Source organism: Streptomyces sp. NPDC096079, from assembly GCF_040303145.1.
Taxonomy (GTDB): domain Bacteria; phylum Actinomycetota; class Actinomycetes; order Streptomycetales; family Streptomycetaceae; genus Streptomyces.
The window spans coordinates 57,672-171,353 of record NZ_JBEOST010000011.1 but is presented as its reverse complement, the minus strand read 5'-3'; the positions used below and the strand labels follow the sequence as shown (position 1 = coordinate 171,353).

Below are 113,682 nucleotides of genomic sequence, written 5' to 3'. Positions count from 1 at the left end.
GCTTCCTCGCCAAGGCCGGCCTCTTCAAGGGCGGCTTCGTCGGGACCATGCTGCGCAACACGGGCCAGATCCCCGTGTACCGCGAGACGACCAACGCGCTGGACGCCTTCCGGGCCGCCGTCGACGCCATCGAGCGCGGCGAGTGCGTCGCCTTCTACCCCGAGGGCACCCTCACCCGGGACCCCGAGATGTGGCCCATGGCCGGCAAGACCGGCGCCGCCCGCGTCGCACTGCTCACCCAGGCTCCCGTCATCCCGGTGGCCCAGTGGGGCGCCAACCTCGCGATGCCGCCGTACGCCAAGGAGAACAAGCTCAGCCTGTTCCCCCGCAAGACGCTGATCGTGCAGGCCGGACCGCCCGTCGACCTCTCCCGCTTCCACGGCCTGGAGCCGACGCCCGAGGTGCTCCGCGAGGCCACCGAGGTCATCATGGCCGCCATCACCGCCCTCCTGGAGGAGGTCCGCGGCGAGCAGGCCCCCGCCGAGCCGTACGACCACCGCAAGGCCCGCCTGGAGCAGCGGCGCAAGGCCGCCGGGGAGGGCACCAAGTGACGAGGGCAGCCGTCTTCGGCAACGGATCCTGGGGCACCGCCTTCGCGATGGTGCTCGCCGACGCGGGCTGCGAGGTGAGCCTCTGGGGCCGCCGGGCCGAACTCGCCAAGGAGATCAACACCTCCCGGGTCAACCCCGACTACCTGCCGGGCGTCGAACTCCCGCGGGGGATCACGGCCACCGCGGACCCGGCGGAGGCCGCCGCGGAGGCCGACTTCACCGTCCTCGTCGTCCCCTCCCAGACCCTGCGCGGCAACCTCGCCGCCTGGCGGCCCGTGCTCGCCCCGGACACCGTGCTCGTCTCCCTCATGAAGGGCGTCGAACTCGGCACCGCCAAGCGGATGAGCGAGGTCATCACCGAGGTCGCGGACGTGCCCGCCGACCGCGTCGCCGTCCTCACCGGCCCCAACCTGGCCAAGGAGATCGCCGCCCGGCAGCCCGCCGCCGCGGTCGTCGCCTGCTCCGACGAGACGGTCGCCCAGCGGCTCCAGACCGCCTGCATGACCCCGTACTTCCGCCCGTACACCAACACCGACGTGGTGGGCTGCGAGCTCGGCGGCGCCGTCAAGAACGTCATCGGCCTCGCCGTCGGCATCGCCAACGGGATGGGCCTCGGCGACAACTCCAAGGCCACGCTGATCACCCGCGGCCTCGCCGAGACCACCCGCCTCGGCCTCGCCATGGGCGCCGATCCGCTCACCTTCTCCGGCCTCGCGGGCCTCGGCGACCTCGTCGCCACCTGCTCCTCGCCGCTCTCCCGGAACAACACCTTCGGCACCAACCTCGGCCGCGGGATGACCCTCCAGGAGACCATCGCGGCCACCAAGCAGACCGCCGAGGGCGTCAAGTCCTGCGAGTCCGTGCTCGATCTGGGCCGCCGCCACGGCGTCGACATGCCCATCACCGAGACCGTCGTCTCGATCGTCCACGACGGCAAGCCGCCGGTGGTGGCGCTCAAGGAGCTGATGTCGCGCTCGGCCAAGTCCGAGCGCCGCTGAGCCGGACGCGCGGGGCGGCAGCGGGGCGCTCAGGAGTTCGGAAGCCGCAAGGTACGCTCATCGCGATATGAGCGAGAACACCCAGAGCCCCCGCAAGCCGCGCGTGGCCGTCGTCTTCGGCGGACGCAGCTCCGAGCACGCCATCTCCGTCGTCACGGCGGGCGCCGTCCTGAGCGCCATCGACCGGGACAAGTACGACGTGCTGCCCATCGGCATCACGACGGACGGGCGCTGGGCGCTCACCGCCGACGCCCCCGAGCGCATGGCCATCGCCGACCGCGCCCTGCCGAACGTGGCCGACCTGGCCGAGTCCGAGGAGGGCGGCGTCGTCCTCTCCGTCGACCCCGCCAACCGCGAGGTCGTCCTCACCGAGCCCGGGAACGTGCCCAGGGCCCTCGGCGAGGTCGACGTGGTCTTCCCGATGCTCCACGGCCCGTACGGCGAGGACGGCACCCTCCAGGGCCTCCTGGAGCTCTCCGGCGTCCCCTACGTCGGCGCGGGCGTCCTCGCCTCCGCCGTCGGCCAGGACAAGGAGTACATGAAGCGGGTCTTCGTCTCCTTCGGCCTCCCGGTCGGCCCCTACGAGGTCATCCGCCCGCGCGAGTGGGAGCAGAGCCCCGCCGCCGCCCGCAAGAAGATCGTCGAGTTCGCCGCCGAGCACGGCTGGCCGCTCTTCGTGAAGCCGGCCCGCGGCGGCTCGTCCATGGGCATCACCAAGGTCGACGACCTCTCCGGCCTGGACGAGGCCATCGAGGAGGCCCGCCGCCACGACCCCAAGATCCTCGTCGAGTCGCTGCTGCGCGGCCGCGAGATCGAGTGCGGCGTCCTGGAGTTCGAGGACGGCCCGCGCGCCAGCGTGCCCGCCGAGATCCCGCCGGTCACCGACCACGACTTCTACGACTTCGAGGCCAAGTACATCGACTCGGCCTCCGGCATCGTGCCCGCCCCCATCGGGGACGAGGCCACCGCCGAGGTCCAGCGCCTCGCCGTCGCCGCCTACGAGGCGGTGTCCTGCGAGGGCCTGGTCCGCGCCGACTTCTTCCTCACGGAGGACGGCGACTTCGTCATCAACGAGATCAACACCATGCCGGGCTTCACGCCCATCTCCATGTACCCGCGCATGTGGCAGGAGAGCGGCGTCGGCTACCCCGAGCTCGTCGACCGGCTCATCCAGGCCGCGCTGACCCGCTCCACGGGCCTGCGCTAGCCGACCGGCGTCCCCTGGCGCCCGGGTGCGATCACGAGCACTCCGGCGCCAGGGCGCACGGCACGGCCCGCTCCACGGGGCTCGCGAGATCCGTGAGCGGGCCGACGTCGTGCGCGTACCGCTCGTCCAGGGTCACCTCGACGTACGTCCTCCGGTACACCGTGGTGAAACGCGGCCCGTCGCCCGCGCGCTGCTCCAGCATCCACCGCACGCCGTTCGCGGAGATGCCCTGCGCCTTCGGGTCGCTCATCTTTTCGGGCCGGGGGACCCCGCAGCGCAGTACGATCGCACCGTCACCCCACCCGGCGGTCAACTCGGAGCCGGGCTCCGGGTCACTCCGCTCCAGACCCGCCACGGTCTCCGGAAGCTCCTTCGCCAGGGCCTGGCAGTAGGGGGCCTCCTCCGCCGGCGGGCTCGGGACCACGACGGACGCCGCGGCGTCCGGCGAGGAACACCCGGCGGCGGCCGACAGCAGGACGGCGGCCGCGACGGCGGCGGGCAGGCCGAAGGGCCGGTGGGAAGACGTCACCGGCCAAGCGTAGACGGGGGCTACAGATGAACGACCGGGCAGGTGAGGGTGCGCGTGATGCCGTCCACTTGCTGGACCTTGGCGACCACCATGCGGCCCAGCTCGTCGACTGTGTCCGCCTGTGCGCGCACGATCACGTCGTACGGACCGGTCACGTCTTCGGCCTGGATCACCCCCGGGATCTTGGAGATGGTGTCGGCGACGGTCGACGCCTTGCCCACCTCGGTCTGGATGAGGATGTACGCCTGAACCACGGAACCTCCAGGGCGACCACGAGGATCTTGTGGGAGAAAGGGACGCCACGGTACCGCGTCGCCGCGGGCCACGGGGAGACCCGCGCGCCCGGAGGCGCTCGGGGTGTGGCGTACGCAGGACAGAAGTTGACGGTCTACTTGACGGTACCCAGCACGGTGACGGCCCGCGACCCGCGGCGCGCGACGACGCGCCCCCGCCCGCCGGCCGGCACGAAGACACGAGGTGAATCGCGGTGAAGGGCACAGTCGGAGAGCTGGGCGAGTTCGGGCTCATCAGAGAGCTCACGTCCCGGCTCACCTCCACCCCGGCGGTACGGATCGGGCCCGGCGACGACGCCGCGGTCGTCTCCGCACCCGACCGGCGCGTGGTGGCCAGCACGGACATCCTCCTCGAAGGACGTCACTTCCGCCGCGACTGGTCGACGGCGTACGACGTCGGCCGCAAGGCCGCCGCACAGAACCTCGCCGACATCGCCGCCATGGGCGCGGTCCCCACCGCGCTCCTCCTCGGCCTCGTCGTCCCCGCCGAACTTCCCGTCACCTGGCCCACGGAACTCATGGACGGCCTGCGCGACGAATGTCAGGTCGCGGGCGCCGCCGTGGTCGGCGGCGACGTCGTCCGCGGCGACACGATCATGGTCTCCATCACGGCCCTCGGCGACCTCCGCAACCACGACCCGGTCACCCGCGGCGGCGCCCAGCCCGGCGACGTCGTCGCCTACACCGGCTGGCTCGGCTGGTCCGCCGCCGGATACGCGGTCCTCTCCCGCGGCTTCCGCTCCCCGCGCGCCTTCGTCGAGGCCCACCGCAGGCCCGAGCCGCCGTACCACGCCGGCCCCGCCGCCGCCGGACTCGGCGCCACCGCCATGTGCGACGTCAGCGACGGCCTCATCGCCGACCTCGGGCACATCGCCGAGGCCAGCAAGGTCCGCATCGACCTCCGCTCGGGGCTCATCGACATCCCCACCCAGATGAACGACATCGGCCAGGCCGTCGGCGTCGACCCCATGCAGTGGGTGCTCACCGGGGGAGAGGACCACGCCATCGTGGCCACCTTCCCGCCGGACGTGAAGCTGCCCGCCCGCTGGAAGGTCATCGGGGAGGTCCTCCACCCCTCGGCGCTGCCCCAGGTCACCGTGGACGGCGCGCCCTGGCACAGCGTCGGCGGCTGGGACCACTTCGGAGAGACCGAGTGAATCCGCCCCTCGTGCTCACCGTCGCCGGATCCGACTCCGGCGGCGGCGCCGGGATCCAGGCCGACCTGAAGACGATGCTCGCCCTCGGCGTGCACGGCATGAGCGTGGTCACCGCCGTCACCGCCCAGAACTCGCGGGGCGTCCACGGCGTCTGGGAGCTGCCCGTCGACGCCGTGCGGGCCCAGTACCGGGCCGTCGTCGACGACATCGGCGTCCAGGCCGTGAAGACCGGCATGCTGGCCTCCGCCGCGCTCGTGGAGACCGTCGCCGCACTCCTCGCGGACACGGACGCCCCCGCCGTCGTGGACCCGGTCGGCGTCTCCAAGCACGGGGATCCGCTGCTCGCGGAGGCCGCGCTCGACTCCGTCCGTACGAAGCTGCTGCCGGTCGCGACCGTCGCCACGCCCAACCTGGACGAGGTGACGCAGCTCACGGGCCTGGTGGTCGAGGACGAGGCCGGAATGCGGCGGGCGGGCGAGGCGATCCTCGCGTACGGGCCGCGCTGGGCGCTGATCAAGGGCGGCCATCTCCCCGGAGACTTCGCCGAGGTCGTGGACCTGCTCACCGACGGCACCGAGGAGCACTGGCTGTACGCGCCCCGGTACGACAACCGGCACACCCACGGCACGGGCTGCACGCTCGCCTCGGCGGTCGCCTCGGGCCTCGCCAAGGGCCTGGAGGTGCCGGAGGCGGTACGGGAGGCGAAGTCGTACGTGACCGGGGCCATCGCCGCCGGATTCGCCCTGGGCTCGGGCATCGGACCGGTCGACCACGGCTGGCGGTTCCGGGACTGAACCGCGTCAGGGCATGGCAAAAGGCCGGTTCACCGAGGTGAACCGGCCTCTCAAGGCAACCGCAGGGGCTGCGCTACGACAGAACGTCGCAATTAGCGCGAGACCTTGCCGGCCTTGATGCACGAGGTGCAGACGTTGAGCCGCTTCGGCGTCCGACCGACCACGGCACGCACGCGCTGGATGTTCGGGTTCCAGCGACGGGACGTACGGCGGTGCGAGTGCGAAATGTTGTTGCCGAAGCCCGGCCCCTTGCCGCAGACGTCGCAGTTGGCAGCCACGGGTCACTCCAAAGACTTCAGAATTACAGTGAAATCCGGCGCACCGGAATCAGGAGTCTGAAGTGGCTTGCCGGGGGATGGCCCGGTGTGAACCGGGCAACCGAAGCAGCATACAACGCCTGCTTCCGTGGAACGAAACTACCATGGTCTGCGCGGACCTCGCCCCGGGCCCAGGTCACGAGCGGGTGACCTCCGGTCTACCCTGCGGTGAGCTCACCGCCGAAGGAGGACCCCCCGTTGTCGCGAGCCCTTCAGCCCGACGAGGAGCTCGTCGAGCTCGACGCCGCAGCGGTCCGTACCTGGTGCGTACGGGCCCTCGACGCCCTCGGACGGGAGCGCGAGGAGATCGACGCGATCAACGTCTACCCGGTCGCGGACGGGGACACCGGCACCAATCTGTACCTGACCGCCGAGGCCGCCCACGAGGCCGTCGAGGCCGTCTTCGCCGCCTCCGCGCCCGACGCCGCCGAGGCCGTACGGGCCATGGCGCACGGCGCCCTGCTCGGCGCCCGCGGCAACTCCGGAACCATCCTCGCCCAGCTCCTGCGCGGCATGGCCGCCGTCCTCGCCGCAGGACGTGACGGCGATCACCTCGCCCGCGCCCTCGCCGAGGCCTCCGCCGCCGCGCGGCGGGCCGTCGCCCACCCCGTGGAGGGCACCGTCCTCACCGTCGCCGCGGCGGCCGCCGACGGCTGCGCGGGCGGCGGCACGCTCGCGGAGGTGGCCGCACGGGCCCACGAAGGGGCCAGGGAGGCCCTGGCGGCCACCCCCGGCCAACTGGACGTGCTCGGCCGCGCCGGCGTCGTGGACGCCGGCGGACGCGGCCTCGTCGCCGTCCTCGGAGCGCTCGTGGAGACCGTGACGGGCCGGGCCCCGGACCACGCGGGGGACGCGAGCGGGGTACGGGGCGGCGCGGGGGCCGTCGGCGGCGCGGGGCACGTCCACGTCCCGACCGCGCCCGGCGGGGTACGGCTCCTCGGCGACGTACGGGCCGTGCCGACCGCCCACGACGAGACCTGCGACGGCGAGGCAGGGCCCGCCTACGAGGTCATCTACCTCCTGGAGGCCGAGGACGCCGCCGTGGACCTGCTGCGCGCCCGGCTCGACGCCCTCGGCGACTCCCTCGTCGTCGTCGGCGGCGACGGCCTGTGGAACGTCCACGTCCACGTCGACGACGCGGGCGCCGCCGTCGAGGCCGGCGTCGAGGCCGGACGGCCCCACCGCATCCGCGTCACCCACTTCGCGGCCGCCGCGGCCGCCGCGGCGCGGGCCGGCGCCGGAGGCGGGGAGCGCGCCCAGCGCGCGGTCGTCGCCGTCGTCCCGGGCGAGGGCCTCGCCGGACTCTGCGCCGAGGCCGGCGCGACCACCGTCCGCAGCAGGCCGGGCGAACCGCCCGCCGGCGACGAGCTCGTCGAGGCGATCCGCCGGGCGCACGCGCGCGAGGTCGTCCTCCTGCCCAACGACACCGAGCTGCGCCAGACCGCGGCGGCCGCCGCCGAACGCGCCAGGGCCGAGGGCATCCGCGTGGCCCTCATCCCGACCCGGGCCGCCGTCCAGGGCATCGCCGCCCTCGCCGTCCACGAACCCGACCGGCGCTTCGACGAGGACGTCGTCGCCATGACGGCCGCCGCCGGAGCCACCCGCTACGCCGAACTCGCCGTCGCCGAACGCCAGTCCTTCACCTCGGCCGGCGTCTGCCAGGCCGGTGACGTCCTCGGCCTCATCGAGGGCGACGTCGCCGTCATCGGCGCCGACCTCACCGAGACCGCCCGCACCGTCCTGGACCGGATGCTCTCGGCGGGCGGCGAACTCGTCACGCTCGTCGTCGCCGACGACACCCCGCCCGGACTCGCCGCCGACCTGGAACGCCACGTCCGGCGCGGCTACCTGGCCGTCGACACCACCACGTACCACGCGGGCGCGGGGGCCCCGCCGCTGCTCATCGGGGTGGAATAGGCGGCGATCCGGGCGGTTGTCCACAGCCCTTCGGCACGGCTGTCGGTCCCGTGGTCTTCAATGGAAGGCGTGCCCGCGCTCGACGAACCACTCAAGAAGTCCCTCGGCCCCGCCACCGCCAAGGTCATGGCCGAGGCACTCGACCTGCACACGGTCGGGGACCTCCTCCACCACTACCCCCGCCGGTACGCCGAGCGCGGGGAGCTGACGACACTCTCCGACCTGCCGCTCGACGAGCACGTCACGGTGGTCGCGCAGGTCGCCGACGCCCGCGTGCACACGTTCAACGGCCCCAAGGGGCGCGGCCAGCGCCTCGAAGTGACCATCACCGACGGCAGCGGCCGCCTCCAGCTGGTCTTCTTCGGCAAGGGCGTGCACAAGCCGCACAAGGACCTGCTGCCCGGCACCCGCGCGATGTTCGCCGGCAAGGTCTCGCTCTTCAACCGCCGCCTCCAGCTCGCCCATCCCGCGTACGAACTCCTCCGCGGAGACAGCGAGGAGACGGTCGACACCTGGGCCGGCGCCCTCATCCCGATCTACCCGGCCACCACCAAGCTGGAGTCCTGGAAGATCGCCAAGGCCGTCGACGCCGTCCTGCCGAGCGCCGGGGACGCCGTCGACCCGCTGCCGCCCGCCCTCCGCGAGGGCCGCGGCCTCGCCGAGCTGCCCGACGCCCTGCGGATGATCCACCGCCCCCGCACCAAGGCGGACATCGCCGACGCCCGCGAGCGGCTCAAGTGGGACGAGGCCTTCGTGCTCCAGGTCGCCCTCGCCCGCCGCCGGCACGCCGACACCCAACTGCCCGCCGTCGCCCGGCGGCCCGCCCCCGGCGGCATCCTCGACGCCTTCGACGCCAAGCTGCCCTTCACCCTCACCGACGGCCAGACGAAGGTCTCCAAGGAGATCTTCGACGACCTCGCCACCGAGCACCCGATGCACCGCCTCCTCCAGGGCGAGGTCGGCAGCGGGAAGACGATGGTCGCCCTGCGCGCCATGCTCGCCGTCGTCGACTCCGGCGGGCAGGCCGCGATGCTCGCCCCCACCGAGGTCCTCGCCCAGCAGCACCACCGCTCCGTCACCGAGATGATGGGCGAGCTCGCCGAGGGAGGGATGCTCGGCGGCGCCGAGCGCGCCACCAAGGTCGTCCTGCTCACCGGCTCCATGGGCGCCGCCGCCCGCCGCCAGGCCCTCCTCGACCTGGTCACCGGCGAGGCCGGCATCGTCATCGGCACGCACGCGCTGATCGAGGACAAGGTCCGGTTCCACGACCTCGGCCTCGTCGTCGTCGACGAGCAGCACCGCTTCGGCGTCGAGCAGCGCGACGCCCTCCGCGGCAAGGGGAAGCAGCCCCCGCACCTCCTGGTGATGACCGCCACCCCCATCCCGCGCACGGTCGCCATGACCGTCTTCGGCGACCTGGAGACCTCCGTCCTCGACCAGCTGCCCGCCGGCCGCTCGCCGATCGCCAGCCACGTCGTCCCCGCCGCCGACAAGCCGCACTTCCTCGCCCGCGCCTGGGAGCGGGTCCGCGAGGAGGTGGGCAAGGGACACCAGGCGTACGTCGTCTGCCCCCGCATCGGCGACGAGGAGGACCAGAAGAAGAAGCCGAAGGCGTCCGCCGAGGACGAGGCCGAGAAGCGCCCGCCGCTCGCCGTCCTCGACGTCGCCGAGAAGCTCGGCACCGGCCCCCTCGCGGGCCTGCGCATCGCCGTCCTGCACGGCCGCATGCACCCGGACGACAAGGACGAGGTCATGCGCCGCTTCGCTGCCGCCGAGCTCGACGTCCTCGTCGCCACCACCGTCATCGAGGTGGGCGTCAACGTGCCCAACGCCACCGCCATGGTGATCATGGACGCCGACCGCTTCGGCGTCTCCCAGCTCCACCAGCTCCGCGGCCGCGTCGGCCGCGGCTCCGCCCCCGGCCTCTGCCTCCTGGTCAGCGAGATGCCCGAGGCCAGCCCCGCCCGCCAGCGGCTGAACGCCGTCGCCACCACCCTCGACGGCTTCGAACTCTCCCGCATCGACCTGGAGCAGCGGCGCGAGGGCGACGTCCTCGGCCAGGCCCAGTCCGGCGTCCGCTCCTCGCTGCGGGTGCTCACCGTCATCGACGACGAGGAGGTCATCGCCGCCGCCCGCGAGGAGGCCACCGCCCTCGTCCTCGCCGACCCCGACCTCACCGCGCACCCGGGCCTGCGCACCGCGCTCGACGCGCTCCTCAGCGAGGAGCGGGAGGAGTATCTGGAGAAGGGCTGAGCAGGCCTCGGCGCCCGCCCGCGGCCATATCCTGGGACCTACGCATTCGACGACGCAGGACGAGGACACCGATGACCCGCGTGATCGCCGGTACCGCCGGCGGACGGCGCCTTGCCGTGCCCCCCGGCAACGGCACCCGCCCCACCTCCGACCGGGCGCGGGAAGGCCTCTTCTCCACCTGGGAGGCGTTCCACGGCCTGCAGGGCGCCCGGGTCGCCGACCTGTACGCGGGCTCCGGCGCCGTCGGTCTCGAGGCGCTCTCCCGTGGCGCCGCGCACGCCCTCCTCGTCGAGGCCGAGCCCCGCGCCGCGAAGACGATCCGGGACAACGTCCGCTCGATCGGACTGCCCGGCGCCGAACTCCGCACGGGGAAGGCCGAGCAGATCGTGACGGGACCGGCCCCGGCCGACCCGTACGACCTCGTCTTCCTCGACCCGCCCTACGCCGTCGGCGACGACGATCTCCGCGAGATTCTCCTCACACTGCGCTCCGGGGGCTGGCTGAGCGAGGATGCGCTCGTCACCGTGGAGCGCAGCACCCGAGGCGGTGAATTCGGCTGGCCGGCCGGGTTCGAGGCCCTGCGGTCCCGTCGCTACGGCGAGGGAACGTTTTGGTACGGTCGCGCCGCCTCTACGTGCGAAGACGCACGATGACCGGACCGGAGAGCGAGGGACCCAAGTTGCGCCGCGCCGTCTGTCCGGGGTCATTCGACCCCATCACCAACGGACATCTCGACATCATCGCCCGAGCCTCCAAGCTGTACGACGTGGTGCACGTCGCGGTGATGATCAACCAGTCGAAGAAGGGCCTCTTCACGGTCGACGAGCGGATCGAGCTGATCCGCGAGGTCACCGCCGACTTCGGCAACGTCGAGGTGGAGTCCTTCCACGGCCTCCTCGTCGACTTCTGCAAGCAGCGCGACATCCCCGCGATCGTCAAGGGGCTGCGCGCCGTCAGCGACTTCGACTACGAGCTGCAGATGGCCCAGATGAACAACGGGCTCTCGGGCGTGGAGACCCTCTTCGTCCCCACCAACCCGACCTACAGCTTCCTGTCCTCCTCGCTGGTCAAGGAGGTGGCGGCCTGGGGCGGCGACGTCTCGCACCTGGTCCCGCCGCTGGTCCTCGGCCGGCTCACCGAGCGGCTCGCGCAGAAGTGACGCGCGGCCACCGCCGCTGACGCTCCGTCATCTGGTGTCGGACGGGCGCCGACTGCCCTTACAGTCGTCCCGTCCGTCTCCATCCAGCTGTAGAGAGTGGCGAGCACCAGGTGGACGTGCAGAAGAAGCTCGACGAGATCGTCGCGACCGTGCAGGGCGCCCGCTCCATGCCCATGTCGGCATCCTGCGTGGTCAACCGCGCCGAGCTGCTCGCCCTGCTCGAAGAGGTGCGGGAGGCCCTGCCCGGCTCCCTCGCCCAGGCCCAGGAGCTGATCGGCGGCCGCGAGCAGATGGTCGAGCAGGCCCGCCAGGAGGCCGAGCGGATCATCACGGCCGCCCACGCCGAGCGGGGCTCGATCGTCTCCGACACGCAGGTCGCCCGCGAGTCGCAGGAGGAGGCCGACCGGATCCTCTCCGAGGCCCGCCGCGAGGCCGAGGAGGTACGGGCCGAGGCCGACGACTACGTCGACTCCAAGCTCGCCAACTTCGAGGTCGTCCTCAACAAGACCATCGGCTCCGTCGACCGCGGGCGCGAGAAGCTCCTCGGCCGCGGCCCGGGTCTCGACCAGGACGGCTACGCCGACGCGGACGCCCCCGAGTACAGCTCCGACCCGCAGACCCTGATCCAGCGGGCCGACGAGTACGTGGACGCCAAGCTCGGCGCCTTCGAGGCCGTCCTCAGCAAGACCCTGGAGGCCGTCGGGCGCGGCCGGCAGAAGCTGCACGGCCGGATCGCCACCGACGCGCTCGGCGAGCACATGGCCGCGCAGGACGGTCTCGGCGGCGCGGTGCACACCAGCGACGCCGACTACCTGGCCGGGCTGGCGGAGCTGGCCACCCCCGAACCCGTACCGGCCGCGCAGATCCCCGCACAGCAGCAGCAGCCCGACCCGTACGGCTACCAGCAGCCGCAGCAGGACCCCGGCTACGGCTACGCCCAGCCCCAGCAGGACGCCTACGGCTACCAGCAGCAGGACCCCTACGCGTACCAGGGGCAGTACGGCTACGAGCAGCAGCAGTACGACCCCCAGGCGCACGCCCACGCCCAGCCGCAGCAGGCCGCCGCGCTCGACGAGACCAGCTTCTTCGACACGAGCATGATCGACCTGGAGCAGCTGCGCCGGTACGAACAGGGGCACTAGGGGGCACGGGGCCCGGATTGGGCCCTGGGCGAAGCGTCCAGTATCCTGGCTCTTCGGTCGCGCTATGTCCGCGATCCTTGCTGCCCACGTCTGGCAGCCTCCTCTACGCGCAGAACGATCCGAAAGCAGGAAGAGCCCTGAGCACGCGCCTCGACCACCGCAACCCCCTCGTGTTCGACACACACGAGCTGGGGCGGCGTCCTGGTGCCCTGCAGCGGCTCTCGCGTTCGGTCGAGGCCCCCAGGGACCTGGGCGTCGAAGGAGTCATCGGAGTGCCCGAGGGTGCTCCGGTGGACATCGATCTCCGTCTTGAGTCGGTCATGGAAGGGGTGCTTGTCACAGGCACCGCCCGTGCATCGGCCGAGGGGGAGTGCGTAAGGTGTCTGGAGCCCGTCGAGCTGGAGCTCGACGTGGACTTCCAGGAGATGTTCTCGTACCCCGACTCCGACGACCGGGGCCGCTCCAAGGCGGCCGCGGACGACGAAGCCGAGGACGACGAGGACATGATCCCCCTCGAGGACGGCATGTTCGACCTCGAACCCGTGCTGCGTGATGCGGTGGTGCTCGCACTTCCGATGCAGCCGGTGTGCCGGGAGGACTGTGCGGGTCTGTGTTCCGACTGCGGAGCCAACCTGAACGAGAACCCGGACCACCACCATGACGCCGTCGACATCCGTTGGGCGGCACTGCAGGGACTCGCCGGTTCGCTGGGAACCGATGAGAAGGACAACATGAGCGGCAAAGCCTCTGACGGGGACGTCCGAAGCGCCGCCGAGAAGCAGGAGAAGTAGCCGTGGCTGTTCCGAAGCGGAAGATGTCGCGCAGCAACACGCGCCACCGCCGGTCGCAGTGGAAGGCTGCGGTCCCCACCCTGGTTTCGTGTGAGCGTTGCCAGGAGCCGAAGCTGCAGCACATCGCGTGCCCGAGCTGCGGCACCTACAACAAGCGCCAGGTCCTCTCGGTCTGAGGCTGGTGAGAGGCACGATGTCTGAGAACATCAGCGCAGCCTCGTCCCACACGCTTCTGGAAGGGCGGCTCGGGTATCAGCTCGAGTCCGCCCTTCTGGTGCGTGCGCTGACCCACCGCTCGTACGCGTACGAGAACGGCGGTCTGCCCACCAACGAGCGCCTCGAGTTCCTCGGGGACTCCGTGCTCGGCCTGGTGGTCACGGACACGCTGTACCGCACCCACCCCGACCTGCCCGAAGGCCAGCTGGCCAAGCTGCGGGCCGCGGTGGTCAATTCGCGTGCGCTGGCGGAGGTCGGCCGCGGCCTCGAACTCGGCTCCTTCATCCGGCTCGGCCGGGGCGAAGAGGGCACGGGCGGCCGGGACAAGGCGTCCATCCTCGCCGACACCCTCGAAGCGGTGATCGGCGCGGTCTATCTCGACCAGGGCCTCGACGCGGCGTCCGAGCTGGTGCACCGGCTCTTCGACCCGCTGATCGAGAAGTCCTCGAACCTCGGTGCCGGCCTGGACTGGAAGACCAGCCTCCAGGAGCTCACCGCGGCCGAGGGTCTGGGTGTCCCGGAATACCTCGTCTCCGAAGAGGGTCCGGACCACGAGAAGACCTTTACTGCTGCCGCCCGCGTCGGTGGTGTCTCGTACGGCACCGGCACCGGCCGCAGCAAGAAGGAAGCGGAACAGCAGGCCGCCGAGTCCGCGTGGCGCGCGATCCGCGCGGCGGCGGACGAGCGCGCGGCGGCGGCGAAGGCCGCGGCCGACGCCAGCCCGGCCGGCGAGCAGGACCGGAAGGACGGGGCCACCCCGGCCACCGCCTGACCGCGATCCGCGCACTCCCGCGCTCCTTCGTCGGAGTCTTCCCGCCCGCCCCCGCCAGGGGCGGGCGGAGCCGTTTCCGGCGGTAGTGTGGAGCAGCTGATCGACGTCGTCCGGAGGAGTGCCGTGCCCGAGCTGCCCGAGGTCGAGGTCGTACGACGCGGTCTGGAGCGCTGGGTCGCCGGACGGACCGTGACCGAGGTCGAGGTGCTGCACCCCCGGGCCGTACGACGCCACTTGGCGGGCGGCGAGGACTTCGCGGCCCGGCTGAAGGGGCAGCGCTTCGAGGGGGCGCGGCGACGCGGCAAGTACCTGTGGCTGCCGCTCGCGGAGACCGGGACCTCGGTCCTGGGCCACCTCGGCATGAGCGGTCAGCTCCTGGTGCAGCCGGAGGACGCCCCGGACGAGAAGCACCTCCGCATCCGGATCCGCTTCCTGCCGTCAGACGGCGACGTCGCCGCGGGCACCGTCGGCACCGAGCTGCGCTTCGTGGACCAGCGGACCTTCGGCGGACTCTCGCTCCACGAGCAGGCGCCCGGCGGCGGCGACGGGCTCCCGGACGTCATCGCGCACATCGCCCGCGATCCGCTGGACCCGGCGTTCGACGACGACGCCTTCCAGGGCGCGCTGCGACTGAGGCGTACGACGATCAAGCGGGCGCTGCTCGACCAGTCGCTGATCAGCGGCGTCGGCAACATCTACGCGGACGAGGCGCTCTGGCGCTCGAAGCTGCACTACGACCGGCCGACGGCGAGTCTGACCCGGCCGCGCTCGGCCGAGCTGCTCGCGCACGTCAGGGACGTGATGAACGCGGCTCTCGACGCCGGTGGCACCAGCTTCGACAGCCTGTACGTGAACGTCAACGGCGAGTCCGGCTACTTCGACCGCTCGCTCGACGCGTACGGACGCGAGGACGAGCCCTGCCGCCGCTGCGGCACGCCGATGCGGCGCCGCGCGTGGATGAACCGGTCCAGCTACTTCTGCCCGCGCTGTCAGCGCCCGCCGCGCGCGACCCACTGAGCCGTCAGGCGGTGACGGTCTCGGCGCGCCCCGCGTCGTAGCTCTCGCGGGCGGTGATGACCTGGTCCATCCGCCCCTCCACCAGCGCGATCAGACCGATGAGCCGCTCCGCGATCTCGCGGCCGAGCGGGGTGAGCCGGTAGTCGACCCGCGGCGGGTTCGTGGGCTGCGCCTCGCGGTGGACCAGGCCGTCGCGCTCCAGGGCGTGCAGGGTCTGCGACAGCATCTTCTCGCTGACGCCGTCGACCCGTCGCCGCAGCTCGTTGAAGCGGAACGTCCCGTCGTACAGGGCGCCCAGGGTGAGGCTGCCCCAGCGGCCCGTCACGTGCTCCAGCGTGCCGCGCGAAGGGCAGGCGCGCGCGAACACGTCATAGGCGAGGTCGTCAGTCATGGCTCCACCGTACTCCGGCACAGCGCTTACCGCCATGGATGCGCTAACCACATGCTTGCGCTTTCAAAAAGTAAGTGCTCTACTTCTGGTCATACCCCTGAACGCCTCTCCGAGGAGTCCTCTGTGACCACGCCCGTCGTCTCCATCGCCTACCACTCCGGCTACGGCCACACCGCGGTCCTGGCCGAGGCCGTCCGCGACGGCGCCGCCGACGCGGGCGCCACCGTCCACCTGATCAAGGTGGACGAGATCACCGACGCCGAGTGGGAGCTGCTCGACGCCTCCGACGCGATCGTCTTCGGCTCGCCGACCTACATGGGCACCGCGTCCGGCGCCTTCCACCAGTTCGCCGAGGCCACCTCGAAGCGCTGGTTCACCGACGCCTGGCTGGACAAGCTCGCCGCCGGCTTCACCAACTCCGGCTCCAAGAGCGGCGACAAGCTGCACACCCTGCAGTTCTTCCAGACCCTCGCCGGCCAGCACGGCATGACCTGGGTCAACCTGGGCCTGAAGCCCGGCTGGAACAGCAGCGAGGCCTCCGAGAACGACCTCAACCGCCTCGGCTTCTTCTCCGGCGCCGGCGCCCAGACCCACACGGACCAGGGCCCGGAGGGCGTCCACAAGGCCGACGTCGCCACCGCCGAACACCTCGGCCGCCGCGTCGCCACCACGGCCCGCACCTTCGCGACGGGCAGGTCCGCCGCCTGACCCACCACGCGAAAGGGCCCCGCCACCACAGAGGTGACGGGGCCCTTCGCGGACCTGCGGGAATCTCAGTAGCCGAAGAAGTGAGGGGCGAGGTCTCTGACCTGCGCCCCTCTTCGTGATCAACGCCCTGACCTGCGACGCAGCGGTCGCCGGTTGTCAGCGTTGGTCACCCTCGTGCGCCCTCGCACGGCCCGGCGACGGCCCGACGGGCATCACTTCCGCCGCTTGGCCTTCGCCTTCCGCTCGGCTACCTTGCGCTTCTGCATCGTGTACGGGGACCAGTCGCCGCGATGGCGGTCGCACCGGGACGCTCCGATCATGGCGAGCCGTCGGCACCTGGTTCCTTTCTCCGTCGGTGCTCCACACCTGGACTGCGTGGTGGCCACGCTTCCCCCTCAGAGCTGGTGGACCTTCGGGCTGAGCAACCCTTCCAGCAGTCCGAGGCGCGAGGGGAGCGCATGCTGAAGCACGATCTTTCCCCCGGTCGGCGCGCAGGGGCGCACGCGTTCCAAGTTTGTTGGTGCTGTTCAGAGGCCCATGCAGGGTTGTTCGTCTGCGTTCACGCGTGTTCGGCTGGTGGCGGTGTCGCGGCTCTCGGCACCCGTTGAACTATGCCGAAGGGAGCCGAACGAGACGGAAACTGAGACGGAGCTCAGTGGGGGCCTGGGAAGCAACGATCTTGACAACTGGGGCGCACGTGCTGCGGAGCGCCTATAGTCTTCGGCTCGTCAAACCGCTGCTTACTCGATGAGGTGTGTGCGTGCCTTCTCCCCCGAGCCAGCCCCCAGTGTCGTTTGAGGAATACCGCCTCTACTACGAGTCTGCAGAAATGGTCACCGAGCGGCGGTTGGCCATGAATCGTTGGAACTACTCAGTCTTAACGGCCAGCCTATTGGCAATTGGGGTGATTCTCGGATGGGCCTCTTCGCATGACACTTTCCTGCTGGCGGGGATCGTCGGAATCTTGGTTCTTAGTGCCGTTGCATGCTTCATGTGCTTCTACTGGCTGAAGCAGATTGACGACTTTAAGGCGCTCAACACGGCAAAGTTTGAAGTGCTCAACGAAATGGCACCGCTAGTCACGTTCGAGGGCCCCAGCGGTCCATCCGCGGCGAAGTCTTTCAATTGCTTCGACCGGGAATGGCGAGAGCTGTCGCGAGTGCAGGCTCTGCAGTCTTCTTCATCGAATGGGTTCGTGCGCGGTCTGCGATCTTCGAGTGCAGAGCGTTTCATTCCCCGCGCCTTCGGCGCGTTCTTCGCCCTAATTTTCCTCTCCGTGCTAGTCTTCTCGACCCTGAGCTGGAGCGATGTAACCGACAATCCTTCACCGTTCAGCAAGTCGGAACAAACCGAAAAGAAGAGCAAGTAATGGATCGCTACATCTACTCAATCATGCCCGTCTCGTCCGACGGTGACTACCAGGCAAAGCGGGTTAGTCTGAGTAGCGTGGCTGGTGAATTCGATCTCACCGTTCACTTCCCGTTGGATCGGGGCCTGCCGAAGGAGGGGAAGGAATTCGATCTCTCTAGGGTTGTTGCTGAAATTAAGCGGGCGACCCTGGTGATTGCGGATCTATCGCTTGAGCGGCCGAGCTGCTATTACGAACTGGGCCTGGCCCAAGCCCTTGATGCCAAGGTCGGCCTGATTGCTAGATCTGGAACCAACGTCCATCAGGCTTTCGGGAGAAATTCGGTCGTAGAGTTCGGCAATCTGCGGGAGTATTCATCCGCAGTGCGGCGGGTGCTAGTGAGTTCAGGTCTTTAGGCGCGGCACCTGTCCATTTGGTGAGATCAGTTGGGTCCTGTCGCAGCAATTTGGCTGGCGATCGAGCCCACCACCCGCCCCAACTCCCATCCCGTCTGCCGTCGACCCACACACCGTGGAGCAGGCGCGGTGCCGGGCGTCCAGGTGGAGCGCGCCACTGTACGAACGACCTGGACGCCCGGTGTCGTGCCTGCTCGGCTCTGCCTGGGTCGACGGCAGACGGGATGGGAGTCCCCACAGCCACACCCCACCGGCCGGCACCCGCCCACGGGCCCCCTCCATCCCGGAGCCTGAGCGCCCCCGCCGGAGGCATCGACTTGAGCGGCACTCGCGTACCGCTTCGGCCGCATCGTGGGTTCGTCACCCATCAACCCAAGCTGTCAGGCGTGCGGACGGCGGTCGGGCTGGAGCGGGGCGGAGACAGGAGCGCAGGCCCGGGCGACGGGCCGCGCGCGCCGCGCCGTGCGCGGCGGGTGCCTTGATGAGGTAGAGAAATCTGTAACAACGCCAGGGCCCCTACGGGCGGATGTACGCGATCGTGGCGTCGTCGTGTTGCTTGCTTCGCGGCCATCGGCTGAGGTCGGGGTCGGACACTTCCGCTTCGCGGACTTGCCGGAGTACGCCTTCGGGGCCACCGTGTCTGAGCAAGGTCATGTAGCCCTGCCAGTCGGTTGAGTGGAACGTCGTCACAAGTCGTCCAGCCCCGTCGGTCAGCAGGGCTGCGCCCTGAACCTGGGATGCGCTCTCCGTTTCGGTGAGTGCCTGGCTTGCTGCCGTTGGGTCGGCTGCTGCGACCCAGTACCCACCTCGTACGTTGCGCTGGCTTCGTTCTTCTTGGACCAGGGCTTCATGGGCTCGTTGTCGCTCTGGCGACCCCAGGGCTGTCCCGGCTAGGACTTCGCGGGCTCGTGGCGCCACCTGGGCGAGGCGGTCATCCGTTGTCGCCGTGACTACGCCGTTGTTGTCGATAAGGACCGTGCAATCCCCGAGGACGAGCCACTCGAAAACATTGCCGCGCACCCGGGCCATGCACACTGTCGCGGAGGGGGACAGCGGGTCATCGACCACACAGGCGTCCCGGTGCAGGTTCGTCGTCGACTCGATGGCGGTCGCCAGGCAGGCCGTCAGGGACGTGTCTCCCCGGGTGGCCTCCGCGTGCAGGCGAGTCCCGAGCTGCTCCACGTACCAGGCGACTCCATGCCGGCACCCCGACTTCATGCCCGGTGCCATACCGGCGCCGTCCAGAACCACGGCCGCGGTGGAGTCGAAAAATGCGAAGTCCTCGTTCGGTCCCTGAGGGCGGGGGTAGCTGGTGGCCTCGACGAACACGTCAGATGGTCTCGTGAATCAGGACGTCGCTCAGCGCGCGGCTACTGTTGATCGCCTTCGTACTCGGGTCGTAGTCAGCGGCGATCACCATGGAGAACGGCCCCGTACCCACCTGCTTGTACAGGTCGGCAACGTTCTCGGAGAGGAAATGGGCGACGCCCAGCGAACCGACCGCGTGAACGCCGGCGATAAGTAGGAAGTTGCCCTGCCCGTCAGGCCGCGGCAGCCTGCCGAGATACGCGATGTCCGTCGGCGATGGCGTCTCGGGATCGTCTGTGGGAGAGGTGTGTACGGTGCCGCCGTCCCGCTCGGTCAACGCCCAGCGCCCATCGGGCAGGGTCTCGAAGGCCAGCCGCGGGTCCTTGCCCAGAGCCTCGGCAGTAACGGGCGATGTCTTCGGACCGCAGACGACCATGAGGTCATCGCGATTGAGGTCGATCTCGCCCGAAGTCGGGATGTAGCCGAGGTCTCCGTCGAGTTGAAGCCGGTGCGCCAACGCCAACAGCTTCTGCCCCGTGGAGCTGTCCTCGAGAGCCACGTAATCCCGCTCGCCCGGCCGCATGGGCACAAGCACCTGGGCGTGCTCGGTACCGAGGAACGCGCGTTCGGGTGGGGGGCCGGCATCGCGGAGCTGCGCCACGCGCGCCCGGCTGACGCCCATCATCTTGGCGACGTCCGCCATGGAGTGCCCGTGGTCGCGAAGCCAGGCGATGCTCTCCTTGCGCATGCGAGAGGTCTCGACGACGGCGGCTTGCAGGTCCCCCATCAGCTCCACGGCGGCCTTCACGCGGAGCGCGTGATCTTGCATGGCGGCGACCCGCCGCACTTCTTCAATCACGGCGAACACCTCGCGGAACCGGACATAGGGCTGACTTCATACCCTCATGTTAAGGGGGGCTTGACACCTCGCACCAGTCGCATGCATCTTGGGTGCTAACCCCCCCTTAGCAGTGCGGGGGATTCGATGCTCGGGCTGTTAAGCCCCCCTTACCGGGAGAGTGGACATGCCGTCCTTCAAGATCGACCTTTCGACCGCCGTCGTGTTCGTCGCGACCGCTCCCACGCCGAAGCTCGTGAGCAAGCAGACCGGTGAGCGTGCCATGGACCGGGAGACCGGCGCCGGCCTCTCCACCGTCGGGCTCCTCATCTCCGACGAGGGGGAGGGCAACCTCTACCAGGTGACCGTCCCGGAGACCGGTCTCCCCGACGGGCTCGCCCCGGGCATCTCGGTGTCGGTCATCGGGCTCAAGGCCCGCGACTGGGAGAACACCTTCAACGGCCAGACCCGGCACGGCATCTCGTTCCGCGCCGTCGCCGTGACCCCGATGGGCGCCTGACCATGAGGGACATCGCGACCTTATGGGAGGTCGGCCTCCCGCTCGCCGGAACCGCCGGCGCCCTCGGCTACGCGAAGGTCCGCGCGCCCCGGGTGTTCTGGTCACTGGCGGGCCTGCCGGTGGCAACGACCCGGTTCGCCATGACCTACCGCTCCACGATGGACGTGTGCGGCCTGACCGTGCAGCCGTCCCGCTTCCGCGCCTTCCTCGTCCGCAACCTCGCCCGCCGCCCCGACGTCCAGCCCGTGCCCCCGAAGGTCCGCCGGTTCCGGGGCACCTCGACCGGCCTCCGCGTCACCCTCCGTCTCCCGGCCGGACTGGAGCCCGCCGACGTGATGGCGGCCTCCGAACGCCTGCGGCACGCCTGGGGCGTCCACTCCGTCACCGTGGTGGAGATCAAGCCGGGGTTCGTGGAACTGCGGATGACCGGCTACGACGTCCTGCGGAAAGTCCGGATGCCGCGCCAGCATTTGTCCGGTCCGATGGTGGTGCCGGTCGCGCTGCGGGAGGACGGGACCCGTTCGTACGGGACTACCTGAAGGTTCCGCACGCGCTGACCCTCGGCGCGAACCAGTCGGGCAAGTCCATGTACCAGCGCAACCTGATTGCCGGGCTCGCCCGGCTGCCGGTGGCTCTGGTCGGCATCGACTGCAAGCGCGGCGTCGAGCATCGCGGCTACGCGTCCCGCCTGTCCGCCCTCGCGATCACCCCGGAGGAGGCCGACGGGCTGCTGGACGGGCTGGTCGGGGAGATGGAATCCCGCTTCGACCTGCTCAGCGACCATGGCGTGGCCGACATCTGGGCCCTGCCCGAAGAGGTCCGTCCCGCCCCGGTGGTGGTCCTGGTGGACGAGGTCGCGGAGCTGTTCCTCGTGGCGACGAGGAAGGACGAGGAACGCCGGGACCGGATGGTCACCCAGCTCATCCGCCTGGGCCAGATGGCCCGTGCGGCCGGCATCTTCCTGGAGGTGTGCGGGCAGCGGTTTGGCTCCGACCTCGGCAAGGGCGCCACCGCCCTGCGTGCCCAGCTCACCGGCCGGACCGTGCACCGGGTCAACGACAAGCAGACCGCCGAGATGGGCGTCGGTGACATCGCCCCGGACGCGGTGGTCACGGTGCTGACGATCCCGCCGGACCGGCCCGGTGTCGCGGTGGCCGGTGACACCTCCGGCGGCTGGTCCCGCATCCGCACCCCCCACCTCACCGCCGCCGAAGCCGCCGCGATCTGCGTCGCGCACGCGCACCTCACCCCGGACCTGCCCGCCGTCGCGGCCTACCGCTCGGTCGTCCCGGTCGGTGCCGGAGCCCCGGCCTCGATCCCGCTGGTCAAGCCGACCCCGGCGACCCCGTAGCGGGCTGCTGTTCCACCTCGGCGGCGTGACCGTCTCACGCCAGGTCCCTACCCGACCCATGCCCGAAAGGAGGTGAACCCTCGTGTTCCGCACCCTCCGCCCCGACGCCGTCCTGGTCCAGGCCGTCATCGCCGGGGCCCTGTCCTTCGCCCACCTGCACGACCTGGCGGCAGCGGCCGGACAGGACGGCTGGAAGGCCTGGGCCTACCCGGTCTCGGTAGACCTACTGCTGGTGGCCGCCTGGCGCCGGATGCGCACCGACACCGGCAACCGTGACGCCTGGCTGTGGTTCGCCATCGCTCTGATCGCCTCGCTGGGTGCCAACGTCGCCACCGCCGGACTCCTCGACATGAGCGATGTCCCGGACTGGCTGCGCATCCTCGTCGCCGGGTGGCCCGCGCTGGCCTTCCTGGGCGGCACCCTCCTCGCCCACGCCTCCCATCCCACACCCGAACCCGTGCCAGAGCACGAAACCGCGGTCGACCTCGTCGTCGAACGGACCCCGGAACCGGCGCCCGAGCTGCTGCCGGCCGAACCCGCCGCAGTAGAGATCCCGCCGGAACCCGCCGAGCAGGAAGAGCAGCCGGAACCTGCTCCCTCGGCGCCTGCCGTGCCGGTGCCGCCCGCGCTGCTGGCGCACGCCCAGAAGATCGCGGATGCCCACCGGGCCCGGACCGGTGCCCCGATCGACGCGGAAACCCTCCGCACCCGCCACGGCATGCCCGCCGCGCTCGCGGACTCCATCGCGCTCCAACTCGCCTGACCAGGAAGGAGCAAGACCCATGCGCCCGAACCGCTTCCACCACGTGATCAAGATCGGCCCGGTGCAGATCGGCACGCACCACGACGGCCGGGGCCGGACCAAGCACACCGCCGTGTGCACGGCCCCCGGCTGCGACTTCTCCGCCGACTACAACACCCGCGCCGCCGCCGAACTCGCCGCCCGCACCCACCGCTGCCAGCCCCGCTGAACCCGAAGGAGCCCGTCTCGTGGACGTCCCGCTCTGGCTCGCCCTGATCGTCGTCGGCGGCCTCGGCATCAAGCTCATCCGCCCGCCCTGGTGGCTCGTCGCCGTGATCCTCCTCGGCGGCTACCTCCTCGCCGACAGCCTGCTCGCCCCGCTCATCGACCCGATCACCAAGTAGGGAGACCCTGCCATGCTCCGACCGCACGTCCCGGTCAACCCGCTCCCGACCGGCCACACCATCCCCCTGCTCAAGCCCGCCCCCATGGCCGACATCGAGCCGACCACCGAGCACACCCCCGCCCCGACCTCCGGCCCGGCCCCGGTCGTCCAAGCCCGCACGTCCATCCAGCTCACCCCGGGCAGCGCGCTCGCCCTCGCCGTCGGTGGTGGCGCCGTCGTCCTGGTCGTCGGCACTGTCCTGGTCTCGATGCTCCTCGCCGTCGCTATCACCGGCGCCTCGATCGCGGTCGTGGCGGTCGTCCTGCGGCTGCTCGTCCGCGACATGCAGAAGGGCCGGTGACCGTCGTGGACACGCAGACCCTCGCGGCCGCCGGCTTACCGGCCCTGGGCTGGGCCCTGCACGGCGGACTCCTCCTGCGCCGCCTGGCCACAGCCCGCCGCGACCCCCTGACCGGCCTGCACACCCGCGCCGGATGGACCACCCGCGCCGACCACCTGCTGAACAAGCACCCGAACGCCCTCGTGCTCCTGGTCGACCTCGACGACTTCAAGGCCGTCAACGACACCCACGGCCACGCCACCGGCGACGCGGTCCTCACCGCCACCGCCGAAAGGCTCACCGCCTGGTGCGGTCGGCACGGGATCGTCGCCCGCCTCGGCGGAGACGAGTTCGCCGCCATCGCCACCAACCCCGACCGCACCGCCGGCCTCTTCGCCCTCCGGGTTGCCCTGGACGAGCCGGTCACGCACAACGGGCACGTCCTGCGGGTGTCGGCCTCGGTCGGCCATTGCCACCGCGACCAGCTGCCGGTCCCGACCCTCACCGACGCCCTCTCGGCCGCCGACGCCTCGATGTACGCGGCCAAGGGCCACGGCAGGCGCAACACACACTGAGCGGCCCCCGGGACGGCCTCGGTCGCCAAACTTCCGCCGCCCCGGGCGCCTGAACACCCTCCAGATCCACCGGACCCGAAAGGGAAATCTCATGATGCCCCAGACCCCCACCGCCCGCGTCTGCTCCCACTGCGACGGTTTCCCCGTCGTCCACATCACCACCGGCACCTGCACCACCGGCGGACAGCGCCGCACCCTCGCCGCCGCCTGCCCCGCCTGCCAGGGCACCGGCATCCGCACCTCGGTTGCCGCCCTCGTCCGTGCGGGGAAGTGACCCGTTGACCCACGCCGCCCTCCAGGCGGGCCTGGACCCGGCCACCCTGAGCGACCTGCTCCGGCTGGCCGGGTCCCCCGGCTTCGACCGCCTCACCGAACAACTCCGCCGCACCGGCGGCTGCACCGCCCCCATCCGCCTCACCGGCGCCACCAAGACCCTCGACCCCGCCACCAAGACGGTGCTCCACGCCTACAACACCGACGCCGAACCCGGCGGCGTCCTGCGGGTGGCGTGCGGGAACCGGCGGGCCTCCCGGTGTCCCTCCTGCGCCTGGACCTACGCGGGCGACACCTATCACCTGATCCGCGCCGGACTCACCGGCGCTCCCGACAAGGGCACCCCGGAGACCATCCGCGAGCACCCGCGGGTCTTCGCCACCCTCACCGCCCCGTCCTTCGGCCCCGTGCACAACCGACCTGATTCCCGGCCTTGCCGCTGCGGCACCCGCCACGACGAGGACGCCCCGGAGCTGGGTACCCCGCTCGACCCGTCCGCGTACGACTTCGCGGGGGCGGTGCTGTGGAACAACCACGCCTCCGAGCTGTGGCGGTACTTCACGATCTACCTCCGCCGTGAGATCGCCGCCCGCGCCGGCCTCACCCAGAAAGCCGCCCGCGAACAGTCCCGCGTCTCTTTCGGCAAGGTCGCCGAGTACCAAAAGCGCGGCGCCGTCCACTTCCACGCCGTCATCCGCTTCGACGGCCCCGCCGGGCCCCACACCCCGCCCCCGGCCTGGGCCACCCTCGACCTCCTCACCGACGCCATCCACGCCGCCGCCACCCGCGTGCAGGTCGTCGTCCCCGCCGCACCGGCCTACGGCGTCGGCCAGGACCTGACGCTCACCTGGGGCACCCAACTCGACGTCCAGCCCATCGGCGCCTTCGGCCAGGGCGAAGAACTCACCGAACAGGCCGTCGCCGCCTACGTGGCCAAGTACGCCACCAAGGCGGCCGAGACCACAGGCACCGTCGACCACCCCGTCGGCAACAAGGAAGCCCTCATCCTCCTCGACGTACCCGACCACCCCCGGCGCCTCATAGAAGCCTGCATGGACCTCGACGCCGCCTATCCGGACCGGCGCCTCCGCGCCTGGGCCCACATGCTCGGCTTCCGCGGTCACTTCTCCACCAAGTCCCGCGCCTACTCCACCACCCTGGGCGCCTTACGCCAGGTCCGCGCCGACTACCGCGCCGCCCAGCAACGCACCGCCCTCGGCCTGCCCGATCCCGACGACCACCCGGAGTCCACCCTCCTCGTCGTCGCCCACTGGGCCTACGCCGGCCACGGCCACACCGCCGGGGAGTCCTGGCTCGCCGCCAACATCCGCCGCGCCATCCAGCACAACCGCGAACACGCCCGCGAGATCCGAACCGAACTCGAAGCCACCGACATGGGGGAGTGGTGACCATGGCCCGCGCTCTGCCGCAGCGATACCTCACGCCGACCGACCTTGCCGACCTCCTGGGCGTCCCGCTGGAGACCGTTTACCAGTGGCGCCGGAAGGACACCGGTCCCCGGGGCTTCCGGGTTGGCCGGCACCTCCGCTTCGACCCTGAGGACGTCCGTGTCTGGGTGACCTCCCTTATGTACAAGGAAGCCGCCTGATGGCCGGGCACATCCAGGACCGCTGGTTCAAGACGGAGACCGGACCCGATGGCAAGCCCCAGCGGACCAAGACGGAGCGCCACGGCGTCGGCCTTCGGTACCGCGCCCGCTACATCGGCCCGGACGGCACCGAGAAGTCGAAGAGCTTCCCGGACAAGCAGAAGCGCAAGGCTGAGATCTGGTTGTCCAACATCGAAGCGGATATGTCCAGGGGCGACTACATCGCTCCGGAGGCAGGCAAGGTCACCTTCGAGCAGTACGCGAACCAGTGGATCAAGACTCAAGGGACGGACCCGTCCACACGGGAGTCCGTCGAGATGCGGCTCCGGCTCCACGTGCTTCCCCATATAGGGACACGGCCTCTGGGTTCCTTCAACCCGACGCACCTCCGACTGTGGATGCGGACGCTCGAAGACGCCGGCCTCTCCGCTTCTTACCGGCGAGGGATCTTCGCGCATGTCTCGACGGTCTTCACGGCTGCTGTGGAGGACCGGATCATCCGGGCCAACCCCTGTAGTGCTCGATCCGTTAAGGCGCCCCGACCCGACCCCCGCAAGGTGAAGCCGTGGCAGGGCGCTCGCGTCATAGCCGTCCGGGCCGAGCTCCCCGACCGCTATCAGGCACTCGTCGATGCTGCTGCCGGATGCGGCCTGCGTCAGGGAGAGGCCTTCGGACTGGCCGTCGAGGACCTCGACCTTCAGAGTGGCGTCGTCCACGTCGTCCGACAGGTGAAGCTGCTCTGCAACCGCCCGGTCTTCGCCCCGCCCAAGGGCGGCAAGGAAAGGGACGTGCCCCTGCCCGGATCCATCGCCCTCGCGCTCGCCGATCACCTTCATCAGTTCCCGGCGGCCGAGGTCACCCTGCCTTGGAAGACACTCGACGGTCCGCCAGTCACGGCAAAGCTGATCTTCCGGAGCCCAGAGGGGCATTCCCTAAACCGGAACCGCTTCAACGACCGCCAGTGGCGTCCGGCCCTTCGTGCCTCCGGCATCGTGAGCGGCCGGGACAACGGGATGCACGCGCTGAGGCACTTCTATGCGTCTGTGCTCCTGGATGCGGGGGAGAGCATCAAAGCCCTGAGCGAGTACCTCGGCCACCACGACCCGGGTTTCACGCTCCGGACCTACACCCACCTGATGCCGTCGAGCCGGACTCGTACGAGAGCCGCCGTGGACGCGGTGTGGGCGGCCTCCGCCACCGAACCTGATGGGCGGCCGGATTGTCAGGCCTAGTGCGATCAACCCGCTGGAGCTCGGGGTCGAGCTGTCGAGCATGATGACCGGCATGCTGCTGACCTTTGGCTCCGACCGCCAGACCCGAGACTTCACCTGCGACTGCTGCAACGCCCCCAAAGAACGGGCCTGGAACTTCATCCACGCGGACGGCGCCCCGTACGCCGTGTACTTCGCCGACTGCTACCACCACACGGACCGGGACCACGACGCGTGGATCGACGTCATCTTCGGCACCTGGGGCGTTGGTCCGGACGAGTGGACCGATCACGTGGCCTTCGGGTGCAGGGTCGGTCCCGTGCAGGGGCAGACGTCCCCCGCATCCACTGTGGTGAATGCCGGCCTCGCGCATCCGGACGGGCCGCTCTTCGGGCGCAAGCTCGATCGGGAGGCGGCTCTTCAGCATCCGCTGCTGAACGACTTCTGGAAGGTCTCGGACTTCGTCCTGGAGAACGACCCCTTGGTGCGGGGCCATCTCTATGGCCGTTAGGCAGCAGGCCGCAGACGCAGTGTGGGCCGTCCCAGGTGCCGATCACGGCCCCGGGACGGCCCACATAAGTGTGTAGGGCTCTGACCTGCGGGAATCTCAGTAGCCGAAGTCCTGGGTCCACCAGGGGCCGCCGTCGCCGAAGGTGACGCCCACGCCCAGGGTGGTGAAGTCGCAGTTCAGGATGTTGGCGCGGTGGCCGTCGCTGTTCATCCAGGACGCCATCACCGCCGCCGCGTCCACCTGGCCGCGGGCGATGTTCTCGCCGCCCATGCCCGTGACGCCCGCCTGCTCCGCGCGGGCCCACGGGGTGTCCCCGTCCGGGTCCGTGTGGTCGAAGAAGCCGCGGGCCGCCATGTCCGCGCTGAACGCGCCCGCCAGCGCCGTGAGCTGCGGGTTCACACGGACCGGGCTGCAGCCGACCTTGGCGCGCTCCATGTTGACCAGGCGGACGACCTCGGCCTCGGCGGCCTCGCCGCGGTCGGCGGTGGAGGTGACCGGGGCCTTCTCGGTCGGGGCCGCCGTCGTCGGGTGCGGCTTCGGTGCGGGCGCCCTCGTCGTGGGCGCCGCGGGGACCTTCGTCGAGGCCGGCTTCGGCGCCGGGGCCTTCGTCCTGGTCTTCGTGGGCGTGGGGGTCGGCTTCGGCTTCGGGGTGACCTTCGGGCTCGGCTTGGCCGACGGCGTGACGACGGTCCTGCTCGGCCTCGTCTCCGTCGCCGTGGCGGTCGGGGTCTGCGTGGCCCCGCCCTGCGTCGTCAGCTCCGGAGTCTGCCGGGTCTCGGTCTGCACCTGGCGCTCGCTCGTGCCGGCGCTGCCGACCGTGAGGGTGTCCCCGCCCGGGAGCAGCCCCGAGGCGACGGCGACGGCGCCGACCGCGACGGCCGCGGAGGCGCCGAGCAGACCGTTGCGCACCGGCCGGCGGCGGCGGGCACCCCGGTGCGGGCGGCCCGAACCGGCCGCGTAGTCTTCTGCGGCGGGTGCGGCGCCGGAGCGACGGTGGCGTCCCATCTGCTCTGCCTTCCTCTGCTGGTCTTCGCTGGCTCTTCGCTGGTCTTTGCCGGGCTTTGCTGATCTTTGCTGTCGGTACCGTTCCGGATCCGCTCCGGAACGACAGTCGAACGGCGCGCGCCCGAACGGGTGAGGCGTGTTCGGTCGGGACTGTACGCCATGGGAAGCAGGGGCGATGTGCTCATCCGGCAATCCGCCCGTTAGCGTGCAGCCATGAGTGACGACGTACGGATGACCGCCTGGGTGCGCGGCCGGGTACAGGGAGTGGGCTTCCGCTGGTTCACCAGGGCAAACGCTCTGGAGATCGGGAGCCTGGTGGGCTTCGCCCTGAACCTCGACGACGGCAGGGTGCAGGTGGTGGCCGAGGGGCCGCGTGAGAATTGCCACCGTCTGCTCGACTGGCTCCTGTCCGACGACACACCCGGACGCGTGGACGGCGTCACTGAGATCTGGACCACCCCGCGCGGTGGTTACGACGGGTTCGCCATCCGCTGACGATCACGCTCCGACGCTCCGCCCGGTGACCGAGAGCGGCCCCGGGCGGACGTGCGGTAACAGGGGCGTGACCAGCGAACCGCCTGATGGTTGCCATCTGACGCCCGGCGTGCGAGGCTGCCCGGTAAGGATGATCGCGACGCCCCCGAGGCACCGAGTCCGAAGGCCCCACCGCCCGCTGAGCGGTCGTGGACTCCTCGGTAGCCCTTCAAACGGGGTGTGATCGTGTTGACCGTCAAACTTTTTGGTGAGACTCTGGAAGCCCCGCGCACCTTAGCTGTTTGGCAGTGGAACCGGCACGACAAGCAGTACTGCCGAGCACCGCGGGTGCGAATCCCCAACGACCCACACCGCTTCGGTCGGTCACTCATTGTGGAGGACCATCCATCATGGCAAAGGCGCTTCTCGGTTACGTCGGCGGCTCCGACCCGCGACTCCTCGCCGAGATGCGACGGCTTCAGCAGCGTGTCCAGGACCTCGAATCCGAGCTGGTACGGATCCAGTCCGAGAACGACACGCTCGCCGCTGCCGCCGCTCAGCACCAGGGAGAGTCGCTGCTGAACAGCATCGACCTCGACGTACCCCAGGCAGAGCCTGCGCTCACCTGACAACCCAGCCCCCAGGGGCCAGGTGGAAAGCATTCTCGTCGGCGCAGCCGGACACCCACACAGCTGATCGTGCGGATCGACGCACGCGCACGACAGCTGGACACGCAAGGGGCGCCTCGGCGTCCCTTCTCTCTTTCACCCGTTGTTTCCCCCGCGTACCACCCCTCCTCATCCGAGGATCTGCCCCACGCCGTCGCGGGCGAAACGCGCGCACCCCGGTAGAGTCCCCGGGGTGCACCTCAAGGCCCTGACGCTCCGCGGATTCAAGTCGTTCGCCTCGGCCACCACGCTGCGGTTCGAACCCGGAATCACCTGTGTCGTGGGCCCCAACGGATCGGGCAAGTCCAACGTCGTGGACGCCCTCTCCTGGGTCATGGGCGAGCAGGGCGCCAAGTCGCTGCGCGGCGGCAAGATGGAGGACGTCATCTTCGCCGGCACGACGGGGCGTCCCCCGCTCGGCCGCGCCGAGGTCTCGCTGACCATCGACAACTCCGACGGCGCCCTGCCCATCGACTACGCCGAGGTCACCCTCACCCGGATCATGTTCCGCGGCGGCAGCAGCGAGTACCAGATCAACGGCGACACCTGCCGTCTGCTCGACTTCCAGGACCTGCTCTCCGACTCCGGCATCGGACGCGAGATGCACGTCATCGTCGGTCAGGGACAGCTCGACTCCGTGCTGCACGCCGACCCGATGGGCCGCCGCGCCTTCATCGAGGAGGCCGCCGGCGTCCTCAAGCACCGCAAGCGCAAGGAGAAGGCGCTGCGGAAGCTGGACGCGATGCAGGCCAACCTCGCGCGCGTGCAGGACCTCACCGACGAACTCCGCCGCCAGCTCAAGCCCCTCGGCCGTCAGGCCGCCGTCGCCCGCCGCGCCGTCGTCATCCAGGCCGATCTGCGCGACGCCCGGCTCCGGCTCCTCGCCGACGACCTCGTCCGGCTCCAGGACGCTCTCACCGCCGAGGTCGCCGACGAGGCCGCGCTCCTCGCCCGCAAGGAGGCCACCGAGGCCGAACTGCGCGCCGCCCTCGCCGCCGAGGCCGACCTGGAGGCGGAGGCCCGCACCCTCGTGCCGCGTCTGGAGCGCGCCCGGCAGAACTGGCACGCCCTCTCCCAGCTCGCCGAACGCGTCCGCGGCACCGTCTCCCTCGCCGACGCGCGCGTGAAGAGCGCCACCACCGCGCCCGCCGAGGAACGGCGCGGCCGCGACCCGGAGGACCTGGAGCGGGAGGCCGCCCGCGTCCGCGAACAGGAGGCGGAGCTCGAAGCGGCCCTGGAGGCCGCCGAGCGCGCCCTGGAGGACACCGTCGCCCACCGCGCCGACCTGGAGCGGGCGCTCGCGGACGAGGAGCGCCGCCTCAAGGACCTGGCCCGCGCCCTCGCCGACCGCCGCGAGGGCCTCGCCCGGCTCCACGGCCAGGTCAACGCGGCCCGCTCGCGCGCCGCTTCCGCCCAGGCGGAGATCGACCGGCTCGCCGCCGCCCGCGACGAGGCCGCGGAGCGGTCGGCCGCCGCCGAGGAGGAGTACGAGCAGCTCAAGGCCGAGGTCGACGCACTCGACGCGGAGGACACCGAGCAGGGCGAGCGGTACGAGGCGGCCCGCCGCGAACTCGCCGACGCGGAGGCCGCGCTGAGCGCCGCCCGCGAGGCCGCCGCCGACGCCGAACGCCGCCGCGCCGCGGCCCTGGCCCGGCACGACACCCTCGCCCTCGGGCTGCGCCGCAAGGACGGCACGGGTGCGCTGCTCGCCGCCGGGCTCACCGGACTCCTCGGCCCCGCGGCCGAACTCCTCACCGTCACCCCGGGGTACGAGATCCCCGTCGCCGCCGCCCTCGGCGCCGCCGCCGACGCGCTCGCCGCCGACGGCCCGACCGCCGCCGCCGAGGCCCTGCGCCACCTCCGCAAGCAGGACGCGGGCCGCGCGTCCCTGCTCCTCACGGACACCCCCGAGCCCGCCGCCGGCGCCCCTGGGCCGACCCCGACCGCCACCTCCGAGGTGGCTCCGGCCAGCGGCCCCGGCCTGGCCCGGATCGCCACCTCCGAGGTGGGTCCGGCCGGCGGCCCCGGCCTGGCCCCGATCGCCACCTCCGAGGTGGGTCCGGCCGGCGGCCCCGACCTGGCCCCGGTCGCCACCTCCGAGGTGGGTCCGGCCGACCGCCCCGGGCCGACCCCGGTCGCCCCTCCCGAGGGGGTCCCGGCCGCCGGCCCCGACCCGGCCCCGATCGCCGCCCCCGAGGGCACCCCGGCCGGCGGCCCCCGGTCGACTCCGGCCGACGCCTCCGCTGGAACCCCTGCCGGCGCGCCGGTCCTGGGGTACGCGTACGCCGCCGACCTGGTCCGCGCGCCCGTCGAGCTGCTCGGTGCCGTCCGGCGTCTGCTCGCCGGGGTCGTCGTCGTCGACGACCTCGACGCGGCCGTCGAGCTCGTCAGGACCCGGCCCTCGCTGACCGCCGTCACCGCCGAAGGGGACCTACTCGGGGCGCACTTCGCGCAGGGCGGCTCCGCCGGCGCGCCCAGCCTCCTCGAAGTCCAGGCCTCGGTCGCCGAGGCCGCCGCCGAGCTCGTCGAACTGGGCGTGCGGTGCGAGGAGTCGGCCACCGCGCGGGACGAGGCCGTCGAGCGGCGCCGTACCGCGGCGGCGCTCGTCGAGGAGCTCGACACCCGCCGCCGCGCCGGGGAGCGCGAGAGGTCGGCCGTCGCCCAGCGGCTCGGCCGGCTCGCCGGGCAGGCCAGGGGCGCGGCGGGGGAGGCCGAGCGGACCGCGGCGGCCGCCGCCCGCGCCCAGGAGGCCCTGGAGAGGTCCACCGCGGAGGCCGAGGAGCTGGCCGAACGGCTGATCGTGGCCGAGGAGATGCCGGCCGAGGAGGAGCCCGACACCTCCACGCGCGACCGGCTCGCCATCGACGGTTCCAACGCGCGCCAGACCGAGATGGAGGCGCGGCTCCAGGTCCGTACCCATGAGGAGCGGGTCAAGGGCCTCGCCGGACGGGCCGACTCGCTCGACCGGGCCGCCCGCGCCGAACGGGACGCACGCGCGCGTGCCGAGCAGCGACGGGCCCGGCTGCGCCATGAGGAGCGGGTCGCGGGTGCGGTCGCCGCCGGCGCGCGCGCCCTCCTGGCCCATGTCGAGGTCTCCCTGGTCCGGGCCGAGCGGGAGCGCGTGGTGGCCGAGGCGGCGAGGGCCGACCGGGAGCAGGGCCTGACGGCCGCGCGGGCCCGGGGCAGGGACCTCAAGGCCGAGCTCGACAAGCTGACCGACTCCGTGCACCGGGGCGAGGTGCTCGGCGCGGAGAAGCGGCTGCGGATCGAGCAGCTGGAGGCGAAGGCGCTGGAGGAGTTCGGCGTGGAGGCGACCGCGCTGGTCGCCGAGTACGGCCCGGACCAGCCCGTGCCCCCGGCGCCCGCGGCGGAGGGGGACCCGGAGGAGACGTCCGAGGCCCGCCCGCGGCCGTTCGTCCGTTCGGAGCAGGAGAAGCGGTTGAGATCCGCCGAACGGGCGTACCACCAGCTCGGCAAGGTCAATCCGCTGGCCCTGGAGGAGTTCGCGGCTCTGGAGGAGCGGCACCGGTTCCTCTCGGAGCAGCTGGAGGACCTGAAGAAGACCCGTATCGACCTGCTTCAGGTGGTGAAGGAGGTGGACCTGCGCGTCGAGCAGGTCTTCACCGAGGCCTACCGGGACACCGCCCGCGAGTTCGAGGGTGTCTTCTCGCGACTTTTCCCGGGCGGCGAGGGCCGGCTGGTCCTCACCGACCCGGACGACATGCTGACCACCGGCGTGGAGGTGGAGGCCCGTCCGCCGGGCAAGAAGGTCAAGCGGCTCTCGCTGCTCTCCGGCGGGGAGCGCTCGCTCACCGCCGTGGCGCTGCTCGTCTCGATCTTCAAGGCCAGGCCCAGCCCGTTCTACGTGATGGACGAGGTCGAGGCGGCGCTGGACGACACCAACCTCCAGCGGCTGATCCGGATCATGCGGGAGCTCCAGGAGTCCTCGCAGCTGATCGTGATCACGCACCAGAAGCGGACGATGGAGGTCGCGGACGCCCTGTACGGCGTCTCGATGCAGGGCGACGGCGTCTCCAAGGTGATCAGCCAGCGACTGCGCTGAGCAGCAGCGTTCAACTGTTGAACTCAGTCAGCCTCCTCACGCTTATAAAGTCACATGACATCGACTATTGACTTCGAAACTTGAAGGCATAGTCTCTGCAACGTTGCTTTTACCTTCACGTGGTGGGCGGCGTGAAGTTGTGCGCCACTGGAAGGGCTCGCCCCCCACCGAGGAGTCCATGTGACCAGCACCGCGCAGGCGCCCACGCCGCCGCCTTCCGAAGGCCGAGCCGCTCACCCGGACCACCTCGGCCACGTCATCTTCATCACGGCCTCCGCCGCGATGGGCGGCTTCCTCTTCGGATACGACAGCTCCGTCATCAACGGCGCCGTCGAGGCGATCCGCGACCGCTACGACATCGGCTCCGGCACCCTCGCGCAGGTCATCGCCATCGCCCTGATCGGCTGCGCCATCGGCGCCGCCACCGCCGGCCGGATCGCCGACCGCATCGGCCGCATCCGCTGCATGCAGATCTCCGCGGTGCTCTTCGCCGTCAGCGCCGTCGGCTCCGCGCTGCCCTTCGCCCTCTGGGACCTCGCCCTCTGGCGGATCATCGGCGGCTTCGCCATCGGCATGGCCTCCGTCATCGGCCCCGCGTACATCGCCGAGGTCGCACCCGCCGCCTACCGCGGCCGCCTCGGCTCCTTCCAGCAGGCCGCGATCGTCATCGGCATCGCCATCTCCCAGCTGGTCAACTACGGCATCCTCCAGCTCGCCGACGGTGACCAGCGCGGCGAGATCGGCGGCCTGGAGGCCTGGCAGTGGATGCTCGGCGTGATGGTCGTCCCCGCGGTCCTCTACGGCATGCTGTCGTTCGCGATCCCCGAGTCCCCGCGCTTCCTCATCTCCGTCGGCAAGACCGACCGGGCCAAGGAGGTCCTCGCCGAGGTCGAGGGCAAGGGCGTCGACCTCGACCACCGCGTCGCCGAGATCGACAAGGCCATGCGCAGCGAGCACAAGTCCACCTTCAAGGACCTGCTCGTCGCCGGCTCCCGCTTCAAGCTGCTGCCCATCGTCTGGGTCGGCATCGGGCTCTCGGTCTTCCAGCAGCTCGTCGGCATCAACGTCGCCTTCTACTACTCCGCGACCCTCTGGCAGTCCGTCGGCATCGACCCGTCGAGCTCGTTCTTCTACTCGTTCACCACGTCGATCATCAACATCATCGGCACCGTGATCGCGATGGTCCTGGTCGACCGGGTCGGCCGCAAGCCGCTCGCCCTCGTCGGCTCGATCGGCATGGCGATCGCCCTCGCCTTCGAGGCCTGGGCCTTCTCCGCCGACCTCGTCGACGGCAAGCTGCCCGAGACCCAGGGCGTCGTGGCCCTCGTCGCCGCCCACGTGTTCGTGCTCTTCTTCGCCCTCTCGTGGGGCGTGGTGGTCTGGGTCTTCCTCGGCGAGATGTTCCCCAACCGGATCCGCGCCGCCGCCCTCGGCGTCGCCGCCTCCGCCCAGTGGATCGCCAACTGGGCCATCACCGCGAGCTTCCCGTCCCTCGCGGACTGGAACCTCTCCGGCACCTACATCATCTACACGGTCTTCGCCGTGCTCTCGATCCCCTTCGTGCTCAGGTACGTCAAGGAGACGAAGGGCAAGGCGTTGGAGGAGATGGGCTAAACCCCGCTGCCCCTCTCCTCACCCACGGAGACCGCCCCGGCCCGAGGCCCATGCCCCGGGCCGGGGCGGTACGCCGTCCGCACCCAGGGTCGTTCACGCCCCGAGCCGGGGCAGTACCGCCTCACAGAACAGCCGCAGACTGCGCCATCCCTCCTCCACCGGCATGCCCCCGCACAGCGGGTGCAGCACCGGGCTCTCCAGGCCCAGCGCCACGCACTCCTCCGGCGTCACGACCCGGTAGACCCCCTCCGCCCGCAGCTCCTCCACGGTCGTCGCCGCCGAACGCACCGCCGAGCGGATGTCCTTCGACTGCCAGGAGGCGTAGGTCCGCGCCTCGTGCAGGAAGTGCTCCCCGTGCTCCGCCCAGGTCCGGTCCGGGTCCTCCGACAGATGCAGCAGCGGGGTCTCCTTCGCCGGCATCATCGTCCAGCCCTCCGTGCCGTACTCCGCGCACCGCTCCCGGTAGTACGTCTCCAGCTCGGGCAGGTGCGCGCTCGGGAAGAACGGCAGCCCGAGCCGGGCCGCGCGCCGGGCCGCCGCCCGTGAGGAGCCCCCGACCAGGAGCATCGGGTGCGGCCGGGTGAAGGGCCGCGGGGTGACCCGTACCGTACGGCCCTGGTACGTGAAGGGCTCGCCGGTCCAGGCCGTCAGCAGGGTCTCCAGGAGCAGGTCCTGGAGCTTGCCCCGCCGCCCCCAGTCGACGCCGCGCTCCTCGTACTCCTCCGGGCGGTAGCCGATCCCGGCGACCGTCACGAGCCGGCCCCCGCTCAGCAGGTCCAGGACCGCGATGTCCTCGGCCAGGCGCAGCGGATCGTGCAGCGGGCCGATGATCGCCGAGACCGTCACCGCGATCCTTCCGGTCGCGCCGAAGACCGCGCCCGCGAAGGCGAAGGGGGAGGGGAGCCAGTTGTTCTCGACCCCGTGGTGCTCCTCGGTCTGCACCGTGTCGACGCCGTGCTCGTCGGCGTACGCCGCCATGGCGAGCGCGGCCCGGTAGCGCTGAGAGAGGGACTCCGGGGTCGCGCGCGGATCGACGAGGTTGAACCGTACGACGCTGAACGGCATGGGAAAGTCCCCCTTCGCTGGTGCGCGGAAGGGGGACAGTAACTGACGCAGCGTCAGATGGAAACGGTCTCGCGGCTCTCGGCGACGGCGGGATCCGCCGCCCGCCCGGGAGTGCGCGGCAGCACCGCGTACAGCACGCCCGCGACCACGATCGTCGCCGCCCAGCCCAGACCGTTCTCACCGATCCAGGACGAGGCGAGCGGACCGGAGAACCAGTCCACCTTCGTGAACAGCAGGCCCACGAGCAGCGCCACGCCCCACGCCGTCATCGCCTGCCAGGCGAAACCGGCCCGGTACCAGTAGGCACTGGTCCGCGTGGTGTCCATCAGCGCCTGCGCGTCGTACGTCCTCCGGCGCAGCATGTCCACGCCGAAGACCCCGATCCACGCCGAGAACGCCACCGCGAGCAGGGTCAGGAAGGAGATGAACGAACCGATGAAGCTGGTCGCCACGACCATCAGGAGGAAGCCGAAGACCAGGCTGATCACGGCGTTCACGCTCACCGCCGCGGCCCGCGGCACCTTGATGCCCAGGGTCTGCGCCGTGAAGCCGGCCGAGTACATCGACATCGAGTTGATCAGCAGCATGCCGAGCAGGGCGATCACCAGGTACGGCACCGAGATCCACATCGGCAGCAGCTCGCCGATGAAGGAGACCGGGTCCTGCGCCGAGGCCAGGTCCGGGGTGGACACCGCCATCACGGCGCCCATCAGCACCATGGGAAGCACCACGATCCCGGCGCCGCCGATCGTCGAGCCGACCATCGCGCGCGAGGAGGCCGTCCGCGGCAGGTACCGGGTGAAGTCCGGGCCCGAGGGCACCCAGCTGATGCCGCCGGCCGCGATCGTGCCGATGCCCGCCACCATCATCGCCGTCGAACCGGCCGGCTTGTCGAAGACCGCCGACCAGTCGGTGTTCGCCACCAGATAGACCAGGACGAGCACCGAGAAGGCACCGAAGAGGTACGTCGACCACTTGCTGCACACCCGCAGGGCGTTGATGCCGAGACCCGAGACCAGGAACGTGCAGGTCACGAAGAGCAGCAGCGTCACCACGATGAGCAGCGTGTTCGACTTCACGCCGAAGAGCAGGTCGAGGACGGTCAGCACCGCGTACGCCCCGGTGACCGCGTTGATGGTCTCCCAGCCCCAGCGGGCCACCCAGATCAGCGCACCGGGAAAAAGGTTTCCGCGCTGACCGAAGACGGCCCGCGACAGCGCCATGCCCGGCGCCCCGCCGCGCTTCCCCGCGATCGAGATCAGGCCGACGATCCCGTACGACAGCACCGGCGCGGCGATCGCCACGGTCAGGACCTGCCAGAAGTTCAGGCCGTTGAAGACGATCAGGCCGGCGCCCATCGTGAGCAGCAGCACACTGATGTTCGCGGCGACCCAGGTCGGGAAGAGCTCGCGGACCCGGCCGGTCCGCTCGGCGTCGGGGACGGGCTCGAGACCGCGGGTCTCCATGGCACCGTCGTGCGTCGCGCCTGCGGCTTCGGAGGCGTGGGGCATAGGGGTACTCCGTCGTACAGATGTGGGGGAACCACCCACTGTACGTGCTCCGCCGACAGCCTCCTCGTGGCCGATACTGGACGGGTTATGGACACACTCATCCTTGCTGTAGTCATCGCTCTGGTCGTCGCGGTCGCCGTGACAAGCGGGCTCGTGATCAGCGGCCGCAAGAAGAAGCAGCTGCCGCCGGCCGAGCCGCCGTCCACCACGCCGACCATCACCGCTCCGCCCGCGGAACCGCACGTCGGCGACGAGGCGGAGACGCCGCGGGACGAACCACGCCGGACCGTCGAGGAGGTCGAGCTCCCCACGGCCGAGGCCCCCGACGCCCCGGTCGCGGTCGAGGAACCCCTCGTCGAGGAGCCCGCCGCTCCCGAGATCGAGGTCCCGGAGCCCACCGCCGGCCGCCTCGTGCGGCTCCGGGCCCGCCTCGCCCGCTCCCAGAACTCGCTCGGCAAGGGGCTGCTCACGCTGCTGTCCCGCGAGCACCTCGACGAGGACACCTGGGAGGAGATCGAGGAGACCCTCCTCACGGCCGACGTCGGCGTCGCCCCCACCCAGGAGCTCGTCGACCGGCTCCGTGAGCGCGTCAAGGTCCTCGGCACCCGCACCCCCGACGAGCTGCGCACGCTGCTCCGTGAGGAGCTCGTCGCCCTCCTCGGCGACTTCGACCGCACGGTGAAGACCGAGAGCCCCGAGGACACCCCGGGCGTCGTCATGGTCGTCGGCGTCAACGGCACCGGCAAGACCACCACCACCGGCAAGCTGGCCCGCGTCCTCGTCGCCGACGGCAAGTCCGTCGTCCTCGGCGCCGCCGACACCTTCCGCGCCGCCGCCGCCGACCAGCTCCAGACCTGGGGCGAGCGCGTCGGCGCCCGCACCGTGCGCGGACCCGAGGGCGGCGACCCGGCGTCGATCGCCTTCGACGCGGTCAAGGAGGGCATCGCGGAGAAGGCCGACGTCGTCCTCATCGACACCGCCGGCCGGCTCCACACCAAGACCGGCCTCATGGACGAGCTCGGCAAGGTCAAGCGCGTCGTCGAGAAGCACGGCCCGCTCGACGAGATCCTCCTCGTCCTCGACGCCACCACCGGCCAGAACGGCCTGATCCAGGCCCGCGTCTTCGCCGAGGTCGTCGACATCACCGGCATCGTGCTGACCAAGCTCGACGGAACCGCCAAGGGCGGCATCGTCGTCGCCGTCCAGCGCGAGCTGGGCGTCCCGGTCAAGCTCGTCGGCCTCGGCGAGGGCCCGGACGACCTGGCGCCCTTCGAGCCGGGCGCCTTCGTCGACGCCCTGATCGGCGACTGACGCCTCGTACGGCATTCACCGACGCCTCGACGGCATGCGGAAGGGCCCTCGCCCCAGTGTGGCGAGGGCCCTTCCGCGTCCTCAGAAGTGCGTCCGGTGGCAGATGTACGCCAAGGTGCCGAGGAGCAGCCGGGCCTGCGGTGGCGCGCCCGCCGTGTCCAGCGTCGGCGGCCGCAGCCAGCGCACCGGCCCGAGCCCGCCCAGGTCCGACGGGGGAGCGGTGACGTGGGAGCCGGGGCCCAGACAGTGCAGGTCCAGATCGGCGTCGTCCCAGCCCATCCGGTACAGCAGCTGCGGCAGCTCGGCCGCCGCGCCCGGGGCCACGAAGAACCGCGCCCGGCCGGTCGGGGTCGCGCTCACCGGGCCCAGCGGCAGCCCCATGCGCTCCAGGCGGACCAGGGCCCGCCGGCCCGCCGCCTCGGCGACCTCGATGACGTCGAAGGCCCGGCCGACGGGGAGGAGCAGGGCCGCGCCCGGGTACGCGGACCAGGCCTTGACGGCGTCGTCCAGGCCGGCGCCCGCCGGGACGGGCCGCGCGAAGGAGAGGGGATGGGCGCCGGGGGCGGCGCACGTCGGATCCCCGCAGGAGCACTGGCCGGAGACGGCCCGCGCGCCGGGGACGACGTCCCAGCCCCAAAGCCCCGTGTACTCGGCCACCGCAGTGCACTCCGTGGTGCGTACGCGGCGGCGTGCGCCGGACCGCATCTCACGAATGCCGCCGATCGTGAAACCCATGCCCCCTCCAACGGGTCGAGCGCGCCGGTGGTTACGACCCGGAGAACGGACGTCACCCTTCGTCACGGACCGTCGCCGGTGTGGCGCACGGTCGCGGGAGGGGTGGTGCGGACCGGGACACGCGCCTCTCCGCGCTTCCGTCCGCCGACTCCGGTTCGTCGCATGTCAAGTGAATCGCGTTCCACGCGCGGCGAGTTCATTCGAAGGGGTGGCGAATGGTGGCGTTTCTTGAATCGCCCTCGTGGAGGGGTGATCGTAGGATTACTGTCGGTACTCGAACCTCGGGACCACGTGCACGCGTGGGTATGCCGGAGGCAACCCGGTTTCCAGTTCGAAGGAGTGCGAACGTCGGACGGGTGCCGCGAGAGGCGGCATTCTGATAGGGGTTCGGACGACAGGTTTTCAGGTGGATGGGGGCGTTCCAGTGAGCGGCAACGGCGCAGACGGTACGACTGCCGGCAAGCGCCCGAACGAGCAGCTGGGCTCGTGGTTCGTGCGCAGCGGCTGGTCCAAGGGCGAACTGGCACGCCAGGTGAACCGCAGGGCGCGGCAGATGGGCGCGCACCACATCTCCACCGACACCTCGCGGGTGCGCCGTTGGCTCGACGGCGAGCAGCCCCGCGAGCCCATCCCGCGGATCCTCTCCGAGCTCTTCTCCGAGCGCTTCGGCTCCGTCGTCGCGGTCGAGGACCTCGGGCTGCGCACCGCCCACCAGTCGCCCTCCGTCTCCGGCGTCGACCTCCCCTGGGCCGGACCGCAGACCGTCGCCCTGCTCAGCGAGTTCTCCCGCAGCGACCTCATGCTCGCCCGCCGGGGCTTCCTCGGCTCCTCGCTCTCGCTCGCCGCCGGACCCGCCCTCATCGAACCGATGCAGCGCTGGCTCGTCCCCACCCCGGTCGCCGACGTCGAGCGGCCCGAGCCCCTCGTCGACGCCCGCCGCCCCAACCGGCTCTCCGAGGTCGAGCTCGACCTCCTGGAGTCCACCACCGCCATGTTCCGCAAGTGGGACGCCCAGTGCGGCGGCGGACTGCGGCGCAAGGCCGTCGTCGGCCAGCTCCACGAGGTCACCGACCTCCTCCAGGAGTCCCAGCCCGCCGCCACCGCCAAGCGCCTCTTCACCTGCGCCGCCGAACTCGCCGAACTGGCCGGCTGGATGAGCTACGACGTCGGGCTCCAGCCCACCGCCCAGAAGTACTTCGTGCTGGCCCTGCACGCCGCGAAGGAGGCCGGCGACAAGCCCCTCGGCTCGTACATCCTCTCCTCGATGAGCCGCCAGATGATCCACCTCGGCCGGCCCGACGACGCCCTCGAACTCATCCATCTCGCCCAGTACGGCAGTCGGGACTGCGCCACCGCGCGCACCCAGGCCATGCTGTATGCGATGGAGGCCCGCGCCTACGCCAACATGGGCCAGCCCTCCAAGTGCAAGCGGGCCGTCCGGATGGCCGAGGACACCTTCGCCGACGTCGGTCTGGACGGCGAGCCCGAGCCCGACTGGATCGGCTTCTTCTCCGAGGCCGAGCTCAACGGCGAGAACTCCCACTCCTACCGCGACCTCGCCTATGTCGCCGGCCGCTCCCCGACCTACGCCTCGCTCGCCGAGCCCGTCATGGAGCGGGCCGTGGCGCTCTTCGAGAAGGACCCCGACCACCAGCGCTCGTACGCGCTGAACCTGATCGGCATGGCCACCGTCCACCTCCTCAAGCGGGAACCCGAGCAGTCCGTGGTCCTCGCCGAGAAGGCCCTCGGGGTCGCCCGCAGCATCCGCTCCGAGCGGGTCAACACCCGGCTCCGCAAGACCGTCGACCACGCCGCCCGCAACTACAGCGACGTCGCCGAGGTCGTCCAGCTCACCGACCGGCTCACCCTGCTCCTGCCCGAGGCCGCCGAGGCGGTCTGACCCCCCCGGCCCGCACCGCGCGGGCCCGCACCGACCCCGGCCGCGCCGGACGTCCCGTAAAGCCCGACTCGGCTCCCCCGCCGCAAGGTCACACGGACGCCCGACGCGGCCGGTCCGCGTCACCCGCCCGTGATCCGGGCGTTCATCGTCACGTAACACGCCCCACCCCTTCGTCACCGCTCCGAAACATCGAGCGGCATCGGCGGAAACCGCGCTGCGCGAATCTCTGGCCCATAACCGGCCACCCCTCACGGCCGGACGCTCCCCGGCCCCGCCCCGCACGGCCGCATTCGACGACGAGGAGACGCCGATGGCACCAGCCATCACGACCCTGGCCGCAGACGCCCCCGCGCTGTCCGCCGCCAACACCGGGTTCATGCTCATCTGCTCCGCCCTGGTCATGCTGATGACCCCGGCACTCGCCTTCTTCTACGGAGGCATGGTCCGCGTCAAGTCCACCCTCAACATGCTGATGATGAGCTTCATCAGCCTCGGGATCGTCACGATCCTCTGGGTGCTCTTCGGCTTCAGCCTCGCCTTCGGCACCGACTCGGGCTCGCTCATCGGCTGGTCCTCCGAGTACGTCGGCCTCAGCGGCATCGGGATCACCGAACTCTGGGACGGCTACACCATCCCGGTGTACGTCTTCGCCGTCTTCCAGCTGATGTTCGCGATCATCACGCCCGCGCTCATCAGCGGCGCCCTCGCCGACCGCGTCAAGTTCACCGCCTGGGCCCTCTTCATCACCCTCTGGGTCACCCTCGTCTACTTCCCCGTCGCCCACTGGGTCTGGGGCGCCGGCGGCTGGCTCTTCGAGATGGGCGTCATCGACTTCGCCGGCGGCACCGCCGTCCACATCAACGCCGGCGCCGCGGCCCTCGGCGTGATCCTCGTCATCGGCAAGCGCGTCGGCTTCAAGAAGGACCCGATGCGCCCGCACAGCCTCCCGCTGGTCATGCTCGGCGCCGGTCTGCTCTGGTTCGGCTGGTTCGGCTTCAACGCCGGCTCCTGGCTCGGCAACGACGACGGCGTCGGCGCCGTGATGTTCGTCAACACCCAGGTCGCCACCGCCGCCGCCATGCTCGCCTGGCTCGCGTACGAGAAGATCCGCCACGGCTCCTTCACCACCCTCGGAGCCGCCTCCGGCGCGGTCGCGGGCCTCGTCGCCATCACCCCGTCCGGCGGCGCCGTCAGCCCGCTCGGCGCGATCGCCGTCGGTGCCATCGCCGGTCTCCTCTGCGCCATGGCCGTCGGCCTCAAGTACAAGTTCGGCTACGACGACTCCCTCGACGTCGTCGGCGTCCACCTCGTCGGCGGTGTCGCCGGCTCCCTCCTCGTCGGCCTCTTCGCCACCGGCGGCGTCCAGTCCGACGCCAAGGGCCTCTTCTACGGCGGCGGCCTGGAGCAGCTCGGCAAGCAGGCCATCGGCGTCTTCGCCGTCCTCGCCTACTCTCTGATCGCCTCCGCCGTCCTCGCCCTGATCATCGACAGGACGATGGGCATGCGGGTCAGCGAGGACGACGAGATCTCCGGCATCGACCAGGTCGAGCACGCCGAGACCGCGTACGACTTCAGCGGAGCCGGCGGCGGCATCACGGGACGCAGCACCTCCGTGGCCACACCCGTCCTGAGCGAGAACAAGAAGGTGGACGCATGAAGCTCATCACCGCGGTCGTGAAGCCGCATCGGCTCGACGAGATCAAGGAGGCCCTCCAGGCCTTCGGCGTCCACGGGCTCACCGTCACCGAGGCCAGCGGCTACGGCCGTCAGCGCGGCCACACCGAGGTCTACCGGGGCGCCGAGTACACCGTCGACCTCGTCCCCAAGATCCGCATCGAGGTCCTCGTCGAGGACGAGGACGCCGAACAGCTCATCGACGTCGTCGTGAAGGCCGCCAGGACCGGCAAGATCGGAGACGGCAAGGTGTGGAGCGTGCCGGTCGAGACCGCCGTACGGGTCCGCACCGGCGAGCGCGGGCCGGACGCACTGTAAGCACGGATGGGAGCCGCCGGGTGACGAACCTCGACACGAGCGACACGACCGAAGAACCGGGACCCGGCGGTTACGCGGCGGCCCGGCTGCTCCTCCTCCACGAGAAGGGGCGGCCCGGGCCGCCGCGCCGTGCCGCCCTCGCCCGGCTCACCGACGACTGGCTGACGGGCCTCTACGCCGCCGCCGCCCCGCCCCGCGGGACCGCCCTCGTCGCCGTCGGCGGCTACGGACGCGCCGAACTCTCCCCGCGCAGCGACCTGGACCTCCTCCTGCTCCACGACGGCACCGCCGACAAGGCCGCCGTCGCCGCCCTCGCCGACCGGATCTGGTACCCCGTCTGGGACCTCGGCCTCGCCCTCGACCACTCCGTCCGCACCCCCGCCGAGGCCCGCGCCACCGCCGCCGAGGACCTCAAGGCCCACCTCGGCCTCCTCGACGCCCGGACCGTCGCGGGCGACGCCGGACTCGTCGCCGCCCTGCGCACCACCGTCCTCGCCGACTGGCGCAACCAGGCCCCCCGGAGGCTCCCCGAACTCGACGCGCTCTGCCGGGAGCGCGCCGAGAGGGCGGGAGAGCTCCAGTACCTCCTCGAACCCGACCTGAAGGAGGCCAGAGGCGGCCTCCGCGACCTCCAGGTGCTGCGCGCCGTCGCCGCCTCCTGGGTCGCCGACGCCCCCCGCGAGGGCCTCGACGGCGCCCGCCGCCGGCTCCTCGACGCCCGCGACGCCCTCCACCTCGCCACCGGCCGGGCCACCGACCGGCTCGCCCTCCAGGAACAGGACGCCGTCGCCGCCGAGCTCGGTCTCCTCGACGCCGACACCCTGCTCCGCGAGGTCTACGAGGCCGCGCGGACCGTCTCGTACGCCACCGACGTCACCTGGCGCGAGGTCCACCGCGTCCTCAGGGCCCGCTCCGCCCGACCCCGGCTCCGCACCCTCCTCGGCCGCGGCGGTACGAAACCTCCCGTCGAGCGGACCCCGCTCGCCGAGGGCGTCGTCGAGATGGACGGCGAGGCCGTCCTCGCCCTCGGCGCCCGGCCCGAGCGCGACCCCGTGCTGCCCCTGCGGGCCGCCGCGGCGGCCGCCCAGTCCGCCCTCCCGCTCTCCCCGCACGCCGTCCGCCGCCTCGCCTCCGCCGCCGCGCCCCTGCCCGTGCCCTGGCCCGCCGAGGCCCGGGAGGAACTCGTCACCCTCCTCGGCGCCGGCGAGGCCACCGTCCCCGTCTGGGAGGCCCTGGAGGCCGAGGGGCTCGTCACCCGGCTGCTGCCCGACTGGGAGCGCGTCCGCTGCCGGCCCCAGCGCAACCCCGTGCACACCTGGACCGTCGACCGGCACCTCGTCGAGACCGCCGTACGGGCCTCCTCGCTCACCCGCCGCGTCGGCCGCCCCGACCTGCTGCTCGTCGCCGCCCTCCTCCACGACATCGGCAAGGGCTGGCCCGGCGACCACTCCGTCGCCGGCGAGACCATCGCCCGCGACCTCGCCGCCCGCATCGGCTTCGACCGCACCGACACCGCCGCCGTCGCCACCGTCGTCCGCCACCACCTGCTCCTCGTCGAGACCGCCACCCGCCGCGACCTCGACGACCCCGCCACCGTCCAGTCCGTCGCCACCGCCGTCGGCAGCCTCGGCACCCTGGAGCTCCTGCACGCCCTCACCGAGGCCGACGCGCTCGCCACCGGGCCCGCCGCCTGGTCCTCCTGGCGCGCCTCGCTCGTCGCCGACCTGGTCAAACGGGTCGCGGGCGTGCTCACGGGCGCGCCCCTGCCCGACCCGGAGGCCGCCGCGCCCAGCGCCGAACAGGAACGGCTCGCGATCGAGGCCCTGCGCACCGGCGAACCCGTCCTGGCCCTCCACGCCCGCGACGAGCAGCCCCTCGACGAGGAACAGCCGGAGCCCGTCGGCGTCGAACTCCTCATCGCCCTGCCCGACCGGCCCGGTGTCCTCCCCGCCGTCGCCGGGGTCCTCGCCCTGCACCGGCTCACCGTCCGCGCCGCCGAGCTCCGCGCCGTCGACCTGCCCAGCGGCCTCGGCTCCGACTCCGGCTCCGTCCTCGTCCTGGACTGGCGCGTGGCCGCCGAGTACGGCTCCCTTCCCGAGGCCGCCCGGCTCCGCGCCGACCTGGTGCGCGCCCTCGACGGCTCCCTCGACATCCCCGCCCGCCTCGCCGAGCGCGAGGCCGCCTACCCCCGCCGCCGGGGCCTGGCCGCCCCGCCGCCCCGGGTCACCGTGGCCGCCGCCGACTCCCGCCTCGCCACCGTCATCGAGGTCCGCGCGCAGGACGCCCCCGGGCTGCTGCACCGCATCGGCCGCGCCCTGGAGGGGGCGGCGGTACGGGTGCGGAGCGCCCATGTCTCCACGCTGGGCGCCAACGCCGTCGACACCCTGTACGTGACCCGCCCGGACGGCTCCCTGCTGCCCGACGAGGAGGCGATCGACCTGGCCCGCGCGCTGGAGGACGCGCTGCGGTGACCGGGAGAACCCGGGGGATTCGGCGGGCGGGGGCACACACTTCGAGCGGCCCGATACCCTGGAGGGCAATCCGACCGCCCCCGACACCGACGAGGATCCGCGACCGCCGTGTTCGATACCCTCTCCGACCGCCTTGCAGCGACCTTCAAGAACCTCCGCGGCAAGGGCCGTCTGTCCGAGGCGGACATCGACGCCACCGCGCGCGAGATCCGTATCGCGCTGCTCGAAGCGGATGTCGCCCTGCCGGTCGTCCGCGCCTTCATCAAGCAGGTCAAGGAGCGCTCGCTGGGCGCGGAGGTCTCCCAGGCCCTCAACCCCGCCCAGCAGGTCATCAAGATCGTCAACGACGAGCTGATCGCCATCCTCGGTGGCGAGACCCGTCGGCTGCGCTTCGCCAAGACCGCGCCGACCGTGATCATGCTCGCCGGTCTCCAGGGCGCCGGTAAGACCACGCTCGCCGGAAAGCTGGGCGTCTGGCTGAAGAGCCAGGGCCACTCCCCGCTGCTCGTCGCCTGCGACCTCCAGCGCCCGAACGCCGTCAACCAGCTCTCCGTCGTCGCCGATCGCGCCGGCGTGGCCTTCTACGGCCCGCAGCCGGGCAACGGCGTCGGCGACCCGGTCCAGGTCGCGAAGGACTCGATCGAGTACGCGCGGACCAAGCTGTACGACGTCGTCATCGTCGACACCGCCGGCCGCCTCGGCATCGACCAGGAGCTGATGCAGCAGGCCGCGGACATCCGCGACGCCGTCAGCCCCGACGAGGTCCTCTTCGTCGTCGACGCCATGATCGGTCAGGACGCGGTCAACACCGCCGAGGCCTTCCGCGACGGCGTCGGCTTCGACGGCGTCGTGCTCTCCAAGCTCGACGGCGACGCCCGAGGCGGTGCCGCGCTCTCCATCGCGCACGTCACCGGCAAGCAGATCATGTTCGCCTCCAACGGCGAGAAGCTGGACGAGTTCGACGCGTTCCATCCGGACCGCATGGCGTCCCGCATCCTCGGCATGGGCGACATGCTCTCCCTCATCGAGAAGGCGCAGCAGACCTTCGACGAGGAAGAGGCCGCCAAGATGGCCTCGAAGCTCGCCTCGAAGAAGGGCGAGGGCTTCACGCTCGACGACTTCCTGGCCCAGATGGAGCAGGTCCGCAAGATGGGCTCCATCTCGAAGCTGCTCGGGATGCTGCCCGGCATGGGCCAGATGAAGGAACAGATCGCCAACATCGACGAGCGGGACGTCGACCGCACGGCCGCCATCATCAAGTCGATGACCCCGGCCGAGCGCCAGGACCCGACCATCATCAACGGCTCCCGCCGTGCCCGTATCGCCAAGGGCTCCGGCGTCGAGGTCAGCGCGGTCAAGGGCCTGGTCGAGCGGTTCTTCGAGGCCCGCAAGATGATGTCCCGCATGGCGCAGGGCGGCGGCATGCCCGGGATGCCCGGCATCCCCGGCATGGGCGGCGGCCCCGGCCGGCAGAAGAAGCAGGTCAAGCAGGCCAAGGGCAAGCGCAAGAGCGGCAACCCGATGAAGCGGAAGGCCGAGGAGCAGGCCGCGGCCGAGCGCCGCGAGCAGGCACAGGCGGGCGGCGCCTTCGGCCTCCCGGCCGGCGGCCAGACGCCCAAGGACTTCGAGCTCCCGGACGAGTTCAAGAAGTTCATGGGCTGACCGAGCCCGTGTGAGGGGCTCGGGGCGGTGCGAAACCGACCCGGGCCCCTTTTCACTCCTCCGCAGTGCCCGTAATGCCGTGATCGTCACGCTCTTCGATACTGGGGCCACTGCCGCCCCGAGGAGAGCCACGTGGCCAACCCCGTACCCCCGCGCGACCGGACCGACCAGCCCTGGCGCTCGGAAGGGGCCCCGCCGCCCCCGTCGCCGAAGAAGCGCATGCCGGGGAGCTGGGGCAGCCTCATCCTCACCGCGCTCGTCGTCTACCTGATCGCCAACATCGTGCTGTCGTTCTTCAACGAGGGCGACGGGCCGACGATCTCGTACACCGAGTTCGACAAGCAGGTCGCCGCCGGGAACGTCACCAAGATCTACTCCAAGGGCGACGCGATCCAGGGGCAGCTGAAGAACAAACAGCCCGTCCCGGACGGCGACGGCGACTACACCAAGTTCACCACCCAGCGGCCGGCGTTCGCCGACGACGACCTGTGGGCGCAGCTGACCAAGCAGAACGTGGTCGTCACCGCCGAGCCGGTCGTCAAGGAACGCAGCTTCCTCGCCAACCTGCTGATCTCCCTGGCGCCGATGCTTCTGCTCATCGTGCTCTGGGTGTTCATCGCCCGCCGCATGAGCGCGGGGATGGGCGGCGCCGGCGGCATGCTCGGCCGCAAGCAGCCGCCGAAACCGGTCGAGCTGGAGGGCGGCAAGCGCACCACCTTCGAGGACGTCGCCGGCATCGACGAGGTCGAGGGCGAACTCAACGACGTCGTCGACTTCCTCAAGAACCCGCAGGCCTACCGTGAGATGGGCGCCAAGATGCCCCGCGGCGTGCTCCTCGCGGGCCCTCCCGGCACCGGCAAGACGCTGCTCGCGCGGGCCGTCGCGGGCGAGGCGGGCGTCCCGTTCTTCTCGGCCTCCGCCTCCGAGTTCATCGAGATGATCGTGGGCGTCGGCGCGTCCCGGGTCCGCGAGCTGTTCGCCGAGGCCCGCAAGGTCGCCCCCGCGATCATCTTCATCGACGAGATCGACACCATCGGCCGGGCCCGCGGCGGCGGCTCCGGGATGGGCGGGCACGACGAGCGCGAGCAGACCCTCAACCAGATCCTCACCGAGATGGACGGCTTCACCGGTTCCGAGGGCGTCATCGTCCTCGCCGCCACCAACCGCGCCGACGTGCTCGACCCGGCCCTCACCCGGCCGGGCCGCTTCGACCGGATCGTCCACGTCAACCCGCCCGACCGGGGCGGCCGCGAGGCGATCCTGAAGATCCACACCCGGGAGATCCCGCTCGCCCAGGACGTCGACCTGGAGCACGTGGCCCGCACCACCCCCGGCATGACCGGGGCCGAGCTCGCCAACCTCGCCAACGAGGCCGCGCTCCTCGCGGTCAAGCGCGACCAGAGGGCCGTCACCCAGTCCGATCTGTCCGACGCGCTGGAGAAGGTCCAGCTCGGCGCCGAACGGCCGCTCGTGATGCCCGCCGAGGAGCGGCGCCGCACCGCGTACCACGAGAGCGGTCACGCCCTGCTCGGCATGCTCCAGCCCGGCGCCGACCCGGTCCGCAAGATCACCATCGTGCCGCGCGGCCGGGCCCTCGGCGTCACCCTGTCGACCCCCGACGCCGACAAGTACGCCTACACCGAGGACTACCTGCGCGGCCGGATCATCGGCGCCCTCGGCGGGATGGCGGCCGAGCAGGTCGTCTTCGGGGTCATCACCACCGGCGCCGAGAGCGACCTCGAACAGGTCACCAACATCGCCCGGGGCATGGCCGGCCGCTGGGGCATGAGCGAGCGCGTCGGCCGGCTCACCGCCATCCCGAGCGACGCCCAGCAGGCGTACGGGCTCTCGGCCGCCCCCGCGACCCTCGACACGGTCGACGAGGAGATGCGCCGCATCGTCGACGAGTGCTACGAGAGCGCGGTACGGCAGCTGCGCGAGCACCGCGACAAGCTGGACGCCCTCGCCGAGGCCCTCCTCGCCAACGAGACCCTGGAGGAGGACGCGGCCTACCGCGCGGCGGGCGTCACGCGGCTGCGGAAGGAGTCCTGAGGGCCTTGGGCTGTGCGTGGTCGATCAGGCCGGATCAGGGAGCGGTGCCAGGCACCGCGCGAGCCAAGCCTGATCGACGGGACACCCCCGGGAGCTCAGCCGGCCCGGCCGACGACGTACCGGAAGACGTTCGGCATCCACACCGTCCCGTCCGGGCGGACGTACGGGGCGAGCGCCTCCTCGATCTCCTTCTCCACCTGCGCGGGCTCCGTCGCCCGCACCGCCTCGTCGAAGACGCCCGTCGAGAGCAGTCCGCGCACCGCGCTGGACTCGTCCGCGTACCCGAAGGGGCAGGCCACCCGGCCCGAGCCGGCCGGCCGCAGCCCCGCCCCCGCCAGCAGGGCGTCCAGATCGGGCCCCGGTACCGGACCGCGGTCCGCGAGCCGGGCGGCGACGCGCAGCACCGGCTCCGTGGCGCACCGCTCCGGCGGCCCCCACCCGGCGAGCACGACCGCGGTGCCCGGTTGGGCCGTACGGGTGAGGGCCCGGAGCTCCGGGAGCATCCCGTCCGTCGCGTGGAAGGCCGTGATCACGTCGTACGGAAGGTCCTCCGGAGGTTCCTCCGTGACCGTGACGCCCTCCGGCAGCCGCTCCCTGGCCAGCTCCACGCGCGCGTGGTCCCGGTCGGCACCGGCCGCCCGCGCGCCCCGCGCCGCCGCCATCAGGAGGGCGAGGCCCGAGCCGCAGCCCAGGCCGAGCAGCCGGGATCCGGTGCCCACGCCGAGCCGGTCGTACACCGCCTCGTAGAGCGGCACCAGCATCCGTTCCTGGATCTCGGCCCAGTCACGCGCGGGGTGGTGCGGGACGAGCGTAGGTGTCATGGAAAAGTGCCCCAATCCGTGCTCGGACGACAGCCCCCCGTAGTCAGGGAACTGCGCATCCCCGGCCGCGTCCAGTGCTCGCGCCGGACGGATTCCTCCGGGGGAGGGGCGGTGCGCCGCCTTGCGCGCGGACCCGGTAATGTCCTCGCGACGCCCTCCCGGGCCGCTGCCGCCCCTCAGGGGCGCGCGCACCGCGATCACGCGCCGGGGCGTATGCGCCACTAGGCGGCGACTTGACGTTCTCTGCGTGACTTCTCCGCAGATCGGGGCACTGGCCCGCGTCACGACGCATCAACGGCAACTGACGGGTACGTGCAAAATATTTGGGATGCCCCGGAATGGAACCCGGGGGCACTCCGGCTCGTTGTACGCGACGTGAGCACGACACCCCCTGTTCTCGCCGCAGAGCTGGCACAGGCGTGGGCCGACATTCAGCGGCACCACCCCGAGCTGCCCGATCTTGCCGCGCCCGAGTCCCTGATCGGAGAGTCCTCGTCCGCCTGCGGCGCCGAACTCTCCTTCGAACGACTGCTCCACGAGGCAGTCCACGGCATCGCCGCCGCCCGAGGTGTCCGCGACACCTCCCGGGCCGGCCGCTATCACAACCGCAGATTCCTCGCGATCGCCGAGGAGATGGGCCTCGACCATCCCGAGGAGCCGCACGCCAGCAGCGGCTTCTCCCTGGTCACGCTCAACCCCGAGGCGCGACGCCGCTACCGGCCCACCATCGAGCGGCTCCAGCGCGCCCTCAAGGCCCACACCGTCGCCACGGCCGCCGACACCAAGCGCTCCTTCCGCGGACCGGCCGCCCGGCACGGCTCCTCGGGCGGCGGCGTCCGCGTCAAGGCCGTCTGCGACTGCGGGCGGAACGTGCGCGTGGTGCCCTCGGTGCTCGCCCAGGCCCCGATCGTGTGCGGCGGCTGCGGCAAGCCCTTCCGCATCCCGGAGACAGTGGGCGCAGCCAACTGAGCCGGCGGCGTGTGGCACAATGGCTAGCTGTACTCGACAGTCGCACAGGACCCCTCTCTCCTCCGGCTGACGCGTCCATCGGGCACCCGAGTACCGCAACCCCACGTGGCATCTCAAGTGCCCAACCACGTCAAGACCAGGAGACACCACTCCAGTGGCAGTCAAGATCAAGCTCAAGCGCCTCGGCAAGATTCGCCAGCCGCACTACCGCATCGTCGTCGCCGACTCGCGCACCCGTCGTGACGGTCGCGCGATCGAGGAGATCGGCCTCTACCACCCGACGTACAACCCGTCGCGTATCGAGGTCGACTCCGAGCGTGCGCAGTACTGGCTGTCCGTCGGCGCCCAGCCGACCGAGCCGGTCCTCGCCATCCTGAAGCTCACCGGCGACTGGCAGAAGCACAAGGGTCTGCCGGCCCCCGAGAAGGCTCTGCTCGTCCCCGCCACGAAGGAGGCGAAGCGCGCCTCGTTCGACGAGTTCGCGAAGACCCTCGAGGGCGGCGACGACAAGGGTGAGGCCATCACCCCGAAGGCCAAGAAGGCCGACAAGAAGGCGGACGAGGCCGAGGCCGCGTCCACCGAGTCGACCGAGGCCTGATCATGCTCGAGGAGGCTCTCGAGCACCTCGTGAAGGGCATCGTCGACAACCCCGACGAGGTGCAGGTCGCCTCGCGCAACCTGCGCCGGGGCCGCGTGCTGGAGGTCCGGGTCCACCCCGACGACCTCGGCAAGGTCATCGGCCGCAACGGCCGCACCGCGCGTGCGCTGCGCACCGTCGTGGGTGCCATCGGCGGACGGGGGATCCGCGTCGACCTCGTCGACGTGGACCAGGTCCGCTGAGCAGGTCGGCAGCATCACCTTAGTTGTGCCGGCACGGGCCGGGGAGGGCTGAAGAGCCCACCCCGGCCCGTTGTCGTACGTACGAGCTGTGTGACAGGAGAGTGTGGAGCAGTGCAGTTGGTAGTCGCGCGGATCGGCCGCGCCCACGGGATCAAGGGCGAGGTCACCGTCGAGGTGCGGACGGACGAGCCCGAGCTCCGGCTCGGCCCCGGTGCCGTACTGCTCACCGACCCGGCCTCCGCCGGGCCACTGACCATCGAGAGCGGCCGCGTCCACAGCGGCCGGCTGTTGCTGCGCTTCGAGGGCGTCCGGGACCGCACCGGCGCCGAGGCCCTGCGCAACATCCTCCTCATCGCCGAGATCGACCCCACGGAGCTGCCGGAGGAGGAGGACGAGTACTACGACCACCAGCTGATCGACCTCGACGTCGTCCTCGCCGACGGCACCGAGATCGGGCGGATCACCGAGATCTCCCACCTGCCGTCCCAGGACCTCTTCATCGTCGAGTGCCCCGACGGCACCGAGCTGATGATCCCCTTCGTCGGGGAGATCGTCACCGAGATCGACCTGGAGGAGCAGCGGGCCGTGATCGACCCGCCGCCCGGTCTGATCGACGACCGCGCCGAGATCGTCTCCTCCCGGGACGACGGCGACGCGTCCGGCGACCAGTCCGCCGGGGAGACGGCATGAGGCTCGACGTCGTCACGATCTTCCCCGAGTACCTGGAACCGCTGAACGTCTCGCTCGTCGGCAAGGCACGCGCGCGCGGACAGCTGGACGTCCATGTGCACCACCTGCGCGACTGGACGTACGACCGGCACAACACGGTCGACGACACGCCCTACGGCGGCGGCCCCGGCATGGTCATGAAGACCGAGCCCTGGGGCGACGCGCTCGACCAGACGCTCGCCGACGGCTACGAGGCCGGCGCGCACGGGCCGGTCCTCGTCGTGCCGACCCCCAGCGGCCGCCCCTTCACCCAGGAGCTCGCCGTCGAGCTCTCCGAGCGGCCCTGGCTGATCTTCACGCCGGCCCGCTACGAGGGCATCGACCGCCGCGTCATGGACGAGTACGCGACCCGCGTGCCCGTCTACGAGGTCTCCATCGGCGACTACGTCCTCGCCGGCGGGGAGGCGGCCGTCCTCGTCGTCACCGAGGCCGTCGCCCGCCTGCTGCCCGGCGTCCTCGGCAACGCCGAGTCGCACCGGGACGACTCCTTCGCCCCGGGCGCCATGGCCAACCTCCTGGAGGGCCCCGTCTACACCAAGCCCCCCGAGTGGCGCGGCCGGGGCATCCCCGACGTGCTGCTCAGCGGGCACCACGGCAAGATCGCCCGGTGGCGCCGCGACGAGGCCTTCCGCCGCACCGTCGCCAACCGACCCGACCTCATCGAGCGCTGCGACCCCTCGGCCTTCGACAAGAAGGACCGCGAGATCCTCTCGATGCTGGGCTGGGCACCCGAGCCCGGCGGCCGATTTTGGCGCAGGGTCGAGGGCGTGGAAGAATAGGCCGCTGTCGTCCGTCCGGCGCGCGCCCCTGCCACAGGGGGAACGACGCCGCCAGAAACGGACGACGCTCCGAATCATTCGAACGTACCGCTGATGACCTGTGGCATCAGCGAGGAAAGAGACCTCCATGGCCTCCCTGCTCGACCAGGTCAACGCGGGTTCGCTCCGCTCCGACCTCCCCGCCTTCCGTCCCGGCGACACGGTGAACGTCCACGTGCGCGTCATCGAGGGCAACCGCTCCCGTATCCAGCAGTTCAAGGGCGTCGTCATCCGCCGCCAGGGTTCGGGCGTCAGCGAGACCTTCACGGTCCGCAAGGTCTCGTTCTCCGTCGGCGTCGAGCGCACCTTCCCGGTGAACAGCCCGATCTTCGAGAAGATCGAGCTCGTGACCCGCGGTGACGTCCGTCGCGCCAAGCTCTACTACCTCCGTGAGCTGCGCGGCAAGGCCGCCAAGATCAAGGAGAAGCGCGACCGCTGAGCCCCGGCTCCCGGTACGCGTGACGCTTCCGACTCCTCGCACAGGCGGGCCGGATAGGCTTTGCCGGCGATGGACACCGAAGCACACCACACGGAGCGCGACCCCTCTTCCGACACGGATTCGTCCGGTACGGAGGAAGGGTCGCGCTCCGCGCGCGTTTCCGGCGACTCCGTTTCCGGGGACGCCGGCCCCGAGGACCCGGGACGCGGCCCCTCCTGGCGGCGCACGGCCCTGGTGGGCGGCCTCTGCGTCACCTTCCTGCTGTTCCTGAGCCACTTCGTGATCCAGCCGTTCCTGATCCCCAGCGGGTCCATGGAGCCGACGCTCCAGGTCGGCGACCGGATCCTCGTGAACAAGCTGGCGTACCGTTTCGGCAGCCGGCCGGCCCGGGGTGACGTCGTCGTCTTCGACGGCACCGGATCCTTCGTACGGGAGCAGCCCGAGGAGAACCCGGTCACCGGACTCGCGCACGACGCGGCGGCCGCCCTCGGCCTCGCCGAGCCCGACGAGACCGACTTCGTGAAGCGGGTCGTCGGCGTCGGCGGCGACCGGGTCGTCTGCTGCGACAAGGACGGGCGGCTCACCGTCAACGGCGTCCCCGTCCCGGAGCAGTACGTGATGCTCGGCGACCGGCCGTCCAGCGTGCCCTTCGACATCGTCGTCCCGCAGGACCGGCTCTGGGTGATGGGCGACCACCGCAGCCAGTCCAGCGACTCCCGCGACCACCTGGGCGATCCCGGCGGCGGCATGGTCCCCGTCGACAAGGTCGTCGGCCGCGCCGACTGGATCGCCTGGCCCTTCGGCCGCTGGACCACCGTGCCCGGCACCGACGCCTTCGACGCCGTACCGTCCCCGCCGGCCGGCGCGCACGGAGCGGGAGCCCATGGGTAGCCGCGGCCGACCGCCCGGCGGGTCCGCGCACGGCCCCGCCGCGGGCCAGGGTGCCGCCCTGCCCGGCCGGGCCGAGCGCCGCAAGCTGGCCCGCAAGGTCAAGCGGCGCCGGCAGCGCTCCGCGATCCGGGAGATCCCGATCCTGATCACGGTGGCCGTGCTCATCGCGCTCGTCCTCAAGACCTTCCTCGTCCAGGCGTTCGTCATCCCCTCCGGCTCCATGGAGCAGACGATCCGCATCGACGACCGGGTGCTGGTCGACAAGCTCACGCCCTGGTTCGGCGCCCGCCCGCAGCGCGGCGACGTCGTCGTCTTCAAGGACCCCGGCACCTGGCTCCAGCACGAGGCCGCGCCGCCCGCCGACGACCCGATCGGCATCAAGCAGGCCAAGCAGGCGCTGACCTTCATCGGGCTGCTGCCCTCGGCCGACGACCGGGACCTGATCAAGCGGGTCGTCGCCGTCGGCGGCGACACCGTCCGCTGCTGCGGCAAGGACGGACGGATCAGCGTCAACGGCGTGCCGCTCGACGAGCCGTACCTGCATCCCGGGAACCCGCCGTCCACGATCCCCTTCGAGGTGAAGGTCCCGGAGGGCCGGATCTTCGTCCTCGGCGACCACCGCTCCGACTCCGCCGACTCCCGTTTCCACCTCGACGAGGAGGGCCACGGCACCGTCTCGGAGGACCAGGTCGTCGGGCGCGCCGTGGTGATCGCCTGGCCCTTCGGGCACTGGCGCGGCCTGGAGGAGCGCGACGCCTTCTCCGCCGTACCGGACGCCGGGGCGAGGGCCGGGACCGCATCCGATCTGTCGCATAGTGTGTCCCAGCGGAATCTGAACGGATTGCCCGGACTCCCGACCCCTGCGGAACTTCTGCTCGTTATGGGAGTGGTGGGCCTGTCCCTGACCCGGGGCGGGCGTTCGCACGGACTGAGGAGTGGATGTGGGGGATTTGGCCGTCGGCGCACGATCCGGACACGATGGACCGGAGAAGAGGGCCGACGGGGCCTTCGGCGATGACACGACGGGTGACGACGTGACGGGTGACGAGCAGGCGCAGCCGCCGGGCGGCGGCACGCCGGGCGATGACGACGACGAGGCCGCGGGCGGGTCCGGTCAGGGCCCGAAGAAGCCGCGTTCCTTCTGGAAGGAACTGCCCCTCCTCGTCGGCATCGCCCTGGTGCTCGCGCTGCTGATCAAGACCTTCCTGGTGCAGGCGTTCTCGATCCCCTCGGAATCGATGATGAACACCCTCCAGAAGGGCGACCGGGTCCTCGTCGACAAGCTGACCCCCTGGTTCGGCTCCGAGCCCGAGCGCGGAGAGGTCGTCGTCTTCCACGACCCGGGCGGCTGGCTGGAGGGCCAGGAGGCGCCCAAGCCGAACGTCGTGCAGAAGTTCCTCAGCTTCATCGGCCTCATGCCGTCCGCCGAGGAGAAGGACCTCATCAAGCGCGTCATCGCCGTGGGCGGCGACACCGTCTCCTGCAAGGAGGGCGGCAAGGTCGTCCTCAACGGCGTGGCGCTGGACGAGAGCGCGTACCTCGCGCCCGGCGCGGTGCCCTGCCAGGACTCCTTCGGCCCGATCAAGGTCCCCGAGGGCCGCATCTGGGTCATGGGCGACAACCGCCAGAACTCCCTGGACTCCCGCTTCCACCAGCAGCTCCCCGGGGGCGGCACGGTGTCCAACGACGAGGTCGTGGGCCGCGCCGTGGTGATCGCCTGGCCCGTCACCCGCTGGGCCACGCTCCCCGTGCCCGAGGTCTTCGACCAGCCGGCTCTGAACAAGGCCATGGCCGCCGTCCCCGCCGGGGCGGCCGGTCTCGCCGGAGCGCTCCCGATCGTGCTGTGGCGTCGGAAGAAGCAGGCAGCGGGGCATACCGCCGAGTAGCGACCCGCGGGTAGGGTGCCGTCCCGGACCGTCGACAGGACCGCGGTCCGCCGACAGACCTACGGGGTGCGCACATGAGCGGAACCATACGGACCAAGGGCGGCCGCGGCCGCCTCGGCAGCGTGCTGTCGGGGCTGGCCGTGGCCGTCGGCTGTGTGCTCTTCCTCGGCGGGTTCGTCGGGGGAGCACTGCTGTACCAGCCCTTCACGGTCCCCAGCGACTCGATGACCCCGACCCTCGACGTCGGGTCCAAGATCCTCGCCGAGCGGATCGACGGGGACGAGGCGCGGCGCGGCGACGTCGTCGTCTTCCAGGACCCCCTCTGGGGCTCCTCGCCCATGGTCAAGCGGGTCGCCGCCGTCGGCGGCGACACCCTCGCCTGCTGCGACCGGGACGGACGCCTCACCGTGAACGGCACGCCCGTCGTCGAGCCGTACCTGCGGCCCGGACCCGGCGGCCGGACCGTCGCCTCGGGCCAGGACTTCTCCGTCACCGTCCCCGAGGGCAACCTCTTCCTGCTCGGCGACGACCGGAACACCTCGCTCGACTCCCGTACGCACATGGAGGAGGCCGGGCGGGGCTCCGTGCCCCGCTCCGCGGTCATCGGCAGGGTCGACGCCGTCGTCTGGCCGGCCAAGGGCCTCCTGACGCCGCCCGAGGGCTTCGCGGCCCTCCCCGGGGGCGTCTCGCGACCGGGTCCCTTCAACGCGCTCCTCGCGGCCGTCGCGGGCGGCACCGTGCTGATCCTCGCGGGGGCCGCGTACGGGCCGGTGGCGCGCCGCCTGACCGGACGCCGGCCCGCCGGGCCCCGCCGCCCCGGCGCGCGGGAGAAGGTGGGGGCATGACGGACACGGGGAGCCAGGGGGCCGGGCCGCGGCGGGACGCGGCGCAGGGGCCGGGCGGCGAGCCGGCGGGCGTGCCGCGGCGGGTCGCGCGGGTCGTGCTCCTCGACCCCGACGACCGCATCCTGCTCCTGCACGGGTACGAGCCCGACGACCCCGACGACACCTGGTGGTTCACCCCGGGCGGCGGCCTGGAGGGCGACGAGACCCGGGAGGAGGCGGCGCTGCGCGAACTCGCGGAGGAGACCGGCATCACCGAGGTCGACCTCGGTCCGGTGCTCTGGAAGCGGTACTGCTCCTTCCCCTTCGACGGGCGCCGCTGGGACCAGGACGAGTGGTACTACCTGGCCCGCACCCGCAGGACCGAGGCCGCGCCCCGGCCGCGGGCCCTCACGGAACTGGAGACCCGCAGCCTCGCGGGCCTGAGATGGTGGACCTCCGCCGAACTGTCGGCGGCCCGTGAGACGGTGTACCCGACCAGACTCGCCGAGCTGCTCCAGGCGCTGCTCGACGAGGGACCTCCGAGTGCACCGGTGGTTCTCGCCCCGGAAATCGTTTAGGGGCGCGTACGACTGGCGCACAATAGGGGGACGCACGGCTGAAGGGGAACATGCCATGAGCGCCGAGGACCTCGAGAAGTACGAGACCGAGATGGAGCTGAAGCTCTACCGGGAGTACCGCGACGTCGTCGGGCTGTTCAAATACGTGATCGAGACCGAGCGTCGCTTCTACCTCACCAATGACTACGAGATGCAGGTGCACTCGGTGCAGGGCGAGGTCTTCTTCGAGGTCAGCATGGCTGACGCCTGGGTCTGGGACATGTACAGGCCCGCCCGGTTCGTCAAGCAGGTCCGCGTGCTGACTTTCAAGGACGTGAACATCGAGGAGCTCAACAAGAGCGACCTCGAACTTCCCGGCAGCTGACACCTACCCCCGCGCCGCCCGGCCGAACTCACCCGGAGGGGTGACGGGGTTCTCCACAGCCTCAGGGTCGTGCACAGCGCCGCACGCGGTCCGCCGCACTCCGTCACAGTCGGTGACGGAGGTGGTACCGCATGAACAGCACCCAAGCCCTCGGACGGTACGGAGAGGAGCTGGCGACCCGCCGGCTCACCGCGACCGGGATGCGCATCCTCGCCCGCAACTGGCGCTGCGGCCGGAGCGGCGAGATCGACATCGTCGCCCGGGACGGCGACACCCTCGTCATCTGCGAGGTCAAGACCCGGCGCGACGGCGCCTTCGAGCACCCCATGGCCGCCGTCACACCCCGCAAGGCCGAGCGGCTCCGCCGCCTCGCCGCCTGCTGGCTCGACCGCAACGACACCCCGGCCCCCGCCGGCGGCGTCCGCATCGACCTCGTCGGCGTCGTCCTCCCGCGCAAGGGCGCCCCCGTCCTCACCCACGCCCAGGGGGTGGCCTGATGGGATTCGCCCGCACCTGCTCCGTCGCCCTCGTGGGCGTCGAGGGCGTCGTCGTCGAGGTCCAGGCCGACCTCGAACCGGGAGTCGCCGCCTTCACCCTCGTCGGCCTCCCCGACAAGAGCCTCAGCGAGAGCCGCGACCGGGTCCGCGCCGCCGTCGTCAACTCCGGCGCCGAATGGCCCCAGAAGAAGCTGACCGTGGGGCTCAGCCCGGCGTCCGTCCCCAAGGGCGGCTCGGGGTTCGACCTGGCCGTCGCCGCCGCCGTCCTCGGCGCCGCCGAGCGGATCGACCCCCGCGCCATCGCCGACCTCGTCCTCATCGGCGAACTCGGCCTCGACGGGCGCGTCCGGCCCGTCCGCGGCGTCCTGCCCGCGGTCCTCGCCGCCGCCGACGCCGGATACAGCCAAGTCGTCGTCCCGGAGCAGACCGCCGGCGAGGCCTCGCTGGTCCCCGGCGTCTCCGTCCTCGGCGTCCGGACCCTGCGCCAGCTGATCGCCGTCCTCGCCGACGAACCCGTCCCCGACGAGGAGGCCGACGAGGAAGGGAGGCCCGACGCGATGCTCGCCGGACTCCTCGTCCCCGGCGCGGGCATCGGCACCGGACTCACCGCCGGACCCGCCGAGGGACCCGACCTCGCCGACGTCGCCGGCCAGCAGCGGGCCCGCCTCGCCCTGGAGGTCGCCGCCGCGGGCAGCCACCACCTGCTGCTCTCCGGCCCACCCGGCGCGGGCAAGACCATGCTGGCCGAGCGGCTCCCCGGCATCCTCCCGCCCCTCACCCGACAGGAATCCCTGGAAGTCACCGCCGTCCACTCCGTCGCGGGCATCCTCCCGCCCGGCGAACCCCTCGTCCGCCGCGCCCCCTACTGCGCACCCCACCACTCCGCCACCATGCAGTCCCTCGTCGGCGGGGGGAACGGTCTCCCCAGGCCCGGCGCCGTCTCCCTGGCCCACCGCGGAGTGCTGTTCCTCGACGAGGCCCCGGAGTTCTCCGGCAAGGCGCTCGACGCGCTCCGCCAGCCCCTCGAATCCGGACACGTCGTCATCGCCCGCGCCGCCGGGGTCGTCCGCCTCCCCGCCCGCTTCCTCCTCGCCCTCGCCGCCAACCCCTGCCCCTGCGGGCGCCACACCCTGAGCGGCGCCGGCTGCGAGTGCCCCGCCTCCGTCGTCCGCCGCTACCAGGCGAGGCTCTCCGGACCCCTGCTCGACCGCGTCGACCTCCGCGTCGAGGCCGAACCCGTCACCCGCGCCGACCTCCTCGGCCAGGGCGGCCGGGGCGAGACCACCGCCACCGTCGCCGCCCGCGTCCACGAGGCCCGCGCCCGGGCCGCCGCGCGCCTCACCGGCACCCCCTGGAGGGTGAACGGCGAGATCCCCGGACACGAGCTCCGCACCCGCCACCTCGCCGCGCCCGGGGCCCTCGCCGCGGCCGAGCGGGACATCGAGCGCGGGCTGCTCACCGCCCGCGGCCTCGACCGCGTGCTCCGCGTCGCCTGGACCGTCGCCGACCTGGCCGGCCACGACCGGCCCGACAGCGAGGACGTCGCCCTCGCCCTCGAACTGCGCACCGGGGTGGCCCGCGGGGTGCCGGTGGGAGCGGGGGAGTACGCATGACCACGACGCCCGAACCCACGAAGCCCGAACCCGCCGCACCCGGACCTGCCACGCCGGGACCTGCCGCACTCGGACCCGCCGCACCCGGACCCGCCGCACCCGGACCTGCCACGCCCGGACCTGCCACGCCGGGACCTGCCGCACTCGGACCTGCCACGCCGGGACCTGCCGCACTCGGACCTGCCGCACCCGGACCTGCCGCACCCGGACCCGCCGCACTCGGACCTGCCACGCCGGGACCTGTGCGCGGCCCTGACCCTGTGCGCGGCCCTGACCTTGCCCGCACCCCGGGCCCCGCCCGCGACCCCGACCCCGAGCCGACCGGGCGTGGGCGCGAGCCCGGGGGTGAGCGGCTCGCGCGCGCGGCCCTCAGCCGCGCCGTCGAACCCGGCGACGAGCAGGCCGGACGGTGGCTCCGCCAGTACGGCGCCGTCGGCTTCCTCGACCGGCTCCGCCACACCGGGGACGACCGCTCCTCCTTTCCCGGCACCGGAGCCGGACGCCTCGCCTCCTGGCGGCAGCGGGCCGGCGCCGCCCGCCCCGACCACGACCTCGACACCGTCCACCGCCTCGGCGGCCGCTTCCTCGTCCCCGGCGACACCGAATGGCCGCGTCAACTGGACGACCTCGGCGACGCCCGCCCCATCGGGCTCTGGGTCCGCGGCCCGGCGGACCTGCGCACCTGGGCGCTGCGCTCCGTGGCCCTCGTCGGCGCCCGCGCCTGCACCCCCTACGGCGCCCACACCGCGGCCGAGCTCGCCGCGGGCCTCAGCCGTCAGGGCTGGGTCGTCGTCTCCGGAGCCGCCTACGGCATCGACGGCGCCGCCCACCGGGGCGCCCTCGCCGCCGGCGGAGCCACCGTCGCCGTCCTGGCCTGCGGCGTCGACACCGCGTACCCCCGCGGCCACGACCGGCTCATCCGGCGCGTCGCGGAACAGGGTCTCGTCGTTGGAGAGCTGCCCCCCGACAGCCACCCCACCCCCAGCCGCTTCATCCTCCGCAACCGCGTCATCGCGGCCCTCACCCGCGGCACGGTCGTCGTGGAGGCCCAGCACCGCAGCGGCTCCCTCGTCACCGCCCGTGCCGCCGCGCGCCTCGGCCGGCACATCATGGGCGTCCCCGGCCCCGTGACCAGCGCGCTCTCCGCCGGCGTCCATGAACTCCTGCGCGCGGACGCCACCCTCGTCACCGACGCCGACGAGATCGTCGAGCTCGTCGGGGACATCGGCCAGCTCGCCCCGGCGCGCCGCGGCCCCGTGCTGCCCCGCGACCTCCTCGCCCGCGCCACCGCCCACGTCCTCGAAGCCGTCCCCGCCCGCGGCCCCACGCCCACCACCGTCATCGCCCGCCGGGCCGGCACGACCCCCGACGACACCCTCGTCAAGCTGTACGAACTGCACTCGCTCGGCTTCGTCGAACGGCACGGGGAGGGCTGGCAGTTGACGAACACCGCGACAGAAGCGTCGAACGCGCGGCGAGGCGGTGCTTGACCTGGCGCATTCGGGTGAAAAGGTGAAGGCGATGAACAATCGAGTTCTCTCGGCCGCACCCGAGGGGCCGAGACGCGCCACGGCCCGGGTTCGAAGATGTGGCCGACGGCGTCCACCCGGAGCGGCGCGATCCGCGGATGTTCGCGCACCGCGACAGCGCACTCACGCTACGCTCACCAGGATTCCCTCCAGGACAACCGGACCGGCACACTCGAAACCAGAACGGCTCAAGGCGACGCATGCCCCAGCACACCTCCGGGTCTGACCGCGCTGCGGTGCCCCCAGCAGCCCGGGGCACCGTGCGACCGCCCGCACCGACCTCACTCGACGAGCTGTGGCGCTCGTACAAGGACACCGGCGACGAGCGGCTGCGGGAGCAGCTGATCCTCCACTACTCGCCGCTCGTCAAATACGTGGCCGGGCGGGTCAGCGTGGGGCTGCCGTCCAACGTGGAGCAGGCCGACTTCGTCTCCTCCGGGGTCTTCGGCCTCATCGACGCCATCGAGAAGTTCGACGTCGAGCGGGCGATCAAGTTCGAGACGTACGCGATCACCCGCATCCGCGGCGCCATGATCGACGAGCTCCGCGCCCTGGACTGGATCCCCCGCTCCGTCCGCCAGAAGGCGCGCAACGTCGAGCGCGCCTACGCCACCCTCGAAGCCCAGCTCCGGCGGACCCCCTCCGAGAGCGAGGTCGCCGCGGAGATGGAAGTCACGCTGGAGGAACTGCACGCGGTCTTCAGTCAGTTGTCCCTGGCCAACGTGGTCGCCCTGGAGGAGCTGCTGCACGTCGGCGGCGAGGGCGGCGACCGGCTCTCCCTCATGGACACGCTTGAGGACACCGCCGCCGACAACCCCGTCGAGATCGCCGAGGACCGCGAGCTGCGCCGGCTGCTCGCCCGCGCCATCAACACGCTCCCCGAGCGGGAGAAGACCGTCGTCACGCTCTACTACTACGAGGGCCTGACCCTCGCCGAGATCGGCCATGTCCTCGGCGTCACCGAGAGCCGCGTCAGCCAGATCCACACCAAGTCCGTCCTCCAGCTCCGCGCCAAACTGGCCGACGTCGGCCGCTGAGGCTTGCGGGCCGGTCGTACAGTGGAGCCGTGCCCAGGATTCGAGCGGCCTCGGTGGCCGAGCACCGGACCATGCAGCGCGGCGCCCTCCTGGACGCCGCGCGTTCCCTGCTGTCCGAGGGCGGTACGGAGGCGCTGACCTTCCCCGCCCTCGCCGAGCGCACGGGCCTCGCCCGCTCGTCGGTCTACGAGTACTTCCGGTCCCGCGCCGCCGTCGTCGAAGAGCTGTGCGCCGTCGACTTCCCGGTCTGGGCCGCCGAGGTCGAGGCCGCCATGGCCGGCGCCGAGACGCCGGACGGCAAGGTCGAGGCGTACGTCCGCACGCAGCTGGAGCTCGTCGGGGACCGACGCCACCGCGCGGTCGTCGCCATCTCGGCGAGCGAACTGGACGACGGCGCCCGGGAGAAGATCCGGGCGGCCCACGGCGGGCTCGTCGCCATGATCGTCGAAGCGCTCGCGGCCCTGGGCCAGCCCCAGCCCCGGCTGGGCGCCATGCTGCTCCAGGGCGTCGTCGACGCCGCCGTCCGCCGCATCGAACTCGGCGCGGCCGAGGACCCGACGGAGATCGCCGAAGCTGCCGTCACGATGGCCCTCCACGGCGTCACGGGCCCCGAGGTCTAGCGCCGGTCCTCTCCGGACTCATCCCGGGCCCCCGTCCAGCGGAAGCAGCCGGGAGGGGCCCCTCCTCGTCAGGAGCAGGGGGTTCAGATACTCCTCTCCCCGCAGCAGGCCCCAGTGGAGGCAGGTCACGGGGCAGTGGGAACCCTGCGCACCCCCCGTACTCTCCGCGACCTCGGCGATCGGCGCGCCCGGTGCGACCCGGGTGCCGGGCGGCACCAGCGGGGTCACCGGGGTGAAGGTCGTGCGGAGCGGGGGAGCGCCCGTGCCCGGCAGGGTGAGGGACACGACGCCGCGGCCGCCCACCGGGCCCGCGAAGGTCACCGTGCCCGCGGCCGGGGCGAGCACCGGGGTGCCCGGGGGCGCGGCGAGGTCCACGCCGCGGTGGCCCGCGGCGTACGGACCGGGCGGGGGCTCCCAGCCGCGGACGATCTCCGGCGGGGGCGGGCCCACCGGCCAGAGCAGGGTCAGGAACGCGAACAGGATCGTCAGACGCATGGGGAAAGCGTTCCCCCGCTGATCGATTCGTTCCGGTAACGGACGGTATCTGTGGACAGTTCGCGGGTTGTGGACAGTGCCGTCACCCGGCGCCCCCGGGGTCCCGTACACTTCCTATGGCGACCCGGGTCACCGGGTCGACTTCGCACGCCCCGCCACCAGTCCTTCTAGGCGGGTGGCAGCGCCTTTCGGTCCTTCGTGGCACGGCGCGCCGGGGCGTCAGGAACACAACCGAGAAACCCAAGGAGATACGGCCATGGCCGTCGTCACGATGCGGGAGCTGCTGGAGAGCGGCGTCCACTTCGGTCACCAGACCCGTCGCTGGAACCCGAAGATGAAGCGCTTCATCTTCACCGAGCGCAACGGCATCTACATCATCGACCTGCTCCAGTCGCTGTCGTACATCGACCGCGCCTACGAGTTCGTCAAGGAGACCGTCGCGCACGGCGGCTCCATCATGTTCGTCGGTACGAAGAAGCAGGCCCAGGAGGCCATCGCCGAGCAGGCGACGCGTGTCGGCATGCCGTACGTCAACCAGCGTTGGCTCGGTGGCATGCTCACCAACTTCTCCACCGTCTACAAGCGTCTGCAGCGCCTCAAGGAGCTCGAGCAGATCGACTTCGAGGACGTCGCCGCCTCGGGTCTCACCAAGAAGGAGCTCCTGGTCCTCTCCCGCGAGAAGGCCAAGCTGGAGAAGACCCTCGGTGGTATCCGCGAGATGCAGAAGGTGCCGAGCGCCGTCTGGATCGTCGACACCAAGAAGGAGCACATCGCCGTCGGTGAGGCGCGCAAGCTCCACATCCCGGTCGTCGCGATCCTCGACACCAACTGCGACCCCGACGAGGTCGACTACAAGATCCCGGGCAACGACGACGCGATCCGCTCCGTCACCCTGCTCACCCGCGTGATCGCCGACGCCGTCGCCGAGGGCCTCATCGCCCGCTCCGGCGCCGCGACCGGCGACTCGAAGCCGGGCGAGAAGGCCCAGGGCGAGCCCCTCGCCGAGTGGGAGCGCGACCTCCTCGAGGGCGAGAAGAAGGCCGACGAGGCTGTCGAGGCGCCCGCCGCCGAGGCCCCCGCCGCCGAGGCCGCTCCGGCCGAGGCCGCCGCCGAGGCTCCGGCCGCGGACGCCGAGCAGGCCTGACCCTTCAGGACCTTCGGGTGACGACGGCGGGGGCCCACGAAGCCCCCGCCGTCCACCCGTGGACCCGCCCGATCTTTCAGACTTCGAGAGAGAAACAGACTCATGGCGAACTACACCGCCGCTGACGTCAAGAAGCTCCGCGAGCTCACCGGCGCCGGCATGATGGACTGCAAGAAGGCCCTGGACGAGGCCGACGGCAACGTCGACAAGGCCGTCGAGGCGCTCCGTATCAAGGGCCAGAAGGGCGTCGCCAAGCGCGAGGGCCGCTCTGCCGAGAACGGTGCCGTGGTCTCCCTCATCGCCGACGACAACACGTCGGGCGTCCTCGTCGAGCTGAAGTGCGAGACGGACTTCGTCGCCAAGGGTGACAAGTTCCAGGCCGTCGCCGCCCAGCTGGCCGAGCACGTCGCCGCCACCGCCCCGGCGGACCTGGAGGCCCTGCTCGCCTCCGAGATCGAGGCCGGCAAGACCGTGCAGGCGTTCGTCGACGAGGCCAACGCCAACCTCGGCGAGAAGATCGTCCTGGACCGCTTCGTGCAGTACGGCGACGGCTTCGTCTTCGCGTACATGCACCGCACGATGCCGGACCTCCCGCCGCAGATCGGTGTCCTCGTCGAGTTCGACAAGGCCGACGCCGACGTCGCCAAGGGCATCGCGCAGCACATCGCCGCCTTCGCGCCGAAGTACCTGACCAAGGAAGACGTTCCGGCCGAGGTCGTCGAGACCGAGCGCCGCGTCGCCGAGGAGACCACCCGCGCCGAGGGCAAGCCCGAGGCCGCGATCGCCAAGATCGTCGAGGGTCGCGTCAACGGCTTCTTCAAGGACGCCACGCTGCTCGGCCAGCCGTACGCCCTTGACAACAAGAAGTCCGTCCAGAAGGTCCTGGACGAGGCCGGTGTCACCCTGAAGCGCTTCACCCGCATCAAGGTCGGCATCTGAGTCCGTACGCGAACGCGACGGACGCCGGACCCCGGTAGGGTCTGAGGCAGTCGTCCGCGCCCGCGCAGGACGACCGCAGATCTGACGAGGAGGCCATTGCCGCACGGGATACCGCGAGGACCCAAGGCAATGGCCTCCTTCGTATGTGCACGAGGAGATCTCCATGAATCAGGGCGCCGTACAGGGCGACGACAACAACGGCAAGAAGGCCGGCCGCTACATGCTGAAGCTGTCCGGAGAAGCCTTCTCCGGCGGTACCGGCCTGGGCGTCGACCCCGATGTCGTGCACGCCATCGCGCGTGAGATCGCGGCGGTCGTCCGCGACGGCGCGGAGATCGCGATCGTGATCGGCGGCGGCAACTTCTTCCGTGGCGCCGAGCTCCAGCAGCGCGGCATGGACCGGGCCCGCTCCGACTACATGGGCATGCTCGGCACCGTGATGAACTGCCTCGCCCTCCAGGACTTCCTGGAGAAGGAGGGCATCGACTCCCGCGTCCAGACCGCCATCACCATGGGCCAGGTCGCCGAGCCGTACATCCCGCTGCGCGCCGTGCGCCACCTGGAGAAGGGCCGCGTGGTCATCTTCGGTGCGGGCATGGGCATGCCGTACTTCTCCACGGACACCACCGCCGCGCAGCGCGCCCTGGAGATCGACGCCGAGGCCCTGCTCATGGGCAAGAACGGCGTGGACGGCGTCTACGACTCCGACCCCAAGCGCAACCCCGACGCGGTCAAGTTCGACGCGCTCGAGTACGGCGAGGTGCTGTCCCGCGACCTCAAGGTCGCCGACGCCACCGCCATCACCCTGTGCCGGGACAACAACCTCCCGATCCTCGTCTTCGAACTGCTCACCGAGGGCAATATCGCTCGCGCGGTGAAGGGTGAGAAGATCGGCACGCTCGTGAGCGACCAGGGCACCCGGGCCTGACCCGAACCGGGGAACCGCCCCGCAAGGGGATGGACAGAGCCCTGCCGGTCGTACACCGTGCAGGACACAACGCGACGACACGCAGGAGCAAGTGGTGATCGAAGAGACCCTCCTCGAGGCCGAGGAGAAGATGGAGAAGGCCGTCGTGGTCGCCAAGGAGGACTTCGCCGCGATCCGCACCGGCCGTGCGCACCCGGCGATGTTCAACAAGATCGTGGCCGACTACTACGGTGCCATCACCCCCATCAACCAGCTGGCGTCCTTCTCCGTCCCGGAGCCGCGCATGGCCGTGGTGACGCCGTTCGACAAGAGCGCGCTGCGCAACATCGAGCAGGCGATCCGGGACTCGGACCTCGGCGTCAACCCGAGCAACGACGGCAACATCATCCGTGTGGTGTTCCCCGAGCTGACCGAGGAGCGCCGCCGGGAGTACATCAAGGTCGCCAAGGGCAAGGCCGAGGACTCGAAGATCTCGATCCGCTCGGTGCGCCGCAAGGCCAAGGAGACCATCGACAAGCTCGTCAAGGACGGCGAGGTCGGCGAGGACGAGGGCCGCCGCGCCGAGAAGGAGCTCGACGACACCACCGCGAAGTACGTCGCGCAGGTGGACGAGCTGCTCAAGCACAAGGAAGCCGAGCTGCTCGAGGTCTGATGAACGACTCTTCCTGGGGGGCCCCGGCCGGTTCCGGCCGCGGGGGACCCGACCAGGGGCCTGCCCCGGCGGGTCCCGCATACGATCGGCATCAGGCGGCGCAGACTCGGCCCATGCCCATCGTGCCCGACGTTCCCGCCGGCGGATTCCAGGACGGTCACGGCCGGGGGGCCGCTCACCCGAGCGGTCCCCTGTTCCGTGACGAGACGCCGCACGAGCACCCGCAGGAGCCCATGCCCAGCCCGACCCCGCCTCCGCCGCCCGCGCCCCCGGCGCCACGGCAGAAGAAGAGCGCCGGGCGCAACCTGGGCGCGGCCATAGGGGTCGGAGTCGGACTGGGCGCCGTCATCATCGCGTCGCTCTACGTCTGGGCGCCCGCGTTCGTCGGTGTGATCGCGATCGCCGTCGTCGTGGGCCTGTGGGAGCTGACCTCCCGTCTCCAGGAGCGCAAGGCGATCAAGGCTCCGCTCGTCCCGCTCGCGGTGGGCGGCGCGGCGATGGTCGTCGCCGGTTACGTCCGGGGTCCCGAGGGGGCCTGGGTGGCGATGGCGCTGACGGCGCTCGCGGTCCTGGTCTGGCGGATGACCGAGCCGCCCGAGGGATACCTCAAGGACGTCACGGCCGGTGTCTTCGCCGCGTTCTACGTGCCGTTCCTGGCGACGTTCGTGGCGATGCTGCTGACCGCGGACGACGGGCCGGAGCGGGTACTGACCTTCCTGATCCTGACGGTGGTCAGCGACACGGGGGCGTACGCGGTCGGCTGGCGCTTCGGCAAGCACAAGCTGGCCCCCAGGATCAGCCCCGGCAAGACCCGTGAGGGTCTGGTCGGCGCGGTCACGTTCGCGATGGCGGCGGGCGCGCTGTGCATGCAGTTCATGATCGACGAGGGCGCCTGGTGGCAGGGCCTCATCCTCGGTCTCGCGGTGGCGGCGAGCGCGACGCTCGGCGACCTCGGCGAGTCCATGATCAAGCGGGACCTGGGCATCAAGGACATGGGCACGCTGCTGCCGGGCCACGGCGGCATCATGGACCGCCTGGACTCCCTGCTGCCGACGGCGCCGGTGGTGTGGCTGCTGCTCGCGCTGTTCGTCGGCACGACCTGATCCGCGGAGCTCGTACGCGAAGGGCCCCCGGCCCGCACCCGAGGTGCGGCCCGGGGGCCCTTCGCATGGGCCGTGGGGGCGACGGCCCGGGCTGCGGGGCGGGGCCGTCCGTGTGAACCTGCCCCTGTGGATGCCCAGGAACACGGGGCGCGAGCCGGAGACGCAGGCCGGTCGGCGCCCCTTCCCGTACTGATCGCGACCTGCGTCTCGACCCTGGTCGTCAACGCGAACACCTCGGCGGTGAGCATCCTGCTCCCGGCGATCAGCGAGGACACCGGCACGTCACTGGACGTCCTCCAGTGGGCCGTCACCGGGTACTCGCTGGTCGGTGCAGCGGTGATCGTCACCTCGGGAGCTCTGGGCGACGTCTTCGGACGCCGGCTGGTCTTCCTCGGCGGCCTGGGGCTCTTCATCGCCTCGTGCGTGCTCATCGCGCTGTCCTCCAGCGGAGCCGGGGTGATCGCGGGCCGGGCGATCCAGGGGGCCTCCGGGGCCACGATCCTGGCCTGCGGAATGAGCCTGCTGTCGGTGTCCAGCTCCGGGGACGGGCAGGTCCGGGCGGTGACGCTGTGGGGCGGCGCGTCGGCGGTGGGTGCCGCGGCCGGGCCGCTCGTCGGCGGCGTACTGGTGGACGGCACGGGATGGCAGGGCCTGTTCTGGATCGACGCGGCGATCGCGCTCGCCTGCGTGCCCGTCACGCTCAGGGGCGTCGCCGAGTCCCGCGATCCCGGGCGCAGCCGCTCGATCGACTTCGCGGGCACCGTGCTGGTCGCCGCCGTCCTGGCCCCGGCGCTGCTCGCGCTCAGCGAGGGGGCCGACTGGGGCTGGACGTCGGCCCGGGTGCTGGGCTGCTTCGCGATCGCGCTGGCGGCGGGCGTGGGCTTCGTCGCGGTGGAGCGGCGGGTGGAGGCACCGCTGATCGACCTGCGGCTCCTGAAGGACCGCGTGCTGATCGGGGCGACGGTCGGGATCCTGCTGAGCGCGGGCGTGATCAACGGTCTGATGTACCTGGTCAGCCTCTACTTCCAGAACCCCGCCACCCTCGCGCTGAGCCCGTTCGAGGCGGGTTTGGCCACTCTGCCCGCGACGGTGGGACTGATCGCCGTCACACCGCTCGTCCCCCGTCTGGTCCAACGGCTCGGCATCGGACCCGTGATCGCGGCCGGCTTCGCGGCGGCGACGGCCGGCTGCGCGCTGCTGGTGTTCGTCGAGGGCGACTGGAAGTACGGGGCGTTCGTCCTGCCGCTCGTCCTCATGGCCGCCGGGCTCGGGCTCGTCAACGGTCCGGCGAGCTCGGCGTCCACGTCGACGGTGTCGCCCGACGACGTCGGAGCGGCCTCGGGCATCTCGAACATGGCGCGCTACATCGGCGCGGCCGCGTTCACGGCGGCCGTGGCGACCGTGAACACGACGGTCGGGGAGTCCCGGCGTTCCGCGGGGGAGGGGACGGCACAGGCCCTGGCGGCGGGCCTGTCCGGCGCGTGCCTGCTGCTCGCGATCGCGTCCGGAGCGGGCATGCTGCTGTCGGCGCTGGCCGTCCGGGCCCGTCGCCGCCGGGCCGGACCCGGCGCCTACGGAGCGGCGGCGGCCTCCCACGCGCACACGGTCCCCGTCGCGGCCCCGGCCGGTGACGAGTGAACCCCCGGCGTGGCTTCGGGCCCCGGGGCACCGGCTTCCGTCTGCGACACTGGTAGCACCATGCCCAAGCCCGGAGAACTCACTTTCGTCGCCCCCCGCGGAGCCAAGAAGCCGCCGCGGCACCTGGCCGACCTCACGCCCGCCGAGCGGAAGGAGGCCGTCGCCGCGATCGGCGAGAAGCCGTTCCGCGCCAAGCAGCTGTCCACGCACTACTTCGCGCGGTACGCGCACGACCCCGCCGAGTGGACCGACATCCCGGCCGCCTCGCGGGAGAAGCTGGCCGGGGAGCTGCTGCCCGACCTGATGTCCGTGGTGCGGCACATCTCGTGCGACGACGACACCACCCGCAAGACCCTGTGGCGGCTGCACGACGGCACGCTCGTGGAGTCGGTGCTCATGCGCTACCCGGACCGGGTGACCATGTGCATCTCCTCGCAGGCCGGCTGCGGGATGAACTGCCCGTTCTGCGCGACCGGGCAGGCGGGTCTCGACCGGAACCTGTCGACCGCCGAGATCGTGCACCAGATCGTCGACGGCATGCGGGCCCTGCGCGACGGCGAGGTGCCCGGAGGACCGGCGCGGCTGTCCAACATCGTGTTCATGGGCATGGGCGAGCCGCTCGCCAACTACAAGCGGGTCGTCGGCTCCATCCGCCGGCTCACGGACCCCGAGCCGGACGGCCTCGGCCTCTCGCAGCGCGGCATCACCGTCTCCACCGTCGGTCTCGTGCCGGCGATGCTGCGCTTCGCCGACGAGGGCTTCAAGTGCCGTCTCGCCGTCTCGCTGCACGCCCCCGACGACGAGCTGCGCGACACCCTCGTGCCGGTCAACACGCGCTGGAAGGTGCGGGAGGTCCTCGACGCGGCCTGGGAGTACGCGGAGAAGTCCGGGCGCCGGATCTCCATCGAGTACGCCCTCATCCGGGACATCAACGACCAGGCCTGGCGTGGTGACCTGCTCGGCAGGCTGCTCAAGGGCAAGCGGGTGCACGTCAACCTGATCCCGCTGAACCCGACGCCCGGTTCGAAGTGGACGGCCTCGCGGCCGGAGGACGAGAAGGCCTTCGTCGAGGCGATCGCCCGGCACGGCGTCCCGGTGACCGTGCGGGACACCCGGGGCCAGGAGATCGACGGTGCCTGTGGACAGCTGGCGGCCGCCGAACGCTGACCTTGTAGTCTGAGGTCGAACACATCTCCATATTCCGACAGGGGAGCGCCACAGCGCTGAGAGTGCGGTAACCGTAGACCGCAGACCCTCTGAACCTCGCCCAGGTCATTCTGGGTAGGAAGTTCGGTCGTAACTCAAGCTGTTGCGCCCTGCCCGCGTCCGCCGGACGTGGGCAGGGCCGCGTCTCTTCCTGGTCATGCCCAGGAGGAAATCCAGTGAGCATCAAGAAGACCGCCGCCGTCGCGCTCGTCGCGGCGCTCGGCGTCACCTGCCTCGCCGCGTGCGGCACCGACGAGGGCGGGAGCGCGGCCGGCAAGACCGACCGGCCGGCGCCGAAGACCGTCACGCTGGTGAGCCACGACTCGTTCAACGCCTCCAAGGAGGTGCTCGCCGACTTCACGAAGCAGACCGGGTTCACGGTCAAGATCCTTAAGAGCGGCGACGCCGGCGAGGCCGTCAACAAGGAGATCCTGACCAAGGGCTCCCCGCAGGGCGACGTCTTCTTCGGCGTCGACAACACGCTGCTGTCCCGCGCCCTCGACAACGGCATCTTCGTCCCGTACGAGGCGAAGGGCCTGGACCGGGTCCCGGCCGCGTACCAGCTCGACAAGGAGCACCGGGTCACCCCGATCGACTCCGGCGACATCTGCGTCAACTACGACAAGAAGTACTTCGCCGACAAGAAGCTGGCGCCGCCGGTGACCTTCGACGACCTCGCGAAGCCCGCGTACAAGGACCTGCTGGTCGTGGAGAACCCCGAGCGGTCCTCCCCGGGTCTCGGCTTCCTCCTCGGGACGGCCGCGAAGTACGGCGACGACGGCTGGCAGGACTACTGGACGAAGCTCAAGGCCAACGGCGTGAAGACCGTCGACAGCTGGGAGCTCGCCTACAACCAGGAGTTCTCCGGCTCGGCCGGCGGCAAGCAGGCCAAGGGCGACCGGCCGCTGGTCGTGTCGTACGCCTCCAGCCCGCCCGTCGAGGTGCTCTACGGCGAGCCGCAGCCGAAGGTGGCGCCCACCGGGGTCTCCACCGGCACCTGCTTCCGGCAGACCGAGTTCGCCGGCCTGCTGAACGGCGCGAAGAACCCCGAGGGCGGCAAGGCGCTGATCGACTTCCTGATCTCCAAGAAGTTCCAGGAGGACATGCCGCTCCAGATGTTCGTCAACCCGGTGGCGAAGGACGCGGCCCTGCCCGAGCTGTTCACGAAGCACGGCGTCGTGATCGACAAGCCGGAGACCATGGCGCCCGAGAAGATCGCCGAGAAGCGTGACCCGTGGATCCAGCAGTGGTCGTCGCTCGTCCTGAAGTGACCCGTCCCGGGGCGACCCGCGACCTCAAGGGGAGCGCGACGCGGCTGGGGCTCATGGTCCTGCCCGTCGCGTTCTTCGGGGTGTTCTTCGCCTGGCCCGTCGTGTCCATCGTGGACCGGGGGCTGCGGCCCGACGGCGCCTGGCGGTTCGGCCGGATCGGCGAGACGCTGACCCGGCCGGACATCCTCGACGTCCTCGGCTTCACCGTGTGGCAGGCGCTCGCCTCCACCGGCCTGACCCTTCTGGTCGCGCTGCCCGGGGCGTACGTCTTCGCCCGCTTCGACTTCCCCGGCAAGGGCGTGCTGCGGGCCGTCGTCACGGTGCCGTTCGTGCTGCCGACCGTCCTCGTCGGCACGGCGTTCCTGGCACTCGTCGGACGGAACGGGCTCACCGACGAGCTGTGGGGGCTGCGGCTCGACACCGGCGTGTGGGCGATCCTCCTCGCGCACGTCTTCTTCAACTACGCCGTCGTCGTCCGGACCGTCGGCGGCCTCTGGTCGCAGCTCGACCCGCGTCAGGAGGAGGCCGCCCGGGTCCTCGGCGCCTCGCGCCTGCGGGCCTGGCGGACGGTGACGCTGCCCGCGCTCGCGCCGTCGGTGGCGGCGGCCGCGCTCATGGTCTTCCTCTTCACCTTCACCTCCTTCGGTGTCGTGCAGATCCTCGGCGGGGACGCGTACTCCACGCTGGAGGCCGAGATCTACCGGCAGACCGCCCGGCTGCTCGACCTGTCCACGGCGGCGGTCCTCACCCTCGTCCAGTTCGTGGCCGTCGGCGCGATCCTCGGGGTGCACGCCTGGACGGTGCGGCGGCGGGAGACCGCGCTGCGGCTCGTGGCGCCCGAGTCGACCGCGCGCCGGCCGCGCGGCGCGGGGCAGTGGGCGCTGCTCGCGGGGGTGCTCCTCTCCGTCGCGCTGCTGATCCTGCTGCCGCTGGGCGTGCTCGTGGAGCGCTCCTTCGCCGGGCCGCACGGCTACGGACTCGGCTACTACCGGGCGCTCGGCTCGCTCGACGAGTCCGGGACCTTCCTCGTCCCGCCGCTGGAGGCGATCGGGAACTCCCTGCGGTACGCGGTGGCCGCCACCGCCCTCGCGGTGCTGATCGGCGGCCTCGCGGCGGCGGCCCTCACCCGGCGGGCCGGACGCCTCACCCGGGGTTTCGACGCGCTCCTGATGCTGCCGCTCGGGGTCTCCGCCGTCACCGTCGGCTTCGGCTTCCTCATCACGCTCGACGAGCCGCCGTTCGACCTGCGGGCCAGCTGGATCCTCGTACCGCTCGCGCAGGCCCTGGTCGGCGTGCCCTTCGTCGTACGGACGATGCTGCCGGTGCTGCGCGCGGTGGACGAGCGGCTGCGGGAGGCGGCGGCCGTGCTCGGCGCCTCGCCGTGGCGGGCCTGGCGGGAGGTGGACCTGCCGCTGGTGCGGCGGGCGCTGCTCATCGCGGCCGGGTTCGCGTTCGCGGTGTCGCTGGGCGAGTTCGGGGCGACCGTCTTCATCGCCCGGCCCGACAGCCCGACGCTGCCGGTGGCGGTGGCCCGGCTGCTCGGCCGGCCCGGCGAGCTCAACTACGGCCAGGCGATGGCCCTCTCGACGATTCTGATGGTGGTGTGCGCGGTGTCCCTGCTGCTGCTCGAACGGCTCCGCACCGACCGGACCTCCGGGGAGTTCTGATGCTTTCGATCGAGGACGCGACCGTACGGTTCGGGGAGCGGGCCGTGCTGGACGCCGTCGACCTGGAGGTCGCCGAGCACGAGATCGTGTGCGTGCTCGGCCCCAGCGGCAGCGGCAAGTCCACGATGCTGCGGTCCGTCGCCGGGCTCCAGGCGCTCGACCGGGGCCGGGTCCTGCTCGGCGGCGCCGACCAGGCGGGGGTGCCGGTGCACCGGCGGGGCGTCGGCCTGATGTTCCAGGACCACCAGCTGTTCCCGCAGCGGGACGTCGCCGGGAACGTCGCCTTCGGGCTCCGGATGCGCGGAGCCCGGAAGGACGAGCGGGCGGAGCGGGTGCGGGAGCTGCTCGACCTCGTCGGCCTCCCCGGGGCCGAGCGGCGGTCCGTCGCCGCGCTCTCCGGCGGCGAGCAGCAGCGGGTGGCGCTGGCCCGCGCGCTCGCGCCCCGGCCCCGGCTGCTGATGCTGGACGAGCCGCTCGGCCAGCTCGACCGGGGGCTGCGGGAGCGGCTCGTGGTGGAGCTGCGGCAGCTCTTCGGGCGGCTCGGGACGACGGTCCTCGCCGTCACCCACGACCAGGGCGAGGCCTTCGCGCTCGCCGACCGGGTCGTGGTCATGCGGGACGGGCGGATCGCCCAGTCGGGGACACCGGTGGACGTGTGGCGGCGGCCCGCGTCGGAGTTCGTGGCCCGGTTCCTCGGCTTCGACAACGTGGTGGCGGCGCGGGTGACGGGCGGCGGCGCGCAGACCGTGTGGGGGAAGGTCCCGGTCCCGGACGGTTCGCCGGAGGGCGAGCGGCGGCTCCTCGTCCGTCCGGGCGGGGTGCGGCTGGTGGCGGAGGGCGGCCCGGTCTGGACGGTGGAGTCCCGGACCTTCCGGGGCAGCCACGTCGTCGTTCGGCTCCGGCCGGCCGAGGGCCCGGCCCTTGAGGCCGAGCTGCCGCTCCGGGAGGCGCCGGAGGAGGGCGCGCGGGTCGGGGTGGAGTTCCGGGTGGAGGACGTGGTGGTGCTGGGGGACGACACCCCGTAGCGGTTGCGATGAGTTTCCCGGGTCGGGGGAGTCTCCTGTTCGTACGGAGACCCGGCGTCTTCGCCGACCACGCGGGAGGAACAGTCATGGACCAGTTGCTCAGAGTGCAGAACTTCATGGTCTCGTCCGACGGATTCGGTACGGGGGAGGGTCAGAGCCTGGAGCGGCCGTTCGGGCACGCGGACCCGGGGACGATGTTCTCGTGGGCGGGGGCCACGGCGAGCTGGCCCAACCGCACCGACCCCGGGGGCAGCCGGGGCCTCGACGACTACTTCACGCGGGACTTCGCCCGGAACATCGGTGCCGAGATCATGGGCCGGAACAAGTTCGGGCCGCAGCGCGGGCCCTGGCAGGACGAGGAGTGGCGCGGCTGGTGGGGCGACGAGCCGCCGTTCCACACGCCGGTGTTCGTCCTGACCCACCATCCGCGCCCCTCGTTCACGCTCTCCGACACCACGTTCCACTTCGTCGACGCCGACCCGGCCACCGCCCTCGCGAGGGCGAAGGAGGCGGCGCAGGGGAAGGACGTCCGTCTCGGCGGCGGCGCCACCACGATCCGGGAGTTCCTCGACGCCGACCTCGTCGACACCCTGCACGTCGCGGTCTCGCCGGTGAAACTCGGGGCGGGGGTGCGGTTCTGGGACTCGCCCGACGACCTCCTCGACCGCTTCCACCGTGACGTGGTGCCCAGCCCGGGCGGCACCGTCACGCACCACCTCTACTGGCGGAAGTGAGCGGCTGACAGTGCCCGCACGCCGTACGGGTCGCCCGCTGGTACGCGCGGGTGGCCCGGGCGAGCGCGAGCCCGTAGCCGCAGAAGCCTCCGTAGGCGACGGCGACGACCCAGGGGGCGTGGTCCGCGATGCCCGTGTCGATCACTCCCGTCCAGGCCAGCAGGCCGAACGCGGCCAGGAACGCGCCGAACGGGGCGAGCGCGCCCGCCCCGGCCCAGCCGAGCGCGAGCAGCGGCAGCCGGGGCAGCCGCCGGCCCCACGGACGGGTCAGCGCCAGCGCGAGGGCCATGCCGACGAGGGCCAGGACGGCGGTGACGTCGACGCCGTGGTCGTACAGCCAGAGCCCCAGGTCGCTGGTGTACTCGGGGTCGGCGCCGGGTCGCCCGGCTCCCGTGTAGCCGGGGGTGACGCCCAGGGCCCAGGCGGTCTTGAGGGCGGTGTACGGGACGAGGGCGGCGACGGCGACGAGCCCGGCGCGTGTGGTCTGCCCGCCGGGGGCGGCGGCGTGGCCGCGCCCGCCGCAGTACGGGCACGTGCCGAGCGCCCGGCGGCGGTGCGCGAGCGCCGCGCGGCCCCAGAGCACCGCGCCGAGGACGGCGAGCGACTGGTTCACCAGGGTGGCCCAGTCGACCGGTTCCTGGTTCCGGGACAGGAAGAACAGCAGACGGATGGGGCTGAGGAGGGCGGGGAAGCCGGAGGTCAGGCAGAGCGCGACGACCGCCCAGGCCGCCGTCGACAGCCGGCGGACGCCGGGGCGGCGGAGCAGCGCGTACGCGAGGACGGCGGCGGCCCCGTACAGCACCGCCGCGCCCGTCTCCGCTCCCGTCCCGGTGCCCTTGGCCAGCAGCGCGTAGCCGAAGGCGGGGCCCGTGAGGGCGGCGAGCGCCGCGCCCGCCGCGTACAGCAGCGACCAGACGAGCGCGGCACGGCCGGCCCAGGACGGCCACGCGGCCAGGAGTCTCTTCGGTGTCACAGCCGGAGTCACGGCCGGAGTCGGTGTCATGGCCCGAGCGTCCCGCCGCCGGGCGACCGCTCGCGTCGGCCCCTGGTCGCCACCGGCTCCGCCGCACGGCGGAGCCCCGCTACGCCCCGAGTCGCGCCAGCGCCGACGGGGCCTCGTCGATCGAGTCCACCAGGGCGATCCGGGCCGCCATCGGACGGTCGGCGGCGAGGGCACCGAGGAGGGGCCAGGCGGGGAGCCGGGTGGTCCAGTGGGCGCGGTCCACCAGCACCATCGGGGTGGAGGCGCCCGGGGAGGCGTAGTAGTTCGGGGTCGCGTTGTCGAAGATCTCCTGGACCGTGCCCGCCGCCCCGGGGAGGAACACGACACCGGCCGTCGAGCGGGCCAGGAGGCCGTCCTCCCGGGTGGCGTTGGCGAAGTACTTGGCGATGTGGGCGGCGAAGGGGTTCGGCGGCTCGTGGCCGTAGAACCAGGTGGGGATGCCGACCGAGTCCCCGCCGTCCGGCCACCGCGCCCGTACCGCGAAGGCCGCGCGGGCCCAGTCCGTCACCGAGGGGGTGAACGACGGGGCCCCGGCGAGGAGGCCGAGGGCCTCGGCGAGGGCCTCGTCGGGGTGCGGCGCCAGGTACGCGCCGAGGTTGGCGGCCTCCATCGCGCCCGGTCCGCCGCCGGTCGCCACGGTCAGCCCGGCGCGGGCCAGGGACCTGCCGAGCCGGGCCGCGCCCGCGTACGCCTCGGTGCCCCGGCCCATCGCGTGCCCGCCCATGACGCCGACGACCGGGGCCTTGGCGAGGTGTTCGTCGAGGGCGTCGGAGACGGCGTCGTCGTGGAGGGAGCGGAGCATCGAGGAGAGGATGTCGCCGTCGGACCTGGTGCGGCCGAACCACGCGTACGCGAGGAAGTCGGGCGTGGACTCGTACCCGGTCCCGGCGATCCCCTCGAAGAGCTCCTCGGGGGTGTAGAGCCGGGCCCGGTAGGGGTCGAAGGGCAGTTCGGGGACGGGTGGGAAGACGAGCGCGCCGTCGGCGCGGACCTTGGCGGCGGCCTCCGGTTCCATCCGGCAGCCGAGGAAGACGGCCTCGCGCGTGACCGCGGTGAGCAGGGCGAAGGTCCGGTCGGTGAGGTCGACGGACTGGATCCGGTGGCCCGCGAGCGAGCCGGGGCGGGCGACGGCGGCGTCGAACGCGGCGAGCGTGTGGATCTCGCGTCCGTGCCCGCGCGGTCCGGGTGGGCGGTGTGCCGGGGGAAGCGTCGCCATGGGCCCACGATAGGGGCCGCCCGTTCGGGCGGCCCCTCGTGCGGGCGGCTCAGGCCGTCAGGGGCAGGGCCGCCAGTTCGCCGATCGCCCAGGTCAGCGGGAGGAAGACGGCGAGCAGCGCGCCGGTCCGCAGCAGGGCAGCCGTGCGCAGGACGGTGGGCGGGGCCCCGATGCGCAGGAGCGCCTCGGTGGTGTGGGCGCGGCCCTGCTTGGACTCCAGCGCGGCGGTCAGCAGCGTGGCGGTGGTGCAGGCCAGGATGAGGGCCGCGCCGAGGCCGGTGAGCGGGCCGAAGGCGTCGGAGCCGGTGTCCGCGTCGTACAGGGCGGCCGCCGCGAGGGTGCCGGAGATCACTGCGCTGACCACGCCGAGCGGGCGGCCGATGCGGCGGGCCTCGTCCATCAGGACACGGCCCGCGAGCAGCCGGACGGCGCCCGGCCGGACGGCCTGGAGGAGCCGGCCGCAGCCGTGGGCGAGGCCCGGGCCGGCCAGGGCGAGGCCCGCCGCGGTGAGGACCCAGCCGACGAGGACGCCCGCCGGGTTGCCGTCGAAGCCCCCCGGCAGGGGGAGGCCGCTGCCGGCGCCGCTCTGTGCCGCGTACGTCTCGATCGCGAGGCCGACCGCGACGAGCGCGACGCCCCAGGGCAGCCCGGACGGCATCGACGTCGCGGCGCTCTCGGGCGCGGCCGGCGCGGTGCGGGGGCGCAGTGCCAGTCCGGCGGCCGTGGCGGCGGCGACCGGGAGCACGGCGAGCAGGGTGAGGGCGGCGGCCAGCGGGATCGGCTGGTCGGCGGCGAGGAGACCGGCGGCCGCCCCGTCGAAGGGCAGGCCCGTGATGTCGCCGCGCAGGTGCAGATAGAACAGGAGCGCGACCACGGAGCCGAGCGTGCAGGCCACGGCCGTCGAGGCGGCGGCGACCGCGGTGAGCCGGGCGGGGCCGAGGCCGACGGCGGAGAGCCCGGGGCGCGGCCGGGTGCTGGGGTCGGTGCGGGCCACCGCGACGGCGAACTGGACGGTGGCGGCGAGCGGCAGGACGCACCAGAGGAGCCGGAGCACCGAGGCGGAGGACCGCTCCGGGTGCCCGACGGCGTATCCCAGGGTGCAGAGCAGGAGGAAGCCCACCCCCGCGGCCGCGGCGGCGACGAGCAGCCGCCGCGTGAGGACGAGGGGGTGGGTCCCGCGGGCTAGACGGAGAGCGAGCACGCGGCGACGCCCTCCGCCCCTGACGCCGGAGGTACGGTGCCGACCCGGCGTCCGTCGAGGAGGGCGACGGTGCGGTCGGCGAGCGCGGCGACCTCGCCGTCGTGGGTGGCGAGGAGCACGGTGATGCCGTGCGAGCGCGCCGCGGCCGTCAGGGTGCGCAGGACCTGGGCGCCGTCGGCCCGGTGGAGGGTGGCGGTGGGTTCGTCGGCGAAGAGCACCGACGGGGTGGTGACCAGGGCGCGGGCGGTCGCGATCCGCTGCCGCTGGGACTGGGTGAGGGCGCCCGGCCGCTTGCGGGCGCAGCCGCCGATGTCGAGGCGCTCCAGCCACTCCAGGGCGGTGGTCTTCGCGGCCCGGTGGGAGGTGCCGCGCAGCAGCAGCGGCAGGGCGGCGTTCTCCCAGCCGGTGAGTTCGGGGACGAGGCCGGGCTCGGGGTCGATCCAGCCGAAGCGGTCGCGCCGGAGCCGTTCGCGCTGGGCGGGGCCCAGGGTGTGCACGGGGCCGCTGTTGAACCAGACCTCGCCCTGCTGGGCGACGAGCTGGCCGGAGAGGCAGCGCAGGAGGGTGGTCTTGCCGCTGCCGCGGGGGCCGACGACGGCGAGGATCTCTCCCTCGCGGACGCCGAGCGAGACGCCGCTGAGCGCGTCCGAACCGCCCAGGGCGCAGTGCAGAGAACGCGCCCAGAGCACGTCGTTGTCCGGTGGGGCCATCGCGTACACCTCGATGTCGGATCCGATACTCGCCTTCCCCCGTCCGGGGGAACGAAGGGACGGGCCTGTCGGTCACTCGGCACCGTAAGGATTCAGATCCGGTTGTACGGACAGCACACGGCCCGGGTGGCGACCATCCACTCGGATGGCCGCACACCCGGGCCGGGGGGTCACGCCGTGAGGGCGGCGTGATGCTGGGGGGACCCTCGGGGGCGGGGTCCGTGCAGCCTGGTGCTTACAGCTTGGTCCACGCCTCGGTGAGCACGTTGCGCAGGATGCCCTCGATCTCGTCGAAGGTGCCCTGGTCCGCGATCAGCGGCGGGGCCAGCTGGATGACCGGGTCGCCACGGTCGTCGGCACGGCAGTACAGGCCGTTGTCGAACAGCGCCTTGGAGAGGAAGCCGTACAGGACGCGCTCGGTCTCCTCGTCGGTGAAGGACTCCTTGGTGACCTTGTCCTTGACGAGCTCGATGCCGTAGAAGTAGCCGTTGCCGCGGACGTCGCCGACGATCGGCAGGTCGTGCAGCTTCTGCAGCGTCGAGAAGAAGGCGCCCTCGTTGTCCAGCACGTGCTGGTTGAGGCCTTCCTTGTCGAAGATGTCGAGGTTGGCGATCGCGACCGCCGAGGACACCGGGTGGCCACCGAAGGTGTAGCCGTGCAGGAAGGTGTTGTCGCCCTTGTAGAACGGCTCCGCGATGCGGTCCGAGACGATGCAGGCGCCGATCGGGGAGTAGCCCGAGGTCATGCCCTTGGCGCAGGTGATCATGTCCGGCACGTAGCCGAACTTGTCACAGGCGAACATCGTGCCGAGGCGGCCGAAGGCGCAGATCGTCTCGTCGGAGACGAGCAGCACGTCGTACTGGTCGCAGATCTCGCGGACGCGCTGGAAGTAGCCGGGCGGCGGCGGGAAGCAGCCACCGGCGTTCTGCACCGGCTCCAGGAAGACGGCCGCGACGGTGTCGGGGCCCTCGAAGAGGATCTGCTGCTCGATCTGGTCGGCGGCCCAGCGGCCGAAGGCCTCGGGGTCGTCGCCGTGGATCGGGGCGCGGTAGATGTTGGTGTTCGGCACCTTGTGCGCGCCGGGGACCAGCGGCTCGAAGGGGGCCTTCAGGGCCGGCAGGCCGGTGATGGACAGGGCGCCCTGCGGGGTGCCGTGGTAGGCGACCGCACGCGAGATGACCTTGTACTTGGTGTGCTTGCCCTGCAGCTTGAAGTACTGCTTGGCGAGCTTCCAGGCGGTCTCGACGGCCTCGCCGCCACCGGTGGTGAAGAAGACCTTGTTGAGGTCGCCCGGGGCGTAGTCCGCGAGGCGCTCGGCGAGCTCGACGGCCTTGGGGTGCGCGTACGACCACACGGGGAAGAACGCGAGCTCCTGGGCCTGCTTGTACGCGACCTCGGCCAGCTCCTTGCGGCCGTGTCCGGCGTTGACCACGAAGAGACCCGCGAGACCGTCGAGGTAGCGCTTGCCCTTGTCGTCGAAGATGTAGGTGCCCTCACCACGGACGATGGTGGGGACGGGGTTGTGCTCGTAGGACGACATGCGGGTGAAATGCATCCACAGGTGGTCGTACGCGGTCTTGGACAGGTCCTGGGTCACGGTTATCGAGTTCCCCACATGTAGGTCTGCTTCTTGAGCTTGAGGTAGACGAAGCTCTCGGTGGAGCGCACTCCGGGGAGTGTGCGGATGCGCTTGTTGATCACATCCAGGAGGTGGTCGTCGTCCTCGCAGACGATCTCCACCATGAGGTCGAAGGAGCCCGCGGTCATCACCACGTACTCACATTCGGCCATGTCCGTCAGTGCGTCCGCTACCGGATCAAGGTCACCCTCGACGTTGATGCCGACCATCGCCTGCCGCCGGAATCCCACGGTGAGCGGGTCGGTGACGGCGACGATCTGCATGACGCCCTGGTCGAGCAGCTTCTGGACGCGCTGCCGTACGGCGGCTTCGGAGAGGCCTACGGCCTTGCCTATCGCCGCGTAGGGACGGCGTCCGTCCTGCTGGAGCTGCTCGATGATCGCCAGGGAGACGGCATCGATCGTCGGGGACGAACCGGTTCCGGTTCTGGAGTCTGTGCTTCGACTGGCCACGGCTTCACTGTGCACCGAGATTGTCTGTCGTGCAAGCCCGGAGCGATGAAATTCGTTGTGATGGGCTCCTGATCTCACCGAATCCGAAGTTGCGGAGGGTCGGGGCTGTTGAAAGCGTCAGTCGAGCGATTAGGCTGGGGTGTCTCGCCCATCGGGACACCGCACAAGGACGTGCGAAGACAGAACGTGACAGGAGGGGTGGCAAGTGACCACCGAGCTGCGCCGGCTGCGTAACTACATCAACGGGGAGTTCCGCGACGCGGCCGACGGCCGCACCATCGAGGTGGTCAACCCGGCCACCGGTGAGGTGTACGCCACCTCCCCGCTCTCCGGGCAGACCGACGTCGACGCCGCCATGGAGGCCGCCGCGGCGGCGTTCCCCGCCTGGCGTGACAGCACGCCGTCCGAGCGCCAGAAGGTGCTCCTCAAGATCGCGGACGCGTTCGAGGAGCGCGCCGAGGACCTCATCGCCGCGGAGGTGCTGAACACCGGCAAGCCGACCGCCCTCGTCGCGAGCGAGGAGATCCCGCCGATGGTGGACCAGATCCGCTTCTTCGCGGGTGCCGCCCGGATGCTCGAAGGCCGCTCGGCCGGCGAGTACATGGAGGGCATGACCTCCATCATCCGCCGCGAGCCGGTCGGCGTCTGCGCCCAGGTCGCGCCGTGGAACTACCCGATGATGATGGCCGTGTGGAAGTTCGCCCCGGCCCTCGCCGCGGGCAACACCGTCGTCCTCAAGCCCTCGGACACGACCCCCGCGTCGACGGTCCTGATGGCCGAGATCATCGGTCAGATCGTCCCCAAGGGCGTCTTCAACGTCGTCTGCGGCGACCGCGAGACGGGCAAGGCCATGGTCGAGCACCCGACCCCGGCGATGGCCTCCATCACCGGCTCGGTCCGCGCCGGCATGCAGGTCGCCGAGTCGGCGGCCAAGGACGTCAAGCGCGTCCACCTGGAGCTGGGCGGCAAGGCCCCGGTCGTCGTCTTCGAGGACACCGACATCGAGGCCGCCGTCGGCGACATCTCGGTCGCGGGCTTCTTCAACGCCGGCCAGGACTGCACGGCCGCGACCCGCGTCCTCGTGCACGAGTCCATCCACGACGAGTTCGTCGCCGCCCTCGCCAAGGCCGCCGCCGAGACGAAGACCGGGCAGCCGGACGACGAGGACGTGCTGTACGGCCCGCTCAACAACGCCAACCAGCTGAAGCAGGTCTCCGGCTTCATCGACCGCCTCCCGGCTCACGCCAAGGTCGAGGCCGGCGGCCACCGTGTCGGCGACAAGGGCTACTTCTACGCCCCGACGGTCGTCTCCGGCCTCAACCAGGACGACGAGATCGTCCAGAACGAGGTCTTCGGCCCGGTCATCACCGTCCAGTCCTTCACGGACGAGGCCCAGGCCCTGGAGTTCGCGAACGGCGTCGAGTACGCCCTCGCCTCCTCCGTCTGGACCAAGGACCACGCGCGCGCGATGCGCATGTCCAAGGCCCTCGACTTCGGCTGTGTGTGGATCAACACCCACATTCCGCTCGTCGCCGAGATGCCCCACGGCGGCTACAAGAAGTCCGGCTACGGCAAGGACCTCTCCGCCTACGGCTTCGAGGACTACACGCGCATCAAGCACGTCATGACCTCCCTGGGCTGATCCTCCCGGCCTCCGCGCGGCCCCGGCACCCTTGATCGACAGGGTGTCGGGGCCGCGCGCCGTCGCTCGACGGACCGTCCATTGCCGCACGTCGCGCCCGGCGGGGATGCTGCTCGGGTGAGAGCGACTGCCAGGAAAAACGTGTCCCGCCGGTCCCTGCTGCGCGGTGTCGGCGGTGTGGGCGCCGCGGCTCTGCTCGCCGGCTGCGGGGTCCCCGCCGCCTACGTCGAGGAGGGCGACCGGGCCGGCCGGGACCTCTCGGCGCGCGACCGGACGCTCGACTTCGCGAACTGGCCGCTCTACATCGACACCGACGACGAGAACGCGTCGAAGAGGCCCACCCTGGACGCCTTCCGGAAGCGGACCGGGATCTCCGTGCGGTACACCGAGGAGATCAACGACAACGACGAGTTCTTCGGCAAGATCAGTCCGTCCCTGATGAACCACCAGGAGACCGGCCGCGATCTGATCGTCGTCAGCGACTGGATGGCCGCCCGCTTCGTCCGGCTCGGCTGGGTCCAGGAGATGGACCGCGCCGCCCAGCCGCACGTCGCGAAGAACCTCAGCCCGCAGCTGAGGACGCCCGCCTTCGACCCCGGCCGGCTGCACAGCGTGCCCTGGCAGTCCGGGATCACCGGCATCGCGTACAACCGCAGGAAGCTCGGCCGGGAGCTGCGCTCCACCAAGGAGCTGTGGGCCGACGACCTGCGCGGGAAGGTCACCCTGCTGTCCGGGCTCGACGAGTCGTTCGCCCTGCTCATGCTGGGCAACGGCGTCGACGTCACCCAGTGGACCGGCGACGACTTCCACGCCCTGTGCGAGCAGATCGAGGGGCTCGTGCGGACCAAGCACATCCGGCGCTTCACCGGCAACGACTACATCAAGGACCTGTCCACCGGTGACGTGCTGGCCTGTCAGGCGTACTCCGGCGACGTCATCCAGCTCCAGGCCGACAACCCGGACATCGAGTTCGTCGTGCCCGAGGAGGGGGCCGAGCTCTGGGCCGAGTCCCTGATGATCCCCAACCTCGCGCAGCACAAGACCAACGCCGAGAAGCTCGTCGACTACTACTACGAGCCGGAGGTCGCCGCCGAACTCGCCGCCTGGGTCAACTACGTCTGCCCCGTGCCCGCCGCCCAGCAGGTCCTCGCCGACTCCGGCGACGAGGAGCTGGTGGCGCTCGCCGAGGACCCGCTGATCTTCCCGGACGCCGGCATGCGGAGCCGGCTGGCCATCGCCCGGGACATCACCTCCGAGGAGCGCCAGGAGTTCGCGAAGAGGTGGAACTCGATCGTGGGGCTGTGAGTTCCACGATCATGACGGACACACGTATCAACTCGCTTGTCACCTACGGCCTGTTCCTCGCGTGGGCGGTGCACGACGCCGAGGAGCTGGCGCGCGGGCCGCGCTGGGTCCGGGAGAACGTCCCGGCGCTGCGCGAGCGCTTCCCCGCGGTGCCGGAGCGGGTGTGGAAGGCCGTCGAGTCCGTCGACGAGCGCGAGTTCGCCGCGGCGGTCGGGGTGATGGCGGTGATCGTCGGCGCCGCCGCCGTGTCCGGTGCGCGCAGCGGCGGCCGGTCCGCCTTCTACCAGGGCGCGGTGAACGGATTCGGGCTGCACGGGCTCGTTCACCTCGCCCAGGCCGCCGCCGCGCGGGACGTGACCCCGGGCGCGGCCACCTCCCCGCTCGTCGTCATCCCCTTCTCCCTCTGGGCCCGCGGCAGGCTGCGGCGGGCGGGGGTGCTGCGACCGTCGGGTCCGGCGAGCGTGGCGGCGGGACTCGCGGTGGCGGCGGGGGCGACGGTGCTGGCGCACGCTGTGGGACGCACGGTCTCCGCTCGCTTCTGAACGCGCTCAAAAATAACCACCCCACCTTTCTGAACACGTTCAAGAGAGGTGTACGTTGTTCCCGTGAGCGACACGAACGGGCCGAGAGCCCTCCTCAAGCGCATCCGCGTCTGGCTGATCGTCTTCGTCGTCTGCCTGGTCCTCAGCGGGGCCACCGCGTTCCCGCTCGTCACCGAACTCCGGCTCCTCGACTCCGCGTTGACCGGCTGGGCGTCCCCGGCCGCCGACCTCCTGCCCGGCCTCGCCGAGTGGATCCACCGAGTCTCGGGCGGCGTCGCGGCGGCCGACGGCCAGGCCCCGTACCTGCTGTATGGCACCGACTGGCTGGCCTTCGCCCACCTCGTCATCGCGGTCGCGTTCCACGGCCCCTACCGCGACCCCGTCCGCAACATCTGGGTCGTCGAGTTCGGCATGATCGCCTGCGTGGGCATCATCCCGCTCGCCCTGATCTGCGGACCGGTCCGGGGCATCCCCTTCTGGTGGTCGGTCATCGACATGTCCTTCGGCGTCATCGGGATCCTGCCGCTGCTCCACGTACGCGGGCTGATCAAGCGGCTGGAGGCCCTGCGCCCCGTTCAGTCCGGCAGGCCGTAGGCCGCCACCATCAGGCCGAGGGCCGTGGGGTTCATGTCCTGGCCCTTGGCGTCGGTGGCGTTGACGCTGTAGACGAGCGTGCGGGCGCCGTCGCGGGTCGAGGCGATCGCCGTGTTGTAGCCCCAGCGGCCGCCGGTCTTGCCCCAGACCTCGCGGCCGCCCAGTCGCTTCATCGACAGACCGGCGGAGTACGCGGCCGGCTTGCCGGACGAGAGGTCCGGGACCTTCGGGAGCGTGAACATCTCCTCCAGGAGCGGACCGCGCACCACACCGCCCCTGAACAGGACCCGGGTGAAGCGCTCCAGATCGGCGGTGGTCGAGACGAGGTCACCGGCCGCCCAGCCGTCCGTCGCCCCCCACACCGACACGTCCCGCAGCCCCGTCGAGCCGTCGTCGAGCCGCATCGACTGGTAACCGTGGTTGTGCGGGCCCCTGATCTCCGGGTCCGCGCCCGGGAAGTACGTGTCCCGCAGCCCCAGCGGGCGCAGGATCCGGCGCTCCACCTGGTGCTCGTACGAGTCGCCCGTGACCCGCTCCACGATCAGGCCCGCGATCGTGTAGCCGATGTTCAGGTAGTGCTGCTTCGTGCCCGGCCGGAACTCCCGCGGCTGCGCCGTCGCCGAACGCACCATCTCCTCCGGGGTGTGGACCACGAAGCGGTTCGCGTACCACTCCTCGACCGTCTCGCCCGGCATGTCGGCGGCCGGGATGCCGTGGGTGTGGTTCAGGAGCTGGCGCACGGTCACCGTGGCGTAGCGGCCGGGGATCAGATCCGGGAGGTACGCGCGGGCCGGCCGGTCCAGATCGATCCGGCCCTCGGCCGCCAGCTGCAGGACCGTCGCCGCCGTGAACACCTTCGTCACCGAACCGGCCCGGAAGCGGGCCGCCGGATCCGCCGGCGCCGCCGACTCCAGGTCGTGCACGCCGGCGCTGCCCCGCCAGGACCCCTCCGTGCCGCCGACCCGGACCAGCGCGGCCGTCGCGTCGGCCCGGGGGAGTCCCGCGATCACCGACGACAGATCGGCGGACCGGGCCTCGGCCGCGGAGAGCGCGGGCCCGGGCGCCGCGAAGGCCGGGGTGAGCGCCGGGCCCGCCGCGACGCCCAGGACGAGGGCGGCGGCGAGCAGGGTGCGGGTGGACGTCCTCATGGTCAACTCCGTTGGTGAGAGCCGTTGTTCTCGATGGCTCCATCCTGCTGACCGGCGCCGGTCAGCGGATCGCCCGCACCGGCGGTCTTCGCCGGCTCAGTTCCTCCCCGGCGCGGGGGAGGGGCCGGGCCCGACGGCTCCCCCGAGCGGGGGAGAGCCCGCCGCGACCAGGCCCGTCTCGTACGCGCAGATCACCGCCTGGATCCGGTCCCGCAGCCCCAGCTTGGCCAGCACGTTCCCCACGTGCGTCTTCACCGTGTGGTCGCTGACCACCAGCTCCGCCGCGATCTCCGCGTTCGACAGGCCCCGCGCGAGCAGCAGCAGCGTCTCGCGCTCCCGGCCCGTGAGGACGTCGAGCCGGGGATCGTTCCGGCGCGGCCCGCCCGCCGTGTACTGCTCCACGAGCCGCCGGGCCACGGACGGCGCGAGCAGCGAGTCGCCCGCCGCCACCACCCGTACCGCGTGCACCAGGTCGTCCCGCCGCACGTCCTTCAGCAGGAAGCCGCTCGCGCCCGCGTGCAGCGCCTCGTACACGTACGCGTCGGTGTCGAAGGTCGTCAGCATCACCGTCCGGCAGGCGGACTCCGCGCTGATCACCCGGCAGGCCTCGATGCCGTCCGTCCGGGGCATCCGGATGTCGAGCAGCGCCACGTCGGGCGCCAGCCGGCGCACCGCCTCGACGGCCTCCGCCCCGTCCCCGGCCTCCGCCACCACCTCGATGTCCGGCTGCGCGTCCAGGATCATCGCGAAGCCGCTCCGCACCAGTTCCTGGTCGTCCGCGACCACCACCCGGATCGTCATGCGGTCTCCTTCCCCACGGGCAGCAGCACCCGCACCTCGAACCCCCGGCCGTCCCGGCCGGGCCCCGTCCGTACCGTCCCGCCGTGCGCGGCGGCCCGCTCCCCGATGCCCACGAGTCCGTGCCCGCCGGGACCGCCCTGCGGGCCGCGCCCGTCGTCGGTCACCGTGACCCGCAGGACCCCTTCGGCGTGCACGAGCCGGACGTCGACCGTCCGGGCCTTCGCGTGCTTCACCACGTTCGTCAGCGCCTCCTGCACGATCCGGTAGACGCTCGCGCCGGTCGCCGCGGGCACCGCCCGCACCCCGCCCTCCGTCGCGTACCCGACGGCCAGACCGCCCTCCCGCACCCGGTCCAGGAGCGCGGGAAGATCGCCGATCCCCGGCTGCGGCGCCCTCGGCGCGTCCTCGCCCTCCCGCAGCACGCCCAGCATCCCGCGCAGTTGGGCCATCGCGTCGCGGCCCGCCGCCGAGATCGCGTCGAACGCGGCCTCCGCCCGCTCCGGCGCCGCCCGCACGGCCAGCGGACCGGCCTCCGCCTGCACGATCATCAGGCTCACCGCGTGCGAGAGGATGTCGTGCATCTCCCGGGCGATCCTGGCCCGTTCGCGCGCCGCCGCCCGCTCCGTCTCCACGGCCCGCTCCCGCTGCCGTGCCTCGGTCAGCCGCCCGAAGGCGTAGGCCGCGCCGAACACGAAGAGGGAGAAGGTGAGTTCGCGCGCCGACTGGGTGTTGAGCCACACCGAGGCTGGCACCGCGACCAGCATGAGCCCCGCCGTCACCAGCCGCTGCCACGGCGGTGCGAGCACCGCGATCGTGTAGACGCTCACCAGACCCGTGTACGGCAGCGGCTGCCCCGGCCCCTCGACGGCCAGCTTGTACAGCGCGCTCGTCGCGAGGATCGCGAGCAGCACCGTCATCGGCGCGCGCCGCCGCCACACCAGCGGCACCACCGTGAGCGTCGTCAGACCGTACGCGGGCCAGGTCGCCGGTTCCAGCTCGGGCCCGCGCGGCACCACGAACGGCATCGTCATCGCCGCCTGCACGACCAGCGCGAGGCCGATGTCCACCGCGCGGGGATGCGCGGCCCCCCAGGTGCGCAGCTCCCGCATCCCCCGTATGTCCATTACGGCTTGCGGCCCACCGCACCGAACTGCGCCACCACGGGCCCCTCCGCCCCGCGCCACCGCGAGCAGGACACGATGCCCGGGTCGAGCAGGTCGAGACCGTCGAAGAAGGAGGCGAACTCCTCCCGGGTGCGGGCGGTGATCGGCGGGGTCGCGTGCTCGTTCCAGAAGTCCATCGCGGCCTTGTTGCCCTCGCCGCCGAGCTCCGGCTCCAGGGTCGGGTGCGTCAGCACCAGGTGGCTGCCGGAGGGCATGGCGGCCATCAGGGTCCGCGCGACCGACCGGGCCTTGTCGGTGTCCAGGACGAAGTTGAGGATGCCGAGCATCATCACCGCGACCGGGCGCGAGAGGTCGAGCGTCCCCACGGCCGCCGCGACGATCCGCTCCGGGTCGTGCGCGTCGGCGTCGACGTACTCCGTGACGCCCTCCGGCGCGCTCGTCAGGAGCGCACGCGCGTGCGTGAGGACGATCGGGTCGTTGTCGACGTAGACGATCCGCGCGTCGGGCGCGACCCGCTGCGCCACCTCGTGGGTGTTGTCGGCGGTCGGCAGGCCCGTACCGATGTCCAGGAACTGGCGCAGGCCGGCGTCGGCCGCCAGATGCGTCACCGCCCGCCCGAGGAAGGCCCGGTCGGCGCGCGCGACGTCGCCGATGCTCGGGTAGAAGCCGGTGACCCGGTCGCCGACCGCGCGGTCCACGGGGTAGTTGTCCTTGCCGCCCAGCCAGTAGTTCCACACGCGGGCGTTGTGGGCGATGTCGGTCCGGATCCGGTCGTTCATGGGTGAGTCCTTCGGAGCACGGCGGCCAGTGCGTCGACCCGGTTCGTGGTGACCGAGTCGACCCCGTTCGTGATCAGCTTACGCATGGTGCGCCGGGTGTCCGCCGTCCAGGCCGAGACCAGCAGCCCGTCCCGGTGGACCCGCTCCGTCAGCTCCCGACTCACCAGGCCGAAGCGGTAGTTGAGCCACCGGGGCCGCACGGCGTCGAGCAGCACCGGGCGGGGCGGGGCGAGCGAGGTCCACGTCAGGGCGATCTCGGCGGCCGGGTCGGCGGCCCGCACCTGCAGCATGGCCACGGCGCCCGCGCAGTAGTAGACGCGCTCCCCGGCCCCGCACTCGCGGACCGTACGGACGATCGCGCGGACCGAGTCCTCGTTCCCGCCCGGCAGGTCCAGCATCAGCCGGTGGTCCCCGGCGACGATCAGCGCCTCCCGGAGGGTCGGCACGCCGTCGCCGGTCAGCTCGCGCAGCAGCTGGTGAGAGAGCCCGGAGAGCGGCCGGTCGTGGCCCCACAGCCGCTTGAGGGTGTCGTCGTGGAGGAGGACGGGCACCCCGTCGGCCGTCAGCCGGACGTCGATCTCGACCGCGTCCGCCCCCTGCTCGATCGCCGAGGCGATCGAGGGGAGCGTGTTCTCGCGGACGCGGTACGGGTCGCCGCGGTGGGCTACGACAGTGACAGGGCGCATGGCCCCATTCTCGTCGGCGTCAGCGCGCCAGCCAGTCGTTCGTGTACGTGTCGATCTCGGCGGCGATCCTGGCCTTGCCGTCCGCGTCGAGGAAGGAGGCCTCCACCGCGTTCTTGGCGAGGGCGGCGACACCGCGCTCGTCGAGGCCGAGGAGACGGGCGGCGACGACGTACTCGTTGTTGAGGTCCGTGCCGAACATCGGCGGGTCGTCGCTGTTGATCGTGACGAGGACCCCGGCGTCGACCATCTGCCGGATCGGGTGCTCCTCCAGGGTGGCGACGGCCCGGGTCGCGATGTTCGAGGTGGGGCAGACCTCCAGGGCGATCCGGTGCTCGGCGAGGTACGCGAGCAGCTCGGGGTCCTGGGCGGAGCTGGTGCCGTGGCCGATGCGCTCGGCGCCCAGCTCGCGGATCGCGTCCCAGACGGTCTCCGGGCCGGTCGTCTCGCCCGCGTGCGGGACCGAGTGCAGACCGGCCGCACGTGCCCGGTCGAAGTAGGGCTTGAACTGCGGGCGCGGCACACCGATCTCCGGGCCGCCGAGGCCGAAGGAGACCAGGCCCTCCGGGCGCAGACCGTCGGTGGTGGCGAGCCGCGCGGTCTCCTCGGCGGAGACCAGGCCGGCCTCGCCGGGGATGTCGAAGCACCAGCGCAGGATCGTGCCGAACTCGGCCTCGGCTGCCTTGCGGGCGTCCTCGATCGCCGCCATGAAGGCGCGCTCGTCGATGCCGCGACGCGTGGAGGAGTACGGGGTGATGGTCAGCTCGGCGTAGCGGATGTTCTGCCGGGCCATGTCCCGGGCGACCTCGAAGGTCAGCAGCCGGACGTCCTCGGGGGTGCGCACCAGGTCGACGACCGACAGGTAGACGTCGATGAAGTGGGCGAAGTCCGTGAACGTGAAGTAGTCGGTGAGGGCTTCCGGGTCCGTGGGGACCTTGGAGTCGGGGTGCCGGGCCGCGAGTTCGGCGACGATCCGGGGGGAGGCCGAACCGACGTGGTGGACGTGCAGCTCCGCCTTGGGGAGCCCCGCGATGAAGGGGTGGAGATCGGTCATCGGATCATCGTAGGCCGGTCGGTTCCCTCTCAGGGGTGAGGCCGTAGCATGGCGTGACCACGATGGGGGAGGCCCATGTCCGACAACCAAGACCAGTCGCGGGGCGGGTACGACCCGACCGACCCGTGGGCTCCGCCGAACCGCGACGGGGTGGAACTGAGCAAGCCGGCGGCGCCGTCGCCCCCGCCGGTGCACGACCAGCCGACGATGACGGCCTTCCCGGCCGCGCCGGGCACCGGGGGCGGGGACGTCCCGCCGCCGCCGGTCGCCCCCGGCGGGCCCGCGGCCGCGCCCGGCTACGGCTATCCGGCCGACACCTCCGGCGGCTACGGCTACCCGGCGGCGGCCCCGACGCCGGCCCCGGGCGCGCCCGGGTACGGCTACCCCGCCTACGGCTCGGGGTACCCGCAGCCGGGACAGCCCGGCTGGCAGCAGTCCCCGTCCAACGGCCTGGGCACGGCCGCGATGGTGCTCGGCATCATCGCCGTCGCGGGCTTCTGCATGTACGGCCTGGGCGTGATCCTCGGCATCCTGGCGCTGATCTTCGGCATCATCGGCATGAAGAAGGTCAACCGGGGCGAGGCGACCAACCGGGGCATGGCGATCGCCGGCATCGTGCTCGGCTCGATCGGCATCCTGGTCAGCGCCGTGTTCCTGGGCTTCATGATCTGGGCGATCTCCCAGGACAGCACGTCCTTCGAGGACTCCGGGTCCGACGACCCGTTCGCTTCGGTCCTCCAGATCGAGGGCGACGCCCACTGACGCCGTGACGCACGTGAGAGGGGCCCCGCACCGACCGGTGCGGGGCCCTTCACGCGTCGGGCGCCGAGCGCAGCCGCTCCCGGGCCTCCATCAGGGCGAAGCCCAGCAGGTTGAGCCCGCGCCAGCGGGACGGGTCGTGGGCGCCGGGGGCGTCCGCGGCGAGCCCGATGCCCCAGATCCGGTCCAGCGGGCTGGCCTCCACCAGGACGCGCTCGCCCGTGCCCAGGAGGTAGGAGCGCAGGGCCTCGTCGGCGGAGAACTTGTGGACGCTGCCCTCGACGACGATCCCGAAGCGCTCGCGCTGCCAGACGGCCTCGTCGAAGCCCCGCACCAGCCGGCCCGCGTTCTTGGCCTCGGCGGGCGTACGGGCGGCCAGCACGGCCCGCTCGGCCTCGGCGTCCCCGAAGAGGCGGGCCTTGGCCGCCATCATCCAGTGCTCGGCCGTCGCGTAGGCGACGCCGTCGACCACGAAGGGCGACGGCCACCACTGGCTCAGACAGCTCGCGGAGAGGCGCCCGTCGGGGTGGGGACGGTGCCCCCAGAAGTGCAGCCATTTCACTCGGTCACCCCGGGTGACCTGCTGTGTCAGCTCTTCGATCTTGGTCATACATGCGAGTCTGGCATCCGCCACGGACACTCCGTACGGAGATTTTCCGGCGGCCTCGACATATGGTCGACCGATTCCGTCGCGTAACCAAAAGGCAACAACGGAATCACTTGTTGGACCACTATCCCCATGCCAGGATCGGCACTCAATTCGAGCTGGGACAACGGAGAGCGTCATGAGCAACCGCTTCCAGGTGACGGACCGCTTCGCGGACGGCGCGCAGTACATCGGCGGAAGGCTCCGTGCCGGAACCTCAGATCAGGAACACAGCGTGATCGACCCGGCGACGGGGGAGAGCGTCTACACCTACGTCCTCGCCTCCACCGCCGACGTGGACGAGGCCGTCGCCGCCGCCAAGGCCGCCTTCCCGGGCTGGGCGGGCGCCTCCCCGGGCGAGCGCTCCGACGCGCTGCACCGCCTCGCGGGCGTGCTCGCCGACTGGTCCGAGGAGATCGCCCGGGTCGAGTCGCTCCAGTGCGGCAAGCCGCTCAAGCTCACCACCGAGTTCGACGTCCCCGGCACCATCGACAACACGTCCTTCTTCGCGGGGGCCGCCCGCCACCTCCAGGGCCAGTCGGCCGCCGAGTACACCGGTGACCACACCTCGTACATCCGGCGCGAGCCGATCGGCGTCGTCGGCTCCATCGCCCCCTGGAACTACCCCCTCCAGATGGCCGCCTGGAAGATCCTCCCGGCGATCGCCGCGGGCAACACGATCGTCCTGAAGCCGGCCGAGCTGACCCCGCTGACCTCCCTGATGTTCGCGCAGGCCGCGAAGGAGGCCGGCATCCCCGACGGTGTGATCAACGTCGTCAGCGGCTCGGGGCGGGTCGTCGGCGAGCACCTCGTCGGCCACCCCGACGTCGTCATGACCTCCTTCACCGGCTCCACCCCGGTCGGCAAGCGGGTCGCCGAGGTGGCCACCGCCACCGTGAAGCGGCTCCATCTCGAACTCGGCGGCAAGGCCCCGTTCCTCGTCTTCGACGACGCCGACCTGGAGGCCGCCGCCCACGGCGCCGTCGCCGCCTCCCTCATCAACAGCGGCCAGGACTGCACCGCCGCCACGCGCGCGTACGTGCAGCGCCCGCTCTTCGACGCCTTCGTCGCCCGGGTCGCGGAACTCATGGACAGCGTCCGCGTCGGCGACCCCTTCGCGGCCGGCACCGACCTCGGTCCGCTCGTCAGCCATCGCCACCGCGACAGCGTCGCCGGCTTCGTCGAGCGCGCCCGCGACTACGCGACGGTCGTCACCGGCGGTGAAGCCCCTGGTGGAGAGCTCAAGAACGGCGCATACTACCGTCCCACCCTGATCATCGGCGCCGCGCAGGACAGCGAGGTCGTGCAGTCGGAGATCTTCGGTCCGGTCCTGGTGGCCCTGCCCTTCGACGGCGACGACGAGGGCATCCGGCTCGCCAACGACACCCCCTACGGCCTCGCCGCCTCCGCGTGGAGCCGTGACGTCTACCGGGCCAACCGTGCCACGCGGGAGATCAAGGCGGGATGTGTGTGGGTCAACGACCACATCCCGATCATCAGCGAGATGCCCCACGGCGGCACCAAGGCCTCCGGTTACGGAAAGGACATGTCGGCGTACTCCTTCGAGGAGTACACGCAGGTCAAGCACGTGATGTTCGACAACACCGCGGTGGCCGCGAAGGACTGGCACCGCACGATCTTCGGGGACCGATAGCAGCCCGCCGCCCGACCAGCGGCCCCACCCCTCCCGAAAGGGCACAGCGCATGGAGCAGTACGAGCCCGACAGCCTGTCCGCCGCCCAGCTGGCGGCGATACGGCGCAGCCTGACGAGCGGCCGGGGCGCCCTCAGCCGCCGTTCGATGCTGCGCGCGGGCGGCGTCGGCGCGCTCACCGTCGGCGGACTCGCCGGCCTGAGCGCCTGCGGCATCCCGCCCGCCAAGCGGGAGGGCCAGGGCCCCGCCTCCACGGACGACTCGGCCAAGGAGAAGAGCGTCGCCTTCTCCAACTGGACCGAGTACATGGACGTCAGCGAGGACGAGAAGTCCCGTCCGACCCTGGAGGCGTTCCAGAAGCGCACCGGGATCAAGGTCAAGTACACCGAGGACATCAACGACAACGTCGAGTTCTTCGGCAAGATCAAGCCGCAGCTCGCGGCCGGACAGGACACCGGCCGCGACCTGATCTGCGTCACCGACTGGCTCGCCGCCCGCATCATCCGGCTCGGCTGGGCCCAGAAGCTCGACCCGGCGAACCTGCCCAACGCGTACGCGAACCTGTCCGCCCAGTTCCGCCGCCCCGACTGGGACCCGGGCCGGTCCTACTCGTACCCGTGGACGGGCATCTCGACCGTCATCGCGTACAACGTCAAGGCGACCGGCGGAAAGAAGGTCGACTCGGTCACCCAGCTCCTCGACGACCCCGCGCTCAAGGGCCGGGTCGGCTTCCTCACCGAGATGCGCGACTCCGTCGGCATGACCCTGCTCGACATGGGCAAGGACCCGGGGACGTTCACGGACGCCGACTACGACGCGGCGATCGGGCGCCTCCAGAAGGGCGTCGACAAGAAGCAGATACGCCGCTTCACCGGCAACGACTACACCTCCGACCTGGACAAGGGCGACATCGCCGCCTGCCTCGCCTGGGCCGGCGACATCATCCAGCTCCAGGCCGACAACCCGGACATCAAGTACTCCATCCCGTCCGCCGGATACATCACCTCCAGCGACAACCTGCTCGTCCCCGCGCAGTCCCGGCACAAGACGAACGCCGAGAAGCTCATCGACCACTACTACGAGCTTCCCGTCGCCGCCCAGCTCGCCGCGTACATCAACTACGTCTGCCCCGTCGACGGGGTGAAGGACGAGCTCGCCAAGATCGACCCCGAGCTCGCGAACAACACGCTGATCCTCCCGGACAAGGCCATGGCCAAGAAGTCCCACGCCTTCCGCTCGCTCACCAGCGCGGAGGAGACGGCGTACGAGGAGAAGTTCGCCAAGCTCATCGGCGCCTGAGTCCGGCCTCGTCCACCTCTCTCACTCCCCTGGGACCGCACCCATGACTGACAAGACTGCTCACACCGGAAAGAACACCGGCGGCGACGTCCGTCTCACCGGGATCAGCAAGTCGTACGGCTCGTTCCACGCCGTCCACCCCCTGGACCTGACCGTCCCGCAGGGCTCCTTCTTCGCCCTGCTCGGCGCCTCCGGCTGCGGCAAGACCACCACGCTGCGCATGATCGCCGGCCTGGAGGACCCGAGCACCGGCACCGTCTTCCTCGGCGACAAGGACGTCACCGACCTCCCGCCGTACAAGCGGCCGGTCAACACCGTCTTCCAGTCCTACGCCCTCTTCCCGCACATGGACATATCCGAGAACATCGCCTTCGGCCTGCGCCGCCGCGGCATCAAGTCGGTGAAGAAGCAGGTCGACGACATGCTGGAGCTCGTCCAGCTCGGCGACAAGGCCCGCCACAAGCCGCACCAGCTCTCCGGCGGCCAGCAGCAGCGCGTCGCCGTCGCCCGCGCGCTCATCAACCACCCGCAGGTGCTGCTCCTCGACGAGCCGCTCGGCGCCCTCGACCTCAAGCTGCGCCGCCAGATGCAGCTGGAGCTCAAGCGCATCCAGACCGAGGTCGGCATCACCTTCGTGCACGTCACCCACGACCAGGAGGAGGCCATGACGATGGCCGACCAGGTCGCGGTGATGAACGGCGGCCGGGTCGAGCAGCTCGGCGCCCCCGCCGACCTGTACGAGAACCCGCAGACCACCTTCGTCGCCAACTTCCTCGGCACCTCGAACCTGATCGAGGCCGAGGTCGTCGAGACCGGCACCGACGTGATCGTCACGGCCGGCGGCGGGAAGCTCCGGGTGCCCGGCGAGCGCTGTACCCCCGCCGTCCGCCAGGGCGGCAAGGTGCTCGTGGGCGTCCGCCCCGAGAAGATCTCCCTCGCGCACGCCGACGACGCGGGGAAGGTCGCCGACGGCCGCAACCGGGTCACCGGCCGGATCGTCGACTCCTCCTTCATCGGCGTCTCCACCCAGTACGTGGTGAACAGCCCGGCGGGCGCGGAGCTCCAGGTCTACGAGCAGAACATCGAGCGGGACGCGCGACTGCGCCCCGGCGCCGAGGTCGTCCTGCACTGGAACCCGGCGCACACCTTCGGCCTCGACGCGGCGCAGGACATCGACGCGGGCGTGGAGACGGTGGAGGACGCCTCGTGACCACCACCCTGGAGAAGGCCGCTCCTCCGACGGAGGAACCGGTTCTGCGCAAGCCCTCCACCCGCAAGCGGCTCGTCCCGTACTGGCTGCTGCTGCCCGGCATCATCTGGCTGGTCGTCTTCTTCGCGCTGCCCATGGTCTACCAGGCCTCGACCTCGGTGCAGACCGGCTCCCTGGAGCAGGGCTTCGCGGTCACCTGGCACTTCCAGACGTACTGGGACGCCTTCCAGGAGTACTGGCCGCAGTTCGTCCGCTCCCTGCTGTACGCCGGGACCGCGACCCTGCTCTGTCTGCTGCTCGGCTACCCGCTGGCGTATCTGATCGCCTTCAAGGCCGGCCGCTGGCGGAACCTGCTCCTCGTCCTCGTCATCGCGCCCTTCTTCACCAGCTTCCTCATCCGGACGCTCGCGTGGAAGACGATCCTGGCCGACGACAGCGTGGTGGTCGAGGCGCTCAACGCCCTCCACTTCCTGGACGTCACCAGCTGGCTCGGCTGGACCGAGGGCGACCGCGTCCTCGCCACGCCGATGGCCGTGGTCTGCGGTCTCACGTACAACTTCCTGCCGTTCATGATCCTGCCCCTCTACACCTCCCTGGAGCGGATCGACGGCCGGCTGCACGAGGCGGCGCAGGACCTGTACGCCTCCCCGGCCACCACCTTCCGCAAGGTGACCTTCCCGCTGTCGATGCCGGGCGTGGTCTCCGGCACCCTGCTCACCTTCATCCCGGCGAGCGGCGACTACGTCAACGCCGAACTGCTCGGCTCGACCGACACCAAGATGGTCGGCAACGTCATCCAGTCGCAGTTCCTCCGGGTGCTCGACTACCCGACGGCGGCCGCGCTCTCCTTCATCCTCATGGCGATCGTGCTGGGCATGGTCACCGTGTACATCCGCCGTGCCGGAACGGAGGACCTGGTCTGATGCGCTGGGTACGACGCAACCTCGTCGTCATCGCGGGCCTGCTGACGCTCGCGTACATGATCCTGCCGAACCTCGTGGTGATGGCGTTCTCCTTCAACAAGCCGAAGGGACGCTTCAACTACTCCTGGCAGGAGTTCTCCCTCGACGCCTGGAAGGACCCCTGCGGCGTCGCCGACATGTGCGAGTCGCTCTCGCTCTCGCTCCAGCTCGCCGCCTGGGCGACGATCGGCGCGGTCCTGCTCGGCACGATGATCGCCTTCGCGCTGGTCCGCTACCGCTTCCGGGCACGCGGCGCGATCAACTCGCTGATCTTCCTGCCGATGGCGATGCCCGAGGTCGTCATGGCCGCCTCGCTGCTCACGCTCTTCCTCAACATGGGCATCGAGCTGGGCTTCTGGACGGTCCTGATCGCCCACATCATGTTCTGCCTGTCGTTCGTCGTGACGGCGGTCAAGGCCCGGGTCATGTCCATGGACCCGCGCCTGGAGGAGGCCGCGCGCGACCTCTACGCGGGCCCGGCGCAGACCTTCCTGCGGGTCACCCTGCCGATCGCCGCGCCCGGCATCGCCGCCGGCGCGCTGCTCGCCTTCGCGCTCTCGTTCGACGACTTCATCATCACCAACTTCAACGCGGGCTCCACCGTCACCTTCCCCATGTTCGTCTGGGGCTCGGCGCAGCGTGGCACCCCCGTTCAGATCAACGTCATCGGCACCGCGATGTTCGTCCTCGCGGTAGTGATGGTCGTGGCCGGGCAAATCATTACGAACCGGCGCAAGAAGACAGCAACAGCCTGAGCGAAAGCCGTCTCAGGCACCGAAGGAGTTGGAAACCATGGCCCCAGTCGCCATGCGTCTCGCTGCACAATCTCTCTCCGACGCCCAGCCCGTCCCCTTCTGGCTGGAAGACCCCGGCAAGCCCGGAGCCCTGCCCGCCCTCACCGGCACCGAGAAGTGCGACCTCCTCGTGGTCGGCGGCGGATACAGCGGACTGTGGACCGCGCTCCTCGCCAAGGAGCGCGACCCCTCCAAGGATGTCGTCCTGATCGAAGGCCGCGAGGTGGGCTGGGCCGCCTCGGGCCGCAACGGAGGCTTCTGCGCGGCCTCCCTCACGCACGGCTTCGGCAACGGCCTCGCCCGCTGGCCGGGCGAGCTGCCGAAGCTGGAGCGGCTCGGCGAGCGAAACCTCGACGCCATCGAGGAGGCCGTCGCCCGCTACGCGCTGGACTGCGAGTTCGAGCGCACCGGCGAGATCGACGTCGCCACCGAGCCGTACCAGGTCGAGGAACTGACCGAGGTGTACGAGGAGCTCGAACGGCTCGGGCTCGCGGACGGCGTCGAACTCCTCGACCGCGACGCCGTACGGGCCGAGGTCGACTCGCCCACCTTCCTCGGCGGCATGTGGGACAAGCGCGGCGTCGCCATGCTCCACCCGGCCAAGCTGGCCTGGGGCCTGAAGCGGGCCTGCCTCGACCTGGGCGTCCGGATCTACGAGAACACCCCCGGCCTCCAGCTGGTCCCGGTCGGTGCCGGCATGGGCGTCCGCACGCCGTACGGCAAGGTCGTCGCCGGCCGGGTCGCGCTCGGCACCAACGTCTTCCCGTCGCTGGTCAAGCGCGTCCGGGCGTACACCGTCCCGGTCTACGACTACGCCCTGATGACCGAGCCGCTCAGCGCCGAGCAGCTCGCCTCCGTGGGCTGGAAGAACCGGCAGGGCCTCGGCGACTCCGCGAACCAGTTCCACTACTTCCGGATCACCGCGGACCACCGCATCCTGTGGGGCGGCTACGACGCGATCTATCCGTTCGGCGGCAAGGTCAGCGCCGAGATGGACCACCGCCCGGAGACGTACCTCAAGCTCGCCGAGCACTTCTTCCGCTGCTTCCCGCAGCTGGAGGGGCTCCGCTTCAGCCATGCCTGGGGCGGCGCGATCGACACCTGCTCGCGCTTCTCGGCCTTCTTCGGCACGGCCCACCGGGGGAAGGTGGCGTACGCGGCCGGGTTCACCGGCCTCGGCGTCGGCGCGACCCGCTTCGGCGGCGACGTGATGCTCGACCTGCTCGCGGGGGAGCGCACCGAGCGCACCGACCTGGAGATGGTCCGCTCCAAGCCGCTTCCGTTCCCGCCCGAGCCGGTCGCCTGGGCCGGCATCGGCATCACCAAGTGGTCGCTCGCCCGCGCCGACGAGAACGGCGGGCGGCGCAACCTGTGGCTGAAGGCCATGGACCGGCTCGGCCTCGGCTTCGACAGCTGAGCAGCGCTGTGATGCAGGTCACTTTCGGCGGGTAGTCGAAGCCGCGTAAGAGAAGCCCCCGTACCCGCTCTCTCCGTGTGGACACCGTGTCCACACGGAGAGGAGATCGTCGCGATGACTGGTACGGGGGCTTCTGGCGTCAGGGCCGCGGTGGAGTGGCTGGCCTCGGTCGCGCCGGATCCCGAGGCCTGCCGGTGGGAGTGGGAGCGCAGCCCGCACGGGGTCGCCCTGCTGCCCGCCGGCAGGCGCTGGGACGTGCTGATCCTGCCGGGGGAGCTCGGCCATCCCACGCTCGACGTGCTGAGCCGTCTGGTGGACCGGCCCGGTCCGGTCCTGGCCGACTTCGGCGACGCCCGGCTGGGCTTCTTCGTCCCGCCGGGCACCGCCGCCCGCTGGCTCGGCACCGGGGTGCGCGGGGCGGGCGCCGGGACCTGGATCGTCGCCCCGTACCCGGGGCGGGTGACGGGTGCGGCGCGCTGGCTGGTGACGCCGGACGGCCTGGGCACCCTCACCGACGCCTCGCTCCTGGAGCTGGCGATGCACGAGGCGGCGGGCCGGCTGGCCAGGGGGGAGGGGCGCTCCGACTGACGCCCCGGGCCGTACAGAGGTCTTGACCACTTGATTGGTCTGGACCATGCTGTGGCGCGCTCCACCTCGATTCCCCCACCCCCGGAGGCAGTTGTGGACCGCACCAGACCCCTCACCCTGCTGTTGGCGGGCTCCCTCGCCGCCGGCGGGCTCCTCGCCCTCACCCCGGCGGCCCAGGCCGCCGACACCGAACTCGCCCGCAACGGCGGCTTCGAGGCCGGCCTCGACGGCTGGACCTGCACGGCCGGCAGCGGAGCCGTCGTCCCGTCACCCGTGCACGGCGGGACGAAGGCGCTCCAGGCCACCCCGGCCGGCAGCGACAACGCCAAGTGCTCCCAGACCGTGACCGTGAAACCCAACTCCAGCTACACGCTCAGCGGCTGGGTCCGCGGCAGCTACGTCTACCTCGGCGCGTCGGGCACCGGCACCACCGACGTCTCCACCTGGACGGGCTCCGCCCCCGACTGGCAGAAGCTCACCACCTCGTTCACCACGGGCGCCGCCACCACCTCGGTCACGATCTACACCCACGGCTGGTACGGCACCCCCGCCTACCAGGCCGACGACCTCTCCCTGTACGGCCCCGGCGGCGACCCCGTCCAGCTCCCGGCCGCCCCCACCGGGCTCACGGCCGGCTCCCCGACCTCCACCACGGTGCCGCTGACCTGGACGGCGGTCTCCGGCGCCACGTCCTACCACGTCTATCAGGGATCCACCCGGGTCCAGACGGTCACCACGCCCTCGGCGACCGTCTCCGGCCTCACGGCCTCCACCCCGTACACCTTCCAGGTCACCGCCGTGAACAGCGCCGGAGAGTCCCCGAAGTCCTCCGCCGTGACCGCGACCACGACCTCCGGCGGCGGGGGCGGGGGCGGAGCGCTGCCGGCGCACGCCCTCGTCGGCTACCTCCACGCCAGCTTCGCCAACGGCTCCGGCTACACCCGCATGGCCGACGTCCCCGACTCCTGGGACGTCATCAACCTGGCCTTCGGCGAACCGACCTCGGTGACCTCGGGCGACATCCGCTTCAGCCTCTGCCCCGCGACCGAATGCCCCGGAGTCGAGTCGCCCGCCGACTTCAAGGCCGCGATCAAGGCCAAGCAGGCCGCCGGCAAGAAGGTCCTCATCTCCATCGGCGGCCAGAACGGCCAGGTGCAGCTCGCCACCACCGCGGCCCGCGACACCTTCGTCTCCTCCGTCTCGAAGATCATCGACGAGTACGGCCTCGACGGCCTCGACATCGACTTCGAGGGCCACTCGCTCTCGCTCCAGACCGGCGACACCGACTTCCGGAACCCGACCAGCCCGGTCGTCGTCAACCTGATCCAGGCGGTCAAGACCCTCAAGGCCAAGTACGGCGCGAAGTTCGTCCTGACCATGGCCCCGGAGACCTTCTTCGTCCAGCTCGGCTACCAGTACTACGGCTCGGGCCCCTGGGGCGGCCAGGACCCGCGCGCCGGCGCCTACCTGCCGGTCATCCACGCCCTGCGCGACGACCTGACCCTGCTGCACGTCCAGGACTACAACTCGGGCTCCATCATGGGCCTCGACAACCAGTACCACTCGATGGGCGGCGCCGACTTCCACATCGCCATGACCGACATGCTCCTCACCGGCTTCCCGGTCGCCGGCAACACGGACCGCTTCTTCCCGGCGCTCCGCCCCGAACAGGTCGCCATCGGCCTCCCCGCCTCCACCCAGGCCGGCAACGGCCACACCGCTCCGGCCGAGGTGAACAAGGCCCTGGACTGCCTCACGAAGAAGACGAACTGCGGCAGCTACCAGACCCACGGCACGTGGCCGGCCCTGCGCGGCCTGATGACCTGGTCGATCAACTGGGACCGCTACAACCAGTGGCAGTTCTCGCAGAACTTCGACGCGTACAACTGGAGCTGACGCCCAGCACGATCAGCGAGAGGGAGAGACTGGCGAACACGTCCAGCGGCCAGTGGAAGCCCCGCAGCACGAGACCGGTCCCCGTCACCGCCGTCAGCACGGCGGCGACGGGGATCAGTCGTCTCGACACCAGGAAGGCCGCGCCGAAGTAGGCGACCGCCGCCGTGGCCGTGTGACCCGAGGGGTAGTAGCCCGCGGCCCAGGGCTCCAGCGGGCCCGGGCGGGCGGTCCACTCCTTCAGCGGAACCACCAGGAGGGGTACGGCGGCCATGGCGAGCCCCGCGTACAGCGCGGCGACGCGCCGGCCCCGCCACACCGCGTACGCCATCGCGCAGGCGAGGACGGGCAGGGCGACGGTCATGTTCCCGAGGTCGGAGGCGAGTTCGCTCAGCCGCCGGGGGACCGAGTCCACCACGGAGCGGGACACCCGCTCGTCGAGCCTGGCCAAGGGGCCGTGGACGAGCACCTGCCAGGTCACGACGACGAGGGCGACGAGCGCCGAGAAGAGAGCCGGCCGCCCTGGAACAGGGGGGGTGGTTCCAGGGCGGCCGTGATGACCGGGCTGCCGCGCGCCCCGGGGGGTATGGGGCGGGCGGCCATCCGATCGGTGAGGAGTTCCGGGGCACGAGGCCCCGGGGGCGTGCGCAATGGCACGGTGTGGACGGGGCTGGGGAGGCTCCGCCCGGGGTGTTTCTCTCATCTGCAGAAACCGTACGTCACGAAAAGGGGGGCCGACAGCGGGAAACGTATCCCACCATCGGCCCCCCACAGAGTCTTCACACGGAGTGTCAGATCTACGGTCGGTCCCGCGATCGGACCCTGGCTCCGACCGTCGGTCAGATCTGCGCGAGCGCGGCCTCGATGACGTCCAGGCCCTCGTTCAGCAGGTCCTCGCCGATGACCAGCGGCGGCAGGAAGCGCAGCACGTTGCCGTAGGTGCCACAGGTCAGGACCAGCACGCCCTCGTTGTGGCAGTACTTGGCGAGCGCGGCGGCGGCCTCGGCGAACGGCTCCTTGGTGGCCGGGTCCTTGACCAGCTCGATGGCGATCATGGCGCCGCGGCCGCGGATGTCACCGATGACCGGGAACTTCTCCTGCATGGCGGTGAGGCGGCCCTTCATGACCTCCTCGATGCGCTTGGCCTTGCCGTTGAGGTCGAGCTCCTTCATCGTCTCGATGGCGCCGAGCGCACCGGCGCAGGCCACCGGGTTGCCACCGTAGGTGCCGCCCAGACCGCCGCCGTGGACGGAGTCCATGATCTCGGCGCGGCCCGTCACGGCGGCCAGCGGCAGACCGCCCGCGATGCCCTTGGCGGTGGTGATGAGGTCCGGGACGATGCCCTCGTCCTCACAGGCGAACCACTGGCCGGTGCGGCAGAAGCCGGCCTGGATCTCGTCCGCGACGAAGACGATGCCGTTGTCGTTGGCGAACTTCACGATCGCCGGGAGGAAGCCCTTGGCCGGCTCGATGAAGCCGCCCTCGCCGAGGACCGGCTCGATGACGATCGCGGCGACGTTCTCGGCGCCGATCTGCTTGGTGATGTTGTCGATCGCCTGGGCGGCGGCCTCGGGGCCGCAGTTCTCGGCACCGGTGGGCCAGCGGTAGCCGTAGGCCACCGGCACGCGGTAGACCTCGGGGGCGAACGGACCGAAGCCCTGCTTGTACGGCATGTTCTTCGCCGTCATGCCCATGGTGAGGTTCGTCCGGCCGTGGTAGCCGTGGTCGAAGACGACGACGGCCTGGCGCTTGGTGTACGAACGGGCGATCTTCACCGCGTTCTCGACGGCCTCGGCGCCCGAGTTGAACAGCGCCGACTTCTTGGCGTGGTCGCCCGGGGTCAGCTCGGCCAGCGCCTCGCAGACCTCCACGTAACCCTCGTACGGCGTCACCATGAAGCAGGTGTGGGTGAAGTCCTGGAGCTGCGCGGACGCGCGGCGCACGACGGCCTCGGCGGACGCGCCGACCGAGGTCACGGCGATGCCGGAGCCGAAGTCGATCAGGCGGTTGCCGTCGACGTCCTCGATGATGCCGCCGCCGGCCCGCGCGGTGAAGACGGGCAGCGTCGAGCCGACGCCACCGGCGACCGTGTCGAGACGGCGGGCCTGAAGCTCCTGCGACTTCGGACCGGGGATGGCGGTGACGACGCGCCGCTCCTGCGGGACAGCGTTCATGCGGGGCTCCTGGGGGTGGTTCTGGACGCACTTGCGGGTTTCCTCCGCAGGCTAGGCGCGGGGGAGGGGGTCGGGCATGCGCCGATCGGGAGTGGTGACGGGTGTGTCGTTGTCCGGGATGGACATGACGGCTCCGCTCCCACGGCACGGACCGCCTCCGCACGGCCCGGAGCCGGTTCGGCCGCACGGGTGGTCGAATCCCCTCCCGGGCGCTCCGGGCCCACTAGATTGACGGTGGCACAGACGCGGCGACCCGGCGGGTCAGGGGGCAGGGGTTTCATGGAGACCGACGGCACGTACGAGTCACGCGACACCAGGGGCAAAGCGGTCCCTGGGCCGTCGTCGCCGCCCGGCACACCTGCTGCCCGGGTACCCGCTGCCGATCAGACGCGTGCCGCTCCCCCGGCCTACCCGGCCGCGCCGCCGGACCTCGCGCGAAAGGCCGGTCCGGGGTTCGGCCAGACACCGCCGGGCATCCCACCCATGCCGTCCCGGGCGCCCGGGCGGACCGAGACGGCCACGCCGTCGCCCGTCGTGGAATGGCTGGACGCCCCGCGTCCGATGACAGGCCTCGGCGTCTGGCGGTTTCGGTATGTTCCGCCGTCTGAGGAGGCCGCGCGCCTCAAGCCGGTCACGCTTCTCGGGCTGCTGATCCCCTTGATCGTCGCGCTGTTCATCTGGTTGGCCTACCGCAACGACAACCTGCCCTACGCGGCCTTCGTGATGCGGACGTTCACCCCGAACGAGTGGTGGACCGGCCTCGGTGCGACCGCGAAGGACTGGCAGGGCGTCGCCGTGCACGCGATCTTCGACGCGGTCGTCTTCTTCGGCCTTGTCTGGGTGGTCGGCGTCCTCGGCTCCTGGGGCAAGATCATCCGCTACTACCTCGAGCGGAGCCGTCCGCCGGTGCGCGCCGCGCTCGCGGGCGTCGGGGCCGTCGTCGGTCTGGCCTTCGTCCTGCCCGAGGCCCTTCACCTCGGGTGGTCGGCGGTGCCCGTCGTCAACCCGATGCTGTACCTCATCGCGCTGGTCACCGGCGGCTGGGACATCGCGGGGTCGCCTGTCGTCATCTACGCCGTGTACGTACTGAGTGCGACCCTGATCGTCTGGCCGTGCGCTCAGGTCGGCGAGTGGGCGAACCTGTTCAGGCAATGGCGCTCCGGCGGCGGCCCCCTCGTCCCTTCGGCCCCCGCCCCTCAGAGCGGCCCCGGGATCCCCTGCTCGCAATGGCCCGAGCTGCGGGCTGCCGGTGAGGACCGAGCTGCGGACGTGCTCGCAGGCGACCTGGCCGCCGGACGGATGAACGATGTCGACTGTGCTCGGGTGCGGCGCGCCTGGAAGGGCAGTGAAGGGGATGCGGCACGCCGCACGGCCTTTGTCGATGCGGTACTCCGCGAGGGAGCCGGTGCGGGTGCTCATCCGTCGGGTGACCGCAACGTGTCGAGCCGCTCGGCCGCCCACGATCTGCTCCTGGGGCAGGTGCGTGTGGGCCGATGGGTGGCTGCCGAGCGTGGGCTCCGCGCCTACCACGGCGCGGGTCTCGCTCTCGACACCGCGCTTCTTGGCACCTCCCTCCTCGCGGTGGGCCCCTCCGGGGCGGGCAAGACCCGCTCCCTCGTGGCGCCGGTTGTCGAGTCTCTGTCTCTTCAGGCCCTCACCGGTGCCTGTGCCGTCGTTGCCGTCGGCGGTGCCGGAGCCGCCCTCGGCCCCGACGAGGCGTACGACGTCGTGATCCGGCTCGGTGACCCGGCCTCCGCGTACGACCTGGACCTGTACGCCGGGGCCACCGACCCGGACGAGGCCGCCGACTGCCTGGCCGAAGGGCTGGTCGGCGACGTGGAGGGTGTGGAGACGCGACGTGCAGCCACTGTGCTCGCTCAGCTCATCGGCCCGTACCGGGTCGCGTACGGGCGCTTCCCGACCGTGCCCGTGCTGCGGGAGCTGCTCGAAGCCCATCCCGAAACCCTGCGGGCGTTGCTCGATCTGCTGCCTGTCGACGGTGCGCAGACGATGCGCCGCGAACTGGAATCCCGCCTCCGCCAGATCGGCACCGCGAGTGATGTGGGCCCCGTCCTCGCCGATCGGCTCGCGGCCCTCGACCGGCCTGCGTTCGCCGACTTCTTCGGCGGAGGGGGAGACGCCCGCTCCTTCTCCCTGCGGGCTGTCGCCCAGCACCCCATCCGCGTACGCGTCAGCCTGCCGGAAGGAGGCCACGAGGAGGCCGCGTGCCTGCTCAACCGGCTGCTGATCGCGCAGTTCCAGCGCGTCACCCGGGGCGGTGCGGAGCGGGGGAACTTCGCCTGCCTGGTCCTCGACGACGCGGCCGGCGCCGTCACTCCCGGAACTCTGCGGGCCTTCCAGCGGCTGCGTACGCAGAACGCCGGTGTAGTGCTCGCCCTCCGCACCCTGGCAGAGGTGCCTGAGGCGCTGCACGGGCCGCTTCTCGCGATCGTCGGCTGCCGGATGGCCTTCGCCGGGCTCCCCACCTGGGACGGCAGGGCCTTTGCCGAGGCGTGGGGCACGGAACACGTGGACACGACCGAAGTGGCACACCACACCGTCTTCGCCGACCAGCCCATGACCCGGGCCATCCACGCCTTGCGCAAATTGGTGACGGGCAAGGCCGTCACCACGGAGGCCGTCACCGTACGACAGGTCGAGCGGATGCGCTGGTCTGCCTCGGACCTCGCGCACGCCGTACCGCCTGGGCATGCCGTCCTCTCCCTGAGCCATGTGCGCGGCGAGCAGCTGCCACCGATGCTCGTCGACCTGCGCGCCTGACCCCCCGACCAGGTCGTCCCACCCCTCGCGCGGCTGAGCGGGCTCCCGGTGGGGCTGGCACAATCGGGGGCGCCGCTCGGCTGAGCGGCGCCTCCCCGCCGCCGTGCACGGCTCCCCCCGCGCGCGGTCCTCGCTCAAGGTCCCCCCATGCCGCCCACCCTCGCCTCGCTCGTGCAGCACTCCGCCCTCAAGCTCATCGTCCGCGCCGGTGAGGACCGGCTCGACACCCCCGTCCGCTGGGCGCACGTCAGCGAGCTCGCCGACCCCGTGCCGTACATGGAGGGCGGCGAGCTCCTCCTCACCACCGCGCTCACCCTCGACGCGGAGGACCTGGAGGCGATGCGCCGCTATGTGCGGCGGCTGCTCGGTGCCGGGGTCGTCGGGCTCGGCTTCGCCGTGGGCGTCAACTACGAGGAGATCCCGCCGGCCCTGCTCGACGCGGCCCGAGAGGAGCACCTGCCGCTGCTGGAGGTGCCGCGCCGCACGCCGTTCCTCGCCATCAGCAAGGCCGTCTCGGCCGCCATCTCCGCCGACCAGTACCGGGCCGTCACCGCCGGTTTCGAGGCCCAGCGCGAGTTGACCCGGGCCGCGCTCGCGGAGGGCCCCGAGGCGGTCGTCGCCCGGCTCGCGGCCCACGTCGACGGCTGGGCCGCGCTGTACGACGCCTCCGGCACCGTCGTCGCCGTCTCGCCCGAATGGGCGGCGCGCCGGGCCGCCCGTCTCACCCCCGACGTGGAGCGGCTGCGCGAGCGCCCCGCGCCCGCCAGCGCCGTCGTCGGCGGCACGGACGATCGCGTCGAGCTCCAGTCCCTCGGCTCCGGCCGCCGGGTGCGCGGCGCGCTCGCCGTCGGCACGGGCGCGCCCCTCGGCACGGCCGAGCGGTACGCGGTGCACTCGGCGATCGCCCTGCTCACCCTCACGACGGAACGTTCCCGCTCGCTCCAGGCCGCGGAGCAGCGGCTCGGCGCGGCCGTGCTGCGCCTGATGCTCGCGGGCCAGCCGGAGCACGCCCGCGCGGTGGCCGGGGACCTGTACGGCGGGCTGCTCGACGCCTCCTACCGGCTGCTCGTCGCCGAGCCCGCCGGGGGAGAGGCGGCGGGCGAACCGCCCCTGCCGGCGTTCGCCGAGGCCCTGGAGGCCGCCGCCGCCCGCGCGGGCGAATCGGTGCTGACCGTCGCCGAGAGCGAGCAGCGGCTCGTCGTCCTCGCCGGTGACGGGGGCGCGGTCGTCGCCGCCTGCGAGGCGTACGCGGAGCGCGAGGCGGAGGACGCCGGTGTCGTCGTCGGGCTCTCCGCCCCGGCGGGCCCGAGCGCCGCGGCGGCCGCCCGCAAGCAGGCCGAGCAGGCCCTCTCGGTCGCCCGGCGGCGGGGCAGGGCGCTCGTCGAGCACGAGGACCTGGCGGCGGGCTCGGTCCTTCCGCTGCTCGCCGACGACGCCGTCCGCGCCTTCGCCGACGGGATGCTGCGGGCGCTGCGGGAGCACGACGCGACCGGCCGGGGCGATCTGGTGGCCTCGCTGCGCGCGTGGCTGTCCCGGCACGGCCAGTGGGACGCGGCGGCGGCGGACCTGGGCGTGCACCGGCACACGCTGCGGTACCGGATGCGCCGGGTGGAGGAGATCCTCGGCCGCTCCCTGGACGACCCGGACGTACGGATGGAGCTGTGGCTGGCCCTGAAGGCGACGGGCGAGGAGGGCACCGGCGCAGGCTCCTAGGGCCTGTCCGGACAGGGGTCTCGTCGATCGGGCTTCGGGAGCCCGGCCTGATCGACGGGACGGCTTCTAGTCCGAGCCGAGCGCGCTCGTGTCGTCGCCGCCCCGCCTCCTGCTCCGGCGCTGTTCCGCGCGGACGGCCTCGCCGCCCAGGAGGGTCACCATGGCCACCGCCCGCACCCAGCGGGGGCCGCCGCGGGACGCCCACACCACGCAGCCGCAGCCGAAGACGGCGAGGGCCAGGATTCCGATCAGTACGTAAAGGATCATGCGTTCCCCCCGGGGTCATGCGGTCCCCGACATCCTCCCATCCGCCCGCAAGCCCCTCCGGGAGGCGCTTCGCCGTCCGATTTCCGCTGGCCCTGCCCGGATCCGGGCAGTTTTCTTGGCCGCCGGAGCCTCCACTCCCTACTCTCCTGCTCATGACAAGCCCCGCCGTCGATCCGGCCCCCGAGACCCGCCCGGCCGCCCCCGCCCTCCGTACCGACTCCGTTCCCGCCGCCCCCGCCCGCCGGATCACCGGTGCCGTCTGGGCCGCGCTCGGCATCGTGTACGTCGTCTGGGGGTCTACGTACCTCGGCATCCGGATCGTCGTCGAGACCCTCCCGCCGTTCCTCTCCGGCGGCGCCCGCTTCGTCACCGCCGGCCTGCTCCTCGCCGCGATCGTCGCCTGGCGGCAGGGCCCCGCCGCCCTCAAGGTCACCCGCCGGGAGCTGGGCTCCGCCGTCCTCGTCGGCCTGCTCCTCATCCTCGGCGGCAACGGGCTCGTCGTCCTCGCCGAGACCTCCATACCCTCCGGCCTCGCCGCGCTCCTCGTCGCCGCCGTCCCCGTCTGGGTCGTGCTGCTCCGCACGGTCCTCGGCGACCGCCCCGGCCTCGGCGCCTTCGGAGGCGTCCTCCTCGGCTTCGCGGGCCTCGGCGTCCTCACCGTCCCCGGCCTCAGCGGCGCGGTGAAGATCGGCGGCGTGGTGCTCGTCCTCGTCGCGGCTCTGCTGTGGTCCCTCGGCTCCGTCTCGTCCGCCCGCCTCCCCCTGCCCCGCAACCCGTTCACGGCGAGCGCGTACGAGATGCTGGCCGGCGGCCTCGCCGCGCTCACCGTCGGCCTCGCGCGCGGCGAACACCACGGACTCGATCTGGGCGCCGTCTCCGGCCGTTCCTGGGCGGCCCTCGCGTACCTCGTGGTGTTCGGTTCGCTCGTCGCCTTCACCGCGTACGCCTGGCTCCTCCAGACCGCCCCGGTCTCCCTCGCCGCCACCTACGCGTACGTGAACCCGGTCGTCGCCGTCCTGCTCGGCGCCCTCGTCCTCGACGAGGCCCTGACCTGGCCGATCCTCGTCGGCGGCGGGATCGTCGTCGGCGGCGTCTGCCTCATCGTCTCGACCGAGCGGCGCGGCTGACGGTCGGCCCGCCACCTGGCGGGGGCCGGCCAGGGCCCGGCCCGGTCCCGCCGCCGCCGGACCGCTCCTCCACCGTCCCCGGGCGCGCTCTTCGGCCGAAGCGGACAGGGACGCCACCCCCACTACTCCATACCGGACAAGCCCGCGGCCGCCGCCACGGCCCTAACGTGTCACCAGAGCAATCGCTCGCACCCCCGAAACGGAAAGGGCCGGGACGCAATGACGACCACCCACGGCTTCTGGCTCGCCGGCCGCGAGGCCACCGGCGACGCCACCTTCGACGTCACGAACTCGTACGACGGACGTCTGGTCGGCAAGGTCAGCGTGCCCACCGAGGCCCAGGTCGAGGAAGCCGTCGCCGCCGCGCACGCCGTCGTCGACGAGTTCGCCGCGACCCCGGCGCACGTCCGCGCCGCCGCCCTCGACCACGTGTCGAAGCGGCTCGCCGAGCGCACCGAGGAGATCGCCCTCCTGATCTCCGCCGAGAACGGCAAGCCCATCAAGTGGGCCCGCGGCGAGGTCGGCCGTGCCGTCTCCGTCTTCCGTTTCGCCGCCGAGGAGGCCCGCCGCTGGAACGCCGGCGAGGCCCAGCGCCTGGACACCGAGGCCGGCGGCGCGGGCCGCCTCGCCCTCACCCGCCGCATCCCCACGGGCGTCGTCCTCGGCATCGCGCCGTTCAACTTCCCGCTGAACCTCAGCGCCCACAAGGTCGCCCCGGCCATCGCCGTCGGCGCCCCGATCATCCTCAAGCCGGCCCCGTCGACCCCGATCTCCTCCCTGATCCTGGGCGAGATCCTGGCCGAGACCGACCTGCCGGCCGGCTCCTGGTCGATCCTGACCGTGCCGAACGACCGCATGCCCGCCCTGGTCCAGGACGAGCGCCTCCCGGTCATCTCCTTCACCGGCTCCGACAAGGTCGGCTACGCCATCCAGCAGTCGGTGCCGCACAAGCACTGCACCCTGGAGCTCGGCGGCAACGCCGCGGCCGTCGTCCTGCCCGACTGGTCCTCCGAGGCCGACCTGGACTGGGCCGCGACCCGCATCGCGACCTTCTCCAACTACCAGGGCGGCCAGTCCTGCATCTCCG

At 71.7% G+C, this 113,682-nt stretch carries 112 protein-coding genes and 1 pseudogene (2 of these 113 running past the window's edge); 85 read left to right on the top strand and 28 right to left on the bottom strand.

The genetic code is table 11. The features are described from left to right. From ABTY59_RS22965 to ABTY59_RS22955, 3 genes are all read left to right on the top strand, one after another. Nucleotides 1–551, top strand: partial view of a lysophospholipid acyltransferase family protein gene (locus ABTY59_RS22965; RefSeq protein ID WP_352020875.1) — the 3' portion only. The gene continues 202 nt to the left of window position 1, outside the view; only the last 551 of its 753 coding nucleotides appear in the window; its start codon lies beyond the left edge, outside the window; the stop codon is at nt 549–551. After that, nucleotides 548–1,549 (top strand): NAD(P)H-dependent glycerol-3-phosphate dehydrogenase, encoded by a 1,002-nt coding sequence (locus ABTY59_RS22960; protein ID WP_352020874.1) that lies wholly within the window; start codon nt 548–550, stop codon nt 1,547–1,549. Before ABTY59_RS22965 ends, ABTY59_RS22960 begins: the two co-directional genes overlap by 4 nt. Nucleotides 1,550–1,616: 67 nt before the next feature. Continuing rightward, nucleotides 1,617–2,756 carry a D-alanine--D-alanine ligase family protein gene (locus ABTY59_RS22955; RefSeq protein WP_352020873.1) on the top strand — a complete coding sequence of 380 codons (1,140 nt, stop codon included), beginning with the start codon at nt 1,617–1,619 and terminating at the stop codon, nt 2,754–2,756. A 31-nt stretch (nt 2,757–2,787) separates the two neighbouring features. Here ABTY59_RS22955 and ABTY59_RS22950 read toward each other — a convergent pair whose 3' ends face one another. After that, nucleotides 2,788–3,285, bottom strand: coding sequence for a DUF3515 domain-containing protein (locus ABTY59_RS22950; RefSeq protein ID WP_352020872.1), 498 nt, complete (start codon nt 3,283–3,285; stop codon nt 2,788–2,790). A 20-nt stretch (nt 3,286–3,305) separates the two neighbouring features. Beyond that, entirely contained in the window at nt 3,306–3,539 is a 234-nt protein-coding gene (locus tag ABTY59_RS22945) for an Lrp/AsnC family transcriptional regulator (RefSeq protein WP_017947604.1), read from the bottom strand. A gap of 233 nt (nt 3,540–3,772) precedes the next feature. Between ABTY59_RS22945 and ABTY59_RS22940 the strand changes: the two genes are divergently transcribed. Both ABTY59_RS22940 and thiD read left to right on the top strand, forming a co-directional pair. Then, nucleotides 3,773–4,735 (top strand): thiamine-phosphate kinase, encoded by a 963-nt coding sequence (locus tag ABTY59_RS22940; RefSeq protein WP_116158650.1) that lies wholly within the window; start codon nt 3,773–3,775, stop codon nt 4,733–4,735. Beyond that, complete coding sequence (gene thiD / locus ABTY59_RS22935) at nt 4,732–5,529, top strand: bifunctional hydroxymethylpyrimidine kinase/phosphomethylpyrimidine kinase (protein WP_352020871.1); 798 nt, start codon at nt 4,732–4,734, stop codon at nt 5,527–5,529. The genes ABTY59_RS22940 and thiD overlap by 4 nt, the downstream gene beginning before the upstream one ends. Nucleotides 5,530–5,621: 92 nt before the next feature. Here the strand turns inward: thiD and rpmB are convergent, their stop codons facing one another. Continuing rightward, nucleotides 5,622–5,807: a 50S ribosomal protein L28 gene (gene rpmB / locus ABTY59_RS22930; RefSeq protein WP_003957616.1), complete on the bottom strand. Its 186-nt coding sequence runs from the start codon at nt 5,805–5,807 to the stop codon at nt 5,622–5,624. Nucleotides 5,808–6,044: 237 nt separating this feature from the next. Here rpmB and ABTY59_RS22925 point away from each other — a divergent pair, with 237 nt between their 5' ends. The 9 genes from ABTY59_RS22925 to mutM all read left to right on the top strand — a co-directional run bounded on the left by ABTY59_RS22925 (nt 6,045) and on the right by mutM (nt 15,113). Next, the gene (locus tag ABTY59_RS22925) at nt 6,045–7,763 is read left to right on the top strand and encodes a DAK2 domain-containing protein (protein WP_352020870.1); all 1,719 of its coding nucleotides are present in this window, start codon (nt 6,045–6,047) and stop codon (nt 7,761–7,763) included. A 60-nt stretch (nt 7,764–7,823) separates the two neighbouring features. Then, a complete protein-coding gene (gene recG, locus ABTY59_RS22920; RefSeq protein WP_352020869.1) occupies nt 7,824–10,016 on the top strand; it encodes an ATP-dependent DNA helicase RecG in 2,193 nt (730 codons plus the stop codon). Between the two features lie 71 nt (nt 10,017–10,087). Beyond that, nucleotides 10,088–10,669, top strand: a complete 582-nt coding sequence (rsmD, locus tag ABTY59_RS22915; protein ID WP_352020868.1) for a 16S rRNA (guanine(966)-N(2))-methyltransferase RsmD — start codon at nt 10,088–10,090, stop codon at nt 10,667–10,669. Between the two features lie 26 nt (nt 10,670–10,695). Beyond that, entirely contained in the window at nt 10,696–11,175 is a 480-nt protein-coding gene (gene coaD, locus ABTY59_RS22910) for a pantetheine-phosphate adenylyltransferase (protein WP_189806272.1), read from the top strand. A 110-nt stretch (nt 11,176–11,285) separates the two neighbouring features. Further along, nucleotides 11,286–12,317, top strand: a complete 1,032-nt coding sequence (locus tag ABTY59_RS22905) for a F0F1 ATP synthase subunit B (protein ID WP_352020867.1) — start codon at nt 11,286–11,288, stop codon at nt 12,315–12,317. Between the two features lie 137 nt (nt 12,318–12,454). Then, complete coding sequence (locus tag ABTY59_RS22900) at nt 12,455–13,108, top strand: YceD family protein (protein ID WP_352020943.1); 654 nt, start codon at nt 12,455–12,457, stop codon at nt 13,106–13,108. A gap of 2 nt (nt 13,109–13,110) precedes the next feature. Then, nucleotides 13,111–13,284: a 50S ribosomal protein L32 gene (gene rpmF, locus ABTY59_RS22895; RefSeq protein ID WP_015036448.1), complete on the top strand. Its 174-nt coding sequence runs from the start codon at nt 13,111–13,113 to the stop codon at nt 13,282–13,284. 17 nt (nt 13,285–13,301) lie between these two features. Then, nucleotides 13,302–14,096: a ribonuclease III gene (gene rnc, locus ABTY59_RS22890; protein WP_352020866.1), complete on the top strand. Its 795-nt coding sequence runs from the start codon at nt 13,302–13,304 to the stop codon at nt 14,094–14,096. Nucleotides 14,097–14,219: 123 nt separating this feature from the next. Continuing rightward, on the top strand, nt 14,220–15,113 hold the full coding sequence (gene mutM / locus ABTY59_RS22885) for a bifunctional DNA-formamidopyrimidine glycosylase/DNA-(apurinic or apyrimidinic site) lyase (protein ID WP_352020865.1): 894 nt from the start codon (nt 14,220–14,222) through the stop codon (nt 15,111–15,113). 4 nt (nt 15,114–15,117) lie between these two features. Here mutM and ABTY59_RS22880 read toward each other — a convergent pair whose 3' ends face one another. After that, complete coding sequence (locus tag ABTY59_RS22880) at nt 15,118–15,504, bottom strand: winged helix-turn-helix transcriptional regulator (protein WP_352020864.1); 387 nt, start codon at nt 15,502–15,504, stop codon at nt 15,118–15,120. 123 nt (nt 15,505–15,627) lie between these two features. On the opposite strand from ABTY59_RS22880, the gene ABTY59_RS22875 reads away from it, so the two are divergent. The 3 genes from ABTY59_RS22875 to ABTY59_RS22865 all read left to right on the top strand — a co-directional run bounded on the left by ABTY59_RS22875 (nt 15,628) and on the right by ABTY59_RS22865 (nt 17,976). Beyond that, nucleotides 15,628–16,212 carry a flavodoxin family protein gene (locus ABTY59_RS22875; protein WP_352020863.1) on the top strand — a complete coding sequence of 195 codons (585 nt, stop codon included), beginning with the start codon at nt 15,628–15,630 and terminating at the stop codon, nt 16,210–16,212. A gap of 760 nt (nt 16,213–16,972) precedes the next feature. Continuing rightward, nucleotides 16,973–17,581 carry a RipA family octameric membrane protein gene (locus tag ABTY59_RS22870; RefSeq protein WP_352020862.1) on the top strand — a complete coding sequence of 203 codons (609 nt, stop codon included), beginning with the start codon at nt 16,973–16,975 and terminating at the stop codon, nt 17,579–17,581. Next, complete coding sequence (locus ABTY59_RS22865) at nt 17,581–17,976, top strand: hypothetical protein (protein WP_352020861.1); 396 nt, start codon at nt 17,581–17,583, stop codon at nt 17,974–17,976. Before ABTY59_RS22870 ends, ABTY59_RS22865 begins: the two co-directional genes overlap by 1 nt. Nucleotides 17,977–18,492: 516 nt before the next feature. On the opposite strand, the gene ABTY59_RS22860 is transcribed toward ABTY59_RS22865, so the two are convergent. Next, nucleotides 18,493–19,305 carry a protein phosphatase 2C domain-containing protein gene (locus ABTY59_RS22860; RefSeq protein ID WP_352020860.1) on the bottom strand — a complete coding sequence of 271 codons (813 nt, stop codon included), beginning with the start codon at nt 19,303–19,305 and terminating at the stop codon, nt 18,493–18,495. 1 nt (nt 19,306) lies between these two features. After that, a complete protein-coding gene (locus tag ABTY59_RS22855) occupies nt 19,307–20,143 on the bottom strand; it encodes a sigma-70 family RNA polymerase sigma factor (RefSeq protein ID WP_352020859.1) in 837 nt (278 codons plus the stop codon). Nucleotides 20,144–20,309: 166 nt separating this feature from the next. On the opposite strand from ABTY59_RS22855, the gene ABTY59_RS22850 reads away from it, so the two are divergent. From ABTY59_RS22850 to ABTY59_RS22795, 12 genes and pseudogenes are all read left to right on the top strand, one after another. After that, nucleotides 20,310–20,642: an SCO3933 family regulatory protein gene (locus tag ABTY59_RS22850; RefSeq protein WP_352020858.1), complete on the top strand. Its 333-nt coding sequence runs from the start codon at nt 20,310–20,312 to the stop codon at nt 20,640–20,642. A gap of 2 nt (nt 20,643–20,644) precedes the next feature. Next, nucleotides 20,645–21,993: pseudogene (locus tag ABTY59_RS22845) on the top strand (FtsK/SpoIIIE domain-containing protein). 82 nt (nt 21,994–22,075) lie between these two features. Next, entirely contained in the window at nt 22,076–22,756 is a 681-nt protein-coding gene (locus ABTY59_RS22840; protein ID WP_352020857.1) for a DUF2637 domain-containing protein, read from the top strand. A 19-nt stretch (nt 22,757–22,775) separates the two neighbouring features. Next, on the top strand, nt 22,776–22,964 hold the full coding sequence (locus tag ABTY59_RS22835) for a mobile element transfer protein (RefSeq protein ID WP_352020856.1): 189 nt from the start codon (nt 22,776–22,778) through the stop codon (nt 22,962–22,964). Nucleotides 22,965–22,983: 19 nt separating this feature from the next. Beyond that, nucleotides 22,984–23,139, top strand: coding sequence for a hypothetical protein (locus ABTY59_RS22830; protein WP_189832956.1), 156 nt, complete (start codon nt 22,984–22,986; stop codon nt 23,137–23,139). 12 nt (nt 23,140–23,151) lie between these two features. Continuing rightward, nucleotides 23,152–23,481, top strand: a complete 330-nt coding sequence (locus tag ABTY59_RS22825; protein WP_352020855.1) for a SpdD-like protein — start codon at nt 23,152–23,154, stop codon at nt 23,479–23,481. Between the two features lie 5 nt (nt 23,482–23,486). Next, nucleotides 23,487–24,035 carry a GGDEF domain-containing protein gene (locus ABTY59_RS22820; protein ID WP_352020942.1) on the top strand — a complete coding sequence of 183 codons (549 nt, stop codon included), beginning with the start codon at nt 23,487–23,489 and terminating at the stop codon, nt 24,033–24,035. Nucleotides 24,036–24,126: 91 nt separating this feature from the next. Next, nucleotides 24,127–24,309 carry a hypothetical protein gene (locus tag ABTY59_RS22815; protein ID WP_352020854.1) on the top strand — a complete coding sequence of 61 codons (183 nt, stop codon included), beginning with the start codon at nt 24,127–24,129 and terminating at the stop codon, nt 24,307–24,309. A 4-nt stretch (nt 24,310–24,313) separates the two neighbouring features. Next, complete coding sequence (gene repSA, locus ABTY59_RS22810) at nt 24,314–25,717, top strand: replication initiator protein RepSA (RefSeq protein ID WP_352020853.1); 1,404 nt, start codon at nt 24,314–24,316, stop codon at nt 25,715–25,717. A gap of 2 nt (nt 25,718–25,719) precedes the next feature. Continuing rightward, entirely contained in the window at nt 25,720–25,917 is a 198-nt protein-coding gene (locus ABTY59_RS22805) for a helix-turn-helix domain-containing protein (RefSeq protein WP_352020852.1), read from the top strand. Then, complete coding sequence (locus ABTY59_RS22800) at nt 25,917–27,149, top strand: tyrosine-type recombinase/integrase (protein WP_352020851.1); 1,233 nt, start codon at nt 25,917–25,919, stop codon at nt 27,147–27,149. The genes ABTY59_RS22805 and ABTY59_RS22800 overlap by 1 nt, the downstream gene beginning before the upstream one ends. Before the next feature lie 40 nt (nt 27,150–27,189). Beyond that, nucleotides 27,190–27,639, top strand: coding sequence for a hypothetical protein (locus ABTY59_RS22795; RefSeq protein WP_352020850.1), 450 nt, complete (start codon nt 27,190–27,192; stop codon nt 27,637–27,639). Nucleotides 27,640–27,735: 96 nt separating this feature from the next. Here the strand turns inward: ABTY59_RS22795 and ABTY59_RS22790 are convergent, their stop codons facing one another. Further along, nucleotides 27,736–28,644: a CAP domain-containing protein gene (locus ABTY59_RS22790; protein WP_352020849.1), complete on the bottom strand. Its 909-nt coding sequence runs from the start codon at nt 28,642–28,644 to the stop codon at nt 27,736–27,738. A gap of 213 nt (nt 28,645–28,857) precedes the next feature. Here ABTY59_RS22790 and ABTY59_RS22785 point away from each other — a divergent pair, with 213 nt between their 5' ends. The 4 genes from ABTY59_RS22785 (at nt 28,858) to ABTY59_RS22770 (ending at nt 35,463) form a co-directional block, all read left to right on the top strand. Beyond that, nucleotides 28,858–29,139 (top strand): acylphosphatase, encoded by a 282-nt coding sequence (locus ABTY59_RS22785; RefSeq protein WP_352020848.1) that lies wholly within the window; start codon nt 28,858–28,860, stop codon nt 29,137–29,139. Between the two features lie 389 nt (nt 29,140–29,528). Then, complete coding sequence (locus ABTY59_RS22780) at nt 29,529–29,747, top strand: hypothetical protein (RefSeq protein ID WP_030690660.1); 219 nt, start codon at nt 29,529–29,531, stop codon at nt 29,745–29,747. Between the two features lie 232 nt (nt 29,748–29,979). After that, nucleotides 29,980–33,849 carry an SMC hinge domain-related protein gene (locus tag ABTY59_RS22775; RefSeq protein WP_352020847.1) on the top strand — a complete coding sequence of 1,290 codons (3,870 nt, stop codon included), beginning with the start codon at nt 29,980–29,982 and terminating at the stop codon, nt 33,847–33,849. Between the two features lie 180 nt (nt 33,850–34,029). Further along, nucleotides 34,030–35,463, top strand: coding sequence for a sugar porter family MFS transporter (locus tag ABTY59_RS22770; protein WP_352020846.1), 1,434 nt, complete (start codon nt 34,030–34,032; stop codon nt 35,461–35,463). Between the two features lie 93 nt (nt 35,464–35,556). Here the strand turns inward: ABTY59_RS22770 and ABTY59_RS22765 are convergent, their stop codons facing one another. Further along, nucleotides 35,557–36,528, bottom strand: a complete 972-nt coding sequence (locus ABTY59_RS22765; protein WP_352020845.1) for an LLM class flavin-dependent oxidoreductase — start codon at nt 36,526–36,528, stop codon at nt 35,557–35,559. A 53-nt stretch (nt 36,529–36,581) separates the two neighbouring features. Further along, nucleotides 36,582–38,039 carry a cytosine permease gene (locus ABTY59_RS22760; protein WP_352020844.1) on the bottom strand — a complete coding sequence of 486 codons (1,458 nt, stop codon included), beginning with the start codon at nt 38,037–38,039 and terminating at the stop codon, nt 36,582–36,584. Nucleotides 38,040–38,126: 87 nt separating this feature from the next. Between ABTY59_RS22760 and ftsY the strand changes: the two genes are divergently transcribed. Continuing rightward, the gene (ftsY, locus tag ABTY59_RS22755; RefSeq protein ID WP_352020843.1) at nt 38,127–39,350 is read left to right on the top strand and encodes a signal recognition particle-docking protein FtsY; all 1,224 of its coding nucleotides are present in this window, start codon (nt 38,127–38,129) and stop codon (nt 39,348–39,350) included. 81 nt (nt 39,351–39,431) lie between these two features. Here ftsY and ABTY59_RS22750 read toward each other — a convergent pair whose 3' ends face one another. Then, nucleotides 39,432–40,085 carry a bifunctional DNA primase/polymerase gene (locus ABTY59_RS22750; RefSeq protein ID WP_352020842.1) on the bottom strand — a complete coding sequence of 218 codons (654 nt, stop codon included), beginning with the start codon at nt 40,083–40,085 and terminating at the stop codon, nt 39,432–39,434. A gap of 424 nt (nt 40,086–40,509) precedes the next feature. Here ABTY59_RS22750 and nsdA point away from each other — a divergent pair, with 424 nt between their 5' ends. The 6 genes from nsdA to ftsH all read left to right on the top strand — a co-directional run bounded on the left by nsdA (nt 40,510) and on the right by ftsH (nt 50,162). Continuing rightward, nucleotides 40,510–41,985, top strand: a complete 1,476-nt coding sequence (nsdA, locus tag ABTY59_RS22745) for a transcriptional repressor NsdA (protein WP_352020841.1) — start codon at nt 40,510–40,512, stop codon at nt 41,983–41,985. A gap of 310 nt (nt 41,986–42,295) precedes the next feature. Next, nucleotides 42,296–43,642, top strand: a complete 1,347-nt coding sequence (locus tag ABTY59_RS22740; protein WP_352020840.1) for an ammonium transporter — start codon at nt 42,296–42,298, stop codon at nt 43,640–43,642. Beyond that, nucleotides 43,639–43,977 carry a P-II family nitrogen regulator gene (locus ABTY59_RS22735; protein WP_015036464.1) on the top strand — a complete coding sequence of 113 codons (339 nt, stop codon included), beginning with the start codon at nt 43,639–43,641 and terminating at the stop codon, nt 43,975–43,977. The genes ABTY59_RS22740 and ABTY59_RS22735 overlap by 4 nt, the downstream gene beginning before the upstream one ends. A gap of 20 nt (nt 43,978–43,997) precedes the next feature. Beyond that, nucleotides 43,998–46,448, top strand: a complete 2,451-nt coding sequence (locus ABTY59_RS22730) for a [protein-PII] uridylyltransferase (RefSeq protein ID WP_352020839.1) — start codon at nt 43,998–44,000, stop codon at nt 46,446–46,448. A 108-nt stretch (nt 46,449–46,556) separates the two neighbouring features. After that, a complete protein-coding gene (gene ffh / locus ABTY59_RS22725; RefSeq protein WP_352020838.1) occupies nt 46,557–48,110 on the top strand; it encodes a signal recognition particle protein in 1,554 nt (517 codons plus the stop codon). 132 nt (nt 48,111–48,242) lie between these two features. Continuing rightward, nucleotides 48,243–50,162: an ATP-dependent zinc metalloprotease FtsH gene (ftsH, locus tag ABTY59_RS22720; protein WP_352020837.1), complete on the top strand. Its 1,920-nt coding sequence runs from the start codon at nt 48,243–48,245 to the stop codon at nt 50,160–50,162. Nucleotides 50,163–50,257: 95 nt separating this feature from the next. On the opposite strand, the gene ABTY59_RS22715 is transcribed toward ftsH, so the two are convergent. Further along, a complete protein-coding gene (locus tag ABTY59_RS22715) occupies nt 50,258–50,983 on the bottom strand; it encodes a methyltransferase domain-containing protein (protein WP_352020836.1) in 726 nt (241 codons plus the stop codon). Nucleotides 50,984–51,358: 375 nt separating this feature from the next. On the opposite strand from ABTY59_RS22715, the gene ABTY59_RS22710 reads away from it, so the two are divergent. The 17 genes from ABTY59_RS22710 to ABTY59_RS22630 all read left to right on the top strand — a co-directional run bounded on the left by ABTY59_RS22710 (nt 51,359) and on the right by ABTY59_RS22630 (nt 64,617). Continuing rightward, nucleotides 51,359–51,952 (top strand): hypothetical protein, encoded by a 594-nt coding sequence (locus ABTY59_RS22710; protein WP_030690647.1) that lies wholly within the window; start codon nt 51,359–51,361, stop codon nt 51,950–51,952. 154 nt (nt 51,953–52,106) lie between these two features. Then, complete coding sequence (rpsP, locus tag ABTY59_RS22705; protein WP_015036470.1) at nt 52,107–52,550, top strand: 30S ribosomal protein S16; 444 nt, start codon at nt 52,107–52,109, stop codon at nt 52,548–52,550. A 2-nt stretch (nt 52,551–52,552) separates the two neighbouring features. Then, entirely contained in the window at nt 52,553–52,792 is a 240-nt protein-coding gene (locus ABTY59_RS22700; RefSeq protein WP_020868149.1) for an RNA-binding protein, read from the top strand. Nucleotides 52,793–52,903: 111 nt separating this feature from the next. Continuing rightward, a complete protein-coding gene (gene rimM, locus ABTY59_RS22695) occupies nt 52,904–53,482 on the top strand; it encodes a ribosome maturation factor RimM (protein WP_352020835.1) in 579 nt (192 codons plus the stop codon). Then, nucleotides 53,479–54,300 (top strand): tRNA (guanosine(37)-N1)-methyltransferase TrmD, encoded by an 822-nt coding sequence (gene trmD, locus ABTY59_RS22690; RefSeq protein ID WP_352020834.1) that lies wholly within the window; start codon nt 53,479–53,481, stop codon nt 54,298–54,300. The genes rimM and trmD overlap by 4 nt, the downstream gene beginning before the upstream one ends. 127 nt (nt 54,301–54,427) lie before the next feature. Then, nucleotides 54,428–54,778 carry a 50S ribosomal protein L19 gene (rplS, locus tag ABTY59_RS22685; protein WP_015036473.1) on the top strand — a complete coding sequence of 117 codons (351 nt, stop codon included), beginning with the start codon at nt 54,428–54,430 and terminating at the stop codon, nt 54,776–54,778. A 69-nt stretch (nt 54,779–54,847) separates the two neighbouring features. Further along, on the top strand, nt 54,848–55,669 hold the full coding sequence (lepB, locus tag ABTY59_RS22680; protein WP_352020833.1) for a signal peptidase I: 822 nt from the start codon (nt 54,848–54,850) through the stop codon (nt 55,667–55,669). After that, a complete protein-coding gene (gene lepB, locus ABTY59_RS22675; protein ID WP_352020832.1) occupies nt 55,662–56,687 on the top strand; it encodes a signal peptidase I in 1,026 nt (341 codons plus the stop codon). The genes lepB (ABTY59_RS22680) and lepB (ABTY59_RS22675) overlap by 8 nt, the downstream gene beginning before the upstream one ends. Beyond that, nucleotides 56,620–57,555, top strand: coding sequence for a signal peptidase I (gene lepB, locus ABTY59_RS22670; protein ID WP_352020941.1), 936 nt, complete (start codon nt 56,620–56,622; stop codon nt 57,553–57,555). Before lepB (ABTY59_RS22675) ends, lepB (ABTY59_RS22670) begins: the two co-directional genes overlap by 68 nt. 74 nt (nt 57,556–57,629) lie before the next feature. Continuing rightward, nucleotides 57,630–58,400 carry a signal peptidase I gene (lepB, locus tag ABTY59_RS22665; RefSeq protein ID WP_352020831.1) on the top strand — a complete coding sequence of 257 codons (771 nt, stop codon included), beginning with the start codon at nt 57,630–57,632 and terminating at the stop codon, nt 58,398–58,400. Further along, nucleotides 58,397–58,957, top strand: a complete 561-nt coding sequence (locus ABTY59_RS22660) for an NUDIX hydrolase (RefSeq protein ID WP_352020830.1) — start codon at nt 58,397–58,399, stop codon at nt 58,955–58,957. Before lepB (ABTY59_RS22665) ends, ABTY59_RS22660 begins: the two co-directional genes overlap by 4 nt. Before the next feature lie 55 nt (nt 58,958–59,012). Beyond that, on the top strand, nt 59,013–59,321 hold the full coding sequence (locus ABTY59_RS22655) for a DUF2469 domain-containing protein (RefSeq protein WP_005311352.1): 309 nt from the start codon (nt 59,013–59,015) through the stop codon (nt 59,319–59,321). A gap of 131 nt (nt 59,322–59,452) precedes the next feature. After that, nucleotides 59,453–59,818, top strand: a complete 366-nt coding sequence (locus ABTY59_RS22650; protein ID WP_352020829.1) for a YraN family protein — start codon at nt 59,453–59,455, stop codon at nt 59,816–59,818. Then, a complete protein-coding gene (locus tag ABTY59_RS22645) occupies nt 59,818–61,431 on the top strand; it encodes a YifB family Mg chelatase-like AAA ATPase (RefSeq protein WP_352020828.1) in 1,614 nt (537 codons plus the stop codon). The genes ABTY59_RS22650 and ABTY59_RS22645 overlap by 1 nt, the downstream gene beginning before the upstream one ends. A gap of 260 nt (nt 61,432–61,691) precedes the next feature. Next, nucleotides 61,692–62,921, top strand: coding sequence for a DNA-processing protein DprA (gene dprA / locus ABTY59_RS22640; protein ID WP_352020827.1), 1,230 nt, complete (start codon nt 61,692–61,694; stop codon nt 62,919–62,921). 239 nt (nt 62,922–63,160) lie between these two features. Beyond that, entirely contained in the window at nt 63,161–63,997 is an 837-nt protein-coding gene (whiG, locus tag ABTY59_RS22635; protein WP_352020826.1) for an RNA polymerase sigma factor WhiG, read from the top strand. Between the two features lie 53 nt (nt 63,998–64,050). Then, a complete protein-coding gene (locus ABTY59_RS22630) occupies nt 64,051–64,617 on the top strand; it encodes a TetR/AcrR family transcriptional regulator (protein ID WP_352020940.1) in 567 nt (188 codons plus the stop codon). 18 nt (nt 64,618–64,635) lie between these two features. Here ABTY59_RS22630 and ABTY59_RS22625 read toward each other — a convergent pair whose 3' ends face one another. Next, nucleotides 64,636–65,112 (bottom strand): M23 family metallopeptidase, encoded by a 477-nt coding sequence (locus tag ABTY59_RS22625; protein ID WP_352020825.1) that lies wholly within the window; start codon nt 65,110–65,112, stop codon nt 64,636–64,638. A 256-nt stretch (nt 65,113–65,368) separates the two neighbouring features. Here ABTY59_RS22625 and rpsB point away from each other — a divergent pair, with 256 nt between their 5' ends. The 11 genes from rpsB to ABTY59_RS22570 all read left to right on the top strand — a co-directional run bounded on the left by rpsB (nt 65,369) and on the right by ABTY59_RS22570 (nt 77,419). Then, nucleotides 65,369–66,256, top strand: coding sequence for a 30S ribosomal protein S2 (gene rpsB / locus ABTY59_RS22620; RefSeq protein ID WP_352020824.1), 888 nt, complete (start codon nt 65,369–65,371; stop codon nt 66,254–66,256). A gap of 102 nt (nt 66,257–66,358) precedes the next feature. Further along, a complete protein-coding gene (tsf, locus tag ABTY59_RS22615) occupies nt 66,359–67,195 on the top strand; it encodes a translation elongation factor Ts (protein ID WP_352020823.1) in 837 nt (278 codons plus the stop codon). Nucleotides 67,196–67,358: 163 nt separating this feature from the next. Continuing rightward, on the top strand, nt 67,359–68,123 hold the full coding sequence (gene pyrH, locus ABTY59_RS22610) for a UMP kinase (RefSeq protein WP_352020822.1): 765 nt from the start codon (nt 67,359–67,361) through the stop codon (nt 68,121–68,123). 94 nt (nt 68,124–68,217) lie between these two features. Then, the gene (gene frr / locus ABTY59_RS22605) at nt 68,218–68,775 is read left to right on the top strand and encodes a ribosome recycling factor (RefSeq protein ID WP_026057589.1); all 558 of its coding nucleotides are present in this window, start codon (nt 68,218–68,220) and stop codon (nt 68,773–68,775) included. Next, nucleotides 68,775–69,878 carry a phosphatidate cytidylyltransferase gene (locus ABTY59_RS22600; protein WP_352020821.1) on the top strand — a complete coding sequence of 368 codons (1,104 nt, stop codon included), beginning with the start codon at nt 68,775–68,777 and terminating at the stop codon, nt 69,876–69,878. Before frr ends, ABTY59_RS22600 begins: the two co-directional genes overlap by 1 nt. A gap of 126 nt (nt 69,879–70,004) precedes the next feature. Then, nucleotides 70,005–71,516 carry an MFS transporter gene (locus ABTY59_RS22595; protein ID WP_352020820.1) on the top strand — a complete coding sequence of 504 codons (1,512 nt, stop codon included), beginning with the start codon at nt 70,005–70,007 and terminating at the stop codon, nt 71,514–71,516. Nucleotides 71,517–71,576: 60 nt separating this feature from the next. After that, nucleotides 71,577–72,683 (top strand): dual-specificity RNA methyltransferase RlmN, encoded by a 1,107-nt coding sequence (rlmN, locus tag ABTY59_RS22590; protein ID WP_352020819.1) that lies wholly within the window; start codon nt 71,577–71,579, stop codon nt 72,681–72,683. A 215-nt stretch (nt 72,684–72,898) separates the two neighbouring features. After that, the gene (locus tag ABTY59_RS22585; RefSeq protein WP_352020818.1) at nt 72,899–73,993 is read left to right on the top strand and encodes a thiamine ABC transporter substrate-binding protein; all 1,095 of its coding nucleotides are present in this window, start codon (nt 72,899–72,901) and stop codon (nt 73,991–73,993) included. A 53-nt stretch (nt 73,994–74,046) separates the two neighbouring features. Next, nucleotides 74,047–75,660, top strand: a complete 1,614-nt coding sequence (locus ABTY59_RS22580; RefSeq protein ID WP_352020939.1) for an ABC transporter permease — start codon at nt 74,047–74,049, stop codon at nt 75,658–75,660. Beyond that, entirely contained in the window at nt 75,660–76,685 is a 1,026-nt protein-coding gene (locus ABTY59_RS22575) for an ABC transporter ATP-binding protein (protein WP_352020817.1), read from the top strand. Before ABTY59_RS22580 ends, ABTY59_RS22575 begins: the two co-directional genes overlap by 1 nt. Nucleotides 76,686–76,771: 86 nt before the next feature. After that, a complete protein-coding gene (locus ABTY59_RS22570; protein ID WP_352020816.1) occupies nt 76,772–77,419 on the top strand; it encodes a dihydrofolate reductase family protein in 648 nt (215 codons plus the stop codon). Here the strand turns inward: ABTY59_RS22570 and ABTY59_RS22565 are convergent. From ABTY59_RS22565 to ABTY59_RS22540, 6 genes are all read right to left on the bottom strand, one after another. Continuing rightward, nucleotides 77,391–78,392, bottom strand: a complete 1,002-nt coding sequence (locus tag ABTY59_RS22565; RefSeq protein ID WP_352020815.1) for a hypothetical protein — start codon at nt 78,390–78,392, stop codon at nt 77,391–77,393. The two genes, ABTY59_RS22570 and ABTY59_RS22565, sit on opposite strands and share 29 nt — an antisense overlap. Before the next feature lie 109 nt (nt 78,393–78,501). Next, nucleotides 78,502–79,638: an LOG family protein gene (locus ABTY59_RS22560; protein WP_352020814.1), complete on the bottom strand. Its 1,137-nt coding sequence runs from the start codon at nt 79,636–79,638 to the stop codon at nt 78,502–78,504. Between the two features lie 49 nt (nt 79,639–79,687). Then, nucleotides 79,688–80,839 carry a hypothetical protein gene (locus ABTY59_RS22555; protein WP_352020813.1) on the bottom strand — a complete coding sequence of 384 codons (1,152 nt, stop codon included), beginning with the start codon at nt 80,837–80,839 and terminating at the stop codon, nt 79,688–79,690. Then, on the bottom strand, nt 80,821–81,549 hold the full coding sequence (locus ABTY59_RS22550; RefSeq protein WP_352020812.1) for an ABC transporter ATP-binding protein: 729 nt from the start codon (nt 81,547–81,549) through the stop codon (nt 80,821–80,823). The genes ABTY59_RS22555 and ABTY59_RS22550 overlap by 19 nt, the downstream gene beginning before the upstream one ends. Nucleotides 81,550–81,784: 235 nt before the next feature. After that, nucleotides 81,785–83,164, bottom strand: coding sequence for an aspartate aminotransferase family protein (locus ABTY59_RS22545; protein WP_352020811.1), 1,380 nt, complete (start codon nt 83,162–83,164; stop codon nt 81,785–81,787). Beyond that, a complete protein-coding gene (locus tag ABTY59_RS22540) occupies nt 83,149–83,655 on the bottom strand; it encodes an Lrp/AsnC family transcriptional regulator (RefSeq protein WP_352020810.1) in 507 nt (168 codons plus the stop codon). Before ABTY59_RS22540 ends, ABTY59_RS22545 begins: the two co-directional genes overlap by 16 nt. Nucleotides 83,656–83,845: 190 nt before the next feature. On the opposite strand from ABTY59_RS22540, the gene ABTY59_RS22535 reads away from it, so the two are divergent. From ABTY59_RS22535 to ABTY59_RS22520, 4 genes are all read left to right on the top strand, one after another. Then, nucleotides 83,846–85,282 (top strand): gamma-aminobutyraldehyde dehydrogenase, encoded by a 1,437-nt coding sequence (locus ABTY59_RS22535; protein ID WP_352020809.1) that lies wholly within the window; start codon nt 83,846–83,848, stop codon nt 85,280–85,282. Nucleotides 85,283–85,423: 141 nt separating this feature from the next. Next, a complete protein-coding gene (locus tag ABTY59_RS22530; RefSeq protein ID WP_352020808.1) occupies nt 85,424–86,587 on the top strand; it encodes an ABC transporter substrate-binding protein in 1,164 nt (387 codons plus the stop codon). Nucleotides 86,588–86,598: 11 nt separating this feature from the next. Beyond that, nucleotides 86,599–87,129: an HXXEE domain-containing protein gene (locus ABTY59_RS22525; RefSeq protein ID WP_352020807.1), complete on the top strand. Its 531-nt coding sequence runs from the start codon at nt 86,599–86,601 to the stop codon at nt 87,127–87,129. A gap of 63 nt (nt 87,130–87,192) precedes the next feature. Then, a complete protein-coding gene (locus ABTY59_RS22520) occupies nt 87,193–87,723 on the top strand; it encodes a hypothetical protein (protein ID WP_352020806.1) in 531 nt (176 codons plus the stop codon). On the opposite strand, the gene ABTY59_RS22515 is transcribed toward ABTY59_RS22520, so the two are convergent. From ABTY59_RS22515 to ABTY59_RS22490, 6 genes are all read right to left on the bottom strand, one after another. After that, nucleotides 87,705–88,871, bottom strand: coding sequence for a serine hydrolase domain-containing protein (locus tag ABTY59_RS22515; protein WP_352020805.1), 1,167 nt, complete (start codon nt 88,869–88,871; stop codon nt 87,705–87,707). The two genes, ABTY59_RS22520 and ABTY59_RS22515, sit on opposite strands and share 19 nt — an antisense overlap. A gap of 96 nt (nt 88,872–88,967) precedes the next feature. After that, nucleotides 88,968–89,672, bottom strand: coding sequence for a response regulator (locus ABTY59_RS22510; protein ID WP_352020804.1), 705 nt, complete (start codon nt 89,670–89,672; stop codon nt 88,968–88,970). Beyond that, nucleotides 89,669–90,781 carry a sensor histidine kinase gene (locus tag ABTY59_RS22505; protein WP_352020803.1) on the bottom strand — a complete coding sequence of 371 codons (1,113 nt, stop codon included), beginning with the start codon at nt 90,779–90,781 and terminating at the stop codon, nt 89,669–89,671. The genes ABTY59_RS22510 and ABTY59_RS22505 overlap by 4 nt, the downstream gene beginning before the upstream one ends. A 14-nt stretch (nt 90,782–90,795) precedes the next feature. Then, on the bottom strand, nt 90,796–91,575 hold the full coding sequence (locus ABTY59_RS22500; RefSeq protein ID WP_352020802.1) for an SAM-dependent methyltransferase: 780 nt from the start codon (nt 91,573–91,575) through the stop codon (nt 90,796–90,798). Then, entirely contained in the window at nt 91,572–92,261 is a 690-nt protein-coding gene (locus tag ABTY59_RS22495; protein WP_352020801.1) for a glycerophosphodiester phosphodiesterase, read from the bottom strand. The genes ABTY59_RS22500 and ABTY59_RS22495 overlap by 4 nt, the downstream gene beginning before the upstream one ends. A 19-nt stretch (nt 92,262–92,280) precedes the next feature. Then, a complete protein-coding gene (locus ABTY59_RS22490; protein WP_352020800.1) occupies nt 92,281–93,312 on the bottom strand; it encodes an adenosine deaminase in 1,032 nt (343 codons plus the stop codon). Nucleotides 93,313–93,387: 75 nt separating this feature from the next. On the opposite strand from ABTY59_RS22490, the gene ABTY59_RS22485 reads away from it, so the two are divergent. Beyond that, nucleotides 93,388–94,074, top strand: coding sequence for a DUF4190 domain-containing protein (locus ABTY59_RS22485; protein ID WP_352020799.1), 687 nt, complete (start codon nt 93,388–93,390; stop codon nt 94,072–94,074). Nucleotides 94,075–94,123: 49 nt separating this feature from the next. Here ABTY59_RS22485 and ybiA read toward each other — a convergent pair whose 3' ends face one another. Then, a complete protein-coding gene (gene ybiA / locus ABTY59_RS22480; RefSeq protein WP_352020798.1) occupies nt 94,124–94,681 on the bottom strand; it encodes a riboflavin biosynthesis intermediates N-glycosidase in 558 nt (185 codons plus the stop codon). Between the two features lie 175 nt (nt 94,682–94,856). Between ybiA and ABTY59_RS22475 the strand changes: the two genes are divergently transcribed. From ABTY59_RS22475 to ABTY59_RS22440, 8 genes are all read left to right on the top strand, one after another. Next, nucleotides 94,857–96,371, top strand: coding sequence for a gamma-aminobutyraldehyde dehydrogenase (locus ABTY59_RS22475; RefSeq protein ID WP_352020797.1), 1,515 nt, complete (start codon nt 94,857–94,859; stop codon nt 96,369–96,371). A 50-nt stretch (nt 96,372–96,421) separates the two neighbouring features. Continuing rightward, nucleotides 96,422–97,669 (top strand): ABC transporter substrate-binding protein, encoded by a 1,248-nt coding sequence (locus ABTY59_RS22470; RefSeq protein ID WP_352020796.1) that lies wholly within the window; start codon nt 96,422–96,424, stop codon nt 97,667–97,669. Nucleotides 97,670–97,712: 43 nt separating this feature from the next. Continuing rightward, on the top strand, nt 97,713–98,879 hold the full coding sequence (locus ABTY59_RS22465; RefSeq protein ID WP_352020795.1) for an ABC transporter ATP-binding protein: 1,167 nt from the start codon (nt 97,713–97,715) through the stop codon (nt 98,877–98,879). Then, entirely contained in the window at nt 98,876–99,802 is a 927-nt protein-coding gene (locus ABTY59_RS22460) for an ABC transporter permease (protein WP_352020794.1), read from the top strand. Before ABTY59_RS22465 ends, ABTY59_RS22460 begins: the two co-directional genes overlap by 4 nt. Beyond that, nucleotides 99,802–100,596: an ABC transporter permease gene (locus tag ABTY59_RS22455; RefSeq protein WP_352020793.1), complete on the top strand. Its 795-nt coding sequence runs from the start codon at nt 99,802–99,804 to the stop codon at nt 100,594–100,596. Before ABTY59_RS22460 ends, ABTY59_RS22455 begins: the two co-directional genes overlap by 1 nt. Before the next feature lie 37 nt (nt 100,597–100,633). After that, complete coding sequence (locus ABTY59_RS22450) at nt 100,634–102,052, top strand: NAD(P)/FAD-dependent oxidoreductase (protein ID WP_352020792.1); 1,419 nt, start codon at nt 100,634–100,636, stop codon at nt 102,050–102,052. 114 nt (nt 102,053–102,166) lie between these two features. After that, on the top strand, nt 102,167–102,640 hold the full coding sequence (locus ABTY59_RS22445; protein ID WP_352020791.1) for a hypothetical protein: 474 nt from the start codon (nt 102,167–102,169) through the stop codon (nt 102,638–102,640). Nucleotides 102,641–102,733: 93 nt separating this feature from the next. Next, on the top strand, nt 102,734–104,536 hold the full coding sequence (locus ABTY59_RS22440; protein ID WP_352020790.1) for a chitinase: 1,803 nt from the start codon (nt 102,734–102,736) through the stop codon (nt 104,534–104,536). On the opposite strand, the gene ABTY59_RS22435 is transcribed toward ABTY59_RS22440, so the two are convergent. Both ABTY59_RS22435 and gabT read right to left on the bottom strand, forming a co-directional pair. Beyond that, on the bottom strand, nt 104,472–105,236 hold the full coding sequence (locus ABTY59_RS22435; protein WP_502995406.1) for a phosphatase PAP2 family protein: 765 nt from the start codon (nt 105,234–105,236) through the stop codon (nt 104,472–104,474). The two genes, ABTY59_RS22440 and ABTY59_RS22435, sit on opposite strands and share 65 nt — an antisense overlap. Nucleotides 105,237–105,372: 136 nt before the next feature. Then, a complete protein-coding gene (gene gabT, locus ABTY59_RS22430; protein ID WP_352020788.1) occupies nt 105,373–106,707 on the bottom strand; it encodes a 4-aminobutyrate--2-oxoglutarate transaminase in 1,335 nt (444 codons plus the stop codon). 279 nt (nt 106,708–106,986) lie between these two features. Here gabT and ABTY59_RS22425 point away from each other — a divergent pair, with 279 nt between their 5' ends. Together ABTY59_RS22425 and ABTY59_RS22420 are read left to right on the top strand one after the other, a co-directional pair. Next, nucleotides 106,987–109,488, top strand: a complete 2,502-nt coding sequence (locus ABTY59_RS22425; protein WP_352020787.1) for a type IV secretory system conjugative DNA transfer family protein — start codon at nt 106,987–106,989, stop codon at nt 109,486–109,488. Nucleotides 109,489–109,635: 147 nt separating this feature from the next. Next, complete coding sequence (locus tag ABTY59_RS22420) at nt 109,636–111,201, top strand: PucR family transcriptional regulator (protein WP_352020786.1); 1,566 nt, start codon at nt 109,636–109,638, stop codon at nt 111,199–111,201. 66 nt (nt 111,202–111,267) lie between these two features. Here the strand turns inward: ABTY59_RS22420 and ABTY59_RS22415 are convergent, their stop codons facing one another. Next, nucleotides 111,268–111,468, bottom strand: coding sequence for a hypothetical protein (locus ABTY59_RS22415; RefSeq protein ID WP_352020785.1), 201 nt, complete (start codon nt 111,466–111,468; stop codon nt 111,268–111,270). 152 nt (nt 111,469–111,620) lie between these two features. Here ABTY59_RS22415 and ABTY59_RS22410 point away from each other — a divergent pair, with 152 nt between their 5' ends. After that, nucleotides 111,621–112,595, top strand: a complete 975-nt coding sequence (locus tag ABTY59_RS22410) for an EamA family transporter (RefSeq protein ID WP_352020784.1) — start codon at nt 111,621–111,623, stop codon at nt 112,593–112,595. Between the two features lie 219 nt (nt 112,596–112,814). Then, nucleotides 112,815–113,682, top strand: the 5' portion of a protein-coding gene (locus ABTY59_RS22405; RefSeq protein WP_352020783.1) for an aldehyde dehydrogenase family protein. Its footprint extends 578 nt past the window's final position; 868 of the gene's 1,446 nt are visible here — the first part of the coding sequence; its start codon is at nt 112,815–112,817; its stop codon lies beyond the right edge, outside the window.

Coding starts and splice junctions, on each gene's coding strand:
- ABTY59_RS22955 (WP_352020873.1), top strand. CDS start 1,617: ATGAGCGAGAACACCCAGAGCCCCCGCAAGCCGCGCGTGGCCGTCGTC.
- recG (WP_352020869.1), top strand. CDS start 7,824: ATGGAAGGCGTGCCCGCGCTCGACGAACCACTCAAGAAGTCCCTCGGC.
- rsmD (WP_352020868.1), top strand. CDS start 10,088: ATGACCCGCGTGATCGCCGGTACCGCCGGCGGACGGCGCCTTGCCGTG.
- rnc (WP_352020866.1), top strand. CDS start 13,302: ATGTCTGAGAACATCAGCGCAGCCTCGTCCCACACGCTTCTGGAAGGG.
- ABTY59_RS22880 (WP_352020864.1), bottom strand. CDS start 15,504: ATGACTGACGACCTCGCCTATGACGTGTTCGCGCGCGCCTGCCCTTCG.
- ABTY59_RS22865 (WP_352020861.1), top strand. CDS start 17,581: ATGGATCGCTACATCTACTCAATCATGCCCGTCTCGTCCGACGGTGAC.
- ABTY59_RS22850 (WP_352020858.1), top strand. CDS start 20,310: ATGCCGTCCTTCAAGATCGACCTTTCGACCGCCGTCGTGTTCGTCGCG.
- ABTY59_RS22835 (WP_352020856.1), top strand. CDS start 22,776: ATGCGCCCGAACCGCTTCCACCACGTGATCAAGATCGGCCCGGTGCAG.
- ABTY59_RS22825 (WP_352020855.1), top strand. CDS start 23,152: ATGCTCCGACCGCACGTCCCGGTCAACCCGCTCCCGACCGGCCACACC.
- ABTY59_RS22815 (WP_352020854.1), top strand. CDS start 24,127: ATGATGCCCCAGACCCCCACCGCCCGCGTCTGCTCCCACTGCGACGGT.
- ABTY59_RS22805 (WP_352020852.1), top strand. CDS start 25,720: ATGGCCCGCGCTCTGCCGCAGCGATACCTCACGCCGACCGACCTTGCC.
- ABTY59_RS22800 (WP_352020851.1), top strand. CDS start 25,917: ATGGCCGGGCACATCCAGGACCGCTGGTTCAAGACGGAGACCGGACCC.
- ABTY59_RS22795 (WP_352020850.1), top strand. CDS start 27,190: ATGATGACCGGCATGCTGCTGACCTTTGGCTCCGACCGCCAGACCCGA.
- ABTY59_RS22790 (WP_352020849.1), bottom strand. CDS start 28,644: ATGGGACGCCACCGTCGCTCCGGCGCCGCACCCGCCGCAGAAGACTAC.
- ABTY59_RS22785 (WP_352020848.1), top strand. CDS start 28,858: ATGAGTGACGACGTACGGATGACCGCCTGGGTGCGCGGCCGGGTACAG.
- ABTY59_RS22780 (WP_030690660.1), top strand. CDS start 29,529: ATGGCAAAGGCGCTTCTCGGTTACGTCGGCGGCTCCGACCCGCGACTC.
- ABTY59_RS22765 (WP_352020845.1), bottom strand. CDS start 36,528: ATGCCGTTCAGCGTCGTACGGTTCAACCTCGTCGATCCGCGCGCGACC.
- ABTY59_RS22760 (WP_352020844.1), bottom strand. CDS start 38,039: ATGCCCCACGCCTCCGAAGCCGCAGGCGCGACGCACGACGGTGCCATG.
- ftsY (WP_352020843.1), top strand. CDS start 38,127: ATGGACACACTCATCCTTGCTGTAGTCATCGCTCTGGTCGTCGCGGTC.
- ABTY59_RS22750 (WP_352020842.1), bottom strand. CDS start 40,085: ATGGGTTTCACGATCGGCGGCATTCGTGAGATGCGGTCCGGCGCACGC.
- ABTY59_RS22740 (WP_352020840.1), top strand. CDS start 42,296: ATGGCACCAGCCATCACGACCCTGGCCGCAGACGCCCCCGCGCTGTCC.
- ABTY59_RS22735 (WP_015036464.1), top strand. CDS start 43,639: ATGAAGCTCATCACCGCGGTCGTGAAGCCGCATCGGCTCGACGAGATC.
- ABTY59_RS22715 (WP_352020836.1), bottom strand. CDS start 50,983: ATGACACCTACGCTCGTCCCGCACCACCCCGCGCGTGACTGGGCCGAG.
- ABTY59_RS22700 (WP_020868149.1), top strand. CDS start 52,553: ATGCTCGAGGAGGCTCTCGAGCACCTCGTGAAGGGCATCGTCGACAAC.
- trmD (WP_352020834.1), top strand. CDS start 53,479: ATGAGGCTCGACGTCGTCACGATCTTCCCCGAGTACCTGGAACCGCTG.
- rplS (WP_015036473.1), top strand. CDS start 54,428: ATGGCCTCCCTGCTCGACCAGGTCAACGCGGGTTCGCTCCGCTCCGAC.
- lepB (WP_352020833.1), top strand. CDS start 54,848: ATGGACACCGAAGCACACCACACGGAGCGCGACCCCTCTTCCGACACG.
- lepB (WP_352020832.1), top strand. CDS start 55,662: ATGGGTAGCCGCGGCCGACCGCCCGGCGGGTCCGCGCACGGCCCCGCC.
- lepB (WP_352020831.1), top strand. CDS start 57,630: ATGAGCGGAACCATACGGACCAAGGGCGGCCGCGGCCGCCTCGGCAGC.
- ABTY59_RS22660 (WP_352020830.1), top strand. CDS start 58,397: ATGACGGACACGGGGAGCCAGGGGGCCGGGCCGCGGCGGGACGCGGCG.
- ABTY59_RS22655 (WP_005311352.1), top strand. CDS start 59,013: ATGAGCGCCGAGGACCTCGAGAAGTACGAGACCGAGATGGAGCTGAAG.
- ABTY59_RS22650 (WP_352020829.1), top strand. CDS start 59,453: ATGAACAGCACCCAAGCCCTCGGACGGTACGGAGAGGAGCTGGCGACC.
- ABTY59_RS22645 (WP_352020828.1), top strand. CDS start 59,818: ATGGGATTCGCCCGCACCTGCTCCGTCGCCCTCGTGGGCGTCGAGGGC.
- whiG (WP_352020826.1), top strand. CDS start 63,161: ATGCCCCAGCACACCTCCGGGTCTGACCGCGCTGCGGTGCCCCCAGCA.
- ABTY59_RS22625 (WP_352020825.1), bottom strand. CDS start 65,112: ATGCGTCTGACGATCCTGTTCGCGTTCCTGACCCTGCTCTGGCCGGTG.
- rpsB (WP_352020824.1), top strand. CDS start 65,369: ATGGCCGTCGTCACGATGCGGGAGCTGCTGGAGAGCGGCGTCCACTTC.
- tsf (WP_352020823.1), top strand. CDS start 66,359: ATGGCGAACTACACCGCCGCTGACGTCAAGAAGCTCCGCGAGCTCACC.
- pyrH (WP_352020822.1), top strand. CDS start 67,359: ATGAATCAGGGCGCCGTACAGGGCGACGACAACAACGGCAAGAAGGCC.
- ABTY59_RS22600 (WP_352020821.1), top strand. CDS start 68,775: ATGAACGACTCTTCCTGGGGGGCCCCGGCCGGTTCCGGCCGCGGGGGA.
- rlmN (WP_352020819.1), top strand. CDS start 71,577: ATGCCCAAGCCCGGAGAACTCACTTTCGTCGCCCCCCGCGGAGCCAAG.
- ABTY59_RS22580 (WP_352020939.1), top strand. CDS start 74,047: ATGGTCCTGCCCGTCGCGTTCTTCGGGGTGTTCTTCGCCTGGCCCGTC.
- ABTY59_RS22575 (WP_352020817.1), top strand. CDS start 75,660: ATGCTTTCGATCGAGGACGCGACCGTACGGTTCGGGGAGCGGGCCGTG.
- ABTY59_RS22570 (WP_352020816.1), top strand. CDS start 76,772: ATGGACCAGTTGCTCAGAGTGCAGAACTTCATGGTCTCGTCCGACGGA.
- ABTY59_RS22560 (WP_352020814.1), bottom strand. CDS start 79,638: ATGGCGACGCTTCCCCCGGCACACCGCCCACCCGGACCGCGCGGGCAC.
- ABTY59_RS22550 (WP_352020812.1), bottom strand. CDS start 81,549: ATGGCCCCACCGGACAACGACGTGCTCTGGGCGCGTTCTCTGCACTGC.
- ABTY59_RS22525 (WP_352020807.1), top strand. CDS start 86,599: ATGACGGACACACGTATCAACTCGCTTGTCACCTACGGCCTGTTCCTC.
- ABTY59_RS22515 (WP_352020805.1), bottom strand. CDS start 88,871: ATGAGGACGTCCACCCGCACCCTGCTCGCCGCCGCCCTCGTCCTGGGC.
- ABTY59_RS22510 (WP_352020804.1), bottom strand. CDS start 89,672: ATGACGATCCGGGTGGTGGTCGCGGACGACCAGGAACTGGTGCGGAGC.
- ABTY59_RS22505 (WP_352020803.1), bottom strand. CDS start 90,781: ATGCGGGAGCTGCGCACCTGGGGGGCCGCGCATCCCCGCGCGGTGGAC.
- ABTY59_RS22500 (WP_352020802.1), bottom strand. CDS start 91,575: ATGAACGACCGGATCCGGACCGACATCGCCCACAACGCCCGCGTGTGG.
- ABTY59_RS22495 (WP_352020801.1), bottom strand. CDS start 92,261: ATGCGCCCTGTCACTGTCGTAGCCCACCGCGGCGACCCGTACCGCGTC.
- ABTY59_RS22490 (WP_352020800.1), bottom strand. CDS start 93,312: ATGACCGATCTCCACCCCTTCATCGCGGGGCTCCCCAAGGCGGAGCTG.
- ABTY59_RS22485 (WP_352020799.1), top strand. CDS start 93,388: ATGTCCGACAACCAAGACCAGTCGCGGGGCGGGTACGACCCGACCGAC.
- ybiA (WP_352020798.1), bottom strand. CDS start 94,681: ATGACCAAGATCGAAGAGCTGACACAGCAGGTCACCCGGGGTGACCGA.
- ABTY59_RS22475 (WP_352020797.1), top strand. CDS start 94,857: ATGAGCAACCGCTTCCAGGTGACGGACCGCTTCGCGGACGGCGCGCAG.
- ABTY59_RS22470 (WP_352020796.1), top strand. CDS start 96,422: ATGGAGCAGTACGAGCCCGACAGCCTGTCCGCCGCCCAGCTGGCGGCG.
- ABTY59_RS22465 (WP_352020795.1), top strand. CDS start 97,713: ATGACTGACAAGACTGCTCACACCGGAAAGAACACCGGCGGCGACGTC.
- ABTY59_RS22455 (WP_352020793.1), top strand. CDS start 99,802: ATGCGCTGGGTACGACGCAACCTCGTCGTCATCGCGGGCCTGCTGACG.
- ABTY59_RS22450 (WP_352020792.1), top strand. CDS start 100,634: ATGGCCCCAGTCGCCATGCGTCTCGCTGCACAATCTCTCTCCGACGCC.
- ABTY59_RS22445 (WP_352020791.1), top strand. CDS start 102,167: ATGACTGGTACGGGGGCTTCTGGCGTCAGGGCCGCGGTGGAGTGGCTG.
- ABTY59_RS22435 (WP_502995406.1), bottom strand. CDS start 105,236: ATGAGAGAAACACCCCGGGCGGAGCCTCCCCAGCCCCGTCCACACCGT.
- gabT (WP_352020788.1), bottom strand. CDS start 106,707: ATGAACGCTGTCCCGCAGGAGCGGCGCGTCGTCACCGCCATCCCCGGT.
- ABTY59_RS22425 (WP_352020787.1), top strand. CDS start 106,987: ATGGAGACCGACGGCACGTACGAGTCACGCGACACCAGGGGCAAAGCG.
- ABTY59_RS22420 (WP_352020786.1), top strand. CDS start 109,636: ATGCCGCCCACCCTCGCCTCGCTCGTGCAGCACTCCGCCCTCAAGCTC.
- ABTY59_RS22415 (WP_352020785.1), bottom strand. CDS start 111,468: ATGATCCTTTACGTACTGATCGGAATCCTGGCCCTCGCCGTCTTCGGC.
- ABTY59_RS22410 (WP_352020784.1), top strand. CDS start 111,621: ATGACAAGCCCCGCCGTCGATCCGGCCCCCGAGACCCGCCCGGCCGCC.